General features: G+C 68.4%; 106 protein-coding genes and 4 tRNA genes (2 of these 110 cut by a window edge). 69 read left to right on the forward strand and 41 right to left on the reverse strand.

Annotated features, from left to right (window positions below):
• Positions 1-331: the 3' end of an MFS transporter gene (locus R2707_20710; protein ID MEZ5247523.1), read on the forward strand. The gene continues 1,148 nt to the left of window position 1, outside the view; only the last 331 of its 1,479 coding nucleotides appear in the window; its start codon lies off the left edge, out of view; the stop codon is at positions 329-331.
• A 1-nt stretch (position 332) separates the two neighbouring features.
• Here the strand turns inward: R2707_20710 and R2707_20715 are convergent, their stop codons facing one another.
• A complete protein-coding gene (locus tag R2707_20715) occupies positions 333-641 on the reverse strand; it encodes a hypothetical protein (protein ID MEZ5247524.1) in 309 nt (102 codons plus the stop codon).
• Positions 642-747: 106 nt separating this feature from the next.
• Complete coding sequence (locus R2707_20720; protein ID MEZ5247525.1) at positions 748-1,755, reverse strand: ferrochelatase; 1,008 nt, start codon at positions 1,753-1,755, stop codon at positions 748-750.
• A 134-nt stretch (positions 1,756-1,889) separates the two neighbouring features.
• Here R2707_20720 and R2707_20725 point away from each other — a divergent pair, with 134 nt between their 5' ends.
• Complete coding sequence (locus R2707_20725; GenBank protein MEZ5247526.1) at positions 1,890-2,789, forward strand: transglycosylase family protein; 900 nt, start codon at positions 1,890-1,892, stop codon at positions 2,787-2,789.
• Positions 2,790-2,802: 13 nt separating this feature from the next.
• On the opposite strand, the gene R2707_20730 is transcribed toward R2707_20725, so the two are convergent.
• Genes R2707_20730 through R2707_20740 form a run of 3 tightly spaced genes read right to left on the reverse strand, consistent with a single transcriptional unit; the run spans position 2,803 to position 4,698 of the window.
• Complete coding sequence (locus R2707_20730; GenBank protein ID MEZ5247527.1) at positions 2,803-3,138, reverse strand: glutaredoxin domain-containing protein; 336 nt, start codon at positions 3,136-3,138, stop codon at positions 2,803-2,805.
• 37 nt (positions 3,139-3,175) lie between these two features.
• Positions 3,176-3,880 (reverse strand): crotonase/enoyl-CoA hydratase family protein, encoded by a 705-nt coding sequence (locus tag R2707_20735; GenBank protein ID MEZ5247528.1) that lies wholly within the window; start codon positions 3,878-3,880, stop codon positions 3,176-3,178.
• 29 nt (positions 3,881-3,909) lie between these two features.
• A complete protein-coding gene (locus R2707_20740; protein ID MEZ5247529.1) occupies positions 3,910-4,698 on the reverse strand; it encodes an SGNH/GDSL hydrolase family protein in 789 nt (262 codons plus the stop codon).
• Between R2707_20740 and R2707_20745 the strand changes: the two genes are divergently transcribed.
• From R2707_20745 to R2707_20755, 3 genes are all read left to right on the forward strand, one after another.
• Complete coding sequence (locus tag R2707_20745; protein MEZ5247530.1) at positions 4,699-6,447, forward strand: ABC-F family ATP-binding cassette domain-containing protein; 1,749 nt, start codon at positions 4,699-4,701, stop codon at positions 6,445-6,447. It abuts the gene before it with no gap.
• Between the two features lie 27 nt (positions 6,448-6,474).
• Entirely contained in the window at positions 6,475-7,116 is a 642-nt protein-coding gene (locus R2707_20750) for a NifU family protein (protein ID MEZ5247531.1), read from the forward strand.
• A 77-nt stretch (positions 7,117-7,193) separates the two neighbouring features.
• Positions 7,194-8,231, forward strand: a complete 1,038-nt coding sequence (locus R2707_20755; protein ID MEZ5247532.1) for a hypothetical protein — start codon at positions 7,194-7,196, stop codon at positions 8,229-8,231.
• 8 nt (positions 8,232-8,239) lie between these two features.
• Here the strand turns inward: R2707_20755 and dxs are convergent, their stop codons facing one another.
• Genes dxs through R2707_20770 form a run of 3 tightly spaced genes read right to left on the reverse strand, consistent with a single transcriptional unit; the run spans position 8,240 to position 11,372 of the window.
• Complete coding sequence (gene dxs, locus R2707_20760) at positions 8,240-10,066, reverse strand: 1-deoxy-D-xylulose-5-phosphate synthase (protein MEZ5247533.1); 1,827 nt, start codon at positions 10,064-10,066, stop codon at positions 8,240-8,242.
• Positions 10,067-10,123: 57 nt separating this feature from the next.
• Positions 10,124-10,987, reverse strand: coding sequence for a phosphatase PAP2 family protein (locus tag R2707_20765; protein ID MEZ5247534.1), 864 nt, complete (start codon positions 10,985-10,987; stop codon positions 10,124-10,126).
• Positions 10,988-10,991: 4 nt separating this feature from the next.
• Entirely contained in the window at positions 10,992-11,372 is a 381-nt protein-coding gene (locus R2707_20770; GenBank protein MEZ5247535.1) for a hotdog domain-containing protein, read from the reverse strand.
• A 39-nt stretch (positions 11,373-11,411) separates the two neighbouring features.
• Between R2707_20770 and R2707_20775 the strand changes: the two genes are divergently transcribed.
• The 4 genes from R2707_20775 to R2707_20790 are packed head-to-tail and all read left to right on the forward strand — an operon-like array spanning position 11,412 to position 16,321.
• On the forward strand, positions 11,412-12,803 hold the full coding sequence (locus tag R2707_20775) for a TldD/PmbA family protein (protein ID MEZ5247536.1): 1,392 nt from the start codon (positions 11,412-11,414) through the stop codon (positions 12,801-12,803).
• Between the two features lie 10 nt (positions 12,804-12,813).
• Entirely contained in the window at positions 12,814-14,157 is a 1,344-nt protein-coding gene (locus R2707_20780; GenBank protein MEZ5247537.1) for a TldD/PmbA family protein, read from the forward strand.
• Between the two features lie 4 nt (positions 14,158-14,161).
• Complete coding sequence (locus R2707_20785; protein MEZ5247538.1) at positions 14,162-15,508, forward strand: TldD/PmbA family protein; 1,347 nt, start codon at positions 14,162-14,164, stop codon at positions 15,506-15,508.
• A 3-nt stretch (positions 15,509-15,511) separates the two neighbouring features.
• Entirely contained in the window at positions 15,512-16,321 is an 810-nt protein-coding gene (locus R2707_20790) for an undecaprenyl-diphosphate phosphatase (GenBank protein ID MEZ5247539.1), read from the forward strand.
• Between the two features lie 3 nt (positions 16,322-16,324).
• Here the strand turns inward: R2707_20790 and R2707_20795 are convergent, their stop codons facing one another.
• Together R2707_20795 and R2707_20800 are read right to left on the reverse strand one after the other, a co-directional pair.
• Entirely contained in the window at positions 16,325-16,858 is a 534-nt protein-coding gene (locus R2707_20795) for an SAF domain-containing protein (protein ID MEZ5247540.1), read from the reverse strand.
• A gap of 174 nt (positions 16,859-17,032) precedes the next feature.
• Complete coding sequence (locus R2707_20800; protein ID MEZ5247541.1) at positions 17,033-17,353, reverse strand: FmdB family zinc ribbon protein; 321 nt, start codon at positions 17,351-17,353, stop codon at positions 17,033-17,035.
• 76 nt (positions 17,354-17,429) lie between these two features.
• Between R2707_20800 and R2707_20805 the strand changes: the two genes are divergently transcribed.
• The 8 genes from R2707_20805 to R2707_20840 all read left to right on the forward strand — a co-directional run bounded on the left by R2707_20805 (position 17,430) and on the right by R2707_20840 (position 23,271).
• Positions 17,430-18,029 carry a glycerol-3-phosphate acyltransferase gene (locus R2707_20805; protein ID MEZ5247542.1) on the forward strand — a complete coding sequence of 200 codons (600 nt, stop codon included), beginning with the start codon at positions 17,430-17,432 and terminating at the stop codon, positions 18,027-18,029.
• A 127-nt stretch (positions 18,030-18,156) separates the two neighbouring features.
• Complete coding sequence (locus R2707_20810; protein MEZ5247543.1) at positions 18,157-19,041, forward strand: UTP--glucose-1-phosphate uridylyltransferase; 885 nt, start codon at positions 18,157-18,159, stop codon at positions 19,039-19,041.
• Positions 19,042-19,136: 95 nt separating this feature from the next.
• The gene (locus tag R2707_20815; protein ID MEZ5247544.1) at positions 19,137-20,351 is read left to right on the forward strand and encodes a molybdopterin molybdotransferase MoeA; all 1,215 of its coding nucleotides are present in this window, start codon (positions 19,137-19,139) and stop codon (positions 20,349-20,351) included.
• On the forward strand, positions 20,348-21,331 hold the full coding sequence (gene moaA, locus R2707_20820; GenBank protein ID MEZ5247545.1) for a GTP 3',8-cyclase MoaA: 984 nt from the start codon (positions 20,348-20,350) through the stop codon (positions 21,329-21,331). Before R2707_20815 ends, moaA begins: the two co-directional genes overlap by 4 nt.
• A 67-nt stretch (positions 21,332-21,398) precedes the next feature.
• Positions 21,399-21,890, forward strand: a complete 492-nt coding sequence (gene moaC, locus R2707_20825) for a cyclic pyranopterin monophosphate synthase MoaC (protein ID MEZ5247546.1) — start codon at positions 21,399-21,401, stop codon at positions 21,888-21,890.
• Between the two features lie 150 nt (positions 21,891-22,040).
• Positions 22,041-22,496 carry a hypothetical protein gene (locus R2707_20830; protein ID MEZ5247547.1) on the forward strand — a complete coding sequence of 152 codons (456 nt, stop codon included), beginning with the start codon at positions 22,041-22,043 and terminating at the stop codon, positions 22,494-22,496.
• Positions 22,497-22,536: 40 nt separating this feature from the next.
• Positions 22,537-22,609 (forward strand) — tRNA-Ala (locus R2707_20835).
• A gap of 110 nt (positions 22,610-22,719) precedes the next feature.
• Positions 22,720-23,271, forward strand: coding sequence for an NAD(P)H-dependent oxidoreductase (locus R2707_20840; protein ID MEZ5247548.1), 552 nt, complete (start codon positions 22,720-22,722; stop codon positions 23,269-23,271).
• On the opposite strand, the gene R2707_20845 is transcribed toward R2707_20840, so the two are convergent.
• The gene (locus R2707_20845) at positions 23,246-23,773 is read right to left on the reverse strand and encodes an NAD(P)H-dependent oxidoreductase (GenBank protein MEZ5247549.1); all 528 of its coding nucleotides are present in this window, start codon (positions 23,771-23,773) and stop codon (positions 23,246-23,248) included. The genes R2707_20840 and R2707_20845 overlap by 26 nt on opposite strands.
• Before the next feature lie 165 nt (positions 23,774-23,938).
• Complete coding sequence (locus R2707_20850) at positions 23,939-25,546, reverse strand: hypothetical protein (GenBank protein ID MEZ5247550.1); 1,608 nt, start codon at positions 25,544-25,546, stop codon at positions 23,939-23,941.
• 173 nt (positions 25,547-25,719) lie between these two features.
• Here R2707_20850 and R2707_20855 point away from each other — a divergent pair, with 173 nt between their 5' ends.
• The 5 genes from R2707_20855 to R2707_20875 all read left to right on the forward strand — a co-directional run bounded on the left by R2707_20855 (position 25,720) and on the right by R2707_20875 (position 33,942).
• The gene (locus R2707_20855; GenBank protein MEZ5247551.1) at positions 25,720-27,930 is read left to right on the forward strand and encodes an ATP-binding protein; all 2,211 of its coding nucleotides are present in this window, start codon (positions 25,720-25,722) and stop codon (positions 27,928-27,930) included.
• A complete protein-coding gene (locus R2707_20860; protein ID MEZ5247552.1) occupies positions 27,927-30,776 on the forward strand; it encodes an ATP-binding cassette domain-containing protein in 2,850 nt (949 codons plus the stop codon). The genes R2707_20855 and R2707_20860 overlap by 4 nt, the downstream gene beginning before the upstream one ends.
• A gap of 86 nt (positions 30,777-30,862) precedes the next feature.
• Positions 30,863-32,245: an AAA family ATPase gene (locus tag R2707_20865; protein MEZ5247553.1), complete on the forward strand. Its 1,383-nt coding sequence runs from the start codon at positions 30,863-30,865 to the stop codon at positions 32,243-32,245.
• A gap of 43 nt (positions 32,246-32,288) precedes the next feature.
• Positions 32,289-33,242 (forward strand): LLM class flavin-dependent oxidoreductase, encoded by a 954-nt coding sequence (locus tag R2707_20870; protein MEZ5247554.1) that lies wholly within the window; start codon positions 32,289-32,291, stop codon positions 33,240-33,242.
• A 73-nt stretch (positions 33,243-33,315) separates the two neighbouring features.
• On the forward strand, positions 33,316-33,942 hold the full coding sequence (locus R2707_20875) for a hypothetical protein (GenBank protein ID MEZ5247555.1): 627 nt from the start codon (positions 33,316-33,318) through the stop codon (positions 33,940-33,942).
• Here the strand turns inward: R2707_20875 and R2707_20880 are convergent.
• A complete protein-coding gene (locus tag R2707_20880) occupies positions 33,939-34,445 on the reverse strand; it encodes a phosphoribosyltransferase family protein (GenBank protein MEZ5247556.1) in 507 nt (168 codons plus the stop codon). The two genes, R2707_20875 and R2707_20880, sit on opposite strands and share 4 nt — an antisense overlap.
• A 29-nt stretch (positions 34,446-34,474) precedes the next feature.
• Between R2707_20880 and R2707_20885 the strand changes: the two genes are divergently transcribed.
• Positions 34,475-34,918, forward strand: coding sequence for a nuclear transport factor 2 family protein (locus R2707_20885; GenBank protein MEZ5247557.1), 444 nt, complete (start codon positions 34,475-34,477; stop codon positions 34,916-34,918).
• A 63-nt stretch (positions 34,919-34,981) separates the two neighbouring features.
• Here R2707_20885 and R2707_20890 read toward each other — a convergent pair whose 3' ends face one another.
• A complete protein-coding gene (locus tag R2707_20890; protein MEZ5247558.1) occupies positions 34,982-36,274 on the reverse strand; it encodes a PhoH family protein in 1,293 nt (430 codons plus the stop codon).
• 48 nt (positions 36,275-36,322) lie between these two features.
• Positions 36,323-37,918: a molybdopterin-dependent oxidoreductase gene (locus R2707_20895; protein ID MEZ5247559.1), complete on the reverse strand. Its 1,596-nt coding sequence runs from the start codon at positions 37,916-37,918 to the stop codon at positions 36,323-36,325.
• Between the two features lie 93 nt (positions 37,919-38,011).
• Between R2707_20895 and R2707_20900 the strand changes: the two genes are divergently transcribed.
• A complete protein-coding gene (locus tag R2707_20900) occupies positions 38,012-39,133 on the forward strand; it encodes a nucleotidyltransferase family protein (protein ID MEZ5247560.1) in 1,122 nt (373 codons plus the stop codon).
• 211 nt (positions 39,134-39,344) lie between these two features.
• Here R2707_20900 and R2707_20905 read toward each other — a convergent pair whose 3' ends face one another.
• The gene (locus tag R2707_20905; GenBank protein MEZ5247561.1) at positions 39,345-39,863 is read right to left on the reverse strand and encodes a S24/S26 family peptidase; all 519 of its coding nucleotides are present in this window, start codon (positions 39,861-39,863) and stop codon (positions 39,345-39,347) included.
• Between the two features lie 62 nt (positions 39,864-39,925).
• On the opposite strand from R2707_20905, the gene R2707_20910 reads away from it, so the two are divergent.
• Positions 39,926-40,843 (forward strand): hypothetical protein, encoded by a 918-nt coding sequence (locus R2707_20910; GenBank protein MEZ5247562.1) that lies wholly within the window; start codon positions 39,926-39,928, stop codon positions 40,841-40,843.
• Here the strand turns inward: R2707_20910 and R2707_20915 are convergent.
• From R2707_20915 to R2707_20925, 3 genes are read right to left on the reverse strand one after another with little or no spacing between them, the layout of a single operon-like run.
• Positions 40,837-41,646: an ABC transporter permease gene (locus tag R2707_20915; protein MEZ5247563.1), complete on the reverse strand. Its 810-nt coding sequence runs from the start codon at positions 41,644-41,646 to the stop codon at positions 40,837-40,839. The two genes, R2707_20910 and R2707_20915, sit on opposite strands and share 7 nt — an antisense overlap.
• Positions 41,643-42,428 (reverse strand): ABC transporter ATP-binding protein, encoded by a 786-nt coding sequence (locus tag R2707_20920; protein MEZ5247564.1) that lies wholly within the window; start codon positions 42,426-42,428, stop codon positions 41,643-41,645. The genes R2707_20915 and R2707_20920 overlap by 4 nt, the downstream gene beginning before the upstream one ends.
• Positions 42,429-42,432: 4 nt before the next feature.
• On the reverse strand, positions 42,433-42,645 hold the full coding sequence (locus R2707_20925) for a PqqD family protein (GenBank protein MEZ5247565.1): 213 nt from the start codon (positions 42,643-42,645) through the stop codon (positions 42,433-42,435).
• 219 nt (positions 42,646-42,864) lie between these two features.
• Between R2707_20925 and rsgA the strand changes: the two genes are divergently transcribed.
• Positions 42,865-43,920: a ribosome small subunit-dependent GTPase A gene (gene rsgA / locus R2707_20930; protein MEZ5247566.1), complete on the forward strand. Its 1,056-nt coding sequence runs from the start codon at positions 42,865-42,867 to the stop codon at positions 43,918-43,920.
• Between the two features lie 25 nt (positions 43,921-43,945).
• Here the strand turns inward: rsgA and R2707_20935 are convergent, their stop codons facing one another.
• Positions 43,946-45,439 carry a class I adenylate-forming enzyme family protein gene (locus R2707_20935; GenBank protein MEZ5247567.1) on the reverse strand — a complete coding sequence of 498 codons (1,494 nt, stop codon included), beginning with the start codon at positions 45,437-45,439 and terminating at the stop codon, positions 43,946-43,948.
• A 105-nt stretch (positions 45,440-45,544) separates the two neighbouring features.
• Here R2707_20935 and R2707_20940 point away from each other — a divergent pair, with 105 nt between their 5' ends.
• Complete coding sequence (locus R2707_20940; protein ID MEZ5247568.1) at positions 45,545-46,924, forward strand: amidase; 1,380 nt, start codon at positions 45,545-45,547, stop codon at positions 46,922-46,924.
• A gap of 6 nt (positions 46,925-46,930) precedes the next feature.
• Here the strand turns inward: R2707_20940 and R2707_20945 are convergent, their stop codons facing one another.
• Positions 46,931-48,619: a class I adenylate-forming enzyme family protein gene (locus tag R2707_20945; GenBank protein MEZ5247569.1), complete on the reverse strand. Its 1,689-nt coding sequence runs from the start codon at positions 48,617-48,619 to the stop codon at positions 46,931-46,933.
• A 66-nt stretch (positions 48,620-48,685) separates the two neighbouring features.
• Here R2707_20945 and R2707_20950 point away from each other — a divergent pair, with 66 nt between their 5' ends.
• Both R2707_20950 and R2707_20955 read left to right on the forward strand, forming a co-directional pair.
• A complete protein-coding gene (locus R2707_20950) occupies positions 48,686-49,909 on the forward strand; it encodes an acyl-CoA dehydrogenase family protein (GenBank protein MEZ5247570.1) in 1,224 nt (407 codons plus the stop codon).
• Between the two features lie 28 nt (positions 49,910-49,937).
• Positions 49,938-50,759, forward strand: a complete 822-nt coding sequence (locus R2707_20955) for a DUF6159 family protein (protein ID MEZ5247571.1) — start codon at positions 49,938-49,940, stop codon at positions 50,757-50,759.
• A 7-nt stretch (positions 50,760-50,766) separates the two neighbouring features.
• On the opposite strand, the gene R2707_20960 is transcribed toward R2707_20955, so the two are convergent.
• The 4 genes from R2707_20960 to R2707_20975 form a co-directional block, all read right to left on the reverse strand.
• Positions 50,767-50,949 (reverse strand): Flp family type IVb pilin, encoded by a 183-nt coding sequence (locus R2707_20960; protein MEZ5247572.1) that lies wholly within the window; start codon positions 50,947-50,949, stop codon positions 50,767-50,769.
• Positions 50,950-51,048: 99 nt separating this feature from the next.
• Complete coding sequence (locus R2707_20965; protein ID MEZ5247573.1) at positions 51,049-52,002, reverse strand: enoyl-CoA hydratase/isomerase family protein; 954 nt, start codon at positions 52,000-52,002, stop codon at positions 51,049-51,051.
• Position 52,003: 1 nt separating this feature from the next.
• Positions 52,004-53,521: a class I adenylate-forming enzyme family protein gene (locus R2707_20970; GenBank protein MEZ5247574.1), complete on the reverse strand. Its 1,518-nt coding sequence runs from the start codon at positions 53,519-53,521 to the stop codon at positions 52,004-52,006.
• A 27-nt stretch (positions 53,522-53,548) separates the two neighbouring features.
• Positions 53,549-53,854 carry a hypothetical protein gene (locus tag R2707_20975; protein MEZ5247575.1) on the reverse strand — a complete coding sequence of 102 codons (306 nt, stop codon included), beginning with the start codon at positions 53,852-53,854 and terminating at the stop codon, positions 53,549-53,551.
• Positions 53,855-53,982: 128 nt separating this feature from the next.
• On the opposite strand from R2707_20975, the gene R2707_20980 reads away from it, so the two are divergent.
• From R2707_20980 to R2707_20995, 4 genes are all read left to right on the forward strand, one after another.
• Positions 53,983-55,263: a CoA transferase gene (locus R2707_20980; GenBank protein MEZ5247576.1), complete on the forward strand. Its 1,281-nt coding sequence runs from the start codon at positions 53,983-53,985 to the stop codon at positions 55,261-55,263.
• Between the two features lie 33 nt (positions 55,264-55,296).
• Positions 55,297-55,956 carry a TetR family transcriptional regulator gene (locus R2707_20985; protein ID MEZ5247577.1) on the forward strand — a complete coding sequence of 220 codons (660 nt, stop codon included), beginning with the start codon at positions 55,297-55,299 and terminating at the stop codon, positions 55,954-55,956.
• Positions 55,957-56,071: 115 nt separating this feature from the next.
• Entirely contained in the window at positions 56,072-56,422 is a 351-nt protein-coding gene (locus R2707_20990; protein MEZ5247578.1) for a DUF5658 family protein, read from the forward strand.
• 21 nt (positions 56,423-56,443) lie between these two features.
• Positions 56,444-57,943 (forward strand): carboxyl transferase domain-containing protein, encoded by a 1,500-nt coding sequence (locus tag R2707_20995; GenBank protein MEZ5247579.1) that lies wholly within the window; start codon positions 56,444-56,446, stop codon positions 57,941-57,943.
• 66 nt (positions 57,944-58,009) lie between these two features.
• On the opposite strand, the gene serC is transcribed toward R2707_20995, so the two are convergent.
• Positions 58,010-59,146, reverse strand: coding sequence for a phosphoserine transaminase (gene serC / locus R2707_21000; protein MEZ5247580.1), 1,137 nt, complete (start codon positions 59,144-59,146; stop codon positions 58,010-58,012).
• Positions 59,147-59,218: 72 nt separating this feature from the next.
• Between serC and R2707_21005 the strand changes: the two genes are divergently transcribed.
• From R2707_21005 to R2707_21020, 4 genes are all read left to right on the forward strand, one after another.
• Positions 59,219-60,415, forward strand: a complete 1,197-nt coding sequence (locus R2707_21005; GenBank protein MEZ5247581.1) for a pyridoxal phosphate-dependent aminotransferase — start codon at positions 59,219-59,221, stop codon at positions 60,413-60,415.
• 158 nt (positions 60,416-60,573) lie between these two features.
• The gene (locus tag R2707_21010) at positions 60,574-62,307 is read left to right on the forward strand and encodes a S9 family peptidase (GenBank protein MEZ5247582.1); all 1,734 of its coding nucleotides are present in this window, start codon (positions 60,574-60,576) and stop codon (positions 62,305-62,307) included.
• A gap of 66 nt (positions 62,308-62,373) precedes the next feature.
• Positions 62,374-63,939, forward strand: a complete 1,566-nt coding sequence (gene serA, locus R2707_21015; GenBank protein MEZ5247583.1) for a phosphoglycerate dehydrogenase — start codon at positions 62,374-62,376, stop codon at positions 63,937-63,939.
• A 24-nt stretch (positions 63,940-63,963) separates the two neighbouring features.
• A complete protein-coding gene (locus R2707_21020; GenBank protein MEZ5247584.1) occupies positions 63,964-65,160 on the forward strand; it encodes a hypothetical protein in 1,197 nt (398 codons plus the stop codon).
• A gap of 15 nt (positions 65,161-65,175) precedes the next feature.
• On the opposite strand, the gene R2707_21025 is transcribed toward R2707_21020, so the two are convergent.
• From R2707_21025 to leuC, 4 genes are all read right to left on the reverse strand, one after another.
• On the reverse strand, positions 65,176-65,556 hold the full coding sequence (locus R2707_21025) for a hypothetical protein (protein ID MEZ5247585.1): 381 nt from the start codon (positions 65,554-65,556) through the stop codon (positions 65,176-65,178).
• A 59-nt stretch (positions 65,557-65,615) separates the two neighbouring features.
• Entirely contained in the window at positions 65,616-67,937 is a 2,322-nt protein-coding gene (locus R2707_21030; GenBank protein MEZ5247586.1) for a beta-propeller domain-containing protein, read from the reverse strand.
• A gap of 92 nt (positions 67,938-68,029) precedes the next feature.
• The gene (gene leuD / locus R2707_21035) at positions 68,030-68,620 is read right to left on the reverse strand and encodes a 3-isopropylmalate dehydratase small subunit (GenBank protein ID MEZ5247587.1); all 591 of its coding nucleotides are present in this window, start codon (positions 68,618-68,620) and stop codon (positions 68,030-68,032) included.
• Between the two features lie 81 nt (positions 68,621-68,701).
• Positions 68,702-70,105, reverse strand: a complete 1,404-nt coding sequence (gene leuC / locus R2707_21040; protein MEZ5247588.1) for a 3-isopropylmalate dehydratase large subunit — start codon at positions 70,103-70,105, stop codon at positions 68,702-68,704.
• Between the two features lie 51 nt (positions 70,106-70,156).
• On the opposite strand from leuC, the gene R2707_21045 reads away from it, so the two are divergent.
• Positions 70,157-70,810 (forward strand): IclR family transcriptional regulator, encoded by a 654-nt coding sequence (locus R2707_21045; GenBank protein ID MEZ5247589.1) that lies wholly within the window; start codon positions 70,157-70,159, stop codon positions 70,808-70,810.
• A 399-nt stretch (positions 70,811-71,209) separates the two neighbouring features.
• Here R2707_21045 and R2707_21050 read toward each other — a convergent pair whose 3' ends face one another.
• The 5 genes from R2707_21050 to R2707_21070 are packed head-to-tail and all read right to left on the reverse strand — an operon-like array spanning position 71,210 to position 77,399.
• A complete protein-coding gene (locus R2707_21050; protein ID MEZ5247590.1) occupies positions 71,210-72,895 on the reverse strand; it encodes a class I adenylate-forming enzyme family protein in 1,686 nt (561 codons plus the stop codon).
• Entirely contained in the window at positions 72,892-73,782 is an 891-nt protein-coding gene (locus R2707_21055) for an alpha/beta fold hydrolase (protein ID MEZ5247591.1), read from the reverse strand. The genes R2707_21050 and R2707_21055 overlap by 4 nt, the downstream gene beginning before the upstream one ends.
• Positions 73,782-74,252: a transcription elongation factor GreA gene (gene greA / locus R2707_21060; protein MEZ5247592.1), complete on the reverse strand. Its 471-nt coding sequence runs from the start codon at positions 74,250-74,252 to the stop codon at positions 73,782-73,784. Before greA ends, R2707_21055 begins: the two co-directional genes overlap by 1 nt.
• A gap of 29 nt (positions 74,253-74,281) precedes the next feature.
• Complete coding sequence (locus tag R2707_21065) at positions 74,282-75,880, reverse strand: hypothetical protein (GenBank protein MEZ5247593.1); 1,599 nt, start codon at positions 75,878-75,880, stop codon at positions 74,282-74,284.
• Positions 75,864-77,399, reverse strand: coding sequence for a hypothetical protein (locus R2707_21070; GenBank protein ID MEZ5247594.1), 1,536 nt, complete (start codon positions 77,397-77,399; stop codon positions 75,864-75,866). Before R2707_21070 ends, R2707_21065 begins: the two co-directional genes overlap by 17 nt.
• 181 nt (positions 77,400-77,580) lie before the next feature.
• Between R2707_21070 and R2707_21075 the strand changes: the two genes are divergently transcribed.
• From R2707_21075 to R2707_21090, 4 genes are read left to right on the forward strand one after another with little or no spacing between them, the layout of a single operon-like run.
• Complete coding sequence (locus R2707_21075) at positions 77,581-78,546, forward strand: 3-isopropylmalate dehydrogenase (protein MEZ5247595.1); 966 nt, start codon at positions 77,581-77,583, stop codon at positions 78,544-78,546.
• Between the two features lie 9 nt (positions 78,547-78,555).
• Positions 78,556-79,473 carry a branched-chain amino acid transaminase gene (locus R2707_21080; protein MEZ5247596.1) on the forward strand — a complete coding sequence of 306 codons (918 nt, stop codon included), beginning with the start codon at positions 78,556-78,558 and terminating at the stop codon, positions 79,471-79,473.
• Positions 79,470-81,119: a citramalate synthase gene (cimA, locus tag R2707_21085; GenBank protein MEZ5247597.1), complete on the forward strand. Its 1,650-nt coding sequence runs from the start codon at positions 79,470-79,472 to the stop codon at positions 81,117-81,119. Before R2707_21080 ends, cimA begins: the two co-directional genes overlap by 4 nt.
• A gap of 39 nt (positions 81,120-81,158) precedes the next feature.
• The gene (locus R2707_21090) at positions 81,159-81,680 is read left to right on the forward strand and encodes a hypothetical protein (protein MEZ5247598.1); all 522 of its coding nucleotides are present in this window, start codon (positions 81,159-81,161) and stop codon (positions 81,678-81,680) included.
• Here R2707_21090 and R2707_21095 read toward each other — a convergent pair whose 3' ends face one another.
• Positions 81,681-82,052, reverse strand: a complete 372-nt coding sequence (locus R2707_21095; GenBank protein MEZ5247599.1) for a DUF4190 domain-containing protein — start codon at positions 82,050-82,052, stop codon at positions 81,681-81,683.
• A gap of 57 nt (positions 82,053-82,109) precedes the next feature.
• On the opposite strand from R2707_21095, the gene gltX reads away from it, so the two are divergent.
• The 3 genes from gltX to R2707_21110 all read left to right on the forward strand — a co-directional run bounded on the left by gltX (position 82,110) and on the right by R2707_21110 (position 84,391).
• Positions 82,110-83,534, forward strand: a complete 1,425-nt coding sequence (gene gltX, locus R2707_21100; protein ID MEZ5247600.1) for a glutamate--tRNA ligase — start codon at positions 82,110-82,112, stop codon at positions 83,532-83,534.
• A gap of 3 nt (positions 83,535-83,537) precedes the next feature.
• Positions 83,538-84,170, forward strand: a complete 633-nt coding sequence (locus R2707_21105) for a YdcF family protein (GenBank protein MEZ5247601.1) — start codon at positions 83,538-83,540, stop codon at positions 84,168-84,170.
• A gap of 149 nt (positions 84,171-84,319) precedes the next feature.
• A tRNA-Gln gene (locus R2707_21110) sits at positions 84,320-84,391 on the forward strand.
• Positions 84,392-84,446: 55 nt separating this feature from the next.
• Here the strand turns inward: R2707_21110 and R2707_21115 are convergent.
• Entirely contained in the window at positions 84,447-85,262 is an 816-nt protein-coding gene (locus tag R2707_21115; protein MEZ5247602.1) for a class I SAM-dependent methyltransferase, read from the reverse strand.
• A complete protein-coding gene (locus R2707_21120) occupies positions 85,262-85,795 on the reverse strand; it encodes an OsmC family protein (GenBank protein ID MEZ5247603.1) in 534 nt (177 codons plus the stop codon). The genes R2707_21115 and R2707_21120 overlap by 1 nt, the downstream gene beginning before the upstream one ends.
• Before the next feature lie 116 nt (positions 85,796-85,911).
• Between R2707_21120 and R2707_21125 the strand changes: the two genes are divergently transcribed.
• The 15 genes from R2707_21125 to R2707_21195 all read left to right on the forward strand — a co-directional run bounded on the left by R2707_21125 (position 85,912) and on the right by R2707_21195 (position 103,557).
• Positions 85,912-85,984 (forward strand) — tRNA-Glu (locus R2707_21125).
• Positions 85,985-86,115: 131 nt separating this feature from the next.
• Positions 86,116-87,270, forward strand: a complete 1,155-nt coding sequence (locus R2707_21130; GenBank protein MEZ5247604.1) for a site-specific integrase — start codon at positions 86,116-86,118, stop codon at positions 87,268-87,270.
• A gap of 1,566 nt (positions 87,271-88,836) precedes the next feature.
• Positions 88,837-90,786: an ATP-binding protein gene (locus R2707_21135; GenBank protein ID MEZ5247605.1), complete on the forward strand. Its 1,950-nt coding sequence runs from the start codon at positions 88,837-88,839 to the stop codon at positions 90,784-90,786.
• 703 nt (positions 90,787-91,489) lie between these two features.
• Positions 91,490-91,897 (forward strand): hypothetical protein, encoded by a 408-nt coding sequence (locus tag R2707_21140; protein MEZ5247606.1) that lies wholly within the window; start codon positions 91,490-91,492, stop codon positions 91,895-91,897.
• Between the two features lie 11 nt (positions 91,898-91,908).
• Positions 91,909-92,724, forward strand: a complete 816-nt coding sequence (locus tag R2707_21145; protein MEZ5247607.1) for a hypothetical protein — start codon at positions 91,909-91,911, stop codon at positions 92,722-92,724.
• 833 nt (positions 92,725-93,557) lie between these two features.
• Positions 93,558-93,631, forward strand: a tRNA-Glu gene (locus tag R2707_21150).
• A gap of 205 nt (positions 93,632-93,836) precedes the next feature.
• Positions 93,837-95,009: an acyl-CoA dehydrogenase family protein gene (locus R2707_21155; protein MEZ5247608.1), complete on the forward strand. Its 1,173-nt coding sequence runs from the start codon at positions 93,837-93,839 to the stop codon at positions 95,007-95,009.
• 14 nt (positions 95,010-95,023) lie between these two features.
• Complete coding sequence (locus R2707_21160; protein ID MEZ5247609.1) at positions 95,024-95,878, forward strand: alpha/beta fold hydrolase; 855 nt, start codon at positions 95,024-95,026, stop codon at positions 95,876-95,878.
• A gap of 1 nt (position 95,879) precedes the next feature.
• Positions 95,880-96,680 carry a fumarylacetoacetate hydrolase family protein gene (locus tag R2707_21165; protein MEZ5247610.1) on the forward strand — a complete coding sequence of 267 codons (801 nt, stop codon included), beginning with the start codon at positions 95,880-95,882 and terminating at the stop codon, positions 96,678-96,680.
• A complete protein-coding gene (locus tag R2707_21170; protein MEZ5247611.1) occupies positions 96,677-97,579 on the forward strand; it encodes an acetaldehyde dehydrogenase (acetylating) in 903 nt (300 codons plus the stop codon). The genes R2707_21165 and R2707_21170 overlap by 4 nt, the downstream gene beginning before the upstream one ends.
• A gap of 1 nt (position 97,580) precedes the next feature.
• A complete protein-coding gene (dmpG, locus tag R2707_21175; protein ID MEZ5247612.1) occupies positions 97,581-98,612 on the forward strand; it encodes a 4-hydroxy-2-oxovalerate aldolase in 1,032 nt (343 codons plus the stop codon).
• A gap of 13 nt (positions 98,613-98,625) precedes the next feature.
• On the forward strand, positions 98,626-99,393 hold the full coding sequence (locus R2707_21180) for an IclR family transcriptional regulator (protein ID MEZ5247613.1): 768 nt from the start codon (positions 98,626-98,628) through the stop codon (positions 99,391-99,393).
• A 98-nt stretch (positions 99,394-99,491) separates the two neighbouring features.
• The gene (locus R2707_21185; protein ID MEZ5247614.1) at positions 99,492-100,358 is read left to right on the forward strand and encodes a VOC family protein; all 867 of its coding nucleotides are present in this window, start codon (positions 99,492-99,494) and stop codon (positions 100,356-100,358) included.
• Positions 100,355-102,631, forward strand: a complete 2,277-nt coding sequence (locus R2707_21190; GenBank protein MEZ5247615.1) for an arylsulfatase — start codon at positions 100,355-100,357, stop codon at positions 102,629-102,631. Before R2707_21185 ends, R2707_21190 begins: the two co-directional genes overlap by 4 nt.
• Positions 102,632-102,654: 23 nt before the next feature.
• On the forward strand, positions 102,655-103,557 hold the full coding sequence (locus tag R2707_21195; GenBank protein MEZ5247616.1) for a TauD/TfdA family dioxygenase: 903 nt from the start codon (positions 102,655-102,657) through the stop codon (positions 103,555-103,557).
• A 6-nt stretch (positions 103,558-103,563) separates the two neighbouring features.
• On the opposite strand, the gene R2707_21200 is transcribed toward R2707_21195, so the two are convergent.
• On the reverse strand, positions 103,564-103,989 hold the full coding sequence (locus R2707_21200; GenBank protein MEZ5247617.1) for a helix-turn-helix domain-containing protein: 426 nt from the start codon (positions 103,987-103,989) through the stop codon (positions 103,564-103,566).
• Between the two features lie 332 nt (positions 103,990-104,321).
• On the opposite strand from R2707_21200, the gene R2707_21205 reads away from it, so the two are divergent.
• On the forward strand, positions 104,322-105,500 hold the full coding sequence (locus R2707_21205) for a thiolase family protein (GenBank protein ID MEZ5247618.1): 1,179 nt from the start codon (positions 104,322-104,324) through the stop codon (positions 105,498-105,500).
• Between the two features lie 76 nt (positions 105,501-105,576).
• Here R2707_21205 and R2707_21210 read toward each other — a convergent pair whose 3' ends face one another.
• Together R2707_21210 and R2707_21215 are read right to left on the reverse strand one after the other, a co-directional pair.
• Positions 105,577-106,455 carry a hypothetical protein gene (locus R2707_21210; protein ID MEZ5247619.1) on the reverse strand — a complete coding sequence of 293 codons (879 nt, stop codon included), beginning with the start codon at positions 106,453-106,455 and terminating at the stop codon, positions 105,577-105,579.
• A gap of 65 nt (positions 106,456-106,520) precedes the next feature.
• Positions 106,521-107,189, reverse strand: coding sequence for a hypothetical protein (locus R2707_21215; protein MEZ5247620.1), 669 nt, complete (start codon positions 107,187-107,189; stop codon positions 106,521-106,523).
• A gap of 100 nt (positions 107,190-107,289) precedes the next feature.
• Here R2707_21215 and R2707_21220 point away from each other — a divergent pair, with 100 nt between their 5' ends.
• From R2707_21220 to R2707_21255, 8 genes are all read left to right on the forward strand, one after another.
• Complete coding sequence (locus R2707_21220) at positions 107,290-107,970, forward strand: response regulator transcription factor (protein ID MEZ5247621.1); 681 nt, start codon at positions 107,290-107,292, stop codon at positions 107,968-107,970.
• Positions 107,967-109,268 (forward strand): HAMP domain-containing sensor histidine kinase, encoded by a 1,302-nt coding sequence (locus R2707_21225; protein ID MEZ5247622.1) that lies wholly within the window; start codon positions 107,967-107,969, stop codon positions 109,266-109,268. The genes R2707_21220 and R2707_21225 overlap by 4 nt, the downstream gene beginning before the upstream one ends.
• An 83-nt stretch (positions 109,269-109,351) precedes the next feature.
• Positions 109,352-110,566: a hypothetical protein gene (locus R2707_21230; GenBank protein ID MEZ5247623.1), complete on the forward strand. Its 1,215-nt coding sequence runs from the start codon at positions 109,352-109,354 to the stop codon at positions 110,564-110,566.
• 131 nt (positions 110,567-110,697) lie between these two features.
• Positions 110,698-111,264: a TMEM165/GDT1 family protein gene (locus R2707_21235; protein ID MEZ5247624.1), complete on the forward strand. Its 567-nt coding sequence runs from the start codon at positions 110,698-110,700 to the stop codon at positions 111,262-111,264.
• Positions 111,265-111,316: 52 nt separating this feature from the next.
• The gene (locus R2707_21240) at positions 111,317-112,153 is read left to right on the forward strand and encodes an SDR family oxidoreductase (protein ID MEZ5247625.1); all 837 of its coding nucleotides are present in this window, start codon (positions 111,317-111,319) and stop codon (positions 112,151-112,153) included.
• A 57-nt stretch (positions 112,154-112,210) separates the two neighbouring features.
• Positions 112,211-112,657, forward strand: coding sequence for an SRPBCC family protein (locus R2707_21245; protein ID MEZ5247626.1), 447 nt, complete (start codon positions 112,211-112,213; stop codon positions 112,655-112,657).
• The gene (locus tag R2707_21250) at positions 112,654-115,233 is read left to right on the forward strand and encodes a sulfatase-like hydrolase/transferase (protein ID MEZ5247627.1); all 2,580 of its coding nucleotides are present in this window, start codon (positions 112,654-112,656) and stop codon (positions 115,231-115,233) included. The genes R2707_21245 and R2707_21250 overlap by 4 nt, the downstream gene beginning before the upstream one ends.
• Before the next feature lie 47 nt (positions 115,234-115,280).
• On the forward strand, positions 115,281-115,343 hold part of the coding region annotated (locus tag R2707_21255; protein ID MEZ5247628.1) for a ferritin-like domain-containing protein (this coding region is incomplete at its 3' end). The annotated region continues 410 nt past the right edge of the window; 63 of 473 annotated nt are visible.

Below are 115,343 nucleotides of genomic sequence, written 5' to 3' on the forward strand. Positions count from 1 at the left end.
GGGGGTGGTGTCGGCAATGGCGATGTTCTCGCGCAACACGGGACAGGCCTTCGGCGTCGCCATCGCCGGCGCACTTTTCGTCGGGCGGCTGTCGCACCATCTGGAGCGGTTGGTGCCGAGCGAGCGTCTCGCCGGGCTCGACATCGACGATCTACGCGGCGACATCGATGTCATCCGCGGACTCGAACCCGAGATCGAGGCGCTGGTGGCGGATGCGTTCCGCCTCGCGGTCACCGACGTGTTCACGATCGCCGCATGGGGCGGCGTGCTCTCGCTGATCGCGGCGTTGACGATTCCGCAGCTTCCCCTGCGCGAGACCAACGACGACTGAATCAGGCGGCGAGCGAGCGCGTCGCGACGCGCACGATGTCGTCGAGCGCGTCGACCAGTTCGGGCGAACGGTGGAACATGGCGTCGACGCCGTCGCCGGTCCAGGGCTCGCAGAGGGCTTCGGGAGGAAGGCCGGCCCGCACCCATGCCGTGGCGATCCGGCGGATCGCGCTGTCGACGCGGGGGTCGGCGGCGCTCACGGACTGGCCGGCCATCTGGTCGAGGTCCCAGGCGCTGTCGTCGACCAGCGGCCGACGCACGAGGTTGAGGCGGTAGCGCAACGCCTCTGCCGCGATCCTGGTGTGGTTCACCCGGTGCCTCCCCAAAGCAGCCTGTGGACAACTCTGTGGAGAGGATAGGAATCCTCGCGCGGGGAGCGGTGGATCCCCCGCTTGCCGCGCGATCAGCACAGGTGGGTCATCGCCCGGACGGGCGACCCGAGGGGCAGCATCCTTCGGCACAGGGATTCGGACGCTCGGGAAGTGCGCTGAGCGCCCGCCGGGGAGACGCGTGGAGCCGCTCGGCGACGAGTTCGGCCCACATGGCGACGAAGCGGGGATCGGGGCCCGTACCCGGCGTCGCCGCCCGCTCGATACGAATCCCCAGCTCGTCGGCCGTCGCCCGGGCTTCGGTGTCGAGGTCCCAGACCACCTCCATGTGGTCGGAGACGAACCCGATCGGGACGATGACGGCGGCATCGGTTCCGTGCGCGGCGAGGTCGCGCAGATGGTCGTTGATGTCGGGTTCGAGCCAGGGGACGGTCGGCGGTCCCGATCGGCTCTGCCACGCGAGCGTCCAAGAAGACTCCGGTGCGGCCGACGCGACCAATTCGGCCGTTGCCCGCAGCTGTGCTTCGTAGTCCGACGTTGCCGCCATCGCGGTGGGGATCGAGTGCGCGGTGAACACCAGCGGCGTGGCCCGGCCGAGCCGATCGATCGCCGTGCGGACCCCGTCGCGGAACGGTTCCACGAAACCCGGGTGGTCGAAATAGTGCCGCACCTTCTCGATGACCGGCGCCGACGCACCCACCTGCGCCCTGGCCTTCTCGATGTCGTCGAGGTACTGGCGACAACCGGAGTGCGAGCTGTAGGCGCTGGTGACGATCGCCAGCGCTCGGGTCACCCCGTCGTCGGCCATCTGCTGCACCGTCGCCGCCAGGTACGGATGCCAGTTGCGATTGCCCCAGTACACGGGAAGGGGGTCGCCCGACCGGCGGAGCTCCTCGTCGAGCGCGGCGACGAGGCGTCGGCACTGCTCGTTGATCGGCGAGATCCCGTCGAAGTGCGCATAGTGCGCGCCCACGACGGCGAGCCGTTCGTCGGGGATGTCGCGACCACGGGTCACGTTGCGCAGAAACGGGACCACGTCGTCGGGACCCTCGGGGCCCCCGAACGACACCACCAACACGGCATCGAAATCCGTCACACGCCCGAGGCTACCGAGCGTGGCCGCGGCTTTCGTTCGGAGCGTCGATGTGGCTAGGGTCCTCGGGTCCTCCGGGTGGAGTGCGATCCGACGTCCGTCGGCGCGCACGCGTGTCCGCCCACGGGTCTTCCGTCATGCATTCGCTCTCGCTTCCCCGTCGTCGACACCGCTGGCTCGGTGGGCTGCTCGTCGCCTCCGCCGTCGCCACCCTGCTCGGGTTCGGTTCGTTCGCCTCGGCCGACGAGATCGAGGAGCTGCGCAACGGCATTCCCACCGGCGAAGCGGTACGGCAGGAGATCAGTCGACTCTCGGACGAGCGCGACGGACTCCTGACGGCGCTCAGCGGAGCCGAGTCGGATCTCGCTGCCGTCCTCGAGGAGCGGGGTCGCTTCGACGACGATCAGCGGCGGTTGGCTTCACAGATCGAAGCGGCGACCGACCACCTGCGAACCGTGGCGGTGCGTGCCTTCGTCTCCGGCGGCGACATGGGGGAGCTGCAGTTCCTCGTCAACGTCACCTCGGTCTCGGATCTGAGCTGGCGTCGACACCTGCTGCGCAACCATGCCGGTTCGTCGCACGAGGCCCTGGAACGCCTCCGGGACCTGGAGGCCGAGGCCAGCGACGAAGTGCGCGAGAGCATCGAGAACGCGGAACGGCTCCGTGCCGAGATCGCCTCGCTCGAGCTCGAGATCGCGGCGATCGAGCCCCGCATCGCCGAGACCCGTGAGCTCCAACCGCTCGCCGACGCCTGGGACCGCGCCGCGATCGCCATGAAGGAAGGCCCCTACGGCATCGCGCCGGCCGACAAGTGGGAGATGCTGCGGTTCTGCGAGTCGACGAACAACTATCGGGCGACCTCGCCGACGGGTGCGTATCGCGGTGCGTACCAGTTCGACTACGCGACCTGGCAGACGGTCGGCGGCACCGGCGATCCGGCGGCCGCTCCTCCCGCAGAACAGGACGCCCGCGCTCGAGAGCTCTACGCCCGCCGCGGGGACGCGCCGTGGCCCGAGTGCGGCTACCACCTGCGGTAGCCGGAGGTGATGCTCAGCCGCCGAGAAGGCGGCGGGCGGCGCCGGCGACACGGCCGGGGCGTGGTGGCTCCCACCCGTCGGGCACGAGGTGCGGAGCCTTCTCCGACAACACCGTGATCACGTCGTCGGCCGACGGGTTGACGAGGCCGACCCCGTCGACGACCACGGTCGGGACCGTTTCGTTGCCGTTGGCCCACTGGCGCACGGTGGCGGCATCGGCCGGGTTGTCCCAGATGTTGTGCTTGTGCATGGGGACTCCCTGCTTGCTCAGGCTGCGGTCGAGCATCATGCAGAAGCCACACCCCGGACGCCAGTAGAAGTCGACCCCGGTGATCTTCGCGTCGTTCATGCCGACCAGAACCGGTTGAACGTCGGGTTTCTTCCCGTCATGGCTTGACCGTGAACGCCGACATGTCTTCGTCGAGCGACCGATGGGCCAGATCGATCATCGCCTGGCGAGCGTTCTTGCGGGTCCTTGCGAACCCCGACGGGCTCAGCGCGTCGGCATGCCCCCGCGCGAGCTCGAGCACGGTCGACTCCATCTCGGCTGCGGGGACGACTCGGTCGAGAAAGCCGACGTCGACGGCGTCGGTCGGGGAGTACACGGTGCCGAGCAGGGTCGCCGCGGTGAAGTGACGCCGGGACAGCCGCTCACGAGCGAGTTCCGTGGCGAAGATCGGCAGCGGCATACCGATGGTGGTCTCGGGGAGGCCGACCTTTCCGGGGGAGTCGGTGGCGATGCGCACGTCGCACGACAGCAACACGACGGCGCCGGCGGCGAGGGCGTGGCCGTCGGAGCCGGCGAGCACGGGGGCAGGGAAGCCGTAGAGCCGCAGGCACAACTCGGCGCCCTTCCTGACCATCGCCTGGGCCGCCTCGGGCCCCTCCTTCATCACGGTGAGGTCGAAACCGGCGCTGAACTTCCCCTCGCGTCCGAACAGCACGACAGCCTTGGCGTCGGCGGCGGCGTCGAGGGCGGCGTTGATGCCGTCCATCGTCGCGTGGCCGAGGGCGTTGGCTTTGCCGTCATCGATGCGGATCACGGCGAGATCGTCGGCGATCTCGAAGGAGACGGTGTCGTGGGTAGTCATGGCGGCGACGATAGCGGTCGACGCCGCCGTCAGTCGGCCCGAGGGTCGTACTCGTCGGGGATCGACTCCGGATCCAGGTCGAGCACCTCGCAGTAGGCGGCGACCCACGCGCCGTAGCCCGCGTCGCTCGGGTGGAACCGGTCCGATGCCCAGCCCCGCCGACCGGTCACGAGGTGGGGGACCACATCGGCGACCGCGATGCCCCGACGCGCAGCCGTGCGCCGTACCGATCGGTTGACCCATCGCCCCGAAGGGCTCACGGACGGCGCCGGGAGGGTCGACACGATCGCGTGGGTGGGGAGTTCGTCGATCAACTCGTTGACGCGGGCCGAAACCGACGGGGGGTGTGGGTTGCGCATGAGGTCGTTGGATCCGACCCCGCAGGTGACGAGGCTCGGCGTCTGTTCGAGCTGCTCGAGCAGCGGCAGCTGATCGCGTCGGACCTGATGGCTGCGGGCGCCGGAGCGGCTGAGATTGATGATCCCGTGCGGGCGGCCGTCCGCAGCGAGACCGCCGGCGATACGTGCGACCCAGCTCCGCGACAGCGACGTCGCGCCGACGCCCTGGGCGATGGAGTCGCCGAGTACGACCCAGACCGGGTGACTTCCGGTGAGTGCCGACTGGGCGATCTCGCGCCACTCCGCTTCGCGCGGGTTGACCTGGGCTGCAACGGCGCGGGTGCCGCCGCTGACCGCGCTGATCGTGCGGGTGAACGGGCGCGGCGCCCACGGCTCGCGCTCGTGGAGCGCGGCGATCACGGGGTGGTGATCGCCTCGGTGGTGATCGGGTTCGTCCGTCGGAGGCTTAGTCTGCGCCACGTGATCCTTGTCGACCTCGATCGAGTCAGCATGAGTCGTCCGAACCGGTCGCTCTTCAGCGACGTGTCGGTGACCGTGTCGGCCGGCGACCGACTGGGGGTTGTCGGGATCAACGGTACCGGCAAGTCCACGCTGCTCTCGGTCATCGCCGGAACACGCGAGCCCGAGGGTGGAACGATCCGTCGGGGCCGCGAGGTCTCGATCGCCGTGGTCGACCAGGTCACCCGCCTGGTGCCCGGAACGGTGCGCGACGCGGTTGGCGCCGGTTGGCGCGGCGAGGCCGCGCTCGATCGTCTCGGCGTGGGCGACCTCATGGACCGATCGACCGCCGAACTCTCGGGTGGCCAGGAGAAGCGCGTCGCGCTCGCCCAAGCCGTCGTGGCCGACGCCGACCTGCTGGTGCTCGACGAGCCGACCAACCATCTCGACGTCGATGCCATCGAATGGCTGGAGAACGAGCTGTCGGCATTCCGGGGCGGACTGGTCCTCGTCACCCACGACCGAGCAGTGCTCGACGCCCTCACCACCAGGATCCTCGAGCTCGACCGCGGGTCGGCGTATCTCCACGACGGTGGCTACGCCGGCTATCTCGAGGGGCGGGCCGCTCGAGAGGAACGGGCGGCGGCATCGGAGTCGACACGCCGCAACCTGGCTCGACGCGAGCTCGCGTGGCTGCGACGAGGAGCCAAGGCCCGGACCCGCAAGAGTCGGTCCCGCATCGACCGGGCGAACGAACTGATCGAGGGTGGCCCCCAGGCGGCGGCGCGCGAAGGCGACCTCGACCTCGCCCAACTGCACAAGGGCACTCCCCGGCTCGGCGACCAGGTCATCGAACTGCACGACGTCACGGTCGGGTTCGAGGGTGCCGAGCCGCTCGTCGAAGGGCTCGATCTGCTGTTGGACCGCCGCGACCGCCTCGGCATCGTCGGTGCCAACGGCAGCGGCAAGTCGACGCTGCTCGACGTGCTGGCGGGACGCCGTGCCCCCCTCGCCGGCGAGATCGTCGTGGGGCCGACCGCGCAGATCGGGCTGCACGACCAGCGGGGCCGAGACCTGCCGCCGAAGGCGAGGGTCCGTGATCTCATGGCCGGCGACGGGGCCGAACCCGACTGGTGGGACATCGCCCTGCTCGAACGGTTCTGGTTCGACTCCGACACCCAGCGCTCGCCCATCGAGTTGCTGTCGGGCGGGGAGCGGCGCCGGATCCAGCTCGTGTTGACGCTGGCCGACAAGCCCAACGTCCTCCTGCTCGACGAGCCGACGAACGATCTCGACCTCGACACGCTCCGGGCCCTCGAGGACTTCCTCGACGACTGGCCGGGCGCGGTGGTGGTGGTGAGTCACGACCGGACGTTCCTCGACCGGACGGTCGACGACGTGCTCGTCATCGACAACGGTCGCGCCCAGCGGTGGCCGGGTGGGTACGAGCAGTGGTTGCAGGACCGACGAACCCACGGGAACCGGGGCAGCGTGGCGTCGTCGACCCCGGTCGAACGGGCATCGAAACAGGCGCGTCCGGCATCCGGCGGGCGGAGCCACAGCACGATCCGCCACGAGTTGAAGGCGACCGAGAAGCAGCTGAGCACGCTCCAGAAGCAGCGGGCGAGGCTCGACGGTGATCTTGCCGAGGCCGGCACCGACCATGTGCGCCTGGCAGCGGTCGGTGAGGCGATCGCGGCCTGCGACCGCGAGGTGGCGGAGGTCGAGGAGCGATGGCTCGAGCTCTCCGAGGAGCTCGAAAGCCGATGACGAAGCGGCGTCGGTACCATGGGCGCCATGTCTGAAACCGCCACCCCCGAGGCAGAAGCCGGCGCCACCGAGGTGCTGATCGTGACCGATGCGGCCCGGGCCACCGTGCTCGACATCCGGGCCAAGGAGGACGATGGCGAGCTGCTCGGCCTACGGGTCGAGGTCACCGGTGCATCCGGGGTCGACTACACCTACGACCTCTCGCTCGAGCCGATCGCCGAGGCCGACGACGAGGATTTTGTTCGTGAACACGAGGGCCTGACGGTCATCGTTCCCGCCGCCAGCGTCGCCGCGCTCACCGGAGCGACGCTCGATCTCCCGTCGGTCGCCGGTCAGGGCGGCCTCGTGATCCGCAACCCGAACCGTCCGAATCCGCTCGGCGACCTCGGCCAGTTGGAGCTGACGGGGGATGCAGCCAACAAGATCACGGTGCTGCTCGCGGAGCGGATCAACCCGGCGCTGGCGTCGCACGGAGGATTCGCCGAACTCGTCGGGGTCGAGGGCGAGAAGGCCTTCGTCACGATGGGCGGCGGTTGTCAGGGGTGCGCCATGAGCGCCGCCACGCTGCGCGAGGGCATCACGAAGGCGATTCTCGAGGCGGTCCCCGAGATCACCGAAGTGGTCGACACGACCGACCACGACCAGGGCGAGAACCCCTACTACAGCTGAGCGCGGTAGGGCCTCGGCCCGGCGGTTCCCACGTGCCGACAGCACTGCGAGCCGACAGAATTGCTAGGGTGCCATGCATGCGGCAGATTCGGCGGTTCTCGGTCCTCTTGGTGTTGGCGCTCGCGTTGGTGGGTTGCGGGGACGGAGGCAGCCGCACCGAGACCTCGGCGGTCGAGACCCTGGGTGCGGCGTTGACCGGAGCCGCGGAGGCGAGTTCGTACCGCATCGAGGTGTCGACTGCGCAGACGATCTCGTCGAGTGCGTTGGGGATCGAAACCTCGACGGCGCTCGACCGTGAGCGGCCGGGGTCCGTTTCGGAGGTCACGCCGGACGGGTTCCATGGAATCGTCGACCTCGTGAGCCTGCTCGGCCCCGTCGCCGAAGGCGTGGGAGGGCCGCTCGAGATCGAGATGTGGGGTTCCGCCGACCGGTTCGTGTTCGACACGACGAGCTACGAGCGGCTTCAGGCACTCAACCCGCTCGGCGAGCTCGGCCCCTACCGGCCGGGTGTGTTCTCCGTCGACGCAGGCGCGCTCGGTGCGATGGGAAACGAGGAGGTGGTGGGCGCACTGGGGGGTGGAACCTTCGATCTGGCATCGCTGGCCGAGACACTGCCGGCGGCCCTGCGCGACGTGAGTGCCGACGAGGAACGACCGGGCACCTATGTGGGAACGGCGTCGATCGCTGCCGTCAACACGGCACTGGGAACCGACGTGGAGGACATGGCCCGAGCGACGTCGGCCGGTATGGCGCTCAACCTCGACGTCGATCCGGAGGCTCTGGCCGCGGTCTATGTCGATTTCTACGAGAGTCAGGACGTCGAGGTGGTCGTCACCGTCGAAGCGGGCCTGCTGTCGACCCTCGAGTACGAGATGGACATCGCACCGCTCTATGAGTTCCTGTTCGCCGACGACCGCGCGTCCGCCCTGTTCGGGGCCACGCCGAGCGAGGCCCGCGCGGCCCGGGAGGCCGTTGCCGACACCGTCTGGACGCAGTCGCTCTTCACGCGATTCGTCGCCGATCCGGACCTGGTCCTGCCGGTCGCTCCCGAGCCGACCGAGGATCGCACCGAGGAGATGGTCGAGTTCTTCGAGGCGTCGGGTCTGTTCGACTGATTCGGGAGCTACCCGAGGATCGCCCGCACGCCGGCGGCGATGCCGGCGGCATCGAGGCCGAACCCGGCGTGGATCTCGTCGGGGTCGCCGTGCGGGATGTACTCGGTGGGGACGCCGAGCACTCGGACCCGACACTCGGCACCGCGCTCACCGAGAGCATCACGAACGCCGGCGCCGGCACCACCGATGCGCAACCCGTCTTCGACGGTCACGACGAGGCGATGATCGGCGATGTCGTCGATCATCGCGGGGTCGAGCGGGGTGACGACGCGGGGGTCATAGACGGTCGCGTCGATGCCGTCGGCCGCCAGCAGGTCGGCGGCGCCCAGTGCGGCGCCGAGCATCTGGCCGAAGCCGAGCAGGGCCACGGAGCCGTCGCCCGAGCGGAGCCGGCGAGCCCGCAGACCGGATCCGACCTCGTTGTCGGGGACATGGGTCGCCTTGCCCCGTGACCAGCGGATGGCGACGGGTCCGTCGGTGAGGCCCATGGCGTCTTCCATCATCTGCTGGATCTCCTGATAGCTCGACGGTGCGAAGACCGTCATGCCCGGGACCTTGGTGAGCAGGACGAGATCGAGGATGCCGTGGTGCGAGGCGCCGTCGGGGCCGGTGATGCCGGCCCGGTCGAGACAGAAGATCACGGGCTGCCCGTGGAGCCCCACGTCGAGGTTGACCTGGTCGAACGCTCTCGTGAGGAATGTTGCATAGACGGCGACGAGGGGGCGGAGACCGCCCATCGCCATGCCCGCCGCTGCGGTGACCGCGTGCTGCTCGGCGATGCCGACGTCGATACAGCGGTCGGGGAAGCGTTCGCGGAAGGGGAGGAGTCCCGTCGAATCGGGCATCGCCGCGGTGATCGCGACGAGCTCGGGATGCTGATCACCCAGCTTCACGAGCGTCTCGGAGAACGCAGCGGTGTAGCTGCCCTCCTTCATCGACCCCGTGTCGTGCATGTTCTTGACGTCGTCCTGCTCGGCCGGTGCGTACCCCCGACCCTTCTGGGTGAGGACGTGGACGACGACCGGGCCCTCGAACTCCCTCGCGTTCTCGAGCGCTTCCTCGACCGACGCGATGTCGTGGCCGTCGAAGGGCCCCATGTAGCGCACGCCGAGATCCTCGAAGAAGGCCGACGGCTCCCACATCTCGCGGATCGCGGCCTTCGACATCTTGACACCGCGCCCGATCTGCTCGCCGACCCACGGGATGCGCTCGGCGATCTCCTCGATCTTTGCCTGGCGCCGCATGTAGGTCGGGTTGTTGCGGATCTTGACGAGGCTCTCGGAGAGCTTCGAGACCGTCGGTGCATAGGAGCGGCCGTTGTCGTTGAGCACGACCACCACGTCGCGTCCGCTGTGGCCGAGGTTGTTGAGCCCCTCGAAGGCCATACCGCCGGTGAGCGCGCCGTCGCCGATGACGGCGACGACCTCACGCCGCGCATCGCCGGCGTGGAACGCCGTGGCGAGCCCGTGGGCGTACGAGAGCACCGTCGACGCGTGGCTGTTCTCGATCCAGTCGTGCTCCGACTCGGCTCGCGACGGGTAGCCGGAGAGGCCGCCGGTCTGGCGCAGGGTCCGGAAGTCGCGGGCTCGGCCGGTCAGCATCTTGTGGACGTAGGCCTGATGTCCGGTGTCCCAGAGGATCACGTCGTGGGGCGACCGGAACACCCGGTGCAGCGCGATCGTAAGCTCGACTGCGCCGAGGTTGGAGCCCAGGTGGCCGCCGTGTTCGTTGACGGCGTCGATGATCTCGTGGCGGATCTGCTCGGCGAGATCGTCGAGCTCGGCGTAGCTCCGTCCTTGGAGGTCTTCGGGGCCGTTGACGGCGTCGAGCAACATGTGTTTCCTCACGGGCACGCGTGCCTCACGAAACGAAGCGGGCCGCCGCGGGCGGCGCTACCCGGCTTTCAGGGTAGCGCCACGTTCGCGCGGTTGACGGAAGCGGCCGGGGAACAGCCGAGCCAACGGACTCGCGATCGCCAGGCCGAACCCGAGCGCGGTCAAGCCGCCGATGGCATCGATCCAGTAGTGGTTCGCCGTCACGATGATCGCGAAGAGCGTGACGAACGGGTACGCGGCGATGGCGACGCGGGCCCAGCGTCGGCGCAGCACCGGGAACAGACCGATTGCGCACCACGTGGACCATGCGATGTGGAGGCTCGGCATCGCCGCGTACTGATTCGAGATCGACTCCATCGTGTCGGTTTCGAAGGACCAGAGTCCGCCCGGGTCGACGAGCGTGTCGACATAGTCGTGGTCGGGGCTGCAGGCGCCGTAGGACGACTGCGGCTCGCATGCCGACAGCAGCCGCGGTGGCATCAGCGGGAAGAACGCGAACCCGATGAGCGCCGCCATCGTCGTCGCGGCCAACGCCGAACGCATGAACATGTAGCGCTGCGGGAAGCGCAGGAAGAGGAAGACCATCGCGAAGATGGTCACGGCGAAGTGGAAGGTCCCGTAGAAGACGTTCCAGAACACGATGAACGGGTCGTAGGCGAGGAATCGGGCCTGGATCCACTCCTCGTGGTAGAGCCCGAGCGCCCGCTCGATGTCGATGACGTGCAGGGCGTTGTCGAAGGCGCGATCGATGATGTCGCCGCCCAGCGCCGAGCCGAACTGGTTCCGGATCGTGGAGTAGATCACGTAGAAGGCCAGGGTGATCAGGCCTTCGACCCACCAATGGACGCCGGCCTCGCCTGGGGTGGTCGGATCGGGAGGGGAGTCGAGTTCGCGCATGATCGCGTCGGTGGGCGCCGCCACCGGTCTACTCGGTCGCTCGTTCGAGGAACCGGTCGCGGTCGACGAGGACCCGTACCACGCGCCCCGAGGCGATGATCCCGCGGACATCTCCGGCCTCGACGGCGAACGTCAGCCGCCGACCCTCGACCCGGTCGAGCACAGCCGAGATCGTGACGTCGGCACCCACGGGGCTGGGCTGCACGTGGTCGATCTGCATGCGCATCCCCACCGTCGTCTGGCCCGGTTCGAGGTGCCCGGCGACAGCCTGCACACATGCGGCCTCGGCCCATGCGAGCACGCGCGGGGTCGACAGGACGTCGACATCGCCCGAGCCCATGGCCATGGCGGTGTCGTCGTCGGAGACCTTGCGTTCGATACGGGCGACCAACCCGGCGTCCACGGACATCGGCGGTACCATAGCCAACCCCCGGCCCAGGAGGTCTCCGTGCTCGATCACGAGCTCATCAACCGCACGCTCGGCACCGCGCTCCGCACCGGTGGAGAGTTCGCCGAGGTCTTCGTCGAAGACAAGCGTTCCTCCTCCGCGACCCTCGACGACGGTCGGGTCGAGGAGCTCACCAGCGGCCGCGACCGTGGCGCCGGCATCCGTGTCGTGGTCGGCGACACCACCGGTTTCGCGCACACCGCCGATCTCTCCGAAGCCGGTTTGGCGAAGGCCGCCGAGGCGGCCGCGGCGGCCGCACGCGGCGGCGGTGGCGGAGTCCGCGAGGTCGCGGTCCATCCGGTCGACGGTCCCCGGCCACGTCCGGTTCGCATCGCGCCCGAAGACGTGGCGAAGGCGACCAAGGTCGAACTCCTCTCGCTGGCCGATGCGGCCGCTCGTGGCGAAGGCTCGGCGATCACCCAGGTGTCGGCCCGCTACGGCGACAGCCGGCGACGGATCCTGGTCGCCAACAGCGACGGCCTGCTCGCCGAGGACGACCAGGTCCGCACCCTGTTCTCGGTCTCCTGCGTCGCCACCGGCGACACCGGGCTCCAGACCGGTCGGGAATCGGCCGGGCGCACGGTCGGGTTCGAACTCTTCGACGAGACCGATGTCGAGGACATGGCGCGCCGGGCCGCCGGTCGCGCGATCACGAAGCTCGCTGCTCGCCCGGCACCGTCCGGCGCGATGCCGGTGGTGGTCGGTCCCGGCGGCGGCGGGGTGCTCTTCCACGAGGCATGCGGGCACGGCCTCGAAGCCGACCTCGTGGCCAAGTCGGCCAGCGTGTTCGCCGGCCGGGTCGGCGAGGCGGTCGCCACGCCACTCGTGACCCTCGTCGACGACGGCACGATGGCCGGGGAGTGGGGACACTTCACGATCGACGACGAGGGCCGGGCGGCTGCACACAACGTCTTGATCCAGGACGGCGTCCTCACGGACTACATGTGGGATCACCTGCGGGCCCGCAAGGAGGGCCGACCCAGTTCCGGCAACGGCCGCCGCCAGAGCTACCAGCACCTCCCGATGGTGCGGATGACCAACACCTATCTCGCCAACGGGTCCGACGATCCGGCCGACATCGTCAGCAGCACCGACCACGGTGTCTATGTCGCCCAGCTCGGGGGTGGCCAGGTCAACACCGCCACCGGCGACTTCGTGTTCGGCATGACCGAGGCCTATCTCATCGAGAACGGCGAGATCACCGAGCCGATCCGCGAGGGCAACCTGATCGGCAACGGTCCCGAGGTGCTCACGCGCATCGATGCGTTGGGCAACGACTTCGCGATGGGCTCGCCGGGCACGTGTGGCAAAGACGGCCAGGGTGTGCCGGTGGGCGACGGGACCCCGACGCTGCGGGTGACCAGCCTCACCGTCGGCGGCACCGCGGCCTGAGGCGGGGGTCATGGAAGAACTGATCGACATCGCCGATCGCGTCGCCGGATGGGCGCACGACGGCGAGCAGGTGGAGGCGTTCGTCGTCCACGAGCACGAGACCGAGATCCGGGCCTACGACGGTGATGTCGAGTCGCTCACCTCGGCCGAGAGCCAGGGAATCGGGGTGCGCGTCGTCGTCGATGGCCGACAGGGCTACGCGTACGCGGGAACCCTCGAGGAGGGCGCCCTGCAGGAGACCCTGCGGGAGGCGCGAGACAATGCGTCCTTCGCCCAACCCGACGAGTTCAACGGGGTGGCCGTGCCCGACGGCGTCGCCACCGCGGAGCTCGACCTCTTCGATGCGTCCCTAGCCGACTTCTCGACCGACGAGAAGGTGGCCCTCGCGATCGAGCTCGAGCGGGCGACCCGGGCCGCGGACCCCCGCATCTCCGGCATCGAGTCGGCCGAATACGTCGACACGGTCTACGAGTCCGCGGTCGCGACATCGACCGGAATCCGGAGCTCGACGCGCGAGACGGGCTGCTACCTGTCGGCCTACTCGCTGGCCGAAGCCGACGGCGAGACGCAGACCGGATTCGGGTTCTCGATCGGACGCGGCCCCTCGGCGCTCGATCCGGCCAAGGCCGCCGCCGATGCGGCAGAGCGGGCCACGCGCCTCCTCGGCGCCGTGAAGCCCGAGACGGGTCGAGTCACCGTGGTCCTCGACCCGTGGGTGACCGCCCAGCTGCTCGGCATCATCGGCCACACGCTCACCGGCGATGCGGTGCAGCGGGGCCGCTCCTTGTTCGCCGACCGGGTCGGCGAACAGGTCGCGGTGGCGGATCTGATCCTGGTCGACGACGCCACCGACCCCGATGCGTTCACCGCGTCGATGGTCGACGGCGAAGGCCTCGCGACCCGACCGACGTCGCTCATCGAGGGCGGCGTGCTGCAGGGATTCCTGCACAACAGCTACTCGGCCCGTCGGGGCGGCACCATGTCGACGGGGTCCGCCGTGCGCGGCGGATTCAAGGGTGCGCCGGGAGTCGGCGCCCACGCGCTCGCCTTGCGCCCCGGAAGCAAGACTCAGGCCGAGCTCATCGCCGGGATCGACGACGGCCTGCTCGTCCAGGGCGTCGCGGGGTTGCATTCCGGCGTCAATCCCGTGTCGGGCGATTTCTCCACCGGTGCGGAAGGACTGCGGATTCGCAACGGCGAGGTCGCCGAGCCTTTGCGTGAGCTCACGATCGCGTCGACCATCCAGCGCCTCCTGCTCGACATCCAGGGGATCGGTGCCGATCTCGAGTGGCTGCCCATGAGCGCTGCCGGGGTGAGCCTCGTGGTCGCCGATGTCACCATGTCGGGCGTCTGATCCGTTGACCGAACTCGACGAGATCGCGCGTGCCCTGCTCGCGTCGGCGCAGGCCGGTGACGATGTCGAGGTGTGCGTCGGGCGCGCCGTGGAGACGACCGTCCGCGTCCATGGTGGCGAGGTCGAGTCGCTGACCGTCGCCGAATCGCACGGTGTGGGCGTGCGTGTGGTCGTCGGCCGCCGCGAAGGTCATGCCCACGCGGGCAGCTTCGACGCCGACGTCGTGCGTGACCTCGTCGCCGAGGCGCGCGACAACGCGACGTTCGCGCAGGACGACGAACGCGTCGGGCTCGCCGTGCCCGATGGTGTCGCCGCCGTGCCGGTGGATCGTTGGGACGTCTCGGTCGCCTCGACCCCGGTCGACGACAAGATCGCGCTGGCCGTCGCGCTGGAGGCGGCCGTGCTCGCCGCCGACGCCCGCATCCGCGGCGTGCGGGCATCGGTCTATGGCGACACCTCGAGCGAGGTCGTCATCAGGAGCACCACCGGCATCGAGAGCCACACCACCGGCACGATGGCATCACTGTCGACGAGTGTCCTGGTCGACGACGTCGACGGCGGCACGCGTACGGGTGGCGCGGTCGACGCGGCACGGGGTCCGGTCGGGCTCGATGTCGACAAGGTCGCCGAACTCGCCGTGGCCCGGGGACTGCAGCTGCTCGGTGCGGTCACGCCGACGACCGGACGACCGACCGTCGTGTTCGAGCCGCGGTTCGCGGCGACGATACTCGGCCTGGTTGCGGGGATGCTGTCCGGAGAGCGGGTCGTCAAGGGCCGTACCCCGTTCGCCGACCGCGTCGGCGACACCGTCGCGGCCGAGATCCTGTCGCTCTTCGACGATGCGACCGACCCGGATTCACTTGCCGCTGCGGCCTTCGACGGCGAGGGGCTGGCCTGTCGCCGCGTGCCGCTCATCGGCGGAGGAACGCTCGACGGCTTCCTCCACGACACGAGAAGCGCCAGAGGTCTGGGGACGACGTCGACCGGTTCGGCGCTGCGCAGCATCCGTGGTGGGCCGTCGCCCGGGTATCGAGCGTTGCACGTGGCCCCGGGCTCGGGTGGACTCGACGACTTCATCGCCGGCATCGACGACGGACTTCTCGTGGCCTCACTGCAGGGCCTGCACTCCGGCGTCAACGCCGTCAGCGGCGATCTGTCGGTCGGCGTCGAAGGCGTCCGGATCCGAAACGGTGCCCTGGCGGAGCCCATCCGGGAGGGGACCCTGGCCGGCGCGATTCCGAGGATGTTGCTCGATATCACCGCCGTCGGTGCCGACAGGGAACACCAACCCGGCGGTTCGATCGTTCCGTCGCTCGTCATGGAGGGCCTGACCCTCGGTGGAGGTGGCTGACCCGTGGAGATCCTGCATGCGATCGTCCTGGGCATCGTCCAGGGGCTCTCGGAATTCCTGCCGATCTCGTCGAGCGGCCATCTCGAGCTGACCCGCTGGCTGTTCGGTTGGGACGACCTGACCCCCGAGTTGGAGACCTCGTTCGACGTGGCCGTGCACATGGGCACCCTGCTCGGCGCCATCGCGTACCTGCGCAAGGATGTCGTGAAGTACCTGCTGGCAGGCTTCGCTCCCCTCCGGGGCGGCACGCTCGGTACCGACGGCCGGATCGCCTGGTTCCTGGTGGCCTCTGCGGTTCCGGCCGGGATCACCGGCGTCGTGCTGAAGGACCAGATCGCCGATCTCGACAGCATCGCCATGATCGCCGTCATGCTGATCGTCTTCGGCGTGTTGCTGTTCATCGCCGACCGGCTCCCCGAACGCCGACCGCTCGACGACTTCACGCTGCGCGACGCGCTCATGATGGGCGTGGGCCAGGCGCTCGCCCTCCAGCCCGGCGTCTCACGTTCCGGCGCGACGCTGACGGTGTCGCGCTTCGTCGGGTTCGAACGGGATGCCGCGGCTCGTCTCGTGTTCTTGATGAGCCTGCCGGTCATCGCCGGCGCCGGAGTCTTCTCACTGCTCGACGCCCGGATCCCGAGCGACTTCTGGCCGCCCTTCCTGTGGGGCATGGCGGCATCGGCCGTCACCGGCTGGCTCGCGGTCTGGGGAACGCTGCAACTGGTGCGGACCCGGACCTTCCGGCCGTTCGTGATCTATCGCATCGTGGCCGGCCTGGCCGTGCTCGTGATCCTCTCGACGAGCTGGCGCTGATCCTCACCCGGTCACGACCGGCACCACATCGCCGGTGGTGAACGCCCGGATCACCGCCGGAAGGTCACCGTCGTCGACGGCGACCACCGGCACGCGGTCATCGGTGACGTCGACGACCACGGCACCGGCGGCGACCAGGTCGCCGTCGAGGAGGCCGTAGAGGTCGACCCGGTCCCCGACCTCGAGGTGGGGGGCAGCGGACGAGAGTGCGACAGCGCCGCGACCCGACCCGAGGTGTGAACCGTCGGACGCCTCGTCGACGCCGTCCACGCGGCCGGCCCGCACGATCTCTCCCTCGCCGACAGAGTCGAGCAGGCGACCTCCGACGGGCGCCACCGTGACCGCGTCGGCCGGTAACGCGGCAGGGGGCAGCAGCCGGGTGACCAGGTCGCTCTCAGCGAGCACGTGGCCCGATTCGAGATCGGTCACGACGGTCCACGCGGCGACGTGGGGTCCCCACTCGGCCCGCAGCCGAGCGGCAGCCTGGTGTTCGGCACGAAGCGCGACCAATGACGCGAGGATCAGGAGCGCGGCCACGATCGGACGTGTGCGGCGATCGTGGCGCAGCGACCTGAGCGGTGCCCTTGCCCTCGTCGGAAACCTCGGTGCGCGGGTCGGTCGACTCGGGCTCGCGGTCGGTCGGGTCTTCACGGGCGGCACGTCCTCGGTTGCTCGAAACGGGGAAGTGCGGTGCGGGTGGACCCGCGAAGGTCAGTCGGTGCCGGGTTTCGTCGCGCTGCTCGAGCTCGACGAATCGGTCTTCGGTGTTTCCTTCGGCTTCTCCGTCGCCGTCTTCTCGGCGGACGGTTTCTCGGCGGCCGGCTTCGCGGAGCTTCCGTGGTCGTTCTTGTAGAAGCCCTCGCCCTTGAACGAGATGCCGACCTTGCTGAAGACCTTCTTGACCGACGCGCCGCAGGTCGCGGTCTCGCCTTCGTGCACCTGGGGGCACTCGGTCAGCGCGTCGTCGGAAAACGACTGCCACAACTCGAACATCTCACCGGTGCGTTCACATCGATAGTCGTAAGTGGGCACGGCAACGAAGGATACCGACCGGCCACGAACAGGACACCCTGGCCACCACGGAGCCGCATGCGCGTACGATGTGCGGGTGCTCCTCGCGGTCGTCTTGGTCATCGGTGCCTACGTCATCGGCATGTTCCCCACTGCACACATCGTCGGACGCCGCATGGGGGTCAACCCGACCACCCAGGGCTCGGGAAACCCGGGCGCGAGCAACGTCTACCGCCTCGGCGGCAGGAAGGCCGGCGTGATCGTCGGCATGATCGACATGCTGAAGGGTGCGATTCCCGCGGCGATCGCCCTCCTCGTGGCCGGTATGCCCGAGGCGCACGCCGTCTGGGTTGCGGCGGTGGCCGGGCACGTGTGGCCGGTCACCCGTGGATCTCGCGGTGGGAAGGGTGTGGCCACCGCCGGCGGCGCCGGACTGGTCATCAACCCCTTGATCGGTCTCGCCTGCGCCGGGGTGTTCCTCGTCCTGGTCAAGGTCGCACGAATCGCGGCGCTCGGTTCGTTGGGAATCGCGCTGTCGTATCCGGTCATCGCTGCGCTCGTCGGTCGTCCCGGCTACGAGGTGGCCGTGTCGGCCGGCGTGGCATCGATCCTCGTGATCCGGCACCAGTCGAACATCCGGAGGATGCTCCGCCGAGACGAGAACCGGATCGACGAGTCGGGCACCGCGGCCGCGTAGGCGCAGGCTCAATTCCGGGGCCCCGAGGCCGATGTGAAGTCGGTCCCCCGGTGGTGCTCGTGAGAGCCGACGTCGTAGCGTTGCATCGGGTGGGAAACCGGACGTCATCTCAGAACTGAGCAGTCACATGGGCAAGAGAGTTCGCACCGCTGTCATCCCCGCCGCCGGCCTCGGCACGAGGTTCCTTCCTGCGACGAAGTCACAGCCGAAGGAGATGCTCACCGTGGTCGATCGGCCGGCCATCCAGTGGGTCGTCGAGGAGGCGGTGGCCGCCGGCATCGACGACGTGCTGATCATCACCAGCCCGACCAAGAAGGGGGTCGAGGACCACTTCGACCGCATGGCCGAACTCGAGAACCTCCTCGAGGCCAAGGGCAAGACCGAGATGCTCGCGAGCGTCCGGCGGATCACGGAGATGGCGACGTTCCACTTCACCCGTCAGGGCGCGCCGCTCGGCCTCGGCCACGCGGTCTCGATGGCGGCTCGCCACGTGCGGGACGAGCCGTTCGCCGTGCTGCTCCCCGACGAATTGCTCCCCGACGGTGGGGTCACCCTGCGTCGCATGATCGACGAGTGCGAGTCCTCCGGGTCCTCGGTCATCTCCCTGTTCGAGGTCGACGGACCGGACATCTCCAACTACGGCTGCGCCGGGTACTCGAGCCGCGACGGTGACGTGGTCGAGATCGACTCGATCGTCGAGAAGCCCGCCTTCGAGGATGCGCCGTCGAACCTCAAGGTGACGGGACGCTACGTCTTCACGCCCGAGATCTTCGACCGGCTCGCCCGCACCGAGCCGGGCAAGGGTGGGGAGATCCAGCTGACCGACGCCATGGCCATGCTCATCGGCGACCCGGGTCTCCGCGGGCTCGTCATCAAGGACGCCGGCTACGACGCCGGTCAGAAGCTCGACTGGCTGCGGGCCAACATCGAGCTCTCCTTGAACGATCCGGGCAGCGGCGCCCAGGTGGCCGAGATGCTGAAGGCGATCATGCGTGCACGCGGTCTCGTCTGAACCGTGTCGTCTGACTCGTCTCGTCTGAGCCGTTTCGGCGGCACGATCGGGGCGGCCCGGTCGTAAGCCCGGGCCGGGTCTGGCACGCTGTCGCCATGATCTCGCTCGACGAAGCCCGGTCCCACGTCCTCGACCGTGTGGCGCCCGGCGTCCCCCGGTCGGTCCTGCTCGCCGATGCCGCGGGGTTGGTGCTCGCCGCCGACGTGACCGCCGCGGAGGCCGTCCCGCCCTTCGACAACACGGCGATGGACGGGTTCGCCGTCGTCGCCCGCGACACCGATGCCGCGCCGGTGGTGCTCGACGTGGTCGGCACCGTCGCGGCGGGTTCGGCGGCGCACGAGCCGATGGGTCCGGGGCAGGCGATGCGGATCATGACCGGTGCGCCGATGCCCCCCGGGGCCGATGCCGTTGTGATGGTCGAGCGGACGAACTACGACGAGGCGAACGGGCGAGTCGAAGTGGAGATCACGGTCCCACCCGGGAATCACGTTCGGGCCGCGGGTGAGGACGTGCGTCCGGGTGACCTGCTGTACCCGGCGGGTACGTGCTTGACCGCCGGCCACCTCGGGGTGTTGGCGAGCGTGGGCATCGGCGAGGTCGACGTCGTGCCCCGGCCCGTCGTCGGGGTGCTGTCGACGGGCGACGAACTCGTCGACGACGGCGGTCCGTTGCGGCCCGGGCAGATCCGCGATTCGAATCGCCGCACGCTGTTGACGCTGCTGCGCGAATCGGGCTTCGACGCCGTCGACCTCGGGCTGGTCCGAGACGACGAGGCCGCGATCGAGGCGGTGTTCCTCGACGGTGCTGCCCGCTGCGATGCCGTGCTGTCCTCGGGTGGCGTGTCGATGGGGGCGTTCGACTACGTGAAGGTCGTCCTCGACCGGATCGGCGACATGCGGTGGATGCAGATCGCCATCAAGCCGGCCAAGCCGTTCGCGTTCGGCCTCGTGGCCGACACCCCGATCTTCGGACTTCCGGGAAACCCGGTGTCGTCGATGGTCAGCTTCGAGCTCTTCGCCCGACCGGCGTTGCGGCGAATGGCCGGTCAGTCGGTCCTGCACCGTCCGACCCGCCGGGCGATCAGCGTCGACCCGTTGGGACGCCACGACGACGGCAAGACGCACTTCCTGCGGGTCGACGGCGGACCCGACGAAACGGGCCGTTGGCACGTGCACAAGCTCGGTGGCCAGGGGTCGCACCAGCTCACCGCGATGGCCGGTGCCACCGCCCTCGCGGTCGTGCCCGACGGGATCGACGTCGGGGCCGGCGATGAGGTCGAGATCATCCCGCTCGGTACTCTGGACACATGACGACGCAGCTGATCGACGGGTTCGGCCGGGTCCACCGCGACCTGCGCATCTCCGTCACCGATCGCTGCAACTTCCGGTGCGCCTACTGCATGCCCGAGGAGGGGATGGAGTGGCAGCGTCGTGAAGACCTCCTGACCTTCGAGGAGATCGAGCGGGTGGCCCGCATCATGGTCGAGCGCTACGGCGTCGACGGGATCCGCCTCACCGGCGGCGAACCCACGGTGCGGGCCAAGCTGCCGGTTCTCGTCGAGAAGCTCGCCGCCCTCGGGGTCGATCTGGCGATGACCACCAACGGCGTCAGCATGCCGCTCCTCGCCCGCGAGCTGAAGACGGCCGGGTTGGGCCGCGTCAACATCTCTCTCGACTCGCTGCGGGCCGATCGGTTCGAGGAGCTGACCCGCCGCGACGAACTCGATCGGGTGCTCGAGGGCATCGAGGCGGCCCAGGACGCCGGGTTCGATCCGGTCAAGGTCAATGTCGTCGTGATGAAGGGCATCAACGACGATGAGGTGCTCGACTTCGCCCGCTTCGGTCGAGACCGCGGCGTGATCGTGCGCTTCATCGAGTTCATGCCGCTCGACGCCGACGAGGTCTGGAACATCGACCGTGTCCTGACACAGGACGAGATCCTGGCCACCCTGCGCACCGAGTTCGACCTCGAGCCGATCGAACGCACATCGGCCCCCGCCACGCGGTGGCGCCATGTCGACGGTGGGGGAGAGATCGGCGTGGTGGCGAGCGTGAGCCAGTCGTTCTGCGACAGCTGCGATCGCGTGCGCATCACCGCCGACGGCCAGTTCCGCAACTGCCTCTTCGCCACCGACGAAACCGATGTGCGCAGCCTCTTGCGAGACGGCTCGTCCGACGACGTCGTTGCCGACGCGCTGGCGCGGTCGGTCGCGTCCAAGTGGGCCGGGCACCGGATCAACCAGGTCCACTTCATCCGTCCCCGACGATCGATGTCGGAGATCGGCGGCTGACGGGAACCCTGAGTTCCGGCGGGCGCCGGAACTCCCTGCGCAGGAGATGGGGCAATAGACTCCCGGGATGTCCGACAGCAGCGATCACGGCTTCACGCACCTCGACCCGCTGGGTCGCGCTCGGATGGTCGACGTGACCCCGAAGGAGCCGACCCACCGGAGAGCGATCGCTCGCGGCCGCGTGACGATGACCCCCGAGACCGCGTCTGCGGTCGCCCAGGGTGCGATCAAGAAGGGCGATGTCCTCGCCGTGGCTCGGGTCGCCGGCATCCAGGCGGCCAAACGAACCTCAGACCTCGTGCCGTTGTGTCACCCCCTTCTGGTGGGTGCGGTCAACGTCAATTTCGAGATCCTCGACGAGAGCATCGAGATCGAGGCGTCGGTCGAGACCGTCGACCGGACCGGCGTCGAGATGGAAGCGCTCACCGCCTGCAGCGTCGCCGCGCTGACCGTCTACGACATGTGCAAGTCGAAGGACCGCAGCATGGTCATCGGAGAGATCGCCCTGTGGGAGAAGACCGGCGGTCGCAGCGGTCACTACAAACGCGCCGTCGACTGAAACGGTCGAGCGGCTCGGATGTGACGTTCGTCGCCCGGTGATTGTCTTCGCGTTGCGTTCGTAGTAGAACCGTAACGTGGAGTACGGGCCCCTACCGGGGTCCTCATTCCGGTGCACCGCCGCACCGCACCCTGGAGGAGACCTCATCCGATGAAGGAGTCAATCGTTCTCCTGATTCTCGGCGCCTGTTGGGCCGGCTATCTCGGCTGGTACTGGCGTGAGAACAAGAAGACGTCTCATCACCGCTCCGACGGCATCCGTGCCTTCTCGAGCGGTCTCGGTTCGCTGGGCGGTTCCGCGGCTCGCGCCTCGGCCTTCAGCCCGTCGGTGCCCACACTGGCGCCACGAACTGCGCACGAGGCGGCTCGTCGCCGTCGTGAGGTGCTGGTCGCGCTCGTCGTCGCCGCAGTCCTCACCTTCTTCGCCGCGGTCGCCATCGGTGGCGTCGCGGTGTTGGTGCACGTGGTCGTCGACCTTGCCCTCGCCGCCTACGGCTATGCCGTGGTCCAGCGCCGCAACGACGAGGCGGAGCGCGACATGAAGGTCCACATGCTCTACCCCGAGCCTGCGGCGGCCCCTCGGCCGCGACACGTCGTCAACGGCTGAGTCGAATCGCCGTACGAGCCGCTACCATGGCGGCTCCCACGGGGGTGTAGCTCAGTTGGTAGAGCGCCTCGGTCGCATCGAGGAGGCCAGGGGTTCAACTCCCCTCACCTCCACCCCGTGAAGTCTCAGGCCAAGGGTCCGCCCGGCCTGAGACTTTCCCGTTTTGGGTGCGCCGTCATCAGCCCGTCGGGACTTCGCCCGTCACTACGGCAGACTGAGCGGGATGCGGGTGCTGCTGATCGACGGCTTCGAAGGCGACGATCCGATCGTGGCTGCTGCCGTCGACACACTCGGCGATGCCGGGCACCAGGTGCGGACGCTCGATCTCGCTCGCATCGGTTTCGCGGTCGCGATGTCGACGGCCGAGCGGCGGGCATACGACGAAGAGGGCGCGAACCTGCTGTCGCCGGAGACCCGCGACGCCGCCGAGCTTCTCCGCTGGGCCGAGGCTCTCTTGTTCTGTTGCCCCACCGTCGCCCATTCGGTGCCGGCCAGGGTCAAGGGGTTCCTCGACCGGGTCCTGGTTCCCGGTGTCGCCTTCACGTTCGACGAGAAGGGCGAGTTCGTGCCCACGTTGCGTCACATCCAACGGCTGGGGCTCATCACGCGAGTACCCCACGGTCGTCTGACCACGGCCCGGTCCCGCGACGGCGCCCGCCGATCGATTCTGTGGACCGTGCGACTCAACTGCGCCCGGACGTGTCGACGGACCTACGTGCGCCTCGCACCGGCCGACGATGTCGGATCGATCATCTCGAGCCTCCGACGATGGTGAGCCGGACCTCGCGCCGCACCCGGTCGAGGAACGCCCGCAGCTCGGCGTCGCTGGAGCGCTCGATCCCGTAGAAGGCGACCCAGTCCGTGGTCACGTCGGGGTGGCACAGTCGAGCCAGCACCCGGGTCACGAGGTGGCGTCCCGGCTCGCCCTGGAGACGGTTCACCAGCTTCGACGAGCCGTGGGTGGTGACGGCGGCGAGGTGGGTGACGTCGGCGAGCGGGGAGCGGGTCGACGCGACATCATCGTCGATCCAGGGCGCCAGCGTGCGCTGTATCCAGTCCAGCAGCACCGCCGGCTGCCCGCCCCACCAGGTGGGGTAGACGAGATGGAGGGCGGTGGTCCCGATCAGGTCGGCGGCCGTCGGACCGGGCTCGCGGCCGTCGCCCAGACGGGTCACGACGGGCTCGACGCCGCCGTCGCGGACGCCGGCGACCACGGCGTCGAGCAACACCCCGCTGAAGCTCTCGGGCACCGGGTGGGCCTGGATCACGCGGATCATCGCGACTGCGGCCCGGGGTCGAAGCGGAACACTCCGGTGGTCATCAGGCCTCCTCGCGAATCCCCGGGTCGGGTCACGCTACCTTGCGTGGTCATGCCGGTCCCCGGACGCGAAGGATCCCGGCCGCAGGGCCGGGATCCCTCAGTCAGCTCGATTCGGCGTGGCTCAGCGCGGAGCCGGCCGGAAGTCGCCGCGACCGGTGATGCAGATCGGCTCGCCGTCGTCTCGCTGGAACGGCAGCGGCAGGTCGCACGGGAACGCGTAGTCGAGCGTCTGAATGGCGTCGGCCGACTGGGTCTTGCCCGGCACGATCGACGCCGGCGTGAGGCCGTTGTTGTCGATCGGGCCCAGGCTTGCCAACGACGCCTGGATGTCGGCGATCGTCGGGTTGTCGCCGGCGTGGTAGATCGCACGGGCCATGACCTTCACGATGCTGCACACGCTGCCCACCATGCCGTAGGCCACGTCCTCGGCGTCGTCGAACTTGTGCGACGCCCCGCTCGGGCTGTTCTCCGCGTAGACGCGGTTGCACTCCTCGGCGAACGGGTTGGGCTGGAAGTCGTCCCGCCGGAAGTCGCCGGTGGTGCGGAAGTCGACGATGATCGCGCCGTTGTAGAGCGCCCCGGCATCGGGGTTGTTGGCGATCTGGCTCGATGTCAGCTCGCCCGCCTGGCTGTTGAAGTCGGAGGCGTAGAACTGGACGTCGCCGGGCTGGAAACCTCGGGTGACCATCTCGTTGATGTAGCCGGGCGCCGAAACGATGTTGAGGACGTTGAAGAAGACGTCGACCTCACCGTCGATCATGTTCTGGACCGACTCCGGGACGCCGCCGGTACACACCGTGCTCCCGCCGCAGTCGAGCTGGTCGAAGACCACATCGAAGCCGGCGTCGAGGAGCGGCTGGACGAGCCCTGCTTCGACGGCCTCGTACTGACCCGGGGTGCTCGGGGCGGCCACGCCGGGCTTCTTGCCCTCGAGCGCACCGCTGTCGAGAAGGTCGGTGACGAGGAATCGCAGGCTCTCCTCGAGGGTCGGCGACAGGGAGATCAGCCGGTCTTCACCGCGGGCCATGAACTCCTCGGTCTGGCCCTGGGTCGAGATGAACGCGGTGTTCTGCTCTTCGACGATGCAGAGGTTGGCGCCGCCCTGGAACCCCGTGCTGTTCATGATGATCGTCGAGTCGAAGTCCTCGGTCAGCGCGAGGCAGGCCCGGTTCCGGCTGGCCTCGACGTCGGCGCCGAGCAGGTCGGCCTCGGCGTATCCGAGATTGATCTGGCGACCCCGGATGCCGCCACATTCGGTGTTGATGTAGTCGACGAAGACCTCGAACATTTCCTTCGTGTCGCCGACCGGGATACCGAAGCCGATCTCGACGGCGTCCTCGAGACGGCTGCGGAGATGGCCGACGTTGATCTGGTCGGCAGTGATGCCGGGGTCGGTGTCGACCCGGTCGGCTGCAGCATCGTGGGCGACGCACACGGAGCCCATCTGGGCGAAGGGGTCGTCGCCGCGGTCGAAGGTCTGCTGGAATTCGGCGAAGATGCCACCGCGGGGATCCTCGTAGATGTTGGCCTCCCCGTCGCTCGGCGTGCTGTCGTCGGGTGTGCTGTCGGGGGTGCTGTCGTCGGGGGTGCTGTCAGGGGTGCTGTCGTCCGGCGTCGAATCGCTGGTGTCGACGTCGTCGCTCTCGGAGCTGGTCTCGCCGCCGCAGGCGGCGGCGAGGAAGGTGAACGACAGCAATACCGCGAGCCATCGAAGCGATCGGTGTTTCATGAGGATCCTCCAGGGTCCGGCCGTTCCCCTGAACGGCCCGGGCAAGTTTCGTGCCCGCACCACAGTGACACAAGTCACCGGGCGACACCGCATGCGCGCAGTCGGCCCGTCTGGCGTTGGTCCGGGCCACCGACCAGACTGTCGCACTCACGACGGCAGACTCCGGGGGACGCATGACGGGCGAGGCACACGACGGCGAGGTTGCGGGGGCGGCTGCATCGCTCGCGGCCGCGGTGCTCGAAGAGGAGGCGAAGCGTCAGGACGCCCAAGCCGCTCGTGATGCCGCAGTGCTGCTCCCGGATGATCTCCTCCCCGGCGTCGGCGATGATCCGATGACCCTGCGGGAGGCGATGAGGATCGGCGGCAAGACGACGGTCGTCCTCTTGTTCTTCCTGAACTTCATCGACGATCTTCCTCGTGCGATCCGGGTGATCGGTCCCGACATCCAGGACTCGCTCAAGATCTCCGACACCGTCCTCGCCGGTGTGCTCGGCTTCGGTGGCGTCGCCCTCGTGCTCGGGGCGGTGCCGATGGCGGCGCTCGCCGACCGTGTCACCCGGGTGCGCATCATTCCGATCGCGTCATTCTTCTGGGCGGCGACGCTCGCCCTCTCGGGCTTCATCGTCAACGCCTTCCAGTTGTTCTGGACGAACGCGGCCACCGGGTTCGGTCAGGCGTACCGGATCCCGGTGTCGAACTCGCTGCTGACCGACGCCTATCCGATCCCGTCCCGTTCGCGGGTGTTCGCCTTCGAGGGTCTCGGTCGGCCCCTCGGGCAGCTCCTCGGTCCGCTCACGATCGGGTTGATCGCGACCACTGCGGGCGGCGACGAGGGTTGGCGTTGGGCGTTCTACCTCCTCGCCATTCCGCCGGTGATCGTCGGAATCGCGTCGTTCACGATGAAGGAGCCGCGGCGCGGGCAGAACGAACAGTCCGCGCTGCTCACCGATGAGGCGGTCGACGTCGACGAACTCGAACCGTCGATGAGCACCGCCCTCGCTCGTCTGCGCAAGATCCGCACCTTCTACTTCTTCGCCACCGGCATCGGAGTGCTCGGGTTCGCCCTGATCGCGGTCCCGGGTCAGTTCAACCTCCTGCTCGACGACAAGTACGGACTCGACGCGCTCGACCGGGGCATCATCGAGGCGCTTCTCTGGGTCCCGTCGCTGATCGCCATCCCGCTGGCCGGTCGCGCGTTCGACAGGAAGTTCCGCGAGGACCCCGAGTCGATGGTGAAGCTCACCGGCGGTCTCATCGCGATGGCGGGGGTCATCTACCTGATCGCCCTTCCCATGAAGCCACTGTGGCTCCTCGTTCTCGGGATCGGTCTCGCCCAGGCGTGCATCTCGGCTGCGTTCATCGCCGCCCCGACGATCATCGCCGCAGTCGCGCCCTACCGGATCCGGGCCCAGGCGTTCGCCCTGCTGCCGGTCTTCATCTTCCTCATGGGCGGCTTCATCGGCGGCATCGTCGCCGGCCAGATCTCCGACGCCTACAACAACCGCACCGCGATGCTCCTGCTGGCGCCATGGACGGCGATGATCGGCGGCTGGCTGATCCGACGTGGGGCGTTCCACATCCGCCGCGACATCTCGCTGGCCGTCGAGGAACTGCTCGAGGAGCAGGAAGAGGCCCGAAAGATCGCTGCCGGTGAGGTCGTCCCCGCCCTCCAGGTCCGTAATCTCGACTTCAGCTACGGCCCCGTGCAGGTGCTCTTCGACGTGGAGATCGAGGTCGCCAAGGGCGAAGTCGTCGCTCTGCTCGGCACCAACGGCGCAGGCAAGTCGACGCTCCTCCGAGCGATCTCGGGCCTCGGCATCCCGGATCGTGGCGTGGTGCGGCTCAACGGCCGCACCATCACCTATGCCGAGGCCGAGACCCGGTTCCGCGTCGGCATCGTGCAGCTGCGCGGCGGCTCGGGCATCTTCCCGTCGCTCTCCATCGGGGAGAACCTCCGCGCCTCGCTCCTCGGTAGCAATGTCGAGTCCGACGATGCCGACCGTCGGGTGGCGACGGCGCTCGACATGTTCCCGGCGCTCCAGGGCCGACTCGGCGAACCCGCCGGCGATCTGTCCGGAGGGCAGCAGCAGATGCTCGCACTGGCGATGGCATTGCTTCACGAACCCGAGATCTTGATCATCGACGAGCTGAGCCTCGGTCTCGCCCCCGTCGTCGTGCAGGAGTTGCTGGCGGTCGTCGAGCGGCTCAAGGCCGAAGGGCAGACGATGATCATCGTCGAGCAGTCGCTCAACGTGGCGCTCGCGTTCGCCGATCGGGCGATCTTCATGGAGAAGGGGGTCGTGCGGTTCGAGGGTCCGGCCCGGGAGTTGGCCGAGCGCGACGACCTGGCCAGAGCCGTCTTCCTCGGAGGGGAGGGCGGATGATCGAACTCTTCGGCTTCGAGTTCGGCCAGCAGGATCTGGTCATCGGCCTCATCACCGGCCTGAGCTACGCGGCCCTCGCCGCAGGTTTCGTGCTCGTCTATCGCTCCACCGGGGTGTTGAACTTCGCGCACGGCGAGATCGGGTTCTTCGGACTCGCCCTCTTCGTGATGATGATCGTCAACTATGGCGTCAACTGGTGGTTGGCGTTCGCGGTCGCAGTGTTCGCCACCGCCTTCATCGGCATGGCGGTCGAACTCATCGTGGTGCGAAGACTCTTCGAATCACCGCGCCTGGTGCTGCTGATCGCGACGATCGGCGTCGCGCAGATCCTCACGCTGGCTCGGGTGGCGTGGATCCCCGACATCACGGCCGGTGGGCCGATCCCCACCGCCTTCGACATCAGCTGGAATCCGACCGATCACATCTCGCTCGCCTCTCGCGAACTCGTGGTGCTCCTGGTCGTACCGGTGCTGATCCTCCTGCTCGCCGTGTTCATGACGCGCACGAAGTTCGGTCTGGCCGTGCGGGCGTCGGCCGACAACGCCGACACGGCGCGGGTCTACGGCACCTCGCCGCGGCGCGTTTCCACCATCGTGTGGACCGTCGCTGCCGGCTTCGCCGCGGTCACCGCGATCGTCACCGCCCCCTTCACGGTGCTCAGTGCGGCCGCCGTCGACGACACGGGCAACCTCCTCGTCGAGCAACTGCTGCTGCGCGTGCTCGTGGTCTCGCTGCTGGCTCGGATGCGGTCGCTGCCCGGCGTGGTGGTGGCCGGTCTGGGTGTCGGCGTCGCCGAGAAGCTGGTACGCAGCAATGTCGACAACGCCGACATCGTCAACGCCTGGATGTTCGTCGCCGTGCTGGTGATCGTGATCTGGGTGGTCCGCGGTGAACGCCAGGACGGCTGGTCGCTCTCGCCGGCGAGCCGCCCGATCCCGGAACGACTCCGCAGCGTCTGGTGGGTGCGCAACATCAACGCGATCGGCCTGGCTCTCCTCTTCGCCGCCCTCGCCATGGTCCCGGTCTTCGTCACGACGTCGGGCGGCATCTCGGTGTGGACCCGGATCGTGCTGTTCGCGATGGTCGCACTGTCACTGTCGATCCTCACCGGGTGGGCCGGGCAGCTGTCGCTCGGCCAGTTCGCCTTCGTGGGTGTCGGAGCGCTCTCGACCGTTGCGTTCACGAAGGGCCACGACATCCCGATCCCCTTCGATCTGTTCGACCTGAGCATCGAGGCACCGTGGGGGATCGCGGTCATCTTGTCCGTGGGCCTCGGCGTGGTGATGGCGCTGCTGATCGGACTCCCGGCGCTTCGCGTGCGGGGGCTCTTCCTCGCGGTGACCACCCTGGCCTTCGCGGTGGCTGCCAGCTCGTGGCTCTTCGACCAGACCTTTTTCTCGGGAGGAACGAGCTTCCCCCGTCCGCCGTCTCCTCCGTCGTTCCTCGGGCTCGACTTCGGCGCCTCCCGGCGGAGCCTCTACCTCCTGTGCCTGACGGCGTTGATCGTGGTCTCGTGGATCGCGTCGAGAATCCGGGCGTCGGGTCTGGGTCGCACGATGATCGCCGTGCGAGACAACGAAGACATGGCGGCGGCCTCGACCGTGTCGCCGGCGCGGGCCAAGCTGTCCGCCTTCGCCATCTCCGGTGGCATCAGCGCGCTGGCCGGTTCGTTGTTCGTGATCTCGCAGGGATCGCTGTCGCCGGGCACCGACTTCGCGCCGGCCGAGTCGCTGCGAGTGATCGTGATGGCGATCATCGGTGGTCTCGGCTCCGTCGCCGGCCCGATCCTCGGTTCGTTGTGGATCCTGGGCATCAGCGAGGTGACCCCCGAACGCCTGCGCAACCTCCAGTCGCTGTTGACCTCCAACATCGGCCTCCTGGTGCTGTTGATGTACTTCCCCGGAGGTCTGCTCCAGCTCGTCCACGGTGCCCGCGACGCGCTGTTGCGCGTCGCCGACCGCCGCTACGAGGCTTCCGAGCGTGGCGCGGTCGTCCCGGCGACCCAGAAGGCGGTGCCGGTCCCGACGACGGGAGCGGTGCGAGCGGTGCTCGAGGGACCGGCGCTGTCGGTTCGCGGGGTGACCGTCCGCTTCGGCGGCAACGTCGCCGTCGACAACGTGTCGTTCGACGTCGCCCCCGGAGAACTGGTCGGGCTGATCGGTACGAACGGTGCAGGCAAGTCGACGCTGCTCAACGCAGTGAGCGGGTTCGTGCCCTCCGACGGCAAGGTCGAGGTGCTCGGCGTCGACGTCTCGAACCGCAGTGCCGCCGCCCGGCACACCGTGGGCCTCGGCCGGGGGTTCCAATCGGCGCGGCTCTATCCGGAGTTGACGGTGCGCGAAGCACTGATGGTCGCGCTCGAGGCACGGCAGCACTCGCTGTTGGTGCCGTCGATGTTCGGCATCCCGCCCTCGCCGTCGCACGAGCGGGCCAAGCGGTCGGATGCGTCGGAGATCATCGACTATCTCGGGCTCGGTCGCTACGCCGACCAGGTCATCGGAGCGCTGTCGACCGGCACGCGACGGATCGTGGAGCTCGGCTCCTTGTTGGCGGTCGACGCTCGGGTGCTGCTCCTCGATGAGCCCACCGGCGGTGTCGCCCAACGCGAGACCGAGGCATTCGGACCTCTCATCAAGAAGATCCAGGAGGAGCTCGACGCGTCGGTGGTGGTCATCGAGCACGACATGCCGCTGGTGATGTCGATCAGCGATCGCGTCTATTGCCTCGAGTCCGGCGCGGTGATCGCCGAGGGAACGCCCGATGAGGTACGGAACAACCCGCAGGTGATCGCGAGCTATCTGGGGACCGACGAACGGGCGATCCAACGGTCCAACGCAGGCGATTGATCCGCGCGAAAACCGTCAACTCGCCGCCGGGCTGACCGACAGGACAGGCACGAATCGAGAGGCGATGCGCCTCGAGGAGATCTGCTGTGTCATCAGTCGCGAACGATCCGGCACTTCGGCCGCCCAAGTCGCCCGAGGATCTCGGGGTGCCCTACGCGCTCGTGGCCGACCTGGTGCTGCGCCGCTGCCTCTTCGAGGGGAAGACGAACGTCACCGGACTCTCGAACGCGCTCGCGCTGAACGCCGGTCTGGTCGACAAGATCGTCCAGGAGCTGCGGGAGAAGAAGGAGATCGAGGTCCTCGGCATGGTGGGGCGTGACTACACGCTCGCCCTGACCGGCCTGGGTCAGGAGCACGCCACCGACCGCCTCGCTCAATCGCGCTACGCCGGCGCCTGTCCCGTGTCGCTCGAGCACTATCGCGCCGTCGTCGCCGCCCAGCGTCTGGCGGTCTACGTCAATCGCGAACGGCTGAAGACCGCGTTCTCCGATCTCGTCATCTCCGACGAGTTGCTCGACGAACTCGGCCCGGCTCTCAACGCCAACGGTGCCATGTTCCTCTACGGGCCCCCCGGTACCGGCAAGACGTCGATCGCCGAGCGGATCGTGCGGATCAGTCCGGACCATGTGCTCGTGCCGAAGGCGATCGAGGTCGACGGCCAGATCATCAGCGTGTTCGACTCGACGGTCCACTCGCCGGCCGAGAAGCAACCCGATGATCTCGATCCCCGTTGGATCCTCTGCAGCCGGCCCCGCGTCGTGGTCGGCGGAGAGCTGGTCGGTTCGATGCTCGATCTCACCTTCGACCAGACCAGCGGCATCTATCTCGCCCCGCTCCAGATGAAGGCGAACAACGGCGTGATGATCATCGACGACTTCGGTCGTCAGGTGCTCACGCCCGACCAACTCCTCAATCGCTGGATCGTGCCGCTCGATCGGCGTGTGGACTACCTCTCGCTCAACTACGGGGTCAGCTTCGAGGTGCCCTTCGACGTGAAGGTCGTCCTGTCGACCAACCTCGATCCCAGCGACCTGGGCGACGAAGCCTTCTTCCGTCGGATCCAGACCAAGATCTTCATCGGTTCGATCACCGAGGACGCCTTCGACTGGATCCTGGCTCGAGTCGCGCACGCCATGGGGGTCGGCTGCGATGGCGAGTCGGCGGCGTACCTGCGGATGCTGTGCATCGCCGAGGGCGGCGACCTGCGTCCGTACCTTCCGGCCGACGTCTGCAAGCTCGTGAAGGCCCTCGCCCTGTACGAGGGGATCGCTCCGGTTCTCGATCGCCACTCGATCGACCGCGTGCTGCGGCTCTACTACACGAAGGGTCTCGGCGGACCCGGCGGCTACGGCAAGTCGGCCGAGCCGGTCGATGTCGCCGAGATCGCGACAACACCGTCGGCCGCCGCTCCGGCCGCACCTGCGCAACCGGCACCGGCACCGGCACCGGCACAGGTCAGCACGTTCTAGTCCGGCCCCGGTCGATCGCCCGAGGCCTCCCCGCAGCCGGTGGATGCGTCCCGGCTACGGTGCCCCGATGGACTTCAGCTTCTGGCCCACGACCGCGCAACCCTGGGCCGACCTGCTGCGTGGGTGTCGGTGGGCCGAGGCGGAGGGATGGCACGGCATCTGGGTGCCCGACCACTTCATGACCAACGTCGGGCTCGGTGTTGACGACCGAGCCGCCACCGAGGAGCTCGCGCCCTGGCTCGAAGCCTGGACCACCCAGGCCGCGCTCGCCGCGCTCGTTCCCAGGGTCCGTATCGGTGCCATGGTGAGCGGGAATCTGTACCGCCACCCGGCCGTCGTCGCGAACATGGCGGGAACCATCGACGAGATCTCGGGTGGTCGCTTCGTCGTCGGGCTCGGCGCCGGGTGGCAGGAGAACGAACACGCCCGATACGGGATCGAACTCACGGATCCCGGCGATCGCTCCGACCGCCTCGAGGAGGCGTGCCGGGTGATTCGAGGGCTGCTGGACAACGAGCGCACGTCCTTCGCGGGCCGGCACTACGAACTCGACGGCGCGCCGTGCGAGCCGAGCGGGCATGGTCGACGCATCCCGTTGCTCGTGGGCGGCAAGGGTGAGCGGCGCACGTTGCGCACCGTCGCTCGCCACGCCGACGAGTGGAATGTGTGGGCCACCCCCGACGAAGTCGGACCGAAGCGGCAGGTGATCGAGCGATGGTGTGACGAGATCGGCCGCGACCCGGCGGAGATCCGGATCACGATCTCGGTGATGACGCGGTTCTGCGATTCGGCGAAGGAACGCGACGAGGTTCGTCGTCGACTCGGCAACCACGGCGGCCTCGTCGGTGCCGGAGCCGACGAGATCCGGGAGGCGGCGGGCGCCTACGCGGCCGCCGGCGTCGATGAGCTCGTGGTCGCCGACTTCAATCTGCCACGTGGCGCTCGGGAGGACGTGCTCGGTCGCCTCCAGCAGGAAGTCCTCGAGGAATTCCGCTGACGGGAGCCTCGGGTGACGCCTCGATGATGGCCCGTCGGCAGGGTGGCTCTCCCACGACAGAGGAGGAAGTCGCATGAGGTCCATCACGCGAATCGTCGGCGCGCTCGCCGTTGTGCTGGTCATCGCGGCGGCATGCAGCGACGATGCCGTCGATCAGGTGCAGGTCGACGATGTTGTCGACGACCTGCTCGACGAGGGTGCCGAGACTTCCACTCCGGAGAGCGAGGACCCGCCCTCGGATGCGGAGGAACCACCCGCGGAGCCGGAGGAACCGCCGGCTGTCGTTGTGGCGGAGCCCGAGGACAACTGCGTGATCCTGCGGCACTACCAGGCGACCGGTCTCTTCGACACCGCCCCCTACTACGTGACCGTCACGACCCGGATCGACATCGTGGAGGATGACGAGGTGACCGTCACCATGCCGGGCGATGTGGAGTTCGACCTGGGCGTGTGGCCCACCGACGACGTCGAGGGCATCGGCCAGATCGACGTCAACTTCCCCGTCTTCGGACCGGGCCCGGTCGGCCTGCCGGAGGTCATGGTCAACGGCGAGCCGTTGGGCCTGGCTGATCTGTTCTGGGGCGGCAACACATCGTTCGAGGCGGCCGGGGCCGACGTGCGCGACGAGGAGATCTACGGCAAGACGATCCCCTGCACCGCCCCCTACATGGTGCAGATCGATCCGAACTCGATCTCCTAGGCGTCGCTCACTCGATGGCGGGCGTCCTCGGCATTGACCACCGGCGCCTCCGTGGACCACGGGAAGTTGATCCACTGATCGGTCCGCTTCCAGACGTAGTCGCACTTCACGAGCGAGTGGGACTTCTCGTAGAGGACTGCGGTCCGTACTTCGGCGACGCGATCGACACAGAAGTCGTAGACCATCTTCAGGGTGTGGCCAGTGTCGGCGACGTCGTCGGCGATCAGGATCTTGGCGTCGTCCATGTCGACGAAGTCGACATAGGGAGGGAGCATCACGGGAACCGGGAGGCGCTCGTCGACGCCGGTGTAGTACTCGCAGTTCATCACGTAGATGTTCTTCACCGACAGGGCGTAGCCCATCGATCCGGCGACGAAGAGTCCGCCGCGGGCGATCGCGAGGATCATCTCGGGGCGGTACCCGTCGTCGGCGACGGTGGTGGACAGCTCTCGAACGGCGGTGCCGTAGGTGGCGTAGTCGAGGATCTCGCGCGCTTCGCTCATCGTCGGAATCTAGCTGGAAGGATGGATGGATGATTCATGCCGTCATCGACAACTGGAACGCTCACCTCCGCGGGGAGTTCCCCGGCGGCCTCGACGAGTTGTTGCACGACGACTGTGTGTTCCTGTCGCCCATCGTGTTCACGCCGCAGCGGGGCAAGGAGTTGACCAAGCTCTATCTGGCAGCGGCCGGAAACGTGCTGCCCGGTGACTCCGGCGATGCTGACGGCCAGACGCCGACACCGGCCACCGACGATGCAGACGGCAAGTTCCGCTATGCGAAGAAGGTGCTCGACGGCAACCACGCGGTGCTCGAGTTCGAGACCACCGTTGACGGCATCGCCGTCAACGGCGTCGACATCATCACCTGCGACGACGACGGCAAGATCGTCGAATTCAAGGTGATGATTCGTCCCCTCAAGGCCGTCAACAAGGTCCACGAGAACATGAAGGCCATGCTCGAGAAGCTGTCCTGATCGTTCTGTGAGCTTGAACGCCGCCTACGGCGGCGTTCAAGCTCACAGAACGGCGGTCGAACGTCAGTTGCGGCCGTCGAGGAGGCCGGCCACCAGGGCCGCGACCTCGCTGCGCTCGCTGCGGGTGAGCGTGACATGGCCGAAGAGCGGGTGGCCGCGGAGATGATCGACCACGGCGCCGATGCCGTCGTAGCGGCCGACCCGGAGGTTGTCGCGCTGGGCCACGTCGTGGGTCAGCACGACCTTGGTGTTCTCGCCGACCCGGGTGAGTGCGGTGAGCAACACGTTGCGCTCGAGGTTCTGGGCCTCGTCGACGATCACGAACGTGTCGGTGATCGAGCGGCCCCGGATATGGGTGAGGGGGAGCACCTCGAGCAGTTCGCGATGGATGACCTCGTCGACCACCTCGGGGCCGGCGATCGCCTCCAGAGCATCGTGGACCGCCGCTGCCCACGGCGACATCTTCTCGCTCTCCGAGCCGGGCAGGTAGCCGAGGTCCTGCCCGCCCACCGCATAGAGCGGGCGGAAGATCATGACCTTCGCGTGCGATCGCTTCTCGAGTACGGCATCGAGCGCGGCGGCGAGCGCCAACACGCTCTTGCCGGTACCGGCGCGGCCGCCGAGCGACACGATGCCCACCCGGTCGTCGGTCAGGAGGTCGAGGGCGACGTGTTGTTCGGCCGAACGGGCCCGCACGTCGAACACCGGTCGATCGATGATGCGGTGGACCCGCTTGTCGGACTGGATCCGTCCGAGTCCGGACTGTGACCCTGCGACCAGGGCCACACCGGTGTTGACGGGGAGGTCCCGTGCCTCGGCCAGATCACACACACCCTCGGCGTAGAGGTCGTCGACCGTGGCACCGTCGACGATGATGTCGGTGAAACCCGTCCACCCGTCGTCGGCGACGTCGGTGTCGCGGAACTCGGAGGCTTCGAGTCCGATCACCCCGGCCTTGAGGCGCAACGGCAGGTCCTTCGAGACGAGCACGACCGATGCCCCCTCGGCGGCGAGGTTGGCGGCGACGCTGAGGATCCGGTTGTCGTTGGTGTCGTCGCGGAACCCGTCGGGCAGGCTCTCGCGAGACGTGTGGTTCAGCTCGACGCGAACCGTGCCGCCCGAATCGTTCACCGGGAGCGGGTCGAGCAGGCTCCCGTGTTCCTCGCGTAACTCCTCGAGGGCACGAAGCGCGCTGCGCGCGGCCCACCCGAGTTCGAGGTGATGTCGTTTCGCTTCCAGCTCGGTGAGCGTGGCGAGCGGAATGACGACGGCGTGTTCCTCGAAACGGCGGAGCGCGGATGGATCGCTCAGCAGCACAGATGTGTCGAGGACGTAGGTACGGCTCGTGCCTGGCATGTGCTCGCGAAGCTATCCCTGCGCGCGGAGCGCGTTGCGGACCCGGGCTTACGAGACGCTGACGCGGATGGTGTGCCAACCCTCGGCGCCGTCGGGGTCGACTCGCTTCGGTCCGAGGGGCTGCAGGACCCCATCGCCGTCGACGGCGCGGACCTGCAGGACGTGGTCACCGGGGGACGCGTCCCACTCGGTCTTCCACTGCACCCAGGTCTCGTCGCTCCCCGGCGCGGCGATCTCACACTCGACCCAGTCGCCGTCGTCGATCGACAACTCGACCGCGCGGATGCCGCGAGGTGGGGACCAGGCGACCCCGGCGACCACAGTCCGCCCGGAAGCGACGGTGTCTCGATGGCGCGGCACATCGATCCGCGACATGGACTTCATCGGACCTTCCTTCGACCAGCCCCTGGAGATCCAGTAGCCGTCGAAGTCGTCCCAGGTCGTGAGCGAGATCTCCTCGATCCATTTGACGGCCGAGACGTAGCCGTAGAGGCCGGCGACCACGAGACGGGCCGGGAAGCCGTGGATGATCGGCAGCGGCTCGCCGTTCATGCCGACGGCGAGCAGCGCCGTGCGGCCGTCGTCGAGCGTGTCGGTGGGGAAGCCGGCCGTCCAGTCGTCGACCGACCGGCCGACGATCTGGGTCGCGCCGTTCTGCACCCCGGCGCGTTCCAGGAGGGAGGTGAGCGGCACGCCCAGCCAGTCGGCGGTACCGACGAGGCCGCCGCCGACCTCGTTGGAGACACACGACAGGGTGACGGTGTGCTCCTCGAGTTCGTCCATGGCCAGGATCTCGTCGAACGTCAGCGTGTAGGGGTTGTCGACCATCCCGGTGAAGGAGAGCGTCCAGGTGTCGGGGTCGACCTGGGGGACGCGAAAGGCGGTGTCGATCCGGTAGAAGGTGTTGTTGGGAGTGAGATAGCTGGCGATTCCGGGCACCGTGTCGAACGAGCCGGCGGTGGCCGGTCCGGCGAGGGGCGAGCCGGCTGTGGTGGTCGTGGTGGTGAACTCGGTGAAGTCGAGCCCCTCGCGGGCGACCTCGGCCACGCTCTGGCCCTCGATCCGGCGTGCGATCCCGAAGCCGGTGACCGCCACCGCTCCAGCGCCGGCCGACCAGCTGAGAAATGCGCGGCGCGTGGCGCGCTTTTCCCGCGGGTCCTCGCGGAACGAGGCCAGGCGAGTCGGGCGGTACATCCGGGTGAGCAGGAGCACGAGTGTCCCGATGCCGAGCGCCGCGGCCACGAGCGCCCAGATCCAGCTCGCGACCGCGGGCGACTGGGGGTTGCGCGCCGTGGTGAATCCACCCAACAGACCGAAGGCGGCGAACCCGGCGACCCCGATCCGCATCGACACCCGCTTCGACAGATCGCCGAGGACCGCGCCGAGCACCAGCGCGGTGATCGCGATGCCGGGGAGCAACCAGCCCTTCGCGTTGCTGCCGAGGTTGTCGATACCGGCTCGTGCCGCTTCGCCGGGGAGAACGTCGAGGATCCACTCACCCATGCCCAGCACCAGACCGGGGATGTCCGGGTCGATCGCCGACACGACCTCTCCGAAGACCAGAGCCACACTCGCGGCGATCACGCCGGCCAGCGCGCCGTACCAGCGCGGATGATCCCTGAGGAGGGCTTGCTGAGCTTCCATGATGTCCACCATGTCGCGTACAACGGTTCGAGTGCCACAACCCGGGCAAGGACGTGACACAGGTCCAACGTCGCTTCCGCAGGAATCGTTCCCGTGCGCTCACCGCTGATCGCCGATGCCCTCCGATCGCTCGCCGCGCCGCGTGAGCCCGTCGACTGGGTGGCGGCGACCGCGCCGCTCGACGGGCCCGACGCCGACGGCTTCCTCGCGCTGGTGGCGACCCACCGGCTCCAGGCTGCCCTGCACGACGCGTGCGATCGGGCAGGACGGCCCGTCGATGGTCGAATCGCCCAGCGGGTGGCCGACGACCGGGTGTTGCGGCTTCGTGCGTCGGGGGTGCTCGATGCTGCGGCCGCAGCGTTCGACGAGCGAGCCATCCCGTGGGTGGCGTTCAAGGGACCGGTCGTGGCCTCCATGCTCCCTCGACCGGAGCTGCGGGGATTCAACGACCTCGATCTGCTCGTCGCCCGGGACCGCTTCGGCGACGCGATCGATGCGCTCGTCTCCGTCGGAGCCGAGGAGTTGAACCGCAACTGGGACCCCTACGTCGACCATGTCGTGGGGGAAGTGCCCATCGAGATGGCGTCGGTGCCGATCGACCTTCACTGGCACGTGATCGGGCTGGGGCGCACACGAGCCGATGTCGCCTTCGATCCGGCGGCGATGCTCGCCCGGCGCCGTGGCGTCAGGGTGGGTGAGCGCGACGTCCCCGCGTTCGATCCGGTCGATCAGTTGCTGCACCTCGCGACCCATGCCGGCCTGAGCGGCGCGACCCGTCTCGATCAGCTGCGCGACATCGGGGCGGTGGTTCTCGGCGCCTCGATCGACTGGCCGACCTTCATCGCCCGTGCCCGCGACGCTCGAGTGGCGCGGCTGGTCGGGCACACCCTCGACCGCGCCGCGATCGCGGTGGGCGTGCCCGTCGACGACGGCGTCCTCGTCGACCTCGCCGGATCGTCGCTGCGGAGGCGCCGGCGCTTCGACGGCGACGGCGTGACGTCGCTGCGCCGGTTCGGGGTGCACTGGCGGCGCGACGGGGTGGCGGCGACGGCGCGCTCGATCGCTCGGAGCGTGGGGGCGATGGGCCCGGCGCTGCCGGGGCGCCCACGCGGCTGGGACTTCGCCGACCCGCAGAGCGTTCTGTACCACGACCGGCCCAGCGGTGGGCCGCAGCGTCGGCTCGAGTTCCTGGCGATGGTCGAAGGATCGGCCTGAGCCGGAACGCGAAACAGGGACGGCACGCCGTCCCTGTTTCCTACGAATCGCTACCGGAGATGATCAGCGGCCGCTGCCACGGCGCCGGGGCGGACGACGGTGACGAAGGGAACCTTCGAGGTCGACCTGGCTCTGGATCATCGGCTTCTGGTACTTCATGGATTCCACCTCTCGGTAGACAGGGATAGTAAAGGTCACAGTAACACACTCGTCACTCTCCGTGACGGTTCTTTTGGTCCAATTCACGCGACCGGCGACTCGGTTCACTCCCGCGCCGTTCGCGTGGCCAGGTGCTCCGAGAGAGACCGCGCAACAGGCGACGGAGCCGGCGCCGCGATCTCATCGCCACGGATGCCCGGACCCGATCGACCTCCCCGAAACGTCGGTGTCGACCGTCGTTGCGAGCGGCGGTCACCCGACCGATGAGCCTCGACGACGGGACCGGTTCGTCGTCGACCGAATTGCCGGAGCCCCGCCCGGTCACATTCGCACCGTCGTACTCCCGTACGCGGTGCACGACGATCCCGCCGTCGTCATCGACGAACGCCCAGATCTCGCCGGTCCGGGGCTGCGACGCCTCGGTCAACACGACGGTGGCCCCCGACTCGATCAGCCCCGCCATGCTCGTTCCCTTCACCGGGAGTTCGACATCGCCGCCGGCGAGTCGACCGCGCAGGAGCGCGGCGACGGCGTCGGGACGACCCGAGGCGGCGCCGTCGTGGTCGGACATGGACAGGACCGTACATCCGGGGAGTCCCCGCCGGACACGGCCCGATCGGCTTTCATGGCGCGATGATCGAATCGACGCTCGATGTCGCCGGCATCGCAGTGCGGGTCCGCGCCGAGGACCGGTCCTACGCCGACTGCGCGTTGAGCCGACTGGGCACCGAGAAGAGCGACGCCGAACCCGAGATCGACCTGGTGTTGGATTCCCGTGCACCGGAGGTCGCGGCGGGTGCGAGGCGACAGGAGATGGACGGCTTCCTGGGCTGGGAGGACGACGACTCGTTGTGGATCGGCCTGCGGGACTCACGGGCGGTCGTCCGCGGCACCGCGGTGCACGTCGGGGGCGCGATCGACGGGGAGTCACCACTCGATCTGTTCGACGACCTGCTCCAGTTCGCGATCGCGGTCGCCGTTGCCCGACCCGACCGACTCATGATGCATGCCGCCGTGGTCGCCCTGGGTGACGAGGCACTCCTGTTGGTCGGCCCGAGCGGCCGAGGCAAGTCGACGCTCAGCGCCGCGGCATTGGTCGGCGGCTGGGACCTGCTCGGTGACGATCTCGCGGTGATCGACGCGGGCGCGATGTCGGCTCGTGGCGTCGCCCGCCGCCCGATGGTGCCGGCGTCGGTTGCGACCGCGCACGGACTCACCGGCGAGATGGAGGACGGTCCGCGGCAGCGGCTGCGCCTTCCGGCGAGCACGCTCACCACCGGGTCTCGTCGCCTCGTTGGCATCGTCACGGTCGACCACGGGACCGAGGGTCACGTCGAGGATCTCGGTCGTGGCGATCTCTCCGTGCTCGACGACGGCTACGCGGCGCCACCCTTCCGGCAGGCACTTCGGCGCCAGCTCGCGGCCAGCGCATCGCTGGTGGCGCTGCCGGCGGTCCGGCTTGCCCATGCGCGAGACGAGTCCACCCGCATCGCTCGCGCCCAGGATCTCCTCCTCGATGCGCTGGGTCGGTGTCGGGCGGGTGATCAGTAGGTGCCGAGCGTTCCCGCTCGCTTGGCGGTGCCGATCGCCCAGCGAAAGACGACCAGTGAAAGCGGCAACGCGAGCAGCACGAACGCGAGCAGCACACCGATGTCGCCGAGCACGTCGGTCAGGCCGGCATCGGTCTGGACGACCGCTCGCGTGGCTCGGACCCCGTAGGTCGCGGGAATCAGCCGGGTCACGGACTCGAGCCAACCCGGCAGCACCGACAGGGGATACAGCGCTCCGGACAGCAAGAGGGTGAGTTGCTCTGCCGGTCCGCTGAACGGGTCGCCCCGCTTGACCAGGATGATGAACGCCGCCGAGACCACGCCGAACGGCACGAACGAGAGCGCGACGAGGAACAGGATCGGGGTGGCCTGGACCATGCCGAGCAGTGGGATCCCCGCACCGAAGACCCCCAAGCCGATCAGCACGAGCAGGGCGGTCTCGGCGAGAACGAACACGAAGGCGACGGCGTGGCTGGCCACCAGTACGGTCCAGATCGGCGTCGGCGTCGTGAGGACCGCTTCGAGCGTGCCCTCGTTCTGTTCCTCGCTGATCTGCTCGGGGAAGCTCGTCATCCCGACGGCGGCCCAACTGGTGACGATCGAGCCGATGAGGGCGAACTCGAAGTACCCGCCCCGGAACTGGCTGATCGATTCCGGGTCGCCGACGAACTCGGCGATGAAGTAGAAGCTGACGGCGAAGTAGCCGATGCGCAGGATTCGCATCGTCAGATCGACCCGGTATGAGGTGAGTGTCGTCAGTTCCTTGCGGACGACCGCGCCGACGCGACGCCAGTTCGCGCTCACGGGCGGTCCTCGTCGGCGCCATCAGCATCGGCGACGAGCGCCTCGAGACGAGCGCCGAGTCCGCCCGGATCCTGCGCGATCTCGTGAGCAGTGCCCTCCCAGACGATACGGCCGTGGATCAGGGCAACCGCTCGGTCGCAGGCGAGCACGACCTCGTCGAGTCGGTGACTGGCCATGACGACCGCCGTCCCGCGTTCGGCGAGACCGCGGATCTGGTGACACAACTCGCGGCCGGCGATCGGATCGAGACTGCGCGTCGGCTCGTCGAGTACGACGAGCGGCGGGTCGTGGAGCGTGGCTCGGGCGATGCCGAGTTGGGCGAGCATCCCCGACGAGTAGCCGAACACGGCCTTGTCGCGGTGGGCGAGACCATGGGTGACCATCGCCTTTTCCACTCGGTCGTCGGCCGCGTGTGGTTCGAGGCCCGCCATGGTCGCGAAGAAGTGCAGGTTCTGCCGCCCGGTCAGTCGCCAGTAGAAGGAACGTTCGTTGGGGAGCGAGAGTCCGAACTTGGATCGGCTGCGCTGATCGTCGCCGGTGACCAGCGCGCCGTCGATGTGGATGCTGCCGGACGTGGGTATGAGGAGCCCTGTGATGGAGCGGATCAAGGTCGATTTGCCGGCGCCGTTGGGTCCGATGATGCCGACCACCTCGCCCGCCTCCACGCGGAGGTCGACGCCGTCCAACCCCACGACGGGTTCCGACGACGCCGAACGGACCAGCATGCCGAGCAGGCCTCTGGCCGGCTCGTAGGTCATGCGCAGATCGTCGACGACGAGCACGTGGTCAGCCGATGTCGACGAGGTCCGCCGACGCGAGCTCCTCGATGAACTCGACGATGTCGCGCTCGAGTTGTTCGACGGACACACCCTCGAGCTGGTGGACGAGATGGTTGGCGAGCGCGGTGGCGTCGCGCTCGCCATCCAGGGCGCGCCAGATCAGTGACCCGACGGGATTGAGCGTGGTCAACACGGTGCCATCAGCGTTGAGGATCACCACGGAGTCGCCACTCGGCTCGAAGCTGACGCCAGCGCGTCGTCGTGTAGCCAACGGATTCAGCCTTTCGTCGGCGCCGACGTCGCACGTCGGCGGGCGGGAGTTGTGATTCCATCGGTCGCGAGGCCGTCGGCGGGAGATCTGCGGTCGAGAAACCCCGAGCCGGCACCGTAGGCTTCCACGACGTGAGCTCTCCGGTCCGACACCCCGAATCGCGGCAACGTGGCTGACCTGGGCGCGTGGGGGCTCGACGGCTTCGGGAATGATCCGCTGCAGATCACCGGAGTCCTGGCTCGAGTCGTCCGTGTGGACCGAGGCGAATGCGACGTCATGACGGCCGACGGGCGTGTTCGCGTGCTGTCGGACTCGGTGCGGGCCCAAGACGAGGTGGCCCCCGTCACGGGTGATTGGGTCGATGTGGTCGACGACGAACTCGGACCGGTCATTGCCCACATCTTCCCACGGTCGACGGCCGTTTCCCGGCGTGATCCGGCCGAGCGGGACCTGGAGCAGGTCCTCGCGGCGAATGCTGATCTCGTCGCCGTCGTCCACGGACTCGACCGTCCGCTGCCGCCGGGACGGCTCGAGCGCCTGCTCGTGGTCGCCTACAAGAGCGGGGCGGACCCGGTGGTGCTGCTCACGAAGGCCGACGAACGCGTCGACGACGAGACCGAGGACATCGTGCGGGCGGTCGCCCGCGACGTACCCGTGATCGTCACGAGCGTGTCCGACGGCACCGGTCTCGACCAGGTGCGCGACCTGCTCTCCGAGGGTCGCACCCTCGCGCTGATCGGTGCGAGTGGCGTGGGAAAGTCGTCGTTGGTCAACGCGCTCGTCGGACACGAACTGCTCGAGATCGGCGAGGTGCGCAGCTCCGATGCCAAGGGTCGGCACACCACCACCGCCCGTGAACTGGTGATGTTGCCCGAGCACGGCGGTCTGGTACTCGACACGCCGGGGATCCGGGCCATCGGTCTCTGGGAGGCAGAGGACGCACTCGATCTGGTCTTCGGCGATCTCGAGGAGTTGGCTGCGCAGTGCCGTTTCGGCGACTGTTCCCACGGCAGCGAGCCGGGCTGTGCGATCACCGCCGCCGTCGAGGCCGGCGAGATCGATGCCCGGCGTGTGGGCCGCTACACCGACCTGGTTACCGAGCTCGCCGCCCAACGGGCCCGTGAGGAAGAACGCGAACGGCGCGACCAGAAGGACGGCCGATCGCGAGGTGGCGGTCGAAATCGTGGAGGTGGCGGCGGTCGTCGGGGCCGTCCCCGCCGCTGACCGTCACACCGGTGTCAGACACCCGTCACAGGTTCATGGCGGCGAGGGCGCGTCGATCGACCTTGTCGCTCGAGTTGCGCGGCAGCTCGTCCAACACGACGAGGTCCTCCGGCAGCTTGTAGTGGGCGAGTTCGTCGGCGCCGAAGGCGCGGAGGTCCTCGAGGGTGGGTGGCTCGCTCCCGGCGGCCGCCACGACGACGGCGACGCCGATCTCGCCCATCACGTCGTCGGGACGGGGCACGATCGCGATCTCGGCGATGGCGGGATGGGCAACGAGGACCGACTCCACTTCCATCGGGTAGACGTTGTAGCCGCCCCGGATGAACATCTCCTTCAGCCGACCCGCGAGTCGATAGCACCCGGCGTCGTCGACACGGGCGAGGTCGCCCGTGCGCAGCCAGCCGTCGACAAGGGTCTCGGCCGTCGTCTCGGGGTCGTTCCAGTATCCCGACATGACGCAGTCGGATCGGAGCCAGAGCTCGCCGATCTCGCCGTCGGGCACCGGGTTGCCATCGGCGTCGCGGATGGATGCCTCGGCACCCGGTCGTGGCCGTCCGATGGTGTGGAGTGCCTCTTCGTCGTCGGCGTCGAGCGCGGTGCCGAGCCCGATCCCGCCGCTCTCGGTCGACGAGTAGCGGATCGAGTACCCGGCGCCGAAGCGTTCCCGGCACTCGCGAACGAGGGCCGGCGGTGATGCGGCGCCGCCCACGACCACGGCGTTCACCGCGGAGAAGTCGAGCTCGTCCATCAACGGGTGTCGCACCATCAGCGCGAGTTGGGGCGCCACCCCGGTCACGGCCGGCATCTTGTGCTCCGCGATGAGTCGGAGGACCGGGCCGGCCGACCATCGTTCGAGGAGGTGGGTCGTGCGCCCGCTGGCGAGGAGCCAGGGCAGCTTGGTCATGAAGCCGACATGCGCGAACTGGGTCGGGGAGATCCCGTCGCCGCCGCCACCCCAGGCGCCGCCGGTGTCGAGCTCGGAGATGCGCCGCAGCTGTCGGTCCGTGTACCAGGCACCCTTCGGCTGGCCGGTGGAACCACTGGTGAAGCAGATGCACACGGGTCGGTCGTCGTCGGCTGGCAGCGCCGGCCGCGGTGCGGCGCCGGCGATTCGGAACTCGGCGGCAACCGAATCGGCGCTGGTACCCGGCGTGATGACTTCGGTGGCGTACCGATCGCGGTCGACGGCATCCACCAGCTCCGCGGTGGCGACGACGAGCGCGGGGGCGAGCACTTCGACACAACCGGCGATCTCGCGCGGCCGCAACCTGGGGTTGATGCCGGCCGTCACGGCGCCGAGTCGATCGAGGGCGAGGTACAGCACGATGTAGTCGATCACCGATGGCAGCAGCAGCGCGACGGCATCGCCCTCGGTGATGCCCCGCTCGGCCAGACCGGCGGCAGCCTCGTCGGCCGCGCGGTCGAGTTCGGCGTAGGTGATGCCCCATCCGGCATCGGTGAGGTACGCCGTGACATCCGAGAAATCGGCAGCGGCGCGTCGGCAGATTTCCGTGAGCACCCTGGGATCGTAGGGTGAGGCAGGTCGCAGCGACACAATGCTCGAGAAACAATGCTCGAGAAACAGTGCTCAAGAAACAGTGCGGAAGAAGCAATGGGGGAGAAGATGACCGACGCACCATGGCCGGGAGATGTGGTTTCGTTGGTGAACGCGTTCCGCTCCGGCGAGCGTCATCCTCGTGAGGAGGTGGCCGCAGTGCTCGCCGCGGTCGAGGCCGACCAGCTGAACGCGGTCTGTCATGTCGACGGCGACGCCGCGCTCGCCGCGGCCGAGTCCGCCGATGTGTCGCTGCCCTTCGGCGGCGTGCCGCTGGCGGTCAAGGAGCTGTTGGCGGTGGCGGGGTGGCCCGATACGGAGGCGTCGTTGGCGCTGGCTGATCGGGTGGCGACCGCCGACGGGATCCCGGTCGAACGCCTGCGGGCCGGTGGCGCGATCCCGACCGTGCAGACCACCTCCAGCGAGTTCGGCGGGGTCAACCAGACGACGACGAAACTGCACGGGGCGACCCGCAATCCGTGGGGAACGGACCGGACGCCCGGCGGATCGTCGGGCGGCGCGGCGGCCGGGGTCGCCGGCGGAATGTTTGCACTCGCGACGGCGAGCGACGGAGGCGGATCGATCCGCATCCCGGCCGGCTTCTGCGGACTCGTCGGGCTGAAGGCGACCTACGGACGGGTGCCGAAAGGTCCCGCGATCGGCAACCTCACCTCGGTCGAGGGGTGTGTCACCCGTAGCGTTCGCGACACCGCCCGCTGGCTCGATGTCACGAACGGGATCGACCCCCGCGACCCGTTCAGTCTCCCGAGGGTCGAGGGCTACGAGGCCGGACTCGGCGAGGGGCTGGCCGACCTCGCGTCGCTGCGGGTCGCGATCGTCCCCGACCTGGGCTGCGCGGTCGTCGCGCCGGAGACCGAGGAGATCGTGACGGCCGCGGCCGAGGAACTCGTGGCCGCCATGGGTGCCACCCGTGTCGACCTTGACCTGCGGCTGCCCAACATCATGGGGGCGTGGGGTCTGACCGGCTCGATCGGGAACCGCAAGGAGCTCGGCGACCGCTGGCCGGCGTGCGCCGATCAGCTGACCGGCATGATGCGTTCGGGGATCGAGTCGGCCGAGCAGCGGATCGACCTCGACGCGATGGTGAAGGCCGAGACCCGCCGTCAGGAGCTCAACCTCGCGATGGCGGCGATGTTCGGAGAGGTCGACCTCGTGTTCGCCGCGACCAACCCGTCGACCGCGTTCGACGCCGAAGGGCGCCTGCCGAGTGTCTTCGGTGGACGCGAGTCCAACCCCGGGAACAACGGCGCCCTGACGGCACCGTCGAACATCTACGGCAACGCCGCGATCTCGCTGCCTGCCGGCACCGCGAGCGATGGCCTGCCCGTCGGACTCCAGGTGCTCGGTCGGCACCACACCGAGCGTGTGCTGCTCGACGTGGGCCTGCTCTGGGAGCGGACCCGCCCGTGGCCCCTCACCGCCGGCTGAGCCGGATCAGTCCTCGATGAAGGTGTTCTCGGCGGTTCCGGCGACGACGGCCTTCAGGATCTTCCCGCTGGCGTTGCGAGGGAGGGCCTCGTTGCGGATCTCCCAGTGGGCCGGGACCTTGTAGGTGGCCAATGTCCGGGCCACCCACTCACCGAGCTCCTGCGGATCGAGCGTTGCGCCGTCGCGGGGCACGACCACTGCCTTGACTTCCTGGCCGAGCTCACGGTGGTCGACGCCGATGACCGCGACCTCCATCACGTCGGGGTGTTCGTCGAGGCGGTTCTCGATCTCGGTGGGATAGATGTTCTCGCCACCCCTGATGATCAGATCGGTCCGGCGACTCGCGAGGAAGAGCATGCCGTCGGCCATGTGTCCGAAGTCGCCGGTGCGGAGCCATCCGCCGGGGCGGATCGTCTCCGCCGTCGCGTCCGGGTTGTTCCAATAGCCGGGGATGACCATGGGGCCACGAACGCACACGTTGCCGATCTCACCGTCGGCGAGCGGCTCGTCGTCGTCATCGAAGATCGCGACGTCGGCGGTCGGGATCGGGTAGCCGACCGTGTCCGGGTGCGCCGCCAGGACATCGTTCGATGCCTGGGTTGCGAGGCCGGCGCATTCGGTCAGCCCGTAGCCGACGCCCACCGCCTGGGTGGCGTGGGGGAGTGCCTCGCGGCACGCTCGTTGGAGTTCCGGCGACCAGACCGATCCGCCGCCACCGATGGACTGGACGCTCGACGTGTCGTAGTCGTGGAAGTTCGGGTGTTCGACGATGCGCCACATCTGGGTGGTGACCCCGCCCCAGCCGGTGATGCGGTGCTCCTCGGTGAGTCGGAGGACCTTCTCCGGATCGAACCGGCCGGTCGTCCAGAGGTTGCCCAGCCCCGACGCCACCGCGGTGACGGCGCCCGAGTGGAGCCCCGAGATGTGGAAGAGCGGGCTGGCCGCGAGGCGCAGCGGCGGGTACGGGGCCGGGGTGTCGCCCGCCGGGAAACGCACCGCATCGCGGGCGCCCACCAGGAAGGCGCACGACACGTAGGCCAGGAAGTTGCGGTGGGTGGTGACCGCCCCCTTCGGCCGGCCGGTGGTGCCGCTGGTGAACAGGATCGCCGCGGGGTCGTCCTCGCCGATGTCGACCTCGGCGAGCTCGGCGCCGGCGTGGGCCGTCATGAGGCCGGCGAGGTCGTCCTCCATCACGATGACGGGAATTCCGGGGTCACCGTCGAGTCGCTCGAGCCGCTTCCGGTCGGCGATGAGAACCGACGGCGTCGTCAGGTCCAGGCCGTAGCGGATCTCGTCGCCGGTCCACCACCCGTTCATCGCGACGGCGATGGCCCCCTGCGAGACGGTCGCCCAGAACGACTGGATCCACTCGGGCGAGTTGGCCCCGAGAATCGCGACCCGATCGCCCGGGCCGATGCCGTAGCGGTCGCGCAGGGCTGCGCCGAGGGCGGCGGCGTGCTCGATGTTGTCGGCGAAGGTCGCGGCCCGGCCGTCGTCGAAGAGGTAGTAGCGCGCCTCGCCGTCACCATGGTTCGCCGACGCGAGGAGGATCTCCCGGAGACTGCGGGCGCGATTCTTGACCACCTTCATCTCGACACCGTTCACGACCTCGGTGACGGTCTCGAAGAAGCCCCCCTCGGCGGTGAGGAAGGCATCGGCCTCGGGGACCGTCATGGTGGGGTTGGTCGCGTTCATCGGCGCAGAAGCTAGTCCACTGCCCGAGTCCGATGCAGCGCCCGAGGCTCGCTACGCTGCACCGCCATGGACGTCCGGCTCGATCCCTCGCTCGAATCATTCCAGGACGAGGTCCGCACCTGGCTCGACGAGCACGTCGTCGGCGAGTTCGCCCGCTGGAGGGGCAAGGGCCTCACGGGACACGAGGACATCCCGGTCGAGGTGCAACTCGAGTGGGAACGCGAACTCGCGACGGGCGGTTGGCTCGGCATCGACTTCCCCGAGTGGATCGGCGGACGAGGTTGTTCGCTCGCCGAGCAGGTCGTCTTCTTCAAGACCTATGTCGAGGCGAGGGCCCCGGGGCGCCTGCCCAACATGGGGGTGACGTTGCTGGGCCCGACGATCATGGCGTTCGGCGACGAGGCGTTGCAGCGTCGATTCGTGCCCAAGATCCTCTCGGGCGAGGAGATGTGGTGCCAGGGTTACAGCGAACCCGACGCCGGGTCGGATCTCGCCAACGTGAAGACCCGGGCCGAGCTCGTCGACGGCCAGTGGGTGATCAACGGCCAGAAGGTGTGGACATCGCTCGCCCAGTACGCCGACCACGCCTTCGTCGTGGCGCGCACCGAACCGGGCTCCGAACGCCACCAGGGACTCAGCTACCTCCTCGTTCCGATGGATCAGCCCGGCGTCGAGATCCGACCGATCGTGCAGATCACCGGTGGCAGCGAGTTCAACGAGACGTTCTTCAGCGACGCAGTCACCGACGAGTCGATGGTCGTCGGTGGCGTGGGCAACGGCTGGAAGGTGGCGATGGGCACGCTGGCGTTCGAGCGTGGCGCATCGACACTCGGCCAGCAGGTGTCGTTCCGTCAGGAATACGACGACATGATCGCCCTGGCGAAAGCCAACGGGCGCTGGGACGATCCGGTGCTTCGTCAGGAACTGATGGAGAGCTACATCCGCCTCGAGGTGCTGCGCTACAACCAGCTCCGGATGTTGACCGCCCTCACGAGCGACGGCGTCCCCGGCCCCGAGATGTCGATCGGAAAGCTCTTCTGGGCCGGGTGGCATCGACGCATGGGCGAGCTCCTGATGCAGGTGAAGGGGGCCGCCGGCATGGTCGGCGACGAGGGCGCCCACACCGGTCACGGCATCGACGGCGACGGCGACCATCCCGAGTACCCGATCGACAAGGAACAGCGCACCTTCCTGTACAGCCGGGCCCACACGATCTACGGCGGTTCCAACCAGGTCCAGCGCAATGTGATCGGCGAACGGGTCCTCGGGCTACCCAGAGAGCCGCGCTAGTCGCCGGCCGACGGCTACCCTCGGGCCGATGGGCAGGATTGCGAACACATGGGAACTGGCGAAGGTCTCGTGGGGGGTGCTGCGACAGGACCGGGAACTGCTCGTCATCCCGCTGCTGTCGTTCGTCTCCGCACTGGTCGTGCTCGCGGCGCTGCTGGTTCCGACGATCGCCCTGCTCGACACCGGCTCGGGTGAGGACACCGCGAGTCCGGCGCTCGCCCTCATCGGCATCGTCGCTGCGCTCGCGATGAGCGTGATCAGCGTGTTCTTCAACGGCGCGCTCGTGGCCGGCGCCCACGAGCGCATGTCGGGCGGTGATCCGACGGTCAGTTCGGCGATGCGTCGGGCGATGTCTCGTCTCGGAGGTCTGCTGCCGTGGGCGCTGCTCACCGGCACCGTCGGCCTGATCCTGCAGGCAGTGCGCGACCGGGCCGGGTTCCTCGGCGCGTTCGTCCTCCGGCTGGCGGGTGCGGCATGGGAGGTCGTCACCTTCCTCGTCGTCCCTGCGATCGTGATCGACGAGCACTCCGCGATCGACGGCCTGAAGCGGTCCGGCTCGCTGCTGAAGGAGACCTGGGGCGAGAACCTCGCGGCCCGGGTGGGTTTCGGCGTGCTCGGGATGGTGGCCATGATCCCCGCGGTGATCGTGGTCGCGCTCACCGGCGCCCTCGGCGGGCCCGCACTCGTTGCGGGCATCGTCATCGCCGTCTTCTACGTCGCGCTCGTGATCGTGGTGCTCACTGCGCTCAATGCGGTCTTCCAGACCGCGCTCTACCTCTACGCCACCACTGGTGCAGTGCCGGCGGGCTACGAGAACTCCAACCTGCGCGGAAGCTTCTCCCGCAAGTAGCGGGAGCTCAGCCGAGTTCGGAGACGGCCTCGGAGAACGACGCCGACGTGGTTTCGCCGAGCGCCGTCACGGCCGCGATGCAGACCATCGCGATCAGCGCGAGCAGGAGCGCGTATTCGACGAGGCTGGCGCCGCGGTCACTGCGAAGCCGTGACTCGACGAACGCGAGGAGGATGGGATGGATGTGCATTGGGAGGCTTCTCTCGCTGCGGACTGGACTCACCCGTCGGATCGACAGCTTCGGGCGACGTGTTGATGGGCCATTCGGCCCTCCCTCGTGCGACGCCGGTCAGTCGATGTCGTCGACCAGACCCCACTCGTGGGCGGTGGCGGCGTCGATCTCGACATCGCGGAGCAGCCACTCGAGTGTGCGTTGACGGCCGATCCGGCGAGGGATGCTGACCGTCCCGCCGGCGCCCGGCATGAGTCCCATGCGGGTCTCGGGCAGCCGGAAGCGCGCGTCGTCGGATGCCGTGACGCGATGGCAGAACGCGGCGAGCTCGACACCGGCGCCGACGCAGGGTCCGTGCACGAACGCGGCGGTCCGGTCGGCGACTGCCGCGAGCCACGGGGCCACGTTGGCGCTCGAGCGGATGGTGTGGGCGACGGCTGCGTCGGCGACCGTGCCGAACTCGGCGGGGTCGCCGCCGGCGCAGAACGCCGGGCCGGCACCGACGATGCGGATCGGGCGGTCCGGATCCAGGGCCAGCACCCGGAGCGCGTCGACGAGTTCGTCACGCATGCGGGCATCGAGCAGATTGCGGAGCCGGGGTCGGTCGAGCGTGATCGTGGCGGTGTCGCCGTCGTCGGTGACCACGAGTCGTGGTGCGTCGTCGTTGCGGACCTTGCGGCCCTGGCGTTCGACCCAGGCTCGGAACTCCGCACCGGCTTGCAGCGTCGCGTAGGCGAGCGATTCGACCTGGAGGCCATCGTGTGTCGACAGCGACGCAGTCAGCCGCAGCGTCTGGGCGGCGACCACGGCGGCGATCGGCGACGCGTCGATCCCCGCCACGACGGGGTCGGGGTCGGTCGTGGCGATGTCCCACGCCGCAGCGGGAACCGACCCGTGGCCGACCGCAACCACGGGCAACCGGGTGAACGCGGCGGCGATGTCGGCTCCGGGGTCGTCGTCGAGATCGACCACGACACCGGCGACACCCCGGGCGACGCCGACGAGCCGGTCGAGATCGGGATTCGCGAGCGCAGCCCGGGCCTCGGAACCCGACCAGCGCTCGACACCCATGTCAGTCGGTCGGGTCGTCGCCGAGATGGGCGTGGTCTTGGCGCAGCACCCGACGGAGCAGCTTGCCCGTGTCGTTGTAGGGCAGCTCGTCGACGAAGACGACATGAGCCGGCACGCGGCTGGAGCGCAGCCGTGAGCGGACCAGCTCCCGCAGCTCCGACTCGGGGCATTCGCTGTTGCGCACGACGACCGCGACGACCTTCTCGCCCCACTCGGTGTCGGGCACACCGATCGCGGCGGCTTCCTTGACCCGCGGGTCGGTGAGGAGGACGTCCTCGATCTCGCCCGGGGACATGTTCTCGCCGCCGCGGATGATGACGTCGTCGTTGCGGCCCTGCACGAACAGGTAGCCGCCCTCGTCGATGTAGCCGCCATCGCGGGTCGGGAACCAGCCGTCGTTGTCGAGCAGCGAGCCCTTCTCGAGATACTCGCCCGACACCTGCTCACCTCTGACGAAGATCTCGCCGACCTCGCCGACGGGAAGCTCGTTGAAGTCGTCGTCGCGGATCGAGACCTCGACCCCCGGGAGAGGGCGTCCGGCCGACTTGAGTCGTGCTCGCTCGCCTTCATCTTCGCTGTACTGGGCGATCCGGTGGTCGTCGGGACCGAGCAGCGCGATCGTCGAACTCGTCTCGGTCAGGCCGTAGGCGTTGACGAAGTTGGTGATCGGAAAGAGCTCGAGCGCTCGACGTATGACCGGTTCGGGCATCTTCCCGCCGCCGTAGGAGAGCGCCCGCACTCCCAGAAGCGGTTCGCCGCCGCGGGCATCGAGCGCTTCGACGATTCGCGACAGCATGGTGGGAACGACCATCGCGTGGGTGACACCCTCGGCCTCGACGGTGTCGATCCACGCGTCGGGATCGAACTTGGGCAGCTGCACGATCCGGCGGCCGGCGTAGACCGACGACAGCATCGCCGAGACGCCGGCGACGTGATACGGCGGCACGCTCACGATCGTCGCCTCGTCCTCGCCCGCTCCCATGAACTCGACGGAACCGAGGATGTAGGAGACGAGGTGCTTGTGGCGCAGGACCGCCGACTTGGGCGCACCGGTGGTGCCGCTGGTGAAGAGCAGGACGGCGATTTCCTCGGGGTCCATCGACCAGTCGCCGGGCACGGCCGCCGGTGCGCCACCGGCGCAGTCGGCGATGAAATCGTCGCGGGTGATCGCGGTCAATCCGTCGATGCCGCGTATGCGGGCGGCGCCGGAGTCGTCGCCGATGGCGACACCGGGGGCGCTTCGGTCGGCGAGGGCCCGCAGGTCGTCGTCGGGCAGCCGGTAGTTGAGCGGCACGTAGGGCATACCGGCCCACGCAGCGCCGAAGAGCGCGACCGGTACCGCGGGACTCGACTCGTCGCACAGCACGACCCGCCCGCCGGGGTCGGCACGGAAACGAGCGGCAGCCTCACCGGCCTGCTCGAAGAGTCGGCGATAGCTGATTCCGTCGTCCAGGGAACCGACGGCGACGCGATCCTCCAAACCGTTGGCTGCCATCTCGAGCAGCATCATCAGATTCATGAAGGCGTCCTGGCGCGATCGTCGTCGTCAGTCGGACGCAGGCAGCGTCTTCGCCTGGGCGACGGCGAGCGGAGCGCCGTCCACGGCCATGGAGCCCGCCCCCGCCTTGGTGGCCAGGAGCTCGATGGTGTCGCCCTCGTCGGAGTAGCGCTTGCCGAGAAGGGTGCCTTCCGCCGCATCGGCTGCCGGCTCGCCCGAAACCTCGCCCGTGCCGGCCGGCACCATGTCGGCCCCGCCGCAGGTGAGTGCGGCCTCGCCGGACCCCTTCACGACGATGACCTCCGTCGTGCAGACGGTGCTCTGGAAACGGGCACCGGGCTTGAGCTCGACCATGTGAATTCTCCTCGGGACAAGTCGGGTCCGCGCCGAATCCGATCGACGCGATGCCCACAGTATGGGGCGTGGGAGTGGACTTGAGCCAACCGGTCCGGTGGTCATGGGTCCGCGCTAGCGTCGGCCGCATGAAGCGGAGCGTCGGCGGCACCGAGCGGACGACGCGGGATCTGGTCATGTGGGCCGAGAGCGGCGCCATGGCTCTCACCGGCCCGGCCGAGGGCGCTCCGTCGGCCGGGCCCGCCTCGTTGGCGGCGACGGCGCACGCGGCAGCGGCCGACCTCGCGGTCCAGACCGCGCGGTGGGGCCGTCGTGTCGACATCGACGGGCCGGCGCTGCTCGGTGAGCGCGCCGCCATCACCGGCATGACCCGCAACGGATCGGTCTCGGTCGGTGGTTCGGCCCGGTTCGTACGGGCGGCCGACGGCTGGCTGGCCCTGAACCTTCCCCGACGCGAGGACGTGGCGGCGCTGCCCGCTCTGGTGTCGCGATCGGTGGCACCCGACGACTGGCCTTCGATCGAGTCGGGCCTGCGGTCGATGCGGGTGGTCGACGTCGTCGAACAGGCGACGCTGTTGGGTCTCGCCGTCGGCTCGCCGACCACCGAGGCTCCGCCCGCCGCGCCCGGTCGAGAGCTCGCCCGCGGGCCGTCGCGCAAGCCGACCGCGACCCCGCTCGTCGTCGATCTCACGTCGTTGTGGGCCGGGCCACTCGCAGCGAGCCTCCTGCGGCTCGGTGGTGCCCGCGTGATCAAGGTCGAAGGCCGGTCGCGCCCCGACGGCGCCCGGGCCGGCGCCGCCGCGTTCTACGACCTCGTCAACACGGGTAAGGAGTGCCTTGCCATCGATCTCCGCGATCGCGACGACATCGGCCTCCTGCGGCGACTGATCGCGGCTGCCGATCTCGTCATCGAGGGATCGAGGCCCCGCGCCATGGACGCGATCGGGATCCGGCCCATCGAGATCGTCAGGTCGGGGACGAGCTGGTTGTCGATCACCGCACATGGACGCACCGGCTCCGAGGCCGACCGGGTCGGGTTCGGTGACGATGCCGCGGTGGCCGGCGGGGTGCTCCTGGCCGGCGACCCGCCGATGTTCGTCGCCGATGCGGTCGCCGATCCGCTCACCGGGTTGGTCGCTGCGGTCTACGGCGCCGACATCCTGGCCGGTGATCGAGCGGCAGTCGTGGAAGTGCCGCTGGCCCGGGTCGCCGCGTGGGCGGCCCGACCGCACGGCGTGGCGCCCGTCCGTCGGCAAGGGGAGGGATGGGTGGTGGAGATCGAGGGGGAGTGGGCGCCGGTGGCGGAGCCCCGACACCGACCGATCCCGCCGACCGCTCCGCCGGCGGGTGCACACTCGGCCTCCCTGCGGTCCGAGTTCGTGTCACGACCCGACCCGTCGCCCGGCTGACCGTCGGTCGCGCCCGCCGATTAGGGTCCGCGCATGGACGACGCGCGTGTGGCGACGGCGCAGAACGGTCGAGCGGCCGATGGGCGGCTTCCGGGAAAGCGCGGCCGAGCCACGAGGCAGCGCCTCCTCGAGGAGACCCGCGCATTGTTGACCGAGGTGCCGTTTCGCGACCTGAAGGTGGTCGACATCAGCCGAGCTGCGGGTACCTCGCCGGCCACCTTCTATCAGTACTTCCCCGACGTGGAGGCGGCGGTCCTGTCGCTCGTAGAGGACATGGTGGACAACGGCAGCGACGAGTTGCGATCGCTCGTCACCGATCCCGATTGGCGCCGCATCGAGGCTCCCGCTGCGTTGGCCGAGGGCTTCCTCACGTTCTTCGACGACCACGCCGCGATCTTGCGGGTGATCGATCTCGCCACCATCGAGGGCGACGAACGGTTCCGTGCGCTGCGCATCCGCCTGCTCAACGGCGTGTTTCTGGCCCTGCAGGAGCTCGCCGAGCGGGCCGAGGCGGCCGGGCGCCTGGCGCCCGGTGTTGCGCCCGGCGCGGCAGCCGGCATTCTCACCACGATGCTCGCCCATGTGAGCGCGCATCAGAGCGGTTTCGCGTCGTGGGGGGTAGAGCGTGGTGAGCTCTCCGAGACCATGGCGACGCTGCTCGGATGGACCGTCGGCGTCGGTTCACGGTCCTGAGACGTTGGGGATACTTCGTAGAGTGGGATTTCCGACCACCCTGAGTATTGACAGGTGGGTCGAATGGACTAGGTTCCAGGTGGCGATGGTCTGGACGGGAGTCGACAGGGTGCGAATGGAAGCAATCGGCGCGCAGGCGCCCTCGTCGACCCAGCAGCGGTGGCGTTCGCTCATCGGCGACTCCCGCTGGGCGTTGTTCGTGTCGCTCATCGTCCTCAACCTTCTCGATCTCGTCACCACGGCACTGGTGCTCGACCGGGGCGGCGAAGAGCGCAACCCCTTCGTCCAACCGCTGGTCGACAACCTGTGGCACGTCGCCCTGCTCAAAGGGCTCGTGCTGGTCATCGTGGCCACACTGCTCACCCGCTGCCGAGGGTCGCGCATCGCCGAACTCTCGCTGGCCGGCACAACGGGTTGGTATCTCGCCGTGGTCTGCTGGAACATCGCGGTTCTCACGATTCTCTGAGCGCGAACTAGGGTCCGCCCGATGACCGAAGGCAACGACTGGGGCGAGACGCTCGAGGATCTCGCGGCCCGCCGCGCCGCCGCGCACGAGATGGGTGGGGCCGAGAAGGTGGAGGCGCGCCGGGCGCAGGGCCGCCTCGACGCCCGCGGTCGAATCGATGCGCTGCTCGACGCGGGGAGCTTCGCCGAGATCGGCACGCTCGCCGGTGGTGGGGCGCCGGCCGACGCGCTCGTCGCCGGCGTCGGCGCTGTCGACGGGCGGCCGGTCGCCGTCGGCGCCGAGGACTTCACCACGCTGGGCGGATCGATCGGGCCGGCGGCGAGCCGGAAGCGCTGGCGCATCGCCGACATCGCAAAGCGCGAGCGCATCCCGCTGGTGATGCTGCTCGAGGGCGCCGGTCACCGACCGCCGATGCCCGGCGACCCCGGTGGTGGTGGACCCGGCGATCTCCAGGCACAGGGTCGACTCTCGGGCTACGTGCCGATGGTGTGCGGCGTGTTGGGCTCCTCGGCCGGACACGGTGCCATCACCGCGCCGCTGTGCGACTGGTCGGTCATGACCGGCGACGCCGCGATCTTCACGGCCGGTCCTCCTGTCGTTCGCGCGTCGCTCGGCGAGGAGGTCACCAAGCACGAGCTGGGCGGTCCGGGGGTGGCCGTCGCCAGCGGGGTGATCCACAATGTCGCCGCCGACGACGCCTCGCTGCTCGCCGACATCCGCACCTATCTGTCGTTCTTCGGGTCGTCGGCGTGGGAGCGCCCGCCGTGGGCCGACACCGGCGATCTCGAGCGTCGCCGCCTCGACGATCTTCTCGAGGTCGTGCCCCGCGACGGCAACAAGGCCTACGACATGCGCCAGGCCGTGAGCCGCGTCGTCGACGGTGGTGGCTTCTTCCAGATTCAGCCCGATTTCGGTCGTTCGATCGTGTGCGCCCTGGCCCGTGTCGGCGGTCATGCCGTCGGGGTGGTGGCGAACCAGCCGGCCGTGATCGCCGGCTCGATCGACGTCGACGCGGCCGACAAGGCGGCCCACTTCATCCAGGTGTGCGACAGCTTCCACCTGCCGCTGGTGTTCATGACCGACAACCCGGGCGTGCTCGCCGGTACGGCGTCGGAGCGCACGGGGATATTGCGCGCCGGTGCGCGGATGTTCACCGCCCAGACCCGCGCCCGAACCGTGAAGATCCAGATCACGATGCGTAAGGCCTACGGGTTCGGCTCCTGCGTGATGGCGATGAACGGCTACGACGAGCAGACGCTCTCGTACGCGTTCCCCGGTGCGACGATGGGCGCGATGGGTGCGCAGGGAGCGGGCAACGCCGTGGGCGCCGACGACGAAACCCGCGCCGCGCTGCGTGAGGCCGAACTGGAGTCGAGCTATCGCTCCGCGTCGGGGCTCGGATTCGACGAACTGATCGACCCGCGAGATCTCCGCAATGCCGTCCTCGACGGTCTCGACCTGAGCGCCCGCCGCCGCGCCGGCGCCGCCGAACCCGTCGCCCGCATCGGCATCACCCCCTGATCCGTTCTGTGAGCTTGAATGCCGCCGACGGCGGCATTCAAGCTCACAGAACGAGGGACGGTGGGGTCAGCTGAGGGCGCTCACGCAATAGTCCAGGCAGTGGGTGAGCGCTTCGATGTCGGAGGGCTCGATCGCCGGGAACATGCCGATACGGAGCTGATTGCGGCCGAGCTTGCGATAGCCGCCGGTGTCGACGATGCCGTTGGCTCGCAACACGTCGCACAGCGTGTCGGCGCTGATCGACTCGTCGAAGTCGATCGTGGCGACCACCTTGCTGCGTTGCGACTCGATCTGCACGAACGGGGTGGCCGCATCGCTCGCATCGGCCCAGCCGTAGAGGATCTCGGCCGACGCCGCCGAACGGCCGGCGGACCAGGACAGTCCGCCGTTGTCGTTGAACCAGCCGACGGTCTTGGCGGTCAGGAAGAGCGTGGCGAGGGCCGGAGTGTTGTAGGTCTGGTCCTTGCGCGAGTTCTCGAGCGCGATCGCGAGATCGAGCGACGGCGGGCACCAGCGATCCGACGCGGCGATGCGCTCGATGCGCTCCACCGCGGCCGGCGAGACCATGGCGATCCAGAGCCCGCCGTCGGCGGCGAGCGCCTTCTGGGGGGCGAAGTAGTAGACGTCGGTCGCGCTCGCGTCGAAATGCAGGCCGCCGGCGCCGGAGGTCGCGTCGACGAGCATCAATGCGTCGGGGTCGTCGACCCGGACGGGGTCGAGCATGACGCCGGTCGAGGTCTCGTTGTGGGTGTAGCAGTAGGCATCGACACCCTCGACCGCTTCGAGCGCCGGATGGGTTCCGGGCTCGGACTCGAGGATCGACGGCTCGGCCAGGTGTGGCGCAGCCGCGATGCCGGACGCGAACTTGGCGCCGAACTCGCCGAACGCGAGATGGTGGCTGCGGTTCTCGATGAGTCCGAAGGTGGCGCAGTCCCAGAATGCCGTGGAGCCACCGTTGCCGAGGATGATCTCGTAGCCGTCGGGGGCTCGCAGGAGCTCGGCCAGGCCGTTGCGGACCTCGGCCACCATCAGCTGGACCGGAAGCTGGCGGTGCGAGGTGCCGAGGTAGTCGGTCGCGTGGTCGGCGAGCGACCGGGCGATCTCGGGTCGCACCTTCGTGGGTCCGCTGCCGAAGCGGCCGTCGGTCGGAAGCAGATCGGCGGGGATGGTGATGTCGGGCACGTTCTGGGGGGTCGTGTTCACGCTCGCCATGGTGACAGGAAATGCGAGAAACCGTCGCGCTTTCGCCCGGGAATATCCATAGTCTCGGTGCCCATGAGCAGTGATCGAATCTCGCGCCGAGTGGGCGCCATCGCCCCGTCCGCAACCCTCGCCGTGTCCAACAAGGCGAAGGCGTTGAAGGCGGCCGGCGAGAACGTCATCGGCTTCGGCGCCGGCGAACCCGACTTCGCCACGCCCGACCACATCGTGGAGGCCGCGGTCGCCGCGTGCCGTAACCCGGCCAACCACAAGTACAGCGCGGTCGGGGGGCTTCCCGAGCTCAAGGAGGCCCTCGCGGCGAAGACACTGCGCGACAGCGGGTTCGCGTGCGAGGCCGCCGACTTCCTCGTCACCAACGGCGGAAAGCAGGCGGTCTACAACACCTTCGAAGCGCTGCTGAACCCCGGCGACGAGGTCATCCTCCCGGCGCCCTACTGGACCACCTACCCCGAGCCGATCGCGCTCTCGGGTGGCGTCACCGTGCCGGTGCTCACCACTGCCCTCAACGGATTCCGGGCGACGGTCGAGCAGCTCGAGGCGGCCCGCACCGACAAGACGAAGGCCCTCGTGTTCGTGTCACCGTCGAACCCGACCGGTGCCGTCTACTCCCGCGACGAGATCGAGGCCATCGGCAACTGGGCCGTCGAACACGGCATCTGGGTGATCACCGACGAGATCTACGAACACCTGGTCTACGGCGACAACGAGTTCCACTCGTTGCCCGTCGTCGTGCCCGAGGTCCGCGACAAGTGCGTGATCCTCAACGGCGTGGCGAAGACCTACGCGATGACCGGGTGGCGGGTCGGCTGGATGATCGGTCCGTCCGACGTCATCAAGGCGGCGTCCAACCTGCAGTCGCACTGCACCAGCAATGTCTGCAATGTCGCGCAGATGGCCGCGCTCGCCGCGGTGTCGGGCCCGCTCGATGCCGTGGTGGAGATGCGGAACGCGTTCGACCGCCGGCGCACGACCATGTACTCGATGCTCAGTGGCATCGACGGCGTGGTGTGTCCCGAGCCGCAGGGTGCGTTCTACGCCTACCCCGACTTCTCGGGCGTCCTGGGCCGTACCTACGACGGGGTCACCCCGACCACCACACTCGAACTGGCCGATCTGCTCCTCGAGAAGGCCAAGGTCGCGATCGTTCCCGGCGAGGCATTCGGCGTCGGCGGCGGCGCCCGCCTGTCGTTCGCCCTGGGCGACGACGATCTCGGCGAGGGTGTGGGTCGCATCGTGGAGTTCCTCTCCTGAGCGACGAACCCATCGAGACGCCCTATGGGGCGTGGCCGTCGCCGATCACGGCGGCGTCGCTCGTCGAGGGCGCGGTCGGGATCAGCGAAGCATCCGCCGACGGCGCCGACGTCTGGTGGGCCGAGTCGCGTCCGCAGGAGGGTGGCCGGACCGCCATCATGCGGTGGCGCGACGGTGAGGTGGTCGAGGTGACACCGGCCGATGCCAATGTGCGGACCCTCGTCCACGAATACGGCGGTGCGGGTTGGTGGGTCCACGGCGGTGCGCTCTTCCACGTCGACTTCGTCGACCAGCGTCTGCGTCGGGTCGACCCTGACGGGTCGGCCACCTTCCTGACCGACGAGCCGCCCATGCCGAGGGCCCACCGTTTCGCCGACGGTGTGGTCACGACAGATGGTCGGTGGGTCGTCTGTGTCCGCGAGCGCCACACCGACGAGGGCGTGATCAACGATCTCGCCGTGATCCCCACCGATGGCAGCGCCACGGTCGAGTCGCTCTGGCAGGGGAGCGACTTTGTGTCGTCGCCCCGGATCTCCGGCGACGGGACCCGACTCGCCTTCATCTCGTGGGACGACCCCGAGATGCCGTGGACCCGCACCCGGCTCCACGTCCACTCGTTCGACGAGGGTCGTCTCGGCGAGGAGATCCTCGTCCTCGACGGTGACCGTTCGTTCTGCGAGCCGGGCTGGGACGACGCGCGGCTCCTGGTGGTCGTCGACGACGACGAATGGTGGAACCTGCACGAGGTCGACGTGTCCTCGGGGCAGCTCCGGGTGGTGCTCGGCGGCCCCTTCGAGATCGCAACGCCGCCGTGGGTTTTCGGCATGCAGCGGTGGGCGGTCGCCGACGGTCGCATCGTGGCGGTGGCGGGGCTGCCGACCGGCGATGAACTGATCGTCGACGGACGGACCACCACGACCGTCGACTCGTCGATCGTGTCGCTGTCGGCCGGTCCCGCCGGGATCGTGGCGGTCGGTGCCGGGTACGACCACGACCCCGAGGTGATCCGGCTCCGCATGGGCGAGGGTGCGCTGCGACGCGAGGTGATCCGTCCGAGCAAACCGCCGAGCTTCGAGCGGGGACTGCTGGTCGAGCCCGAATGGATCTCGTTCCCCACCGGGCCCGATGGCGGCGCAACGGCCCATGGCCTCTTCTACGCCCCGACCAATCCCGGCCACGTCGGCCCCGCCGGTGAGAAGCCGCCCCTGCTGGTGCTCGCCCATGGCGGCCCCACCGCGCAGGCGCGCCGCCAACTCCAGACGGCGATCCTCTACTGGACCTCCCGGGGGATCGCCGTGGTCGATGTCGACTATCGCGGGTCGACCGGCTACGGCCGCTCCTTCCGGCAGGCCCTCGATGGCGAGTGGGGCATCGCCGATGTCGAGGACTGTGTGGCCGCGGCGACCCACCTCGCCGGTCGGGGCGACGCCGACCCGGATCGTCTGATGATCCGGGGTGGCAGCGCCGGCGGCTTCACCGTGCTCAGCGCGCTCGCCTTCCACGACGTGTTCGCGGTCGGCGCCAGTCGCTACGGCGTGGCCGATCTCGAGGCGTTGGCCGCCGACACCCACAAGTTCGAAGCCCGGTACCTCGACGCGCTGGTGGGCCCCTATCCCGAGGCCAGGGCCGTCTACGAGGCGCGTTCGCCGATCAACCATGTCGACGGGCTGCGGGCCCCGATGATCGTGCTCCAGGGCGACGAGGACGCGATCGTGCCGCCGAACCAGTCGGAGATGATCGTCGACGCGCTGAGGGCCAACGGGGTCGAAGTCGAGTACCTCCTGTTCGAGGGCGAACAGCACGGGTTCCGGAAGGCGGACCACATCGTGGCCGCCCTCGAGGCCGAGTTGCGGTTCTTCGGCCGGATCCTCGGGTTCGACCCGGTGGCCTGACCGGGAGTGACGAATAACCCGCCGACCGAGTTGGCGGTGGGTCGGCCTACGGCGAGGATGTCGGACATGTCTCGAATTCTGGTGACCGAAACCATCGCCGAGTCCGGCCTCGACCGCCTCCGCGAGGCCGGTCACGATGTCGACGTGCAGCTCGATCTCGACCCGGCCGGGCTGCTCGAGGCGATCGTCGGCGCCCACGGTCTCATCATCCGTTCCGCCACCCAGGTGACCGCCGAGGTGCTGGCCGCAGCCGACTCGTTGATGGTCGTCGGACGGGCGGGCATCGGGCTCGACAACGTCGACGTCCCCGCCGCCACCGCGGCTGGAGTGATGGTCGCCAATGCGCCGCAGTCCAACATCATCTCCGCTGCGGAACACACGATGGCGCTCCTGCTCGCGCAGGCCCGCAATGTGCCCCAGGCCCACGCCGCGCTCGTCGCCGGTCGCTGGGAGCGCTCGAAGTGGGAGGGCGTGGAGCTCGCCGACAAGACACTCGGCATCGTCGGCCTCGGCCGGATCGGCAGCCTCGTCGCCCAGCGCGCCGCAGCCTTCGGGATGCGGCTGATCGCCCACGACCCGTTCGTGTCGGCCGACGCGGCCAAGAAGGCCAATGTCGAGCTCGTCGATCTCGAAACGCTCGTGTCCACGGCCGACTTCCTGACCCTCCATCTGGCCAAGACCCCCGAGACGGCGGGGCTCATCGGCAAGGAGCTCCTCGCCAAGGCCAAGCCCAACCTGCGAGTCATCAATGTGGCACGCGGTGGCATCATCGACGAGGCCGCGCTGGCCGAAGCCGCCCGCGAGGGTCGCATCGGCGGGGCGGCCATCGACGTGTTCGCCACCGAGCCGACCACCGAGTCGCCGCTGTTCGATGTGCCGAGCATCGTCGTCACCCCCCACCTCGGCGCCAGCACCGCAGAGGCGCAGGACAAGGCCGGCGTCACGATCGCCGAGCAGGTCGGCCTGGCGCTGGCGGGGGAGTTCGTGCCGTTCGCGGTCAATGTCGATGCGGCCGAAGTGAGCGAGACCCTGCGGCCCTTCGTTCCCCTGGCCGAACATCTCGGCGCGATCTTCGGCGGTCTCGTCGCAACCGTCCCCGACACGATCGACGTCGAACTCCGCGGCGCGATCTCCAAGGACGACACCCGGATCGCGGTGCTCTCCGCGATCAAGGGTCTGCTGTCGGTGCACACCGGGACACCCGTGAGCTATGTGAACGCCCTCGATGTCGCCGCCGGTCGTGGTGTCGAGATCCGGACCATCACGGCGCCGGCGCAGGACCACGTCAACGTGATCCGCATCTCCGGCGGGGGTCATTCGGTCTCCGGGCGCCTGTCGGGCCTCGACCAGAGTCACCGCATCTCCGAGCTCGACAACCACGCCCTCGACATCCACCCGAGCCCCCACATGCTCATCATCCGCAACCAGGATCAGCCCGGGATGGTCGGCGTCGTCGGCGCAACCCTCGGCGACGCCGGGATCAACATCTCCAACATGCACATCGGCGAGAGCGGCGACGGCGTCGAGGCGCTGATGGTCGTGTGCACCAGTGCACCGGTTCCCACTGCCGTGCAGGACGCGCTGCGGAGCAACAGCAACGTGCGTTTCGTGAGGGCGATCACCGTCAGCTGACCGCCTTCGCTACCCTCCTCCGGAATGGAGCGGCGCGAAGCACTCATCACCGGAGTCGTTCTCGGTGTCCTCTGCGTGGTCATCGCCGTGGTGGTCGCCTACGGGCGCGCACAGGAGTCGCCGCTGGTGGCCGACGACGAGATGGCTTCCGACGGTGGGGTCGCCGACGGCGGTGTCGCCGACGAGTCCCTCGACGAGTTCGCGACGTTCGTCGACGAGGCGATCGCGTTCGTGGAAGCGACCCGCGGCCGCCGGTTCGTCACAGAACCGAGGGTCGTCACCCTCAGCGAGGCGACGTTCGTCGCTCGGATTCGCGCCGATCTGTCGCAGGAACTCACCGAGGACCCGGAGGGCCTGGTGATGCTCAACGCCACCTATCGGGCGATGGGCCTGATCGGGCCCGACGACAGCGTCGACGAGGTCTACGGCCGATTCGGCGAGGCCGGCATCCTCGGCTTCTACGACCCGGAGACCGACGAGCTCGTCGTTCGCCAGCGCGACGAACTCTCGCTGCTGACCAAGTCGACCATCGTCCACGAACTCACCCACGCATTCGATGATCAGCACTTCGACCTCGACCGACCCGAGTACGACGACCGAACCGACGAGGTCGCGTGGGGATTCCGCGCGGTGGCGGAGGGGAGCGCCTCGTGGGTCGAAGCCGAGTGGAAGGCGACGCTGAGCGCCGCCGAGCGCGACGACCTCGCTCGCGAGGAGTTCAGCTTCGGCGACCCGGGGATCTTCAACCAGTTCGAGCTGTCGTTCCTCCTTCTCGAACTCTCGCCCTACGAGTACGGCGAGGTGTTCGTCGAGCACCTGATCGACACCGGCGGCAATGCGGCACTCGACGAGGCACTCGAGGATCCTCCGATCACGAGCGAGCAGGTGATCTCTCCGGATCGCTACGACGCCGAGGAGGGTGCGATCGTCGTCGCTCCTCCTCCGGCTGACGGTGAGATCGTCTACTCGGGGTTGGGCGGTCAGGTCCTGATCGACTCGTTGTTCACGGGCGTCGGGCTCATTCTCGACTTCGAGTGGGGCGGTGACCAGCTCGTGGTGTGGACGGCCGACGGTCGCAGCTGCATGCGCTGGGACATCCAGTCCGAGGACGGGGAGACCTACGGTGTCGAGAGCGCCTTCGGCGACTGGGCGTCGCGCATCGGTGGTGCCGATGTGTCGCCGCTCGACGAACGAACCGTGCGCGTCGAACGCTGCGTCTGACCCGGTGTGGCGTCGCTACCGCTTCGCCCGGCGGAAACCATCGGCTTCGGCGTCGGATTCGGCGGCGTAGCAGCGCTCGGGGACCGTGCGGTCGTAGGACAGACCGCCGGGCACGTGGAAGATGCCGGAGTCGGCGTTGCCCTTGATGGGATGGGTCAGCGGGCATTCGCCGTCGACGGGTTCGACCCATCGCTGGGCGGGCGTGGACGCCGCCACGAACTGGACGGGACCGGTCCGCTTCTCGGCCGACACCGTCGCCACCAGCGGCGGCCAACTGGCCTGGCCGGTGACCTCGGGCGCCTTCGCCCCGCGCAGGGCACGGACGGCCCCGACGGCGACGCCGACGACGGTGCCGACCTTCAACACGTTGGCGAGTCGTTTGACGAGATCAGGCATCGGGGGCTCCCTTGCGAACGCCGCCTCCCGGCGACGGCGAGTCCCCGAACCGTACCCGCTCAGAGGTCGACGGCGCCGAGCCGATCGAGGGTCGTCAGGTCGTTCACCTGCAGACGGGCCGGACCGGAACCACCGAGCCAACCCCACGGGGAGCTGACGGTCCAGAGCTCACCATCGGGCAGGACGATCGAGCGGCGGATCTGGGGGACGCCGTCACCGATCGGCCAACAGGAGACGATCGTGCCCTCGGCCTCGAGGCCGATACGGACAGCCTCCTCGGCCAGCCACGGCTCGTCGTAGCATTCGTAGCCGGTGGCCGAGCGGGTCTCCCCCTCCTCGCAGTCGAGGATCAGGCTGTATTCGTCGGTGACCATGTATTCGAGCTCGCTCTGGAACTCGCCCTCGTCGACGTTCGGGAGTTCGTCGTCGGTGATGACACGGCAGTCGGTCTGGCCGGTCTGGACGGTCTCGTCGACGTGATCGAACCGGCCGACCTCGGTGATGGTCGACCCCTCGATCCGCAGGAGGACGACGCCGGCCCACTGCTCACCGCGGTCCCAGGTGCTGATCGGGATGACGGCGAGGTTCTCGGGTGCCCACCAGAGGAACGCGTGGGTGTCCCAGCCGATGTCGTTCCAACCGTCGGGACCGACCCAGGTGGCGACCTCCTGCGGGTTGGCGAGGTCGTTGACGTCGAACAGCGAGACCTTCGAGCCGGTGACCTGACCGGTCTGCTCGTCGGCATCACTGCCCACGCCGATCACGAGACCGTCGCCGATCGGGTGCAGGTAGCTCGAGAAGCCGGGGATCTTCAGCTCGCCGCGCACCACCGGATCCGTCGGGTCGCTGAGGTCGAGGGTGTAGAGCGGGTCGACCTGGCGGAACGTCACGACATAGCCGACGTCTCCCTGGAACCGGACCGACTGCACGGCCTCACCGTTGCCCATGTCGCCGACCGAGCCGACCTCGACCAGTTCGTCGCCCTCTTCCTTCAGAACCCGGACGAAGGACTCCGACGTCTCGTCCCAGTTGTTGCCGGTCGTGGTGACGACCCGGAGATGGCCGTCGTACTCGCTGAACGAGTAGCTGTCGCGAACGAGACCGTCGACCGAACCGCTGGCGGTGTAAGCCGCCGATGTGTCGGAGGCGATGTCGAAGCGGTGGATCGATGTCGTGACGTTCTCGACGATCTGTTCGCGGGCGGCGTCGACCGTGTCGAGGTCGAACCAGGACGTCGTGGCCACGTAGACCGATTCCGTCGACGCGTAGACGACCTCACCCGGTGCCAGTACCGACGATGTGGTGGTCGGATCGATCGTGCCGTCGACGGCGACGGTCAGCACCGAGAGGACACCGAAGCCGGCGAACTCGGTGGGGGCGTGGACCTGCTCGCACGGGACGAGGAGGCCGTCGCCGGTCTGGGCGCCGTTGGCGTCGAGCAGCGTGTAGGAGGGGAGCCAGTCGGTCAGTTCGGAGTCGAGGATCGCCTCGCGATTGCTCTGCTCGGCCCGGTCCTCGCCGGCTTCTCCCTGCGGGAAGACGAACGGGAAGTTGTACTGCGGGTTCGAGCGCACGATGATGCGCGCCGTGCCGTCGACGGCACGGGCGCTGACATAGTCGCCCTCGGCCGCGAGCGTCTCGAGGATCCGAGGCGTGTCGCCGTCGACCGTGATGCGGGTGATCGTCGTGCGGCTACCGCCGGAGGGGTAGGGCCCGACGACGGCGGCGTCGGAGGCGACGTCGTCGACGATCCCGACCTCGTTCCAGCCCTGGTTGACCAGCAGCAGGTTGTCGCCGTCGATGAACAGTTCGGCCCGGTCACCCTGCGGCACGACGACGGTGCCGACGACCGCACGGGTGGCGACGTCGACGATGACGAGTTCGTTGTTGGCGACGATGTAGACCCGCTCGCCGTCGGTCTTCACCACGTCGGCTTCGTCGACACCCGACTCCTGGATGTTGGTGCCGGAGAAGTCGACCCCCTCCGTGAGATCCGCGCCGTCACCGCCCTGTGCGGGCACCGTGGTGGCGGGCGCCGCTTCGGCCGAAACCGAGCCGTCCGAGTCGTCGACGGCGTTGGCGCCCGCCATGTCGTCGGCCATGGCGACCGGGCCGTCGACGGGCCACCAGCCGCCGTACCAGCCGTCGTCGAATCCCCACGGGCCAACCCGTTCGGCGCCTTCCGAGCGGAGGTGGTCGAGCAGTGTGTCGCAGCTGTCGAAGCCCGACAGGGCGCTCGTGAGTTGGACGTCGTCGCCGCCGATCTCGACGACGATGTCGTCGCCACCGGGGGGTCGGCCGTCCGAGGAAAGCGCGTCGTCGGTGCCACAGGCGCCGGCGAGCAGGCCGACGGCCGCCAGGGTGGTCAGGACTCTACGCATGGGGCTCTCCGGTCGAAGAAGGGGGATCGAATCGTCAGCTATGACGACGCGCCCGATCGAGCGGTTCCCGATCTCGTCCAGAAAAGTTCGCGTCAGCTGGTGGGGAGCCAGGGACGGCGCGATGCCTCGTACTCGTCGATGTCGGACTCGTACCGAAGCGTGAGGCCGATGTCGTCGAGTCCCTCGAGGAATCGCTCCTGGGTCGAGTCGTCGAGCGGGAAGGTCGTTTCGAGGCCCGCCGCGGGGGCTTCGACGGTGCGGCGCTCGACATCGATGGTGATCTCGAGGGTGGGATCCGCCTCGACGGCCCGCATCAGGGCGACGTTGAAGTCGGCGTCGACCGTGACCGGGACGAGCCCGTTCTTCGTGCAGTTGTTGCGGAAGATGTCGGCGAAGCGGGGCGAGATCACGGCATCGAACCCGTACTGCTGGATGGCCCACACCGCGTGTTCACGGGAGGATCCGGTGCCGAAGTTCAGGCCACCGATGAGGATGTTGGCGCCCGCGTACTCCTCCTTGTTCAGGACGAAGTCGCGGTCGTCGCGCCATTCCGAGAACAATCCCTTCTCGAACCCGGTCCGCTCGACCCGCTTGAGCCAGTCGGACGGGATGATCTGGTCGGTGTCGACGTCGGTCCGGTCGAGCGGGACCGCAGTCCCCGTGACGATGCGTACAGCTTTCATGATGTGTGCGTCCTTTCCGAAATTCGGGTGAGTTGACCCGATTTCTTCGGGTCAACTCGCCTTAATTTCGGGGTGGTGGGGTCAGGTGAGGTCGGCGGGGGTGGCGAACGTGCCGGCGATGGCGGTGGCAGCGGCGACGGCGGGAGAGACGAGGTGGGTGCGGCCGCCGCGGCCCTGACGGCCCTCGAAGTTGCGGTTCGACGTGCTCGCGGAGCGCTCGCCGGGCTGCAACTTGTCGGGGTTCATGGCGAGACACATCGAGCACCCCGGCTCGCGCCAGTCGAAACCGGCGGCCCGGAAGATCTCGGGGAGACCCTCGGCCTCGGCCTGGGCCTTGACCTGGCCGGAGCCGGGCACGACCAGTGTCCGTACGCCGCTCTTGACCTGGCGCCCTTCGGCGACCTTGGCGGCGGCGCGGAGGTCCTCGATGCGGGAGTTGGTGCATGAACCGATGAAGACGGTGTCGACCGCGACGTCGCGCATCGGGGTGCCGGCGGTGAGGCCCATGTACTCGAGGGCGCGGGCGGCGGTGTCGCGCAGACCCGGGTCGTCGAAGCTGTCGGGCGACGGGATGTCGCCGTGGAGCGGCATCACCTGCGCGGGGTTGGTCCCCCACGAGACGTAGGCCGGGATGTCGGCGCCGTCGAGCACGACCTCTTCGTCGAAGACGGCGTCGTCGTCGGTGACGAGGGTCTTCCAGTCGGCGACGGCCGCGTCCCAATCGGCCCCGGTCGGACTGTGTTCGCGCCCCTCGAGATAGGCGAACGTGGTCTCGTCCGGCGCGATGAGGCCGGCCTTGGCCCCGCCCTCGATCGACATGTTGCAGACGGTCATGCGGCCCTCCATCGAGAGGTTGCGGATGACATCGCCGCGGTACTCGATGATCTTTCCGATCCCGCCGCCGGTTCCGATGCGGCCGATGATGGCGAGGATCACGTCCTTGGCCGTCGAACCCTCGGGTAGTTCCCCGTTGACCGTGATGGCCATCGTGCCGGGACGCGTCTGGGGGAGCGTCTGGGTAGCGAGGACGTGCTCGACCTCGCTCGTGCCGATGCCGAACGCGATCGAGCCGAAGGCGCCGTGGGTGGCCGTGTGGGAGTCGCCGCAGACGATGGTCATGCCCGGCTGGGTGAGGCCCTGCTCCGGACCGATGACGTGGACGATGCCCTGCTTCGGGTGGCCCATCGGGTAGTTGGTCACGCCGAACTCGGCAGCGTTGGCCCGCAGCGTGTCGACCTGCTTGCGGCTGATCTCGTCGGCGATCGGCTTGTCCTGGTCCTCGGTCGGGACGTTGTGGTCCTCGGTCGCCACGGTGAGATCGGGACGGCGGACCGTGCGGCCGGTGAGGCGCAGGCCGTCGAACGCCTGCGGCGACGTGACCTCGTGGATGAGGTGGAGGTCGATGTAGAGCAGGTCGGGGGCACCACCGATGCCGGCGGTGACGAGGTGTCGATCCCAGATCTTCTCGCTGAGGGTCTTGCCCATGTTGTTCCCATCACTTGACCGTCTCAAATAGTGAGACGTATGTTCTGAACCGTGGAACACACGATAAGCGGTGTCGGCGTCATCGACAAGGCCGCCGCCGTATTGACCGCAATCGAGGTCGGGCCGGTCGGTCTCGCCGGGTTGGTCGAGCGGACCGGGTTCAGCCGCGCGACCGCCCATCGTCTCGCCATCGCGCTCGAGGTCCATGGCTACATCCGCCGCGACGGCGCAGGCCGCTTCGCACTCGGAAGCCGCCTTCTCTCGCTCGGCGATGCGGCGGCCCGGCACTGGCCCATCGCCGACGCAGCCGGACCTGCGCTCGCGTCGTTGCGGGACGCCACCGGCGAATCGGTCCAGCTCTACGTGCGTGACGGGTCCGCTCGCATCTGCGTGGCGTCACTCGAATCGCCCCACGGGTTGCGGACCATCGTCGCCCGCGGCGCGTCCCTGCCGCTCACCAAGGGTTCGGGAGGGCGAGTGCTCTCCGGCGAGACCGGGCCGGACGGCTATGTCGTGTCGGTTGCGGAACGGGAGGCGGGGGTGGCGTCGGTGAGCGCGCCGGTCAGAAACGGCGACACCGTCATCGCGGCGGTCAGCGTCAGCGGTCCGATCGAGCGGCTGAGCCGTGATCCCGGACCGGCGTTGGGTGCTGCGGTGCTGCAGGCGGCCCACGCGATCGCGATCGCGGCCGGACTCGACCGATAGGTTTCTCGCGTGGAAGGTCACGACGAGTCCGAGCTCGGCACCGCGTCGATGGTGCTGCTCCGCCTGAGCGCGGTCGTCGTCGTCGCAGTACTGCTCTGGTTCCTGGTCGACGCGATTACGGGGTGAGCCCGGCCGGCCGGGACGACGGCGATCGAACGAGCGGTCGCGTGCGACCGAGACCGAGACCGGGTCCGAGTGCGGTGTCGCACATCCGATCCCTGGCGTCGCCCCGGGTGGGAGCTTCCTCCGGCGTGCTGCAGCGCATGGTGACTGGTGCAACGACAAGAGCGCCGGTTCGCCGAAGTACTCGGCGAGTCAGGCCGTCCCGACCTCGAGGTGCCGGCGGCGTGTCACTGCGTCTCGCGCCTGGCCAGGGTCTGCGGGCGAGGGGGCTCCCGATCAGTCGTCGTGGACGATGTGGTCGCGTTCGCCGCTGAGCGCACCCTTGACGACCTTGCCGGCGGCGTTGCGCGGCAGCGGTTCGGTCCGGATGTCCCACCGGGTGGGCACCTTGAAACCGGCCAACGACTCGGCGCACCAGGCCCGCAGGGAGTCCTCGTCGATGGTCCGGCCCGGCTGCGGCACGACCGACGCGGCGACGGCCTGGCCGGTCTCCGGGTCGTCGACCCCGTAGGCCGCGCACTCCTGGACGTCGGGGTGTTCGTCGAGGCGGTACTCGATCTCGACCGGATACACGTTCTCGCCGTTGTGCAGGATCATGTCTCGGGCCCGGCTGTCGATGAACAGCAGGTCCCCGACCATGCGGCCGATGTCGCCGGTGTCGAGCCAGAAGTCGTCGTCGATCGCCTCGGCCGTGGCTTCGGGATTCTCCCAGTAGCCGAGCATCGTGTAGGCCGACTTCACGCAGACTCGGCCGTTGACCCCCTCGGCGACCTCGTTGCCGTCGTCGTCTCGGATCTGCACCTGCATGGTGGGCAACACGTGGCCGGTGGCCGTCGGCTCGGCCTTGTATTCGGCGCCACCGAACGAGGCGACGACGCCGACCGTCTCGCTCGAGCCGTAGCCGATGGCGACGTTGGCGGTGGCGTTCGGGAATGTGTCGCGGACGCGCTGTTGCAGCTCGGGGCTCGCCGGCGCACCTCCGAACCCGACGTTCGTGAGCGATGCGAGGTCGTAGTCGCCGAGGGCGGGATGGTCGACGACCCGCGGACCCATCGCTCCGATGAGGGTCCAGGCCGTGATGCGTTCCTTCTCGACCAGGGCGAAGCACTCCTCCGGATCGAAGCGACCCTCCCGGAACACGAGGGTGCCACCGACACTCATGTTGATCAGCGTCGAGCCGGAGAGTCCCGACACGTGGAAGAGCGGCGAGGTCATCAGCACGCGGGGCTTGACGGTCGGGCGTTCCGGCGGTGGCTCGCCGGCGGCTTCGCTGGCAGCGGCGGCGATCATGAACTTCAGCGCGCCGTTGAGCATCTGCACATCGACGAAGCCGACGAGGCCGCGGTGGGGGACGACGGCGCCCTTGGAGCGCCCGGTCGTCCCGCTCGTGAAGAAGATCGAGCACGGATCGTCTTCGTCGAGCGGGATGGTGGGCAGCTCGTGCTCGCCCACACCGCGCTGGAGTCGGTCGCGTTCGGCGTCCATGTCGACGGTCTCGACACCGAGTTCGGCGGGCACGCGGGCCAGGCGCTTCTCATCGCCGAGGATCAGCTTCGGCGTGGTCAGCTCGGTCGCGTGGCTGATCTCGTCGGGGGTCCACCAGCCGTTGTAGAGGCACACGACGGCACCCATCGACACGAGCGCGAAGTAGGCGATCACCCAGTCGGGCGAGTTGGCCGCGAGGATGGCGACGCGGTCCCCCTTGGCGATGCCGTGGTCGGCGGCGAGCGCAGCGGCTTCGGCCGCGACGAGTTCGGGGAACCCGGCGTGGGTGATGCGGCGATCGCCGAGCACGAGGAACTCGGCATCGCCGTGGGCACCGGCCGCGACGACGAAGTCGCGCAGTGAGCGCTTGCGGTTCACCAGAACGGGCACCTGATGGCCACGCACGTCGAGCATCTCGACCGGAAAGAACCCTTCGGGTCCGGTGAGCTGCTCGATGAAGGTCTGTCGTGGATTCATGGGTCCCCTGCTGCGTGACGGACGAGATCGACGAACCCGGGGACGAACTCGCCGGGTCGGGTCACGCATCCGTCGTGGTCGATCGGTGCCGACACGATCTTGGCATGCGGGATCAACGCCGCCATCCGGTGCTGTCGATCGGGAGGCACGATGCCGTCGTGTGACGTGATGAAGATGCCGGTGGGAACGTCGACGTGATGCAGCCAGCTGCGGCTGTCGAAGTCGGCGATCGCACCGCCCGCCTCGAGCATCATCGGCACGGATCCGGAACGGACCTCGGAAACGAACCAGGGCGGACGCTCGTTGGGGTTGCTGCCGCCGGCGACCATCGCACGGGTGAACACGTCGATCTGGCGTCGACGGGGCATCAGGCGACTGGCCCGACCGAGATGGCCCAGACCCTGCATGGCGATCTTCTCGGCCGGTCGCGCCGACGAACGGGCGAATGTGGCGGCGAGCACCAGTCCCTGCACACGCTCGGGGTGACGGCGCCACACGAGTTGGCCGATGGGGCCGCCCATCGAATACCCGGCGACCACGAACCGTCCGATGCCGAGATGATCGGCGAGTGCCACGGCATCGTCGGCGGCGTCTTCGAGACGGAACGTCCGGCGGCTGCGGATCCCGCGCCCATGACCCCGATGGTCGAGGCTGACGACGTTGGCGAACTCGGCGAGCGGCTCGTAGACGCGGAACCAGTTGAGCGCTGCGGTGACGGTCCAGCCATGGAGGAGGAGGACGGTCGGTGCGTCGGCGGAGGGTCCGGCGAGCGCTCGAACGAAGGTGGTGCCGCGGCCGGGGAGCTCGATGCGACGTCCCACCGGCAGGGCGGGTCGGCCGATGTGGGGCTCGGCGGGCTCTCGATCGGTTGCGATGGAGGTCGCCACTATGCGATCTCGACGACCTCGACCTTGAGCACGGCTCCGGTCGGGGCCTCGTATTCGACCGTGTCGCCGACCGACGCGCCGAGCAGGGCCGCGCCCATCGGTGAACCCGGCGAGACGACGGTGACGTCGTCTCGCTGCTCCTCGATCGAGCCCACGAGGTACTTCTCGACCTCGTCGTCGCCCTCGAAGACGATCGAGACGATCGCGCCGGTGCCGACGATGTCGCCGCCCCCATCGGCCTCGACGATCACCGCGTCTTCGAGGATGCGGGCGAGATGCAGGATCCGGCCCTCCATCTTTCCCTGCTCCTCCTTGGCGGCGTGGTAGTCGCCGTTCTCTGAGAGGTCGCCGAGTTCGCGGGCCGACTCGATCTTGCGGGCGATGTCGATCCGGCCTCGGGTGGTGAGGTCGTCGTGCTCGGCCTTGAGGCGGTCATAGGCCGCCTGGGAGAGCTGGTGTGGGTCAGCCATGCGGAGAATCTACCGGTGTCACGCGGTCATCACCCGATGGTGGAGTGCAGCGTCCAGCGCTCATGGCGGGGCTGGGGCCCACCGGCCCCGAGCGACGCCGACCCGTCGAAGGCGAGCGTGCCTTCGACGGCAAGGGGATCGAAGAGGTCGATCGTCCACTCGCCGACAAGGGTCCCTTCGGCCACCACGCTCGCGCCTCGCTGCGAGATGTCGAGTTCGAGGTCCTGGTCCGCGGCCAGCGTCAGCCGTGACCCGGAGATGTCGACCACGTGCCATTCGATCGGCCAGCTGCAACCGCCGATGCAGAGGTCTGGCACGACGACTTCGCTGATGAGCGAGTCCGGGAACCCGGCGTGGAGGTGGCTCTCCGCGGGAAGCCGCGGGACCAACGAACCGAAGACCTGCCAAAGCGAGAGCTGACCACGCCACGAGGTTCCGGGCTCGCCGTCGGGAGCCAGGGAGAGTTCGAACTCGGTGGGTGCGCCGGCCTGTGGTCCGGGTTCGTAGGCGACGGAGCCGGCGAAAACGACGGCTCCCGATGATTCTACGTCGACCTCGCCCTGATAGGTGACCGTGCCCGACACCGCGGTGTCGCCCGACCCGGTTTCGTAATCGAGGGTCAGCGTGTGGGGCCGCTCGTCGAGTGGGTGGTAGCGAGAGAGGATGTCGACGAGGGTGTCCCGTTCGAACGGCTCCTCCGTGCCCGGGGTGCGTTCCCCGGCGATGGACTGCTCCACGACCCCTTCGGCTCGGATCGAACCCGTCGCGGCGCCGGTCGAGAGGTCGATGCGCAGCGTTCCGGACTGCTCGACATCGAGAAGGTTGCCGCCGTAGCGGTCGCCGTCGTAGGCGGTCGAGTTGCCCCCGACGGTCAGGGTGATGAGGTCGCCATCGATCGCGATCAGTTCGAATTCGGCGTCGGGAGGGGAGTACAGGTAGTTGTCGCCCACCTGCCACCGGGCGCCGACCCCCACCGGCTGATCGGGAAGCGGTAGCAGCACCGAACGCAGCAGCCGTTCGAGCGTGAACCCCTGTTGGCGGACGATCTCAGGCTCGCCCGTGGTGACGATGTCGAGGGTCCCGTCGCGGAGATGGAGGGCGACACCGCCTGTGTACATCGGTGGATCGGCTGCGGTGCCGGCGTCGTACGGTCCGGCGTCGAGCGGTGCGGCCGATATGACCTCGAACCAGAGCCCGTCGTCGAGCGGTTGCACCTCGGCCCGGATGTGCACCTCGCGGTTTGGGTCGAAACCCGGGGCGAAGCGTCGGATCCAGTGACTGTCGTTCCATCGGTCGCGGATCACGAACTCGACGTCGGCGGGTTGATCGGCTCGATACCGCAGCAGCACGCGTTCACCCTCGCCCTCCGACAGGAGCATCACATCGCGGCCGAAGTTCGTGTGCTCGCGGCGCCAACCGTCGTCGGGCCGCGGTGCGGTGGTCGTCGGCGGAACGGTCGACGTCGAAGCCACAGGGACCGTGCTCGAGGAGGGCGACGCCGGCGGCGTGGAGTCCGTGGGGGGCGCGGCCGAGGGGTCGTCGGCCGCGCACGACGACAGCACCGAGCCGAGCACGGCGAGCACGGCGAGGAAGCGTGGGCGCCGCGGGCGGTCAGTTGTCAGGGGCATCCAAGGCCACCGCCTCCCACCATTGGTGGACCGGGATGGACGGCTGGTCGGCGGAGCTGAAGGTGTAGTCGAAGACGACATCCAGGCGACCTCGAACATCGAGCACGTTGAACCGGTTCACCACGAAGGTACCTGTCACCGTGCCGACGGTGCGCACCAGTGCACCACGGTGGGACGTGTCCTCGGCGAACGGCGCGTCGATCGTGATGACGACGTCGGCACCGTCGAGCTCGGAGATCCTCCAGGTGATGGGTACCGTCGTGCCGCCGATTCCCACTTCCAGGATCTTCAGCTGGTCGATGCCTCCGAAGGGGAGCGGCCCGCGCAGCGAGCGATCGTCGACCCAGTCGGGCAGCATCCCGTCGATGAAGGCTTCGAGTGCCTGGAAGAAGTCGCTCCGTGACCACTCGGTCTGATTCGTCTCGTCGAAGTCGACCGGGTCGACGAACTCATCGGCGTAGAGGTCGCCTTCCATCTCGGCGCGGCCGGAGAATCCCGGCACACCGGAGCGATTCTTGGGCTCGGACATGGCCGACCCGCTCAGCGTGATCCGGTCCTCTCCCACAAGGTCGCCGAAGTCCACACCGATCCGGAACTCCGTGTCGACCGCCGCGCCGAGGACGAGCATCGGCACCGTCGGACTCTCGATGTCCAAGGTTTCGGTGAACGTCTCCCCGCCCTCGTCGCCGATCTCTCCGGTCACCGCGATCTGTCCGATCACACGACCCGAGCTGGTGTCGATCGTGATCGTGCCGTCGTGGGTGCCGGACCGTGGCGCACTCGACCCGCGGCTCAGCCAGGGATCGCTCAGGGAGAACCCACTGGCATCGCCGGAGAGCTGCAGTGTGACGAGCGGTCCCTCCCGGTCGACGAGTTCGTAGGTGGGAGCACGAAGGAACGCATGGGGCCCGGTGCCGGGGGTCGACCAGGTTGCGCCCGGCGCGATCGGTTCCGTCGGGAACGGCACCAGGACGGCCCGCAACAGGATCTGTATGCCCGACACCGCTGCGTTGTCCCATTCGGCCGCAGGCGGTCCCCAGATCCGTACCGAGCCGGATCCCTCCACTTCGGCTGCGATCGGCGCCGCGCCGAGGGTGCCGGTCTCGTCGTCGACCGTGTCGATGTCGATCCACAGGCCGGTGTCGGTCGGGCGCGTGGTGCCGCTGAGGACGGTGCGTCCGGCCGGATCGCCCCAATCGATGTCGAGTGCGAAGGGTGCCTCGGCCGTGCCCTGGTAGGCGATCACCGCAGCGTCTCCCGTGCCGGGTGTGGTCAGGGTTGCGTCGTCGTAGCCCGTGGCGTTCCACACCGCAGCGGCCGGCCCGTCTTCGTCGAGGAGCACCCAGTCGGCCGGAGCGGCCGAGGTGGACGCTGGCGGAGAGGTGGTGGTCGTGGCCGGTGCGACGGTGGATGTCGGGGCGGTCGTTGTCGTGGTGTCGGCGGGAGTTGCCGCGGGATCGCCGGCCCCGCACGCTGCGGCGACGAGCACGACGGTGATGAACACGAGGAGACCTTTCACGACACGAGTCTCGCGCCTCGATTGAGGTCTCGAGCGGCCGGCCGCTAGACTTGCCCGCATGATGATGCAGACAATCATCGCGATTTCGTAGCGCACGCCCGATCGGCGTGCGCTTCTGACCGTCCACTTCGGTGGGCGGTTTTTCATTTCTCCCGGCAACCAACAACGAGAAAGCACACACATGGCACATCGAGTGGGCATCGTCGGCGGCGACGGGATCGGTCCCGACGTCATCGCCGAAGGTCTGAAGGTCATCCGCGCCGCGGGCGTGGAGCTCGACACCGTCGACTACGACCTGGGTGGCGAGCGCTACCTGAAGGACGGCGTCGTCCTCACCGACGAGATCATCGACGAGTGGCGGGGCCTCGACGCCATCTATCTCGGTGCGGTCGGCACCCCGGATGTGCCGCCCGGCCTGATCGAGCGGGGCCTGCTGCTCAAGATGCGCTTCGACCTCGACCTCTACATCAACCAGCGCCCCTTTCTGTCGCCGGGCCACGACTTCGTGGTCATCCGCGAGAACACCGAGGGCACGTATGCCGGCGAGGGCGGCTTCCTGCGCAAGAACACGCCCGAGGAGATCGCGACGCAGGGTTCGGTCAACACCCGCCACGGCGTCGAACGCTGCATCCGCTACGCCTTCGATCTCGCGATGACGCGCCGCAAGCACCTGACCATGTGTCACAAGACCAATGTGCTCACGTTCGCCGGAGACCTGTGGGAACGCACCTTCAACGAGGTCGCCGAGGAGTACCCGGAGGTCGAGACCGCCTACAACCATGTCGACGCGGCGTGCATCTACTTCGTCGAGAGCCCGCAGCGCTACGACGTGATCGTCACCGACAACCTCTTCGGCGACATCCTGACCGACCTCGGGGGTGCCGTGAGCGGCGGGATCGGCTTCGCCAGCTCCGCCAACCTCCATCCCGGCCGGGTGTCGATGTTCGAGCCGGTCCACGGCTCCGCACCCGACATCGCGGGAACGGGCAAGGCCAACCCCACCGCTGCCGTATTGTCGGGAGCGCTCATGCTCGACCATCTCGGCGAGTCCGAAGCGGCCGACCGCATCCGTGCGGCGTGTGCCGACCCGGAGTCACTCGTCGGATCCACCACCGAGATCGGCGACCTGATCGCCGGTCGGCTCTAGGAGAGAACGATGCCGATCACGCCGACGCCCCACATCTGGATGAACGGCGAAATGGTGCCGTGGGAGGACGCGAAGATCCACGTCCTCACCCACTCGCTGCACTACGGAACCGGTGTCTTCGAGGGCATCCGGGCCTACGAGACCGACGAGGGTCCGGCCATCTTCCGGCTCACGGAACACATCGAACGTCTCTACAACTCGGGCAAGATCCTGGGCATGCCGATGACCTACTCGGTGCCCGAGATCGTGCAGGCGTGCAAGGACGTCGTCGCCGACAGTGGGCTCGAGGCGTGCTACCTCCGGCCGATCGCCTACTACGGCTACGGCGAGATGGGGCTGGCCACGGGGGCCTGCAAGGTCGACATCTCGGTCGCGGCGTGGCCGTGGGGCGCGTATCTCGGCGACGACGCGGTCAGCAAGGGCGTGCGCATGAAGATCTCGTCGTGGACCCGCCACGACCACAACATCATGCCGCCGGCGTCGAAGACCACCGGCAACTACGCCAACAGCACCCTCGCCAAGATGGAGGCCCTCAACGCCGGCTACGACGAGGCGATCATGCTCAACGGTGCGGGCCTGGTCAGCGAATGCTCCGGCGAGAACATCTTCGTCGCCAAGGGCGATGTGATCCTCACGCCGCCGACGTCGTCGGGGGCGCTGCCGGGCATCACGCAGGACACCGTCATGGCACTCGCCGACGATCTCGACATCGAGATCCAGATCGGCGACATGGCCCGCAGCGATCTCTACACCGCCGACGAGATCTTCGTGGTCGGCACCGCCGCCGAGGTCAGCGCGGTCAACTCGGTCGACGATCGCAGCGTGCCCTGTCCGGGCCCGGCAACCCTGGCGATCGCCGCCGCCTACGCCGACGTCGTGCGGGGGAAGAACCCCAAGTACCGATCCTGGAACGAGCTGGCCAGATGACCGGAACCGATGCAGAGGTCACGATCGATCGTTCGGCCGTGCGCGACCCGTCGTGGCCGGCCCGCGTCGAGATCTACGACACGACGCTGCGCGACGGCTCGCAACTCGAGGGCATCTCGCTCACGGTCGACGACAAGCTCCGCATCGCGGAGCAACTCGATCGCCTCGGCGTCGGCTACATCGAAGGCGGGTGGCCGGGTGCCAACCCGAAGGACGACGAGTTCTTCGAGCGGGCCAAGACCGAGTTGAAACTCTCGACCAGTGAGTTCGTCGCGTTCGGTTCGACCCGTCGCCCGAAGGGCAAGGTCGACTCCGACCCGACGCTCGCCAATCTGGTCGCCGCCGGCACCGGTGTGGTGTGCATCGTCGGCAAGTGCTGGGACTATCACGTCACCGAGGCCCTGAAGACCACCCTCGACGAGGGCATCGCGATGGTTCGCGACTCGGTCGAGTACCTGGTCGGGCAGGGCAAGCGGGTGTTCTTCGACGCCGAGCACTTCTTCGACGGCTATAAGCGCAACCCCGAGTTCTCGCTGGCGGTGCTCGAAGCCGCGGCGATGGCCGGCGCCGAGGCCGTGGTGTTGTGCGACACCAACGGTGGATCGCTGCCGCCCGACATCGAGTCGGCGGTGCGGGCCGTCGTCGCCCATGTCGATTGCGCGGTCGGGATCCATCTCCACAACGACACCGGCTGCGGCGTCGCCAACGCCCTCGCCGCCGTGCGAGCCGGGGCCACCCAGGTCCAGGGCACGATCAACGGCTACGGCGAGCGGGTCGGCAACTGCGATCTGGTGCCGATCATGGCCAACCTCGAGCTCAAGATGGGGATCACCTGCCTGCCCGAGGGCCGCCTCCAACACCTCACCTCCGTCGCCCACCACATCGCCGAGTTGGTCAACTTCACGCCCGATCCGCAACAGCCCTACGTGGGCTCGACCGCTTTCGCGCACAAGGCCGGGCTCCACACGAGCGCCCTGAGCCGACGCTCCGATGCCTACGAACACGTGGCGCCCGAGTCGGTCGGCAACGGCACCCGGGTGCTCGTGTCGGAGATGGCGGGCCGGTCCACCCTCGAGATGAAGGCGGCCGATCTCGGGATCGAGATCGACGGCCGGGTCCTCGGCGAGATCATCGACACCCTCAAGCGCCTCGAGCACGAGGGCTACCACTTCGAGGCCGCCGACGCATCGCTCGAACTCCTGATGCGCGGCGCCGCCGGCTGGGAGCAGCCCTACTTCCGTCTCGAATCGTTCTCCGTCGACATGGCCCACCGTTCCGGAACCGGCGCGCGCCTCTGGAACGACGTCGCCGTCGACGTCGACACGCAGGCGACGGTGAAGCTCTGGGTGGGGGACGAACGCAAGATCGCGGTGGGCGAGGGCAACGGTCCCGTCAACGCGCTCGACGCCGCCGTTCGGGCCGCGCTCGACGGTCGCTACCCCACCCTCGACCGCGTGACTCTCACCGACTTCAAGGTGCGGGTGCTCAACACCGAGAAGGGCACCGGCGCGGTCACCCGGGTCCTGCTCGACTCCACCAATGGCAATCGGTCCTGGTCGACCATCGGGGTGTCGGAGAACATCATCGAGGCCTCGTGGCAGGCGCTCGTCGACTCCCTCGTCTACGGGCTCCTCTACACGGAGTGACGCACCCCGTGCGACCGTGAGGTCGCTACGATCGCGGCCATGTCGGCACCCACGCATGTTCCCGGTCGCGTCAATCAGACGAAGCTCTACAGCTCACCGCCGCGTCGGGCCGGATCCTGGAGGGCGGATCGCCCGGGCGAAGTGGTCGGCTCGGCCCAGCCGTCGGGGCCCGCGCTCGGCAACCAGGGCCCGGATCAGGGTTATGTGCTCAAGCTGGCCGCCGGCCTGAAGGACGAGCTGGTCCTCGCCCCGGGGGAGCACGCTGCCGATGCGCTCGCCGGTGCCACCGCCGTCGCCCTGCGACGGGCATCGCTCTACGGCCGGGCCCCGATGATCGGCGACCTGCGACTCGCGCTGACGCTGTTCGGCTACCTCGGCCACGCACCCGACGAGCTGGTCGCCAAGCGTCGCGAGCTCTTCGATGAGGTGCACCACACGACGATCCACTACTTCTCCGCTCGCGAGATCGCCGATCTCGTGCCGGAGGAAACGCTGCGCATGTCGCTCGACGAGGTCACCGCAGCGTGCGCGGCCGACTGGAAGGCACCGCTCGGGTTGTAGTCAGCCCAGCAGGATGAGGAGGGCGAGCAGGCCGCAGGCGAGTCCGGCGTAGCCCACGATCAGGCCGACCATGGCATTGCCTCGGCCCACCTCCCGCCCGTCGGATTCGCGGATCTGCTGCATGGCCAGGTGGCCGAAGATCACGCCGAGAATCGACCCGATGAAGAAGACCCAGGAGATCGACAGCACGAGCGATGCCATCGCGAACTGGTTGTTGCGGGGCGGGCCGACGGGGATCTCGACGACCGGCGCGACATTGACCGAGGGCATCTGGGGCGACGCAGCCCACGCCATTCCGTCCCACCAGCGTTCGACCGCGGGGTTCTGCGGATCCGGGTAATACCCGGCGGGCGGTGGTTCCGTCTCGCGCACGACCGCAAGTTAGCGCCCTCTGCTGGCTGATCAACGGCGGCGGATAGCCTCGGCCTCGTGACTGCGCCTCGAGTTCGTTTCGCCCCTGCCCCGACCGGGTTCCTCCATGTCGGCAGCGCTCGCAGCGCACTGTTCAACTGGCTCTACGCCCGTCACACGGGCGGCACGTTCGTGCTGCGCGTGGAGGACACCGACGAGGCGAAGACCACCCAGGAGTTCGTCGACGCGATCACCGGGCCCCTCACCTGGCTCGGGCTCGACTGGGACGAGGGTCCGCTGTTCCAATCGGAGCGGCGCGATCGCCATGTCGCCGCCGTCGAGCAACTCGTCGCCGAGGGCAAGGCCTACTTCTGCGATCTGAGCCGTGAGGAGATCGAGCAGAAGGCGGCCGACGCGGGTCTTCCCGCCGGCTACCACGGCTGGTCCCGCGATCGGGGGGTGCAGGACGGCCCGGGAGTCGTCGTCCGGTTCCGGGCGCCCGACGAGGGCAGCACGGTGATCGACGATCTGATCCGGGGGCGGGTCGAGTTCGCCCACGACACCATCGAGGACTTCGTGATCCGGCGGGGCGACGGTTCGCCGGTGTTCCTGATCGCCAACGCGGTCGACGACCACGACATGGGCATCACCCACGTGATCCGCGGCGAAGACCTGCTCAACACCACACCCAAGGTGAGGCTGCTGTGGGCTGCGCTCGGCTACGGCGAGCCACCGACCTACGCCCACCTTCCGCTGTTGGTCAACGAGCAGCGCAAGAAGCTCTCCAAGCGACGCGACGACGTCGCGCTGGCCGACTATGTCGCCCGCGGCTATCTGCCCGAGGCCATGCGCAATGCGCTGGCGTTGCTCGGGTGGGGCCCGAAGGACGAGATCGAGATCCGCCCGATCGAGGAGATCATCGAGCTGTTCGATCTCGTCGACGTCAACAAGTCGCCGGCCTTCTTCGATCCGAAGAAGCTCGACCACATCAATGCCGAATACATCAAGGCGATGACCCCGATGGAGTTCATCGAGGTCGCCGAGCCCTGGCTGACGGCCGACGACGTGCCCTATCCGGTGGCCAACTACGACCGGGTCGTCGCGCTGGCCCTCGCAGAGGATGTGCAGCAGCGGGTGGCGACACTTGCCGAGGCGCCGGCATGGCTCGACTGGGTGTTTCTCGATGCCGTCGACGACTACGACGAGAAGGCGTGGATCAAGGCGATGGTCAAAGGCACGGCCGCCGATCGGGTGCTCGACGACATCGCCACCGCGTTGGCCGACGACGACTTCACCGATCGCGACCGGCTCGAGGCGAAGGTGATGGCCGTCGGCACCGCCCTGAGCGAGGAGCTCGGCACGAAGGTGATGTCGCAGGCGCCCCTCCGTGTGGCGCTCACCGGCAGGGGAGCGGGCATCCCGTTGTGGGAGGCCATGACCCATCTCGGTCGCGACGTCTGCCTCGCCCGAGTGGCCGCCGCCCGAGCCCGGCTCGACGTCTGAGCCATGCGGCTGCGGCGGCCCCCCTGGCTGACCGTTCGCCGGATCCGCCGCGCCGCGGTGATCGTGACGCTGCTCGTCGTCGGCTACGTCTTCCTCACCTTCCTGCAGGTGCTGCAGGCCGCCGGGGAGGACGACCGCAGTCCCGCGCAGGCCATCGTGGTGCTCGGCGCCGCCCAGTACGACGGTCGACCGTCGCCCGTGCTGGCCGGTCGCCTCGACCATGCCTACGAGCTCTGGGAGACGGGCGTGGCCGACTATGTGGTGACCACGGGCTCCAAGCAGCCGGGTGATCGCTTCACCGAGGGTTACGCCGCGTTCGAGTACCTCCGCTTCGCGGGCATCCCCGAGGCCGACATCCTCGTCGTGACCGACGGCGAGTCGACCTGGGAGCAACTTGCGGCCACCGCCCGAGTGCTGCGCAACGAGGGCCTCGACGATTCGGTGGTGCTGGTCAGCGACCCCTACCACGCGCTGCGACTCCGCCAGATCGCCGACCAGGTCGGTCTGGACGCCTCGGTCTCGTCGACCGACGGCGGATCGTCGGTCCGTCAGCTCCTGCGGGAAACCGCCGGCGTCTCGCTCGGCCGGATCCTCGGCTACCGCCGCGTCGACAACTGGCTCGGCTCCGTCGGCTGACCCGCCACACCGGGGAGTTCGGCGACGCCGAACTCCGAGCAATGCGAAGCATTGCCGGTGTCAGACACCCGCTACAGGGATCCCTGCTCACAAACGGTCGGCACTCGCCGATGCGTTCGATACGATGCCGGTGTCCTTCGGGACATCCTTCGGGGATGGTGTAATCGGTAACACAACTGGTTCTGGTCCAGTTATTAGGGGTTCAAGTCCTCTTCCCCGAGCGCAAGGCAGCGGCATCCTCACGGGTGCCGCTGTTGCGTTGTGCGGGCGATTCGCTCAGGTCGATGCCGTCGCCACGACGAACTCGCCGGGAACCAGATAGCCGTCACCCCTGCGGAAGTCGGCCAGTGACTCGAGATATTCCTGCTCGACCTCGTGCTTGACGTCGTCGTCGAAGCGGCCGTACGGCAAGGCGACCGGTCCGCCCAGAAACGCGGCGCCGATGGCCTGGCTCGAGTTGTCGTAGACCAACTCGACTTGGAGCCTGGTGACGTCGATGTCGCGGAAGCCCGCTCCGTCCAAGGTGGCCTCGATCGCTCCGGGCGCGCCGAGCGAGAAGAACATGGGACACACGTCGGACTGCACACGGTGGTCGACGATCGGGAAGATGTCCGCCCACCCGCACTTTCGGCGTTCGCCCCACACGCTCACAGCCATGCGGCCTTCGTCGCGCAGCGCGAGACGCATCGCGGCGAGGGCGACAGCCGGTCGGGGAACGTACATCAAGCCGAGCGAACACAGCGCGACGTCGAACGCGGCGGGCTCGCACCCGAGATCTTCCGCGTCGGCGCGTCGAAACGTGACGTTGTGGACGCCTTGGGCAGCGAGGTCGGCTTCGGCTGCCTCGATCATCTTGGCCGAGATGTCGAGGCCGAGGACGGTGCCATCGCTCCCCACCGCATCGGCGGCGCGGAAGGTGATCTGGCCGCTGCCGCAGGCGATGTCGATGACCGCCTCGCCTGATTGCAGGGCGATGCGACGGAGGAGTTCCTCGTGGGCCGGGCGCAGTTGGTCGCTCCAGAACGGGGCATAGAAGTCGGCGGCTCGGTCCCAGCCGTAGCGTTGCACCCGGCGTTGGAGCTTGGGCTCCATCAGGCCTCCGTCGCCACGATCGAGACGGTCCGAAGCAGCGGCGTCAACGCGCCGAACACGTCTCGGTACGGGCTCAGTCGGTCGGCCTCATCGAGGAGCTGGATGATGTCCGCCTCGTCGGCGTCGCTCTCGATGTGGACGTGATATCTCACCTCCGAGTAGCCGGGGCGGGCCTCCGCCGCCGGCGACAGCATCCCGGCGACGTCGTAGTCGGCCTCGATCTCGACCCGGACGGAGACCACCGGCACCCCCAGCCTCGCGGCCCGCATCTGATACCCCATCGCCAGACAGCTCCCGAGCGCCGCACGACCGAGCACGCCAGGGGAAGGCCCCGATCCCTCGCCGCCCATGGTGTCGGGAAGATCGGTCTCGAAGCGCCACGGTCCCTCCTCCGAGATGCAACGGAGCCCGTTGGTGACCGTGCTCACCGATCGTTCCGTATCGAGACCGAAGGTCGGCCGCTTGACGGTGACCGCTTCGAGCCGATCGAGGGCTTCGGCGATGCGGTGCCGCGGGTCGACGTGTGAGTCCATGGGACACCGTAGCGTCGCCGCCGGCCCGGTGTTGTCGCCGCGAATTCGCGTTGGGCTGTCGGAGCGACGTGGCTACACTCACTCAGTCGCAAAGCCGCCTCGGCGGATGTGAACGGGCCCCGTTCGTCTAGCGGCCTAGGACGCCACCCTCTCAAGGTGGTAGCACGGGTTCAAATCCCGTACGGGGTACGGATGAAACCTCAGGTCAGAGCCACTCTCCGGAGTGGCTCTTCTGGTTCTGGCGAGGCCTTGCCAATGGGTTGCCAATGAATGTCCGGCTGATGTCTGGCAGCATTGTCCACAAGGTGAGGAGTTGATCGATGAAGGGGTACATGCGGCAGCGGGGCGGGTCGTGGGAGTTGCGGGTGTTTCTCGGCCACGATCCGGTCACCGGCAAGCAGCGGTACGCGAACCGCACGGTGCGGGGTGGCAAGCGTGAGGCGCAACGAGCGCTCGCGGCGATGATCACCGAGGCCGAGCAGGGGCTGACGGCGCGGAGCGCCGCGACAGTGGCAGAGCTGTTGGAGGCGTGGTTCGATCAGGCGGCGCCGGACTTCTCGCCGGCGACGGCGAAGGAGACCCGGGGGTATCTCGACCGGTCGCTGCTGCCGGGGCTCGGCGGCCGGCGGCTCGCGAAGCTGAAGCCGGGCGACATCGACGCGTTCTACCGCCGATTGCGGGAGTCGGGCGGCGTGGGCGGCAAGCCGTTGGCACCAGCGACTGTGCGGCGCATCCACGGGATCCTGCGCCGGGCGCTGGCGCAGGGTGTGCGGTGGGGCTGGATCGGGGTGAACCCGGCGGCGTCGGCCTCGCCTCCCAAGGTCCCGGCGCCCAAGGTTGCCCCGCCCGACCCCGAGCAGCTCGCCAGGCTGCTGGCACGGGCTCGTGACGAGTCGCCGGACTTCGCGTGCTTCGTGCTGGTCGCGGCCGCCACCGGTGCCCGTCGGTCCGAGCTGGTCGCGTTGCGGTGGGATGATGTCGATCAGACGGAGGCGACGCTGGACATCAGTCGGGGGATCGTGGTTGGTCGCGACGGGCTGGTGGAGAAAGACACCAAGACCCACTCGTCGCGGCGGGTGTCGCTCGACGCCCAGACGGCCGCGGTGCTGGCCGAGCACCGCGAGCAGATGGCGGCACGGGCTCAGACATGTGGCGTCGACCTGGCCGACGATGCGTTCGTGTTCAGCAACGCGCCTGACTGCACGCTGCCGTGGTTCCCCGGGTCGGTGTCGCGGTCCTTCAAGCGCCTCTGCGAGAAGGAGGGGATCGCCGGTGTGCGGCTTCACGACCTCCGCCACTTCGTCGCCACCCAGCTTCTAGGGGCCGGTGTCGATGTTCGCACAGTGGCCGGTCGACTCGGGCACCGCAACGCGGCAACGACGCTCAACGTGTATGCCCACTTCCTCGAGCAGTCCGATCGGGCGGCCGCCGACGTGATCGGCAACCTGATCTCCGGCTCGGACTGGGAGCGCTGAGCGTGATCAATGCATGGGCCCGTAGGGCTGAGGCGAGGACACGGAGCGCAGCGGCGTCCCGCAGCCGTGCCCTTGATGCCGGAGGTCCCTTGATCATCGGCTTCGCCCCGCCTTCCGGGAGGACCCTCCGCCTTGATCTACTGGCGGTCCACCTACTCCACCTACCGGTCCCGCTTCGGGAGGAACAGATGGCTGTATGGAGTGGGCCGGCGGGGGTTCAGGCCGGGAAGGGAAGAGACGGCTGGCTGCTGGAGCCGGTACGACCTCGGGGGCCGCTCGTGGCCTGTGGGCCACAAGCGCGGACGCACGCCCTACCGAACTCCGGACGGCTTCGAGCTCGCCGGGCAGGGGCGGCTCGAGGCCCGACAGCCCGGCCAGCGTCGGACGGGTGACGACGACCCGTCGGCCGAGGCGGACCGTCGCCAGGTCACCCCGGGCAACGAGTTCGTACGCAGTAGAGCGACCGATGCCTAGCAGCTCGGCCGCCTCGGCAACGGTGTAGACGAGCCGGAGATCGCCCGGACCAGCAGCGTTCGCAGCCATGTCCATCCAGGGACGCATCGAGACCCCCAGCGCGGCAGACCGATGTGGCGCAGCCCCAGACTTCGTCACGCTGGCCACCGCCGTGAAGCGACACGGCCGTGCGCCCGGCCTCTTCATCGTCGACGCCGAGATCGTGCCGGATCACCCATCTACTGGTCGTCCGGAAACCGCCGAGACACATCTGGAGGTTCCGGGAACCTCCGCCGAGTAGTAGATGCGCGGGGCGATCACCTAGGCGGTTGCATCACCCAGTCAAGGACCCGGCGTGTCGACCGAGACGTGGGCTTCTCGCCGGGCTCGCCCAGCTCTTCACCGAAACGAGTAGCAGCGAGCGCGCTACTGAGGTCGGCGCCGCCACGAGCGCGTGGAAGTGGGGGAGATCTGCCAGTTGGCGCGGTACCGGTAGGTCGCGCAGATGGTGCAGAAGTAGATGGTGCAGAAGTGGAGTAGATCGTGCGGTGGAGTCCCGCCCCGGGTCGGGGCAGGACTCATCCGATGCTGTGAGAGAAGGAGCGGCGTCAAGGGCTCACCTGCGGGACTTCGCGTTCGCTTCGTGTCCTCGCCTCGGCCGTGGGCCGTCCCTTGACTCCGAGCCCGTCCCAGTTCGGCCAGCGCCCTGGCCGTGGTGAGGCCCCTCGAAGGCCCCTCGCCACCTACTGGTTGGACCGGAGGTCGGTAGACCTCCAGATGTGTCTCGGCGGTTTCGGTGAGAGCAGTAGAGGGTCGGTCGGTGGTCTCGGCGGGGGCCGAGCGCTACTCGTCTGCATGAGGGCGCGGTGCGTTCGAGCGGGTACGCGGCGCCGGCTGCGTCGCTGCGAGTGAACCGGGATCTCCTTGCCGATCCGGCGGTCGTGGAGCGCTCACGGACCCGGGTCGGTCGAGGTGCCCAGCTGACTGACATCGGTGTTCTCGTCCCATCGAGATGCTCTAGCGCCGAGCAGACTCAGAACCCCGCGGACTCGCTGACGATGTTTTCTGGCGGCGCCTACGACTCGTGTCACACCGATCGGAGATACTCGTTCGATGGCGACAGGAAAGATTGCGGCTGCAGGCGACCACCTTCAACGCATGGTGGGCACGAGGCCCGGGGCGGGACTAGCCGAGCTTGTGTGGAATGCTCTTGACGCGAGCGCGACCACTGTCGACGTCACCGTCACGCGAACGAGTGCCGACGCCGTCGACGAGATCGTTGTCGAGGACGACGGACACGGGTTCACCGCCGAGGAGGTAGGCGAACTCTTCGGCACCGTTGGGGGAAGCTGGAAACACAACGCCCCTAATCGCCGCACTCGCGACGGCGCTCGCGTCCTCCACGGCGACAAGGGTGAAGGCCGCTGGCGGGCGTTTGCCATGGGGGACCGGGTTGTCTGGGAGTCCGTCACTGCCGGAATCGACGGGCGGCCGAATCAGCTGGTTCGAGTGGTCATGCGCGCGGAAGTGCCCGACGAGTTCGAGTGGACTGGACCGCACGACACCGATCTTGGAGTGGGTACCAAGGTCACCGTCGTCGCCGGGATGAAGGAGCCGAACGTCCTGCTGACGGAGAAGGCGAGAACTGACCTTACGGGCACGGTGGCGCTTTATCTGACCAAGTACCCCGATCTGACGATCCGCTTCGACGGGACTGATCTCGCGGTCGGCGATCTCATTGAGCGAACAGCTGAGATCGAAATCGAGTACGAGAACGCCTACGGTCCGGTCAACCTTACGATCATCGAGTGGGACGCCAAGATCGACCGGCAGCTCTACCTCTGCGACGAAGATGGCGCAGCCCTGCACGAACAGTCTCCCGGAATCCACGCCAAGGATTTTGTGTTCACGGCCTACGTGCGGTGGGCCGGCTTTCGAGTTCACGAGTCGTTGCTGCCGCTTGCCGACCTCGAGAACGACGAAGTTGGTCCTGCACTCAATTCTGCGCGAGATGCACTACGCGAGTACTTCCGCGAACGCCAGGTCACGGACACCAAGACTGTCGTACAGGGGTGGCGAGATGAGAACGTCTATCCGTTCCTCGATGAGCCCGAGGACGATGTAGGGCTGGCGGAGCAGGCTCTCTTCAACTTCGTCGCGGTCAGTGCGGCTGATGCCGTCAACCGGATCGAGGACCCTAGGTCGAAAGCGCTCAGTCTTCAGACGATGAGGGTCGCAGTGGAGCGAGATCCTTCGTCCGTCGAGTTCATCATGCAGGAGGTGCTGAAGCTCCCCGAGTCGAAGATTGAGGAGTTCCGTTCGCTAATAGAGCGCACGTCGTTGACGAGCATTCTGGACGCCACACGGCTCGTGACCGGCAGGTTAGAGTTCCTCGCCGGACTGGATCTCCTCCTCTTCGATCCCGAGACTGCGCCCAAAGCCCTCGAACGGGCGCACATGCACAAGATGATTGAGAACGAGCCGTGGCTTTTCGGCGAAGCGTTCTCGATGCACGTCTCGGACCGGACGTTGACCGCGCTGTTGAAGGCTCACGTTGGCGCGCTGGGTCGCGAGGACCTAGTAGGTGAGCCCGTTGCGGACGCAGATGGAAATCACCTTCGTCGCATCGACTTCATGTTCGGTCGCGCGACTGAACTGCCGCGAGGTCACCGCGAACACCTGGTTGTCGAGATCAAACGACCCGCGGTCTCAATCGGGCGAGACGAGATTGCGCAGCTTGAGGACTACGCCATGGCCGTTTCTCGCGATGGGCGGTTCGACCTCGATCAGGTCGAGTGGGACTTCGTCCTCCTGGGCACAGCACTCGATGACTACGCAACGTCGCGTGCCAACCAGCGTGATCTGGCGCGTGATCTAGTTCACGCCGGTGAGGACGGCGTCCGGATCTGGGTGCGTCCGTGGGCGGAAGTTCTCCACGAGTGTCGACACCGTCTTCAGTTCATTCGGGAGCAACTCCAGTACGACCCCGACGCCGATCAAGCCATCGCCTACCTGCGCGAGGCATACCCGGACTACGTCCCCGATCACCTGATCGACCGATAGCCCGGCGACGAAGTCGGGCAGCGGGAGAGGGCGACCGATCGTCTTCATACCAAATGAGGATCGTTGCACCGGAGGAGCGTCGTTCGATGCATTGGGCCCACACGGGGGACTCCTGCTCGCCGAGCTTCGCGACCGACGACTCGAGATGAAGGTCCGCGACCTCTCCCCGGGTACCGCCGAGGACTTCGAACCAATCGTCGCCAACGTCCAGGCTCACCCGATCGGGAACCGGCGGCTCCACCAGCTCCGCCCAGCGCAGATCGACGGCTTCTACCGCGAGCTCGCCGCCGCTGGTCGCAGGCCATCGCGGATCACTCAACCAAGCACTGCTGCAAGCCACGAAGTAGGAGTGGATCGATCGAAATCCGGTCGCGCTCGCATCGCCCCTGTCGATTCCTCGCACAGAGGCGTCGGCGATACCGGTCGATGATCTCGCCAACATCCTCGACAACGCCGAACACGACCTCCGGGCGTTCCTGATCGTCGCCGCAGCGACCGGTTGCCGCCCGGGCGAGCTCGCAGCGTTGCGCTGGTCCCTTCTCGAAAAAGACACCGGCGAGCTGATCATCCGCCGAGCGATCGGCCCGGCCGAGGCCGGCAGCGTCGGGCCCGGTGACTCACGTTGGGTCTTGTCCAATGGGGCGCGGATCTGTACGGTGGAGATGGCGAAATGATGAAGGCGGCATCTATGCGGAAAGCAATCGTGGCAGTTCTCGCTGTGGCGGCATTGACCACAGCGTGTGATCCGGATGATGTGTACAACGGTGTCTGTGACGCCGAGAACATGTGCATGTACGAGCATGCTGGCTACACCGGCAGGGTCATGGACCCCGGAGAGTGCGACGGCGAGTGGGCTTGCGGGTTCGGCGACTTCAGTCAGGTCGACTACTGGGACACCGACACCTCCCCGAACGACAAGACCTCGGCGATCAAGAACCGCATCACGACCAAGGCCTACACGACGATGTGGGTGGACGCGGTCGGTGGTGGCGGGAAGTTCTGTTCGCCATCGGGATTTCAATACTCGAATCTCAGCACCTTCCCGGGCACCAACTACAACGACAAGTTTTCGTCTGAAGCGTCCACCTTCTACAACCCTTGCGCGTTCTAAGGAGAGTCCTCGTGCGTTTCGCGAAACCCGTCCTTGTGGTCTCGGTGGTCGTTGCGCCTGTCATCGCGGTCGCCTCGATCTCCAGCAGCAACGAGAATCTCGATGAGGTGATTGTGCGTGGAGAGGTCGTCGACCCGACGACGTTCAGCCTCACCGAACTCCATACCGCGCAACAGAAGCGCGCATTCGACGATGCCCACGCCGCCAACATGACGTCGTGCATGACCGACAGAGGATTCGAGAGCGAGCCGATCAGCCTCGACTCGCTGTTGCAGGGCCGCGACGTTGAGGAGGTCCGGGAGGAGTACCCGGACCTCGACCCGGATGAGGTCACGGCGTACGCCGAAGCGTACGGCGAAGCCGCGATCGGTACCGGGACCGAGACCGTTGTTGTCACGGTTGCGGGTTCTGAGATCGCCGACCCCGGCGTGCCGATCTCTGGTTCATGGACCGACGAGACCTGCTTCTGGCAGTCGTACGAGGCGATGGGGACCGACCCGTTCACGTTTACCGGGTTGCGGCTCCTGATGAACGCGCTGACGGATTCGGCAGAGTCGAGCACGGTCGAGGACAGCCGCCTGGACGACGTCTTCGCTGGATGGACCGACTGCGCCGGCCTCTCTGCGGAGGCGCTGCTCGGCGAACTGACCGCCACCTCTCTCGGCGCGGAGGATCCGCAGCATGACTGTGTCGCTGACACCGACCTTGCTCTCGTGGCGAAGGTCCGCGGCGAATACCATGTCGCTGCTGCCGCTGCGAACCAAACGCTCGTGACGCAATGGGTCGAGACGCTCGACAGGGCACTCGCAAGTCTGCCAGCGACATAGGGCCCGCGCCTGCGCCTAGGGTTCCTGCTATTGCGAAGCCTCTGGTGCGTCGAGCGATGCTCGTCGGCGCGGCACTCCCGCCGACAGACCCTGGCCCACAGCGCCAGCACACCGCCGAAGCCGACCGGCGCATTGCGGAGCTCGTGGCGCCGCTGACGGACGAGCTGATCGAGCAGGCCCGCGCCCTCGCCGAACCGCCCATGTCCATGACGGTGGGCGATGGTTCCGGATGCCGCATAGCCGACGAACGATCTCGCCCGCAAGGGCGTTGGGCCATGGCCCGCGCCATAGATCACCACGGATCACAGTGGACGATGGCGGCGGGGGAGTGGAGCCAGCCGCATCCCGTCGTCGCGAGCGCGAACCAGAGCGCAAGCAGGATTGACCCCGTCGTGGCGCCAGACTGAGACTTTTGGTCATCCCGAGGTCGGCAGCATCGATGTGGCGCAACGGCCGCGCCGTACGACCGTCGAGTTGTGACGGTCTCTATCACCGTCGGTCCACCAATGTCGCTCCCAGGCATGCCGCGCCAGCAACTGAGATCCGCGCTCGTTTGACCCGATCACGACGGTCGAGCGGCGCGCGGCTGCGCCACCGAGTTGTCGCGAATCGTCGCGAACGTCGCAGATCGGGACGGATGCCGCTTGACGGTCCGGAGTCCCCAACGCTCTGAACAGCACTAGCAGGACCACGCCGCACCGCCCGGACGGTCGGGTCTGCCGCTCTTGCCAATGAGTTTGCCAATGAACTCATTGGCACGATACTGAACCCGCTGGCACTCGCCGAACGGGGCGGCTACGTTTGTCCAGGTCAGACAGCATTTCGCAACACAGGCTGGACCTGGCCGGACAGATCTGATCGCCCTCTCAAGGTGGTAGCACGGGTTCAAATCCCGTACGGGGTACCAACACAAGCCCAGTTCAGAGCCACTCCTTGGAGTGGCTCTTCTGCATTCCCGGCCCGTTCGACGGATCAGGATCCTGAACGGCGGGTTCACTCGGCGGCGCGACGTGAAAGTTCCTCGGCCGGTGGATTCCACTGGGTGAGAAGGCGGCTGGGACCGTGGCTCCGGCGACGCGTACAGTCCGAGGGAACGACCGAGGAGCAGAGCGTTGTCGCACGATGTGTTCACCAAGATCGAGGAATCGGGAAACCTCATCGCCGAGGAATCCCTCGCCGGTGACGAGCTCGGCCGGCTCACCGACGACGCCGCCAAGAAGATGAAAGACATCGGCGTGGTTCGCATGCTGCAGCCAACCGACTTCGGCGGCTACGAAGCCGACCCTCGTGACTTCCTCACCGCGGTGATGGACATCGGCAGCCACTGCCCGTCGGCGGGCTGGGTCGCGGGCGTCGTCGGCGTGCACCCGTGGGAGCTGGCCTTCAACGACCGCCGCCTCCAGGAAGAGGTGTGGGGGAGCGATCCCGACACCTGGGTCGCGTCGCCCTACGCGCCGAGCGGCACCGCCACCCGCGTCGACGGGGGCTACATCGTCAACGGTCACTGGAAGTTCTCCTCGGGCACCGACCACTGCGACTGGGTCGTCCTCGGCGCATCCGTCCCGGGCGAGGAGGGATCGCCGGTGGCGATGCTCCATGTCATGTTGCCCCGCGGCGACTACGAGATCGTCGAGGACTCGTGGAACGTGATCGGCCTCGACGGCACCGGCAGCAAGGACATCGTCATCCGCGACCAGTTCGTGCCCGCGTACCGCACCCTCGACCTGTTCAAGGTGATGTCGGGTGAGGCGTCGACCGAGGCGGGCCGCCACCAGCCGCTCTACCAGCTGCCGTGGTCGACGATGTTCCCCTGCGCGGTCTCGGCCGGGCTGGTCGGCATCGCCGAAGGTGTCCTCAAGCACGCCATCGAGTACCAGCAGGGGCGCACCAGCGCCCTCGGTGTGAGTCAGGCGTCCGACAGCTACTCGCGCACGACGATCGGTGAGGCCGCCGCCGACATTCGCGGCTCGCGCGTCCAACTCGTCCACGACGTGGGCGAGATGTACGACGCCCTCTGCGCCGGCCACGAGGTGACCCTGCAACAGCGGGTGGCCTGCCGCCGGGACCAGGTGCGGGTGGCGTGGCGGGCGGCCAAGGCCGCCGACGATGTGTTCACCGTGTGTGGCGGCAACGCCATTCGACTCGACAAGCCGCTGCAGCGGTTCTGGCGAGGCATGCACGCCGGGCTCCAACACGGCATCTTCGTGGCCGGACCGATCTACGACGATGCGGCCGGCATGTTGATGGGCTTCAAGCCGTCGGGCCCGTCGGCGATGACGATCTGATCGGGGGTCGACGAATGACCGAGATCACCCGCGAGGCCACGAGCCGCACGCTGTCCACCGAGAACGGCGACCTCCACTACCACGAGTACGGCGAAGGTCCGCCGTTCGTGATGCTGCACGGGTCGGGCCCCGGGGTCAGCGCGTGGGCCAACTTCGCCGACAACCTCGAAGCGTTCGGGCGTCACTTCCGTTGCCTTGCGCTCGACATGCCGGGCTTCGGCGTCAGCCATGCCACCGGCAACGTGATGATGGACGCGCCCGCTGCGGTCATCGCGTTCCTCGACGGACTCGGCATCGACCGCGCTGCGGTCCTCGGCAATTCCATGGGCGGCGGCATCTCGGCGCGGGTGGCGGCCGCGCATCCCGACCGGGTGACCCGCCTGGTCACCATCGGCGGCGTCGGCGTGCCGTTCTTCAGCGCCCTGCCGTCGGAGGGCATCACCCGGCTGGTCGAGTTCGTCGAGAACCCGACCCGCGACAATCTCGTGGCGTGGATGCGATCGATGGTCTACGACCAGGCGATCCTGACCGACGACTTCGTCGAGATGCGCTGGCAGGCGGCGATGGAACCGGCGGCGATGGAGGGCATTCGTCAGATCTACAGCCGCGAGATGCTCGACATCCTCCGCACGATGATGCTCGACAACACCGCGATGTTCGGCATGCTCCGCCAGATCCAGGCGCCCACGCTGATCACCTGGGGACGTGACGATCGGGTGACCCCGCTCGACGGGGCGATCGCACCGATGCGGCTGATCCGCAACTGCGAACTCCACGTGTTCCACGACTGTGGTCACTGGACCATGCTCGAGCGCAGGGCCGAGTTCGAGAGCACCGTGCTCGCCTTCCTGTCGCGCGATTTCGACTGACGTGACCGACCCCATCCCCTCCGATGCCGTCCTCTCCGCGGTCGCCGACCGACTCATCGAGGCGGCGCAGTCCTCGACACCGTGCGCACCGTTGCGCGAGCTCCATCCGGGCGGTGGCCTCGACGACGGCTACGAAGTCCAGCGCATCGTGCGTGAACGCACGGCGGGCAGCCGTCGTCGAGTCGGGCGCAAGATCGGTCTCACCTCGGCCGCGGTGCAGAACGTGTTCGGGGTCCACACGCCCGACTTCGGGGTGCTCTACGCCGACATGGCCTACGGCGACTCCGAACCGATCCCCTTCGGCAGCCTCCTCCAACCGCGCATCGAGGCAGAGGTCGCGTTCGTTCTCGGCCACGATCTCCCACCCCACGCAGTGACGGCGAGCGAGGTGCTGCGAGCGGTCGACTTCGTCGTTCCCGCGATCGAGGTGTGCGCCAGCCGAATCGCGAACTGGGACATCACCATCTTCGACACCGTCGCCGACAATGCGTCGTCCGGTGTGTTCGTCCTCGGCGGCGCCCCGCGCTCGCTGCGCGACATCGACGACCTGCGCGACTGCGAGATGACGATCGTCACCGACGGTGCGGTGGTCAGCTCCGGCACCGGTGCCGCCTGTCTCGGTCATCCCGTCAACGCCGTGGTGTGGCTGGCCAACGCGGTCGCCGAGCGGGGCGAGCCGTTGCAGGCCGGCGAGATCGTGCTCTCCGGCAGCCTGGGCGCCCTCGTTCCCGTCGATGCCGGCGCCACCTACGAGGCGACGATCACCGGGCTCGGGTCGGTGCGGGCGGTGTTCACCTCGTGAGCGCGCCACTGGTCGCCGCGATCGTCGGCTCGGGCAACATCGGCACCGATCTGCTCTTCAAGCTCCAACGCTCTCCGCACATCGAACCCCGCTACATGGTCGGGATCGACCCCGACAGCGAGGGACTCCGCCGTGCCCGTGATCTCGGCGTCGAGACCACGGCCGAAGGGGTGGACTGGTTGCTCGCCCGCGACGACGTGCCCGATCTCGTCTTCGAGGCGACATCGGCCGCCGTCCACGTCCGCAACGCGCCCCGCTACGAGGAAGCGGGGATCACGGCGATCGACCTCACCCCCGCGGCGATCGGCCCCTACGCGGTGCCGTCGGTCAACCTGACCGAGCACATCGACCTCCCCAACCTCAACATGGTCTCCTGTGGTGGCCAGGCAACCATCCCGATGGTCCACGCGGTGTCACGGGTGACGCCGGTCGCCTATGCCGAGATCGTCGCCACGGTGGCGTCGGTTTCGGCCGGCCCGGGCACCCGCCACAACATCGACGAGTTCACCCGCACCACGGCGGCGGCCGTCGCGGCCGTCGGCGGCGCCGAACGCGGCAAGGCGATCATCATCATGAACCCGGCCGACCCGCCGCTGATCATGCGCGACACGATCTTCTGCTCGCTCGAACCCGACGCCGACGAAGCGGCAGTCGTCGCGTCGGTCGAGGAGATCGCCGACCGGGTGCAGCAGTACGTGCCCGGTTACCGCCTGCTCCGACCACCCCAGTTCGACCGGGACTTCACTCCCGACGGCCGCGGCCGTGTCGCGATCTTCATCGAGGTCGAGGGGGCGGGCGACTTCCTTCCCCCGTATGCCGGCAATCTCGACATCATGACCGCCGCGGCCGCAGAGGTCGGCAACGCGATCGCCCGCGCGGTCACCGCCGAGGAGGCCTGACATGCCCTACTCCGACTCCCTCGACGTCCGGATCACCGACTCCTCGCTGCGGGACGGCTCTCATGCCAAGGGGCACCAGTTCACCGAAGCGCACATCACCGCCGTCGTCGACGGCCTGTCGTCGGCCGGTGTCCCGGTCATCGAGGTCAGCCACGGCGACGGCCTCGCCGGCGCCTCGTACAACTACGGGTTCTCGGCCGTCGACGAACGCCGCCTGATGGCCGCCGCGGTCGAGGCCGCCGCCGGCCGTTCGGCCATCGCCGCGTTGATGCTGCCGGGCGTGGGCACGATGGACGACATCCGTGCCTGCCGCGACATCGGCGTGTCGGTCGTGCGCATCGCGACCCACTGCACCGAGGCCGACGTGTCGATCCAGCATTTCGGCATCGCCCGCGAGATCGGGCTCGAGACCGTCGGCTTCCTCATGATGTCGCACGGCCGGCCTCCCGAGGTCCTGGCCGCGCAGGCCCGCATCATGGCCGACGCCGGCTGCCAGTGCGTCTATGTGGTCGACTCGGCGGGGGCGATGATCCTCGACGATGCGGCCGAGCGGGTGACCGCCCTCGTCGAGGAGCTCGGCAGCGACGCGCAGGTCGGTTTCCACGGCCACCAGAACCTTTCACTCGGCGTCGCCAACACCGTGCTCGCCATCCGGGCCGGTGCCGTCCAGGCTGACGCGTGCACCCGGGCGTTCGGTGCCGGGGCCGGCAACACGCCGACCGAAGCCCTGGCCGCCGTCCTCGATCGTCTCGGTGTGCGCACCGGCATCGATCCGTTGGCGATGTTCGATGTCGCCGAGGAAGTGGTGCGTCCGGTCATGGACGGCGAGTGCGTGCTCGACCGCATGAGCCTCATCATGGGCTACGCCGGCGTGTACTCGAGCTTCCTGCGCCACGCCTACCGGGCAGCGGAACGCTACGACGTCTCCGGCGCCGAGATCCTGATGCGCTGCGGCAAACGAAAGCTCATCGGCGGCCAGGAAGACCAGATCATCGACATCGCCGCGGAGTTGAGCGCAGAGGCCGGACGCTGACAGGCTCGACCCGATGACCGGATCCGAGAGCGGCGAAGGTGACGACGACGGAGCCGGCCGGTCCGTGCTCGGCCGCGTCGACAGGATCATCGGCGCGTTCCACGACTTCGACAGCGTGCTGACACTGCACGAGATCACCGAACGGACCGAGCTCCCGAAGTCGACGGTCCACCGGATGGTCAACCAGCTCGATCAGCTCGGATGGCTCGAGCGCGACTACGACGGCTGGCGAGTCGGCATGCGGTTGTTCGAGATCGGGGGACTGGCGAGCCGCCGCCGTCGCCTGTCCGAATCGGCGTACCCGCACCTCCACGCCCTGGCGGTGACGACCGGTTTCGCAGTGCAGCTCGGCATCCTCGACGGCACCGAGGTCGTCTACCTCGAGCGCATCGCCATGGGCGACTTCCCGCTGCCCACCCGCGAAGGCGGTCGACAACCCGCGTACTGCACGGCGTTGGGCAAGGCGATGCTCGCCTACGACCCCGACGCCACCGTCGACGTGATCGCCGAAGGCTTCCCGCGGCGGACGCCGCGGACACTCTCCGAACCCCGCCAGCTCGAGGCCGAACTCGCGAAGGTCGTCGAGACCGGTTTCGCGTTCGACCACCAGGAGGCCTACGAGGGGTTGGCATGTGTCGCCGCGCCGTTGCGCGGGTCCGGGCGGGCCATCGCCGCCGTGTCGGTCACCGGGCCGGTGGATCGGATCGACCTGCATGCGGTGGCCCCCCTGGTGCGCAGCACGGTCGAGGCGATCTGGAGCGACCGGTTCCGCCGCCCCTGACCGCTGCGGGTTCCATCCACCGGTATCCCCGTGCGGCCCGACGGCGGTGGGTGGCGTAGGTTCCAGGGGTCGGTGCGTGTCGATTCTGGGGGTCAACCATGTCAATCCTGTCGCTCGGATACCTGCGTCTGCGCACGCCCAACCTCGATGAGTGGCAGTCGTTCGCGACCGGCGTGCTGGGGTTCATGCCCACACCCGGGCCCGACGAGGCCGCGCAGTACTACCGCTGGGACGACTATCCGTACCGCCTGGAGTTGGCCCCGGGCGACGAGCCGGCGGTGTCGGCGATCGGCTACGAGGTCGGCGACGACCGCGATCTCGCATCGGTGGTCAGCGATCTCGAAGCCGCCGGCGTCGAGGTCACCCACGGCACCGCGGACGAAGCGGCCGCCCGCCTCGTGTCCGGCTTCGTCTCGTTCGTCGACCCCGCCGGCGCGCCGGTCGAGATCTTCTTCGGGCCGATCCTGAACCACGAACCCGTCGTGACGCCCCTCGTCTCGGGTTTCGTGACCGGCGACATGGGATTCGGGCATGTGGTGACCGACGTTCCCGAACTCGACCCTTCGATCGACTTCTACCGTGACGTGCTGGGTTTCCACGCCCGCAACACCTGGTTCCTCGGGGGCATGTCGATGGCATTCCTCGGCTGCAACCCCCGCCACCACACGCTCGCCTTCGGGTGTGGGCTTCCGGGCCCCGGATTGTTGCGGCACTTCATGGTCGAGGCGGCGACGATCGACGATGTCGGTCGGGCGCAGGATCGCTGCGTCGACAACGGCGTGCCCGTGGTGATGAGCCTCGGCCGCCACACCAACGACCACATGATCTCCTTCTACTGCCAGACCCCGGACGGGTTCATGGTCGAGTTCGGTTGGGGTGGCATCCAGGTCGAGGACGTCTCGACCACGCGGACCTACCAGATCACCAGGCCGAGCTTCTGGGGCCATCGTCCGCTGAAGCCATGACGAGTCGCAGGGAGTTCGGCGGCACGATCGGCCGCACGGCGTCGGAGTCGACGCCGTGGTGGCCCCCGCCGACCCGGCCCCCCGCGTCGAGCCCCAACGTGGTGGTCGTACTGCTCGACGACATGGGGTTCAGCGACATCGGACCGTTCGGGTCCGAGATCCCCACACCGACCCTCGAACGGCTCGCCGCCCAGGGGCTCCGCTTCACGAACTACCACACCTCCCCGCTGTGCTCGCCGTCGCGGGCGGCGATCCAGACGGGTCTGAACCCGCACCGGGCCGGCTTCGGTGGGGTCGCGAACTTCGATCCCGGTTTTCCCGGGTGGACGATGGAGATCCGGCCCGACGTGCAGACGTTGCCCGAGGCCATGCGGGCGGCGGGCTACGCCACCTTCGCCGTCGGCAAGTGGCACCTGACGCGCGACTCGGCCATGCACGACGGTGCGTCGCGCGAGTCGTGGCCGATCCAGCGGGGGTTCGATCGCTTCTACGGCGTGCTCGAGGGGTGGACGAACCTGCACCACCCCCACCGCCTGATCCGCGACAACTCGCCGGTCGACGTCGACACATACCCCGACGGTTACTACTTCACCGACGACATCACCGACGAGGCGATCTCCTACCTGAAGGCGTTGCGGGCCCACGACGCCGATCGTCCGTTCTTCCTCTATCTGGCTCACGGCGCGGTGCACGGTCCGCTCCACGCCAAGGAGTCCGACATCGCCCGGTATCGGGGGAACTACGACATCGGCTGGGACGCGGTGCGCGAGGACCGGTTCGCCCGTCAGATCGACAAGGGGATCTTCCCCGCGGGCACCCCGATGTCGCCCCGCAACCACGAACGGGGCCACGAGGTCCGGGCGTGGGACGACCACACGGATGACGAACGCTCGGTGTTCGCCCGCTACATGGAGGTCTACGCGGCGATGGTCGACAATGTCGATCAGAACCTGGCCCGCCTCATGGACGCGATCGAGCAGCTCGGCGACGCCGAGAACACCGTGGTCATCTTCACCTCCGACAACGGCGGTACCGAGGAGGGCGGCGCCACCGGGTCCCGCAGCTACTTCAAACGCTTCGGTGGTGCCGGCGCCATGACCGGGTGGAATCTCGACGTCCCCCGCGATCCCGAGCTGATCGGCGGTCCGCAGACGTTGGTGCACTATCCGCGCGGCTGGGGCATGGCCTCGAACACGCCGTTCCGGCTCTACAAGTCGTCGACTCACGCCGGCGGCGTGCGAGTACCCATGATCGTGTCGTGGCCGGGCGGGATCCCGGAGGCCGATCGCGGCGGTGTGCGTGATCAGTACCAGTACGTCACCGATCTCTTCCCGACGATCCTCGATCTCGCCGGGCTGCCACCCGGGGACGACATCGACGGCGTGACCTTCGCCGATGCTGTCGTCGCTGGCGCGACTGCGAGCACGCACCTCGAGCAGTACTCCGAGTGCTTCGGCAATCGCAGCTTCTACCGCGATGGTTGGAAGCTGGTCGCCTTGCACGCCCGCGGCGCGCCCTACGACGGCAGTGACTGGGAGCTCTACGACATCGTCGCCGACCCGACCGAGACGGTCGACCTCGCAGCCGAGCGCCCTGACAAGGTCGCCGAGCTCGCCGATGCCTGGGAGGAATCGGCCTGGGAGAACGCGGTGTTCCCGCTCGACGACGGGACCGGTCTGCTGCAGGTGCTGCGGCGCCCCGACGACGCCAGGTTCCATGAACCGGTCCGTCTGTTGCCGGGGACGCCGACGCTGGAGCGGTACCGATCGCAGAAGCTGATCGCGTTCCGGGACTTCGTCGTCGAGGTCGAGCTCGACCATCCGGACGGTGCCGACGGGGTGCTCGTCGCCCACGGCGATCAGGGTGGCGGCTACTCGCTCTACATCGAGGACGCAGTGCTGCGCTTCGGCTACAACCACTACGGGGAACTGTCGTTCGCCGATGCCGGCGTGCTGTCGCCGGGCCACCACATCGTCGAGCTGCGGGCCACCGTGGGGAAGCGTTACACCTGGGACTTCGCCGTGACGGTCGACGGTGTGGAGAGGGCCACGCTCCCGGCAACGCCGATGCTGCTCGGGTTCGCGCCGTTCCAGGGTGTCGATGTGGGCATCGACCGGCGATCGCCGGTGATCTGGAGCGTCTACGAGGCACACGGCGCCTTCCCCTATGCGGGCCAGTTGACGGCCGTGACATATCGCCCCGGTGCCGCGGCACCGTACGATCCGCAGAATCTGGTGGCGATGATGCAGGCCGCAGGCCGAAGCGGGCAATAGGGAGCGGCAATGAAGGGAACAACGTGAGTGCACAGACCAGAGACGTGACCGACATCGAGATCGTGCCGCTGTCGCAGCACATCGGGGCCGAGATCCGTGGTGTGAACCTCGCGTCCGATCTCGACGACGCGCAGATCGGCGCGATCCGCGCCGCCCTGCTGCAGTGGAAGGTCGTCTTCTTCCGTGATCAGGAGCTCGACCGCGATGCACAGGTGGCGTTCGGCGCCCGCTTCGGTCAGGTGACGCCCGCCCATCCGACGCTTCCGCCGCGATTCCCGGAACACCCCCAGATCGTCGTCATCGAGACCGATCCCGACGAGGATCCGACGGCCTCGCGGCTCGAGCATCGCTGGCACAGCGACGTCACCTACACCGAGGCACCGCCGCTCGGCTCCATCCTCCGTGCCGTCGAGATCCCGCCCTACGGCAGCGACACCCAGTGGTCCAACCTCGCGGTCGCCTACGAGCGGCTGTCGGAGCCGCTCCGGTCGTTCATCGACGGGTTGACCGCCGAGCACCACAACGTGCTGCACCTCGTGCGCGGCGAACCGACGCCCCTGATGCGATCGTTCGAGGCGACCCGTCTCCGGGCCGTGCATCCGGTCGTCACGGTCCATCCCGAGACCGGTGAGCGGATCCTCTACGTGAACCCCGACTTCACCAGCCACATCCGGGAGTTGTCGCGCCGAGAGAGCGCGCACATCCTGGCGTGCCTCTGCGAGCACCTCACGAGCAGCGAGTTCACCGTGCGGTTCAACTGGGAGCCTGGCAGCGTTGCGTTCTGGGACAACCGGGCGACGGCTCACATGGCGCCGGCCGATGTGCTCACGGGTTACCAGCGCAGGATGGAGCGCATCACCCTCGCCGGAGCGAAGCCCGTCGGGGTCGACGGCTTCGTCTCCCACAAGGTCGAGACGGTCGACTGACGCGGCTCAGTCGGGAGCGGAATCCTCGGTGTCGGGGAGCGCGTCGACCACACGATCGAGGCGTTGCACCAGGCCCTCGAGTTCGGCGCGGATCTCGGCCAGTTCGGGAGCGGCCGAGGGGGTGTGGTCGGGCGTGCCGGGAGATTCGCCGTGGCCGATCATGAGCCACGGCGGGCTGACCCCGAGAATTCCGGCGATCGCGACGAGTTGATTGCTCCTCGGCGACGCCTCTCCCGACTCCCAGGTGGCAACGGTCTCGACATCGACGCCGACCTGTGCGCCGAACGTCTCCCGGTCGATCCCGGCCGCGACTCGAGCTTCCTCGATGCGTGAACCGACATCGGCATGCCCGTCGTCCAACTCGAGGTCGGCTTCGTCGGGGGAGGAGAAGAACTCTTCGAGGCTGGTCGGTGCGTGGGGTTCGGAGCTCATCGGTTCCTTTGAATCGGCCCGATCGACCGTAGCGAGCCGGGGTCGCGATGGCACCGCAGCGGCGATACCGTCGTCGACATGTGCCGTCGAATCACCTGTGCAACGTGTGGGAAGCCGTCGTGGGCGGGATGCGGCGCCCATGTCGAGCAGATTCTCGCCGATGTGGCGCCGGCCGACCGGTGCACGTGCGGTCCCGGCGAGCGCAAGCCACTGGGTCTGCTGCAGCGACTTCGTCGCCGGTAGCGCTGTTCGTTTCGCCGTCGAGGCCCCAATGGTGAGAGCCTTTCTCCGACGCGGCACAGCAACGTGCCGGCGGGGGAGAGGGCACGGCCATGGGTGAAGCAGTCATCGTCTCGACGGCACGGACGCCGATCGGCACCGCGTTCAAGGGGTCGCTGGTCGACGTCGACGGGCTGGCGTTGGGGACGTCCGTGGTGCGCGAGATCGTGAGTCGTTCGGGGATGGACCCGGCACTGTTCGACGATGTGATCCTCGGCGAGTCCCTCTACGGCGGCGGCGACATCGCCCGCTATGCCGCGATCGAGGCCGGCCTCGAGGGCGTGCCCGGGTTGGCCCACAACCGTCACTGTGCATCGGGTCTCGCGGCGATCAGCACCGCGTCGGCTTCGATACGCGCCGGCATGGACCGCGCCGTCATCGCCGGTGGCGTGCATTCCACGTCGACCATGCCGACGTCGACCCGCCGGGTCCCGGGTACCGACGATTGGGAATCCTGGATGTCGCCCAGCCACGCCGAGCGCCCCGATGCGCCGGCGATGGACATGACGATCACCGTCGGCTGGAACGCCGCGACCGAGGCGGGTGTCACCCGCGAGCAGATGGACGCGTGGGCGTTGCGTTCCCACGAGCGTGCCGTCGCGGCGATCGACGCCGGCGCGTTCGTCGAGGAGATCTACCCGGTCAACATCGTGGAGCGAGACGGAAGCACCCGGACCTTCTCCGTCGACGAGCACCCGCGTCGTTCGTCGAGCATGGAGAAGCTCGCCGCGCTCCCTCCGTTGCACCCCGAGATCGAGGGCTTCAGCATCACCGCCGGCAACTCCGCCGGTCTGAACGATGCGGCCGGCGCCGTCGTGGTTGTCGACGACTCGCTGCTCGCCTCCGAAGGTCTCGAGGCGCTGGCCGTCGTGCGGGGGTGGGCTTCCGTCGGCATCGCTCCCGAGCGAACCGGCCTCGCGCCGACGCTCGCGATTCCGAAGGCCCTCGACCGTGTCGGTCTGACCATCGACGACGTCGACCTCTGGGAGATCAACGAGGCGTTCGCCTCGATGTGTGTCGCAACCACACGCATCCTCGAGATCGACGAGGAGATCGTGAATGTTCTCGGGAGCGGGTGCAGTCTCGGTCACCCGATCGCGATGACCGGGTCTCGTATGGTGATCAGCCTCATCCACGAGCTGCGGCGTCGCGGCGGTGGCACCGGCGTTGCGGCCATGTGTGCCGGCGGTGGGATGGGTTCCGCGGTGGTCCTCGAGGTCCCGGCTCCCTAGCCGACGGCAGATGGCCGTGCTGCGGCGAGGTGGTGTCGCTCGATCCGAACGGGGGAGGGCCGGCCGAGGCTGATCGTCACCAGTCGACGACGGGATCCGGTGGGAAGATCTCGTCGCGTTCCGCGGCCAGACGGGCGCAGTCCCAGTCGGCGTCGACCCGTTGCCAGATCACCGGGTTGAGGGACGGATCGGGCACCTGCTCCCACTGGGCGGGCGTGATGAAGATCTCGTTGCTGGCACCGAGTACCAGCTGCTCGGACGAGTCGGTGATCGTGCCCACGAGACGGTCGGGGGACTCCTGGGTGACGTCGTACTCGAAGATCTCCCGCCGGGCGATGTAGAGGTCGCCCTCGATGTCGTCGGTGATGCGGATGTGGGCGGTGACCCCGGGGAAGCCGTCGCCGTCGCTGTCGACGATCCGGGGGTCGTCGGGGTCGGTCGGCAGCGCGTCGTTGGCGGGATCGGCCAGATCGATGCCGATCGGTGTGGGGGTCGCGGGTCGGACGACGCGGAGCCGGCCATCGACCGACGAGACCTCGACCGGCGTGTCGATCGGGATGATGGCGGAGGTCGCCTCGTCGGAGATCGACGTGTCGATGCCCTGGTCGTTCGCCATCTCGGCGTGGCAGAAGCGTTGGCGGTTCCAGAGCACGCCGTCGCGCAGTTCCAGATCGCTGAAGCCGGTCGAGATGATGAGGCTCTTGAACACGTCGTCCTCGTAGGCGACGGCATCGAAGTGGGCCCAACGCCCGACGAGATCCTCTGCCCCGGCGGGCAGGATGTCGGCCGGCTCCGGCGCGACGCTGGTGGTCGACACGGGCGCGGCGGGAGCGGCCGTATCGCTGTCGTCGCTGCATCCGGACACGGCGAGGAGCAGCGCGGTGCCGACCACGAGAGGGCGCAGGCAACGGATCCGTTGAGAAGGGCAGGCGACGGTCATCGGGGCAGAGGCCATCACGACGCGTGCCCGGAGGCCAAGGCGAGGAGCGATCGTCGACCGCGTCGGCTCCGCCGGGAATCTCAGTTGTCGGGTTCCTCGCGGATCTCGTTGCGGGGCCCGCCGGACCACCAGACATCGATACGCGAACGGTGGTCGTCGGAACGGAACTCGACCTTCCAGCCGGGTGACTCCGGTTCGATCGTGACTTCGAAGTCCGTGTTCGCGTTCGCCCACAGCACGGTCACCCCGGTCGCCGAGAACGAGATGGCGGTCGACCCGCCGACGAGGTCGAACTGTTGGGTCTGGGCGGGAGCCGCTGGCGCAGTCGTGGTGGTCGCCGGCGGCTGTGTCGTGGTGGTGCTCGTCGACGGCGTGGTCGGTGCCGCGGGTGCCGAAGTGGTGGTGGTCGGCGTGGGCCCGCTCGACGGGGTGGGTGCAGTCGATGGTGTGGGTGCCGTCGACGGTGTCGGGGTGGTCGATGGTGTGGTCACGCCCGACGGCGAAAGGGGGACCGACGAGTCGATCGGCGCCCCGGGTGCGGTTGTCGTCGTGCTCGATTGCGCCGCGTCGACGTCTGCGCTCGACGCCAAGGTGTCCGCGGCGAGTTCATCGGCCACTGCGGCCGCGATCTCCCTCGCGGGAGCGGGATCGACGATCTCGTCGTCGACGACGGAGACTCCTGCCCACGCGACGGCCACCGCCGTGCAGGTGGCGAGGAGCCAGAGAGCCGTGAACCCGATCTGTTTCATGGCTCCAGTGTCGTGGAGAGGCGGTCGGTCGCGGGTGAAGCGAACCCTAAATGCTTCCTAAACGGCCCACGACTCCGACACCGTCACGTACCTTCATGCGATGGCATCCGTGTTCGTCGTCGAGGATGAGTTCCAGATCCGTGAGCTCGCGGTGCGCGCACTCGCCGATGCCGGTCATGTCGTGCGGTCCGAGGCATCGGCGATGGCGGCGCTGCAGGGGATCGTCGACAGTGCGCCCGACGTGGTCGTCCTCGACCTCGGGTTGCCCGATCTCGACGGCGGCGACCTGCTCCGAATGATCCGCGCCGTGTCGGATGTGCCCGTGATCATCGCGACGGCCCGTGACGACGACGCCGAGATCGTCCGCCTGCTCGATGCCGGCGCCGACGAATACGTCGTCAAGCCGTACTCCGGCCCGCAACTGGAAGCGCGCGTGCGGGCCCTGCTGCGCCGCGTCGAATCGAGTGGCGCCTCGCGATCGTTGGAAGTGGGAGGGCTGCGCATCGACCTCCGCGGTCGCACGGTCGAGCTCGATGGTCAGACCCTCTCCTGCAACCGCAAGGAATTCGACCTGCTCGCCTACCTGGCCGCCAATGAGGGTCGTGTCGTCTCTCGCGAGGAGCTGTTCGCGGAGGTATGGCGCGAGCCCTACGGAGGTGCCGACAAGACCATCGATGTGCACCTGTCGTGGTTGCGGCGGAAGCTGGGTGAGTCGGCGCAGGCCCCCCGATACCTCCATACGGTGCGCGGGGTGGGTGTGAAGCTCGTCGACCCCGCATGAGGCGCCGGCTGATCCTCGTCTTCGTGGCAGTGTCGACGCTCGTCGCCCTGGCCTTCGTCGTCCCGCTCGGGTTCCTCGTGGCCCGCACCGCCGAGGACCGGTCGTTGGACGGCGCTCGGGCCGACGCGGCGGCGATCGTTCCGGCGCTGGTCGCGGGAGCCACTCGGGACACGATCGAATCCGTGATGCTCTCGACCGATGCCGGGCGGCAGGGCCGACTCACCGTCGTCACCTCGCAGGGCTGGAACATCGGCCCCGATGTCGAGATGTCCGAACGAATGGACGCGGCGCTGCGCGACGGCCTGTCGGCGATCGGGAGTACCGCGGGCGGTATCGAGGTCGTGTCCGCGGTGGCGACGGGGCCGGATCAGCTCTCGGTGATCCGGGTCTTCGTGCCCGATGCCCAGCGTCGGGAGGGGCAGTACCGGGCATGGGGCGCGTTGGCCGGCGTGGGTGGTCTGCTCGTCCTGATCTCGGTGGTCGTGGCCGATCGGCTGAGCCGCAGCGTGGTCCAGCCGACGCAGGACCTCGCGGCAGCAGCGCGGCGCCTCGGTGACGGCGATCTGGATTCGCGCGTCGACCCCGACGGGCCGGAGGAGCTCGTGGAGCTCGCCGACGTGTTCAATGCCCTCGGGAGCCGGGTGTCGGGAATGCTCGAGCGGGAGCGTGAGCTGGTGGCCGAGCTGTCCCACCGCCTCCGTACCCCGTTGACGAAGTTGCGGATGCGCCTGGATCAGGTCGACGACGCCGAGCTGGCCGCGCAGCTGGCGATCGACCTCGACGATGTCACGGCAGTGGTGAACGACCTGATCCACGAAGCGAGAGGACTGATCGAGGCGTCGAGCGGCTGCGATGCCGCCGACGTGGTCACCCGGCGCGCCGAGTTCTGGCAGGTGCTGGCCGAGGATCAGGAGCGGCCGTGGCGTTTCGAGCCCGGCGGCGGCCCACTCCGGGTCCAGGTGCCCGAAGCCGAGCTCGCCGCCGCGATCGACGTCGTGCTCGAGAACGCGTTCTCGTACACCGACGAAGGGGTCGCGCTGTCCGTCGGTTTCGAGGCCGGCGACGAGACGGTGCGGATCTGGGTTGCCGACGCCGGCCCGGGGTTCAGCGAGGAATCTCTCGAACGCGGCACATCCGGATCGGGTTCCACCGGACTCGGCCTCGACATCGTCCGCCGCCTGGCCGACAAGGCCGATGGGTCGTTCGTGGTCGGCGCCGGCCGGCTGGGCGGCGCCGAGGTCATGCTGGTGCTCCCCCTCGACACCTCGCGGCCCCGCGAGCGCAGCTCGCGGTTTTAGGACTGTTCTAAGCCGCGCAGAGGGACCGCTTATCACCGGCTCTCGCACGATGCCCTCAGTAGCCACAACAACTGAGGTCCATCATGAAGTCCCTATTCCGCAACCTTCGCAACGGTGCGACAGCGGCAACCATCACCGTGGTCGTGCTCGCCGGCACCGCCTTCGCCCTGGCCTCGTCGCCGAGCGAGTCCGGTTCGTCGTCGTCGGTCGTCGCCTCGTCCGTCGCCCGGACGGCATCGACGCAGTCCGTCGCTCTCGAGGTCGGCGGCCAGCTCGCCATTCCCGTCGAGGACGCCGGCATGGTGACCGTGCAACGGGATGCCGCGACCCTGTCCGTCGTGTCGGCCGACGCAACGTCCGGCTGGCGGGCATCCGTCGAGGTGCCGGTCGGACGCGAAGTCGAAGTGACCTTCCGCTCCGGTGACCGACGTCTGGACCTCAATGTCGAGCTCGAGGACGGTCAGCTCCGGATCCGCGTGCGGGCCCGTGACGGTGCCGACGACGACCGCTCGTCCTCGTCCTCCTCGTCCTCCTCGTCGTCCTCCTCCTCCTCCTCCTCCTCCTCGTCGTCCTCGTCCTCGTCGTCGACCACGGTGCCGTCGGCGCCATCGACGACGTTGCCGGCGGCATCGCCGACGGCCGGCCCCGCCCGGACGGTCGACGTGCTCGATGCCGGCACTGCGACCTTCGTGTTCGACGGCTCGCAGCTACTGATCACCGATGTCACCGCGAACGACGGCTGGTCGGTCAGCGTCGAGCGTTCGGTGGGTCGTGAGGTCGAGGCCTCCTGGCGCGGCGATGGTCGAGTCGATCTGAACCTCGAGCTCGAGGACGGTCAGATCCGCATCCGGATCCGCGATCGGCGCACCGACACCCGCACCGAGACCTCCATCTCGACCGGGTCGTCATCGACGCCCTCGACTCCCTCGACCCCGTCGACGCCCTCGACTCCGGCGACCCCTTCGACCACGCCGACCGTACCCACCACGAGTGTGCCCTCGTCGACCACTTCGACGACTGTGCCCGCACCGGTGGCCGGGCCGCCCCGCACGATCAGCGTGCTCGATGCGGGCAACGCGACCTTCGTGTTCGACGGCTCGCAGCTGGTGCTCACCAACGTGTCGGCCAACCCCGGCTGGTCGGTCAATGTCGAACGGAGCTCGGGTCGAGAGGTCGAGGCCACATGGAGTGGCGATGACCGGGTCGATCTGAACCTCGAGCTGGAAGACGGTCAGATCCGCATCCGGATCCGCGATCGGCGCACCGACACCCGCACCGAGACCTACGTCGCCGCCTGAGGCAACTGTCCGACGACCGGGACGACTCCTCCCATCGGAGGGTTCGTCCCGGTCGTCGTCGCGCCCGGCCCGTGTGGCGATTCGGCAGGGGTGACCGGCATGATGCGGACTCCTCCGACGAAAGCCCTGCCATGGATGCGTTCCTGATCAGCGTCGGCGTCATCTTCGTCGCCGAGCTCGGCGACAAGAGCCAGCTGATGGCGATGACGTTCGCCACGCGCTATCCGGCCGCGACCATTCTCGCTGCCATCACCGCGGCCACGGCGCTGGTCCACCTGTTCAGTGTCCTCTTCGGTGCCGCAGTCGGTTCTGCGTTGCCCACCGATGCCATCTCCGTGGTCGCCGGTCTCGCCTTCCTCGGGTTCGCCGCCTGGACGTTGAAAGGCGACAGCCTCGACGACGACGAGACGGCCCGTGCACACAGCGGTTCGAGGTCGGCGTTCGTCACCGTCGGGTCGGCGTTCTTCCTCGCCGAGCTCGGCGACAAGACCATGCTCGCCACGGTGACGCTGGCGACCGACAACGGCCTGGTCGGTACCTGGCTCGGCTCGACGCTCGGAATGGTCGCCGCCGACGCCCTCGCGATCGTGGTCGGCCATCAGCTCGGTGCGCGCCTGCCCGAGCGTGCGATCAAGATCGGCGCCGCGGTCGTCTTCGCGGTGCTCGGCGTTGCGTTGATAGCCGAGTCGTTCCGCTGACCGGTCGCGCGCCGGGGCACGGTCGCCGGTCGGCGGTGTAGTTTCCGCGGCCATGGAACTCGAGGGAAAGATCGCCGTGGTCACGGGTGGTGCCAGCGGTATCGGCCGAGCGCTCGTCGAGCGCTTCCACGCGGAGGGGGCGGCGCATGTCGTGGTCGTCGATCGCGACGGTGACGGCGCGCGGGCCGTCGCCGAGTCGGTGCGCGGCACCGGGATCGCATGTGACGTGACCGACGGGGAGGCGATCCGTTCGGTCGTGGAGACGACGGAGCGAGACATCGGTCCGATCGCGCTGTTCGTCTCCAACGCCGGCTACCTCACCGTCGGGGGACTGGAGGCGCCGGTCGCCGACCTCTCCCGCATGTTCGAGGTGCATGTGCTCGCCCATCTCCACGCCGCCCGGGCGGTGATTCCCCACATGGCGGCCCGAGGGGAGGGATATCTCCTCAACACCGCGTCGGCGGCCGGTCTGCTGTCGCAGTTCGGTTCACTGCACTATGCGTTGACGAAGCACGCCGCCGTGGCGCTCGCGGAGTGGATCGCGATCACCCATGGACATCAGGGCATCGGGGTCTCGGTGCTGTGCCCCCAGGCCGTCGCGACCAACATCGTCCAGAACAGTCCCGATGTCGAGAAGATCGGCGGCCCCGGATCCGACGTGGCCGGAGCCGACGGCACCCTGTCGTCGCACGACGTGGCCCAGACCGTGATCGAGGCGCTTCGCGACGAACGGTTCCACGTGCTTCCACATCCGGAGGTCGCCGAGTACGTGGCCCGCAAGGGCGAAGACGTCGACCGTTGGATCGCCGGCATGCAACGCTGGCAGAGCTCGATGTTCCCGGCCGACGCGCACCCGGCCACCTGGCTGACGGGCCGCGGGACCACCTGAAGATCGAGACCATCCGAAGATATTGACAGTATCACTGCCAGAACTTAGGTTCTGTCCATGGCGACCATCACCAAGCGCAGAGAGATCTCCGCGCCACCCGATGCGGTCTGGGCCGTGCTGGCCGACTTCGCCGCCATCAGCGCGTGGGCGCCCAACGTCGATCATTCGTGTCTGCTGACAGCGCAGACAGAGGGGATCGGGATGGTGCGGAGGATCCAGACCGGTCGCATCACCGTGGTGGAGACCGTCGAGGTCTACGAGCCGGGTCGAACGCTCGGCTACCGGCTGACCGGACTTCCGTCGGTGATCAGGTCGGTGACCAACACCTGGACGCTGGAGGCGTCGGGTGATCACACGGTGGCGACGCTCACATCGGAGATCGACGCCGGCCCCCGACCTCCTCACAAGGCGATCGCCCGGGCGGTGGGCCGAACACTCGGCAAAGCGTCGGACGAGATGCTCGACGGTCTCGCCGCCCATCTCGCGCAGGGAGCCCCCGGATGACCGACCGGCCCGATGTCATCATCTTGATGAGCGACGAGGAGCGTGCGGCCCCTCCCTACGAGACCCCCGACGTCACCGCATGGCGGCGGCGTGTCCTCACCGCCGAGTCGTGGTTCGACGACAACGCCGTCAACTTCCGGCGTCACTACACGGGCTCGCTCGCCTGCGTGCCGAGTCGTCCCACCTTGTTCACCGGGCACTACCCCGCGGTCCACGGTGTGACCCAGACCGACGGACTCGGCAAGATGGCCGACGACTCGCGGATGCGCTGGTTGCGTGAGGGCGAGGTGCCGACGCTCGGCCACTGGTTCCGGGCGGCGGGCTACGACACCCACTACGACGGCAAGTGGCACATCACCCACGCCGACCTCCACGACGACGACGGCGAGCGTGTGTCGACCAACGACGACGACGGCAACGTGATCCCCGAGGCAGTCGGGCGCTACCTCGCCGCCGATCGACTCGACCCGTTCGGCTTCTCCGGTTGGGTCGGGCCCGAACCCCACGGCGGGGCCATGGCCGACTCGGGTCTGCGCCGTGATCCGCTGATCGCGGCGCGGGTCGTCGCCTGGCTCGAGGATCGCTACGCCCGCCGCCGCGCCGGTGACGCCGACGCGCGCAGACCGTTCCTGCTCGTCGCCAGCTTCGTGAATCCCCACGACATCGTCCTCTTCCCGGCCTGGGTGCGGCGCAACCCGCTGAAGCCGTCGACACGGCTCGACCCGCCGCCGATCGCCGAATCGCCGACCGCCCACGAGGACCTCGCGACGAAGCCCGCGGCGCAGATCGCCTACCGCGAGGCCTATCCCGGCGGCTACGGGCCGGTGCCTGCCGTGGCCCGGATCTATGCGGGCAACGCCCAGAAGTATCGCGACACCTACTACCGGCTCCACGCCGAGGTCGACGCGCCGATCGACCAGGTGAGGCGGGCCGTCGTCGCCGGTTCCGAGAACGCGGTCATCGTCCGGACGTCCGACCACGGCGACCTGCTCGGGTCCCATGGCGGGCTCCACCAGAAGTGGTTCCAGCTCTACGACGAGGCGACACGGGTGCCGTTCGCGATCGCCCGGGTGGGGGAGCAGGCGACATCCGGCGCCTCCATCGACGATGCGCCCACGTCACACGTCGATCTCGTGCCCACCCTGCTGGGTGCCGCCGGCATCGACGAGGCCGCGGTCGCGGCCACGCTGCGGGCCTCGTTCTCCGAGGTGCACCCCCTCCCCGGTCGCAATCTCATGCCGGTCGTCGACGGCGATGCCCCCGCCGACCGCGACCGGGCCGTCTACCTGATGACCAACGACAACATGCTCGAAGGCGATACCGGAGCCTCCGGCGTGGCCCGCCGCCTCGGCCGGGTCGACAAGCCGCCGATGCCGCTGCGTATCCAGGTGCCCGCCCATGTCGCTGCGAACTTCGAGGGGATCGTCGCCCGGGTCTCCGATGCCGACGCGTCGGGTGGTGGTGGTCATCTCTGGAAGCTCGTGCGGACGTTCGACGATCCCGCGACCTGGACCGAGCCCGGGGTCCGGCATCTCGCCGCGAACGGCCCCGCCGGACCGCAGTACCGCACCGAGGCGCTGCCGGATCAGTGGGAGCTCTACGACCTCGACACCGATCCGATCGAGACCGACAACCGATGGACCGACGAGGCCGCCGCCGAGGTCCTCGCCCATCTCCGCACCGTGCTCGAGGACGAAGGCACCCGCTGTGTCCCCGAACGAAACGCCCCGTGGCCGTATGCGTCACGCCGACCCTCTCGAGGCCCCATGACCAAGACCCCACCTCCTCCCGCCCGTCTGGTCCGCAAGCTCCTGCAGAAGGTCGGCATGCACCCCGACGACACCGATCCGGTCGAGTTCGACCTTCCCGGTCGACGGGCGCTGGTGATCGCCACCAATGCCGGTGTGCTCGACATCGGCAAGCCGACCGGCGTGTTCGCCAGCGAGATGACCGTGCCCTACTACGCGTTCCTCGACGCGGGTCTGTCGGTCGACATCGCCAGCCCGCTCGGTGGTGTGGTCCCGGTCGACCCCCAGTCGCTGCGCGCCCCGATCCGGACCCCCGAGGACGACCGCTTCCTGGGCGACGACCAGCTCCGTGACAAGGTCACCCACTCGCTCGCCATCGGCGATCTCGACATGAACGACTACGACATCGTGTTCCTCGCCGGTGGATGGGGGGCGGCCTTCGACTTCGGGTTCTCCGAGATCCTCGGTGAGAAGATGACGGAGGCGAACGCCGCCGACAAGCTGATCGGCGGCGTCTGCCACGGTCCGCTCGGCTTGATCAACGCCAAGGGGATCGACGGTGAGCCGCTCGTGAAGGGCCGCAGGATCAGTGCGGTCACCGACAAGCAGGTCCAGGAGCTCGGCATCGGGTCGACCCCGCATCACCCGGAGACGGAACTGCGCAAGGTCGGCGCGGAGTTCGAGAGCGAGACCCGGTTCCGCGACCCGTTCGCCAACCATTGGGTGGTCGACGGCAACCTCGTCACCGGACAGAACCAGAATGCCGGGCCGATGGTCGCGCGTGAATTGCTCCAGATCCTCGAGGAACGCACCCTTTCCCCGCAGTGACATACGGCGTAAGGTGACGGCGAACGGCGCCGATACCGAGGATCACCATGACCATCACCGACATCACCGCAAAGATGCGTTCCAACGAGGAGATCCTCGGGCGCGCCGAC

The organism is Acidimicrobiales bacterium, assembly GCA_041394245.1.
GTDB lineage: Bacteria > Actinomycetota > Acidimicrobiia > Acidimicrobiales > Aldehydirespiratoraceae > JAJRXC01.

Coding starts and splice junctions, on each gene's coding strand:
- R2707_20725 (MEZ5247526.1), top strand. CDS start 1,890: ATGCATTCGCTCTCGCTTCCCCGTCGTCGACACCGCTGGCTCGGTGGG.
- R2707_20730 (MEZ5247527.1), bottom strand. CDS start 3,138: ATGAACGACGCGAAGATCACCGGGGTCGACTTCTACTGGCGTCCGGGG.
- R2707_20735 (MEZ5247528.1), bottom strand. CDS start 3,880: ATGACTACCCACGACACCGTCTCCTTCGAGATCGCCGACGATCTCGCC.
- R2707_20750 (MEZ5247531.1), top strand. CDS start 6,475: ATGTCTGAAACCGCCACCCCCGAGGCAGAAGCCGGCGCCACCGAGGTG.
- R2707_20755 (MEZ5247532.1), top strand. CDS start 7,194: ATGCGGCAGATTCGGCGGTTCTCGGTCCTCTTGGTGTTGGCGCTCGCG.
- dxs (MEZ5247533.1), bottom strand. CDS start 10,066: ATGTTGCTCGACGCCGTCAACGGCCCCGAAGACCTCCAAGGACGGAGC.
- R2707_20770 (MEZ5247535.1), bottom strand. CDS start 11,372: ATGTCCGTGGACGCCGGGTTGGTCGCCCGTATCGAACGCAAGGTCTCC.
- R2707_20780 (MEZ5247537.1), top strand. CDS start 12,814: ATGGAAGAACTGATCGACATCGCCGATCGCGTCGCCGGATGGGCGCAC.
- R2707_20810 (MEZ5247543.1), top strand. CDS start 18,157: ATGGGCAAGAGAGTTCGCACCGCTGTCATCCCCGCCGCCGGCCTCGGC.
- R2707_20815 (MEZ5247544.1), top strand. CDS start 19,137: ATGATCTCGCTCGACGAAGCCCGGTCCCACGTCCTCGACCGTGTGGCG.
- moaA (MEZ5247545.1), top strand. CDS start 20,348: ATGACGACGCAGCTGATCGACGGGTTCGGCCGGGTCCACCGCGACCTG.
- moaC (MEZ5247546.1), top strand. CDS start 21,399: ATGTCCGACAGCAGCGATCACGGCTTCACGCACCTCGACCCGCTGGGT.
- R2707_20830 (MEZ5247547.1), top strand. CDS start 22,041: ATGAAGGAGTCAATCGTTCTCCTGATTCTCGGCGCCTGTTGGGCCGGC.
- R2707_20840 (MEZ5247548.1), top strand. CDS start 22,720: ATGCGGGTGCTGCTGATCGACGGCTTCGAAGGCGACGATCCGATCGTG.
- R2707_20845 (MEZ5247549.1), bottom strand. CDS start 23,773: ATGATCCGCGTGATCCAGGCCCACCCGGTGCCCGAGAGCTTCAGCGGG.
- R2707_20850 (MEZ5247550.1), bottom strand. CDS start 25,546: ATGAAACACCGATCGCTTCGATGGCTCGCGGTATTGCTGTCGTTCACC.
- R2707_20855 (MEZ5247551.1), top strand. CDS start 25,720: ATGACGGGCGAGGCACACGACGGCGAGGTTGCGGGGGCGGCTGCATCG.
- R2707_20860 (MEZ5247552.1), top strand. CDS start 27,927: ATGATCGAACTCTTCGGCTTCGAGTTCGGCCAGCAGGATCTGGTCATC.
- R2707_20870 (MEZ5247554.1), top strand. CDS start 32,289: ATGCGTCCCGGCTACGGTGCCCCGATGGACTTCAGCTTCTGGCCCACG.
- R2707_20875 (MEZ5247555.1), top strand. CDS start 33,316: ATGAGGTCCATCACGCGAATCGTCGGCGCGCTCGCCGTTGTGCTGGTC.
- R2707_20880 (MEZ5247556.1), bottom strand. CDS start 34,445: ATGAGCGAAGCGCGCGAGATCCTCGACTACGCCACCTACGGCACCGCC.
- R2707_20885 (MEZ5247557.1), top strand. CDS start 34,475: ATGATTCATGCCGTCATCGACAACTGGAACGCTCACCTCCGCGGGGAG.
- R2707_20890 (MEZ5247558.1), bottom strand. CDS start 36,274: ATGCCAGGCACGAGCCGTACCTACGTCCTCGACACATCTGTGCTGCTG.
- R2707_20895 (MEZ5247559.1), bottom strand. CDS start 37,918: ATGGAAGCTCAGCAAGCCCTCCTCAGGGATCATCCGCGCTGGTACGGC.
- R2707_20905 (MEZ5247561.1), bottom strand. CDS start 39,863: ATGTCCGACCACGACGGCGCCGCCTCGGGTCGTCCCGACGCCGTCGCC.
- R2707_20910 (MEZ5247562.1), top strand. CDS start 39,926: ATGATCGAATCGACGCTCGATGTCGCCGGCATCGCAGTGCGGGTCCGC.
- R2707_20940 (MEZ5247568.1), top strand. CDS start 45,545: ATGACCGACGCACCATGGCCGGGAGATGTGGTTTCGTTGGTGAACGCG.
- R2707_20945 (MEZ5247569.1), bottom strand. CDS start 48,619: ATGAACGCGACCAACCCCACCATGACGGTCCCCGAGGCCGATGCCTTC.
- R2707_20950 (MEZ5247570.1), top strand. CDS start 48,686: ATGGACGTCCGGCTCGATCCCTCGCTCGAATCATTCCAGGACGAGGTC.
- R2707_20955 (MEZ5247571.1), top strand. CDS start 49,938: ATGGGCAGGATTGCGAACACATGGGAACTGGCGAAGGTCTCGTGGGGG.
- R2707_20960 (MEZ5247572.1), bottom strand. CDS start 50,949: ATGCACATCCATCCCATCCTCCTCGCGTTCGTCGAGTCACGGCTTCGC.
- R2707_20965 (MEZ5247573.1), bottom strand. CDS start 52,002: ATGGGTGTCGAGCGCTGGTCGGGTTCCGAGGCCCGGGCTGCGCTCGCG.
- R2707_20970 (MEZ5247574.1), bottom strand. CDS start 53,521: ATGAATCTGATGATGCTGCTCGAGATGGCAGCCAACGGTTTGGAGGAT.
- R2707_20975 (MEZ5247575.1), bottom strand. CDS start 53,854: ATGGTCGAGCTCAAGCCCGGTGCCCGTTTCCAGAGCACCGTCTGCACG.
- R2707_20980 (MEZ5247576.1), top strand. CDS start 53,983: ATGAAGCGGAGCGTCGGCGGCACCGAGCGGACGACGCGGGATCTGGTC.
- R2707_20985 (MEZ5247577.1), top strand. CDS start 55,297: ATGGACGACGCGCGTGTGGCGACGGCGCAGAACGGTCGAGCGGCCGAT.
- R2707_20990 (MEZ5247578.1), top strand. CDS start 56,072: ATGGAAGCAATCGGCGCGCAGGCGCCCTCGTCGACCCAGCAGCGGTGG.
- R2707_20995 (MEZ5247579.1), top strand. CDS start 56,444: ATGACCGAAGGCAACGACTGGGGCGAGACGCTCGAGGATCTCGCGGCC.
- R2707_21005 (MEZ5247581.1), top strand. CDS start 59,219: ATGAGCAGTGATCGAATCTCGCGCCGAGTGGGCGCCATCGCCCCGTCC.
- R2707_21010 (MEZ5247582.1), top strand. CDS start 60,574: ATGCGGTGGCGCGACGGTGAGGTGGTCGAGGTGACACCGGCCGATGCC.
- serA (MEZ5247583.1), top strand. CDS start 62,374: ATGTCTCGAATTCTGGTGACCGAAACCATCGCCGAGTCCGGCCTCGAC.
- R2707_21020 (MEZ5247584.1), top strand. CDS start 63,964: ATGGAGCGGCGCGAAGCACTCATCACCGGAGTCGTTCTCGGTGTCCTC.
- R2707_21025 (MEZ5247585.1), bottom strand. CDS start 65,556: ATGCCTGATCTCGTCAAACGACTCGCCAACGTGTTGAAGGTCGGCACC.
- R2707_21030 (MEZ5247586.1), bottom strand. CDS start 67,937: ATGCGTAGAGTCCTGACCACCCTGGCGGCCGTCGGCCTGCTCGCCGGC.
- leuD (MEZ5247587.1), bottom strand. CDS start 68,620: ATGAAAGCTGTACGCATCGTCACGGGGACTGCGGTCCCGCTCGACCGG.
- leuC (MEZ5247588.1), bottom strand. CDS start 70,105: ATGGGCAAGACCCTCAGCGAGAAGATCTGGGATCGACACCTCGTCACC.
- R2707_21050 (MEZ5247590.1), bottom strand. CDS start 72,895: ATGAATCCACGACAGACCTTCATCGAGCAGCTCACCGGACCCGAAGGG.
- greA (MEZ5247592.1), bottom strand. CDS start 74,252: ATGGCTGACCCACACCAGCTCTCCCAGGCGGCCTATGACCGCCTCAAG.
- R2707_21065 (MEZ5247593.1), bottom strand. CDS start 75,880: ATGCCCCTGACAACTGACCGCCCGCGGCGCCCACGCTTCCTCGCCGTG.
- R2707_21075 (MEZ5247595.1), top strand. CDS start 77,581: ATGGCACATCGAGTGGGCATCGTCGGCGGCGACGGGATCGGTCCCGAC.
- R2707_21080 (MEZ5247596.1), top strand. CDS start 78,556: ATGCCGATCACGCCGACGCCCCACATCTGGATGAACGGCGAAATGGTG.
- cimA (MEZ5247597.1), top strand. CDS start 79,470: ATGACCGGAACCGATGCAGAGGTCACGATCGATCGTTCGGCCGTGCGC.
- R2707_21090 (MEZ5247598.1), top strand. CDS start 81,159: ATGTCGGCACCCACGCATGTTCCCGGTCGCGTCAATCAGACGAAGCTC.
- R2707_21105 (MEZ5247601.1), top strand. CDS start 83,538: ATGCGGCTGCGGCGGCCCCCCTGGCTGACCGTTCGCCGGATCCGCCGC.
- R2707_21115 (MEZ5247602.1), bottom strand. CDS start 85,262: ATGGAGCCCAAGCTCCAACGCCGGGTGCAACGCTACGGCTGGGACCGA.
- R2707_21120 (MEZ5247603.1), bottom strand. CDS start 85,795: ATGGACTCACACGTCGACCCGCGGCACCGCATCGCCGAAGCCCTCGAT.
- R2707_21130 (MEZ5247604.1), top strand. CDS start 86,116: ATGAAGGGGTACATGCGGCAGCGGGGCGGGTCGTGGGAGTTGCGGGTG.
- R2707_21135 (MEZ5247605.1), top strand. CDS start 88,837: ATGGCGACAGGAAAGATTGCGGCTGCAGGCGACCACCTTCAACGCATG.
- R2707_21160 (MEZ5247609.1), top strand. CDS start 95,024: ATGACCGAGATCACCCGCGAGGCCACGAGCCGCACGCTGTCCACCGAG.
- dmpG (MEZ5247612.1), top strand. CDS start 97,581: ATGCCCTACTCCGACTCCCTCGACGTCCGGATCACCGACTCCTCGCTG.
- R2707_21180 (MEZ5247613.1), top strand. CDS start 98,626: ATGACCGGATCCGAGAGCGGCGAAGGTGACGACGACGGAGCCGGCCGG.
- R2707_21185 (MEZ5247614.1), top strand. CDS start 99,492: ATGTCAATCCTGTCGCTCGGATACCTGCGTCTGCGCACGCCCAACCTC.
- R2707_21190 (MEZ5247615.1), top strand. CDS start 100,355: ATGACGAGTCGCAGGGAGTTCGGCGGCACGATCGGCCGCACGGCGTCG.
- R2707_21200 (MEZ5247617.1), bottom strand. CDS start 103,989: ATGAGCTCCGAACCCCACGCACCGACCAGCCTCGAAGAGTTCTTCTCC.
- R2707_21205 (MEZ5247618.1), top strand. CDS start 104,322: ATGGGTGAAGCAGTCATCGTCTCGACGGCACGGACGCCGATCGGCACC.
- R2707_21210 (MEZ5247619.1), bottom strand. CDS start 106,455: ATGGCCTCTGCCCCGATGACCGTCGCCTGCCCTTCTCAACGGATCCGT.
- R2707_21215 (MEZ5247620.1), bottom strand. CDS start 107,189: ATGAAACAGATCGGGTTCACGGCTCTCTGGCTCCTCGCCACCTGCACG.
- R2707_21220 (MEZ5247621.1), top strand. CDS start 107,290: ATGGCATCCGTGTTCGTCGTCGAGGATGAGTTCCAGATCCGTGAGCTC.
- R2707_21225 (MEZ5247622.1), top strand. CDS start 107,967: ATGAGGCGCCGGCTGATCCTCGTCTTCGTGGCAGTGTCGACGCTCGTC.
- R2707_21230 (MEZ5247623.1), top strand. CDS start 109,352: ATGAAGTCCCTATTCCGCAACCTTCGCAACGGTGCGACAGCGGCAACC.
- R2707_21235 (MEZ5247624.1), top strand. CDS start 110,698: ATGGATGCGTTCCTGATCAGCGTCGGCGTCATCTTCGTCGCCGAGCTC.
- R2707_21240 (MEZ5247625.1), top strand. CDS start 111,317: ATGGAACTCGAGGGAAAGATCGCCGTGGTCACGGGTGGTGCCAGCGGT.
- R2707_21245 (MEZ5247626.1), top strand. CDS start 112,211: ATGGCGACCATCACCAAGCGCAGAGAGATCTCCGCGCCACCCGATGCG.
- R2707_21250 (MEZ5247627.1), top strand. CDS start 112,654: ATGACCGACCGGCCCGATGTCATCATCTTGATGAGCGACGAGGAGCGT.